The following is a 110,719-nucleotide window of genomic DNA, read 5'->3' as shown; positions in this document are numbered from 1 at the left end:
GCGCGATATCGGCGCAGGCATGGAGTTCGTCCCCCTCCACGCTGTGGCGCTGGGACAGGGCGACACCGATGCTCAGCCGGATCGCCGGGGCCGGCGGAGAGGCGGGATCGGCGGCGATGATGGCAAAAAGCCGTTCGATCAACGCGCCCGCATCCTCCTCATCGGGACGAAGACGATGAACGATGGCAAATTCGTCGCCGCCGATCCGCGCGACGAGATCCCCTTCACGCGCCGCTGCGGTCAGCATCGCGCTGGCCCGTTTGAGCAGCATGTCGCCCGTCGCATGGCCCAGCGTGTCGTTCACGCCCTTGAACCCGTCCAGATCGATCGCGACCAGCGCGATGCGATGCCCGGCATTCAGCGTTTCGCTCAGCCGGTCGGAGAATACCAGCCGATTGGCCAACCCGGTCAGCGGGTCGTGATGCGCCAGATATTCGACCTGCGCCTGAATACGCCCACGCTCGGCCACCGCCTGCGACAGGGCGTCCAGTCCACGCGCCAGATCGCCCAGTTCATCGACGCGGCGGGACGAGGCGAGCGGCGGCAGCGCCGCGCCGCCCGTCATCGCCCGCACCGCCGCGACGATCTCGATGACCGGCCACAGGATCCGCATCCGCAACCACAGGATCAACGCCGCCACGACCAGAAATGCCAGCAGCGCGCACAGCCTGGTCTGCGCGACATCGCGTCGGCCCAGCGCCTCGGCCTCGGCGCCGCGCGTCTTGATCTCGCCGACCAGCATCTGATGCACCGCCTCGCGCCGCTGCTCCAGTTGCCGAAGGCCGGCGACGAAGCCCGGCATATTCGCCTTCACCGTGCCGGCATCGCGCCGCGCGGCGGCGATCATCGCCGACGCCACCCCGGCAAAGCGGGCTTCGGCGGCGCGTTCGGCGATCAGGAGCGCGCCGCCATGGTCCGGCAACGCCGCATCGTCGAGCGGTGCGATCGCGCGCCGCTGACCGATCGCCCGCTCCAGGCCCCGCCACCGCGCCTCGGGCACCGGGAGGCCGCGCTCCGCCTGTCGCGTGACGTTGCCGATCTCGACCCGAAGATCGTTCAGCCGGTTATCCTGTGTGTCGTGAAGCCCCAGCGCGAGGACCGTCTGCTGGATCGTTCCGACCTGGTGAAAGAACTTGCGGTTCAGGATCAGGTTGCAGACGCATAGCATCAGGAACACGAGGAGCAGAGCCGTCAGCATCGCGCCGAAGCGGAATTGCAATGATCCGAAACGTCTGGGCGGCTGCGTCATTCGGATCGACACCTAATCTGGAATCCCTTCGATTTTGTGAAATCCGCCTTCGCGATCAATCGCCTGCGAAATGCAGCGGCGCGATACGGCGCTCGCGGTCGTTGACGATCAGGCTGCGCCCCTGTGGCGGCAGCGACCGCTGCGCGCAATCGGGACGCAGGCATTGACGGCATCCGGCACCGATCGGCGTTGCCGGTCCGTTCAGATCACGCCCCCGCGCCGCCGCCAGTCCCTTCGCCGTCGCGACCTCCACCCCCAGCGCGATGGCGAAGCGCGCGGTCACGCCCGACAGCGACCGTCCCGCGCCCTGCACCGCGCGCGACTGGGTCAGGAAGCGCGTGCCATCCTCCATCTCCACCGTTTCGACCAGCACCGCGTCGGGCCGGTCAAAGGCGGCGAACAGCGACCATAGCGGGCAGCGCCCCTCCGCCTCGACCAGCGCGGACTGCGCCGCGCCGGCATAGCGTTTGGACACCTGCCCCGCCCGGTCGACGCGGATCATGAAGAAGGGCAGCCCCCGCGCACCGACACGGTTCAACGTGGTCAGGCGATGCGCCAGACCCTCATGCGACACGCCGAAGCGACGGCACAGCAGATCCAGGTCATAGCCGGTCGCTTCGCACGCCCGCAGGAAACGGGCATAAGGCATGACCAGCGCGGCCGCGAAATATTGACCGAGATACCGGCGAAACAGCCGGTCCGCGACGCGGTCGCCAAAGGCCGCACCCTTCACCAGCGCCTCGATCTCCGCACGCGCCTCCAACTGCGCGAGTTGGACCGCCAGCGCGAAGACCCGGGCGGGCGCGTCCAGTATCTCGGAAAGCTGGAGCTGCCGCGCGTGCAGGTCGAGCCGCCGCAGCGTGTCGGGCAGGATCTCGACTGGCAGGATGCGGATCGCCAGCGCATGGCGAACGCGCAGTCGCTCGGCCAGCGCGCCGTACAGGTCGCCCGCGCCCATGCGCAATTCGTCCGCCAGCGCCTCGGCCGTCGCGTCCAGGTCGGCGAAATGGTTGCGCCAGCGTTCGATCTCGCGCCGGACCAGATGGGTCGGGTCCGCCTCGACCACCATGCCCGCCGTGCCCGTCCTCTGCCCCGCCAGCCGGTCGAAGGCACGGGCGAAGGCTTCGGCCCCGGCAGGCGCGGCGGCCAGCCATTCCTCCAGCTCGGTGCGGTCCATCTCCAGGTCGGCGAACATCGGATCGGCCAGCCGTCGCCGCATCGCCGCCGTGCCGCCGCCGGGGGGGTCGCTGGTCAGCGCGCGCGGATCGAAGTCGAACCGCTCGACCAGCCGGACCAGCAGCGCCGCCGAAACCGGCCGCTGGTTGCGCTCGATCAGGTTGAGATAGCTGGGCGAGATATCGAGTATGTCGGCCATCGCCGCCTGCGACAGCGCCTGTTGCCGGCGCAGGCGACGCACCGCATGTCCCGCGATCAGCTTCTCGCCGCTCACCATCCCTCTCCCATTGCTGGCCGAAAGCGATCCTGCCTCGCGATCTAGCAGCCTGTCAATTCTTTACAACATGACATGCTTCAACACCGTCGATCGCGACCCCATCACCCCGTAGATTGCGATCGCCGCATAGGCTCTGTCGGAAAAGCGCGCCATCATTCGCTCAACATCAAGTGGTTTTGTAAAGGACAGGATGATGACCCAGAGCTTCAGCGATCTGATCCCGGCCCCCGCAGGGCGCTTCGACGGGATCACTCGTCCCTATAGCCCGGCCGATGTCGCACGGCTGCGCGGGTCGGTCGCGGTCGAACATACGCTCGCCCGGCGCGGTGCGCTCAAGCTGTGGGACCTGCTGCGGACCGAGGATCACGTCCATGCGCTGGGCGCCTTGTCGGGCAATCAGGCGATGCAGATGGTTCGCGCCGGGTTGAAGGCCATCTACCTGTCGGGCTGGCAGGTCGCGGCGGACGCCAACACGGCGGGCCAGATGTATCCCGACCAGTCGCTCTACCCCGCCAATGCCGGGCCGGACCTGGCGCGGCGGATCAACGCGACGCTGGCGCGGGCCGACCAGATCGAACATGCGGAGGGCGGCGCGTCGCGCGACTGGTTCGCGCCGATCGTCGCCGATGCCGAAGCCGGGTTCGGCGGGCCGCTCAACTGCTATGAGATCATGAAGGCCTATATCGCGGCCGGCGCGGCGGGCGTGCATTTCGAGGACCAGCTCGCCTCGGAAAAGAAGTGCGGCCATCTGGGCGGCAAGGTGCTGATCCCGACGGCGGCGCATATCCGCAACCTGGACGCCGCGCGGCTGGCGGCCGATGTCGCGGGCGTGCCGACGGTGATCTGCGCGCGGACCGATGCCGAAAGCGCACGGCTCATCACCTCGGACGTGGACGAGCGCGATCACGAGTTCCTGACGGGCGAACGGACGGCAGAGGGCTTTTTCCGCCTGAAGGACGGCACCGGCGTCGACCATTGCATCAAGCGCGGCCTCGCCTTCGCGGCCCATGCCGACCTGTTGTGGTGGGAAACGTCCAAGCCCAACCTGAACGACGCCCGCCGCTTCGCCGAGGCGATCAAGAAGGCGCATCCCGACAAGATGCTCGCCTATAACTGCTCGCCCAGCTTCAACTGGGAGAAGAATCTCGACCGCGACGACATCGCCCGCTTCCAGCGGGAGATCGGGGCGATGGGGTATAAGTTCCAGTTCGTCACGCTCGCCGGCTTCCACCAGCTCAACTATGGCATGTACGAGCTGGCGCGTGGCTATCGCGACCGGGGCATGGCGGCCTATTCGGAGCTGCAACAGGCCGAGTTCGCGGCCGAGGCGCATGGCTATACCGCGACCCGGCACCAGCGCGAGGTGGGCACCGGCTATTTCGACCTGATCGCGCAGACCGTGTCGGGCGGCGGCAGTTCGACCACCGCGCTCGCCGAATCCACCGAGGCCGCCCAGTTCGAAAAGGCGGCCTGATGCTGCCACCCCCGTTCAATAAGGAGAGACCACCATGCCGACCGAACCGCAACGCAGCCGCGCCGTCTTCTCCACCGAAGACTTCGCCCTGATGAAGGAAGCCGTCGCCGAACATGTGAAGCGGGTCGCGGACGATCCTCGCTCGATCAAGTTCGCGCACCTCTATCACCGGCTGGGCCGGATCGCATCCTGAGCGATCCGAGCACGTCCCACCCCCATAACGACGCCCGGGCGGAACGGATTCGCCAGCAGGAACGACCGTAGAACCAGCCATTCGCTCCGGGCGCGGGCGAAGCCGATGCTCCGCCACATCCTCTTCCTTGGGGAAGGAGGCGACCCCGCCGGGCCCACCCCGGCGGGGTTTGTTTTTATACCGGAACAACCGCCGCGGTCGGACGCTTAACCGCCCATGCCCGATACCGGCCTGACCGCCCGCATTCGCGAGAATTTCGTCCTGTACGGCGCGCTGGCCGCCAATCTCGGCATCGGGGTCGCCAAATTCGTGGCGGCGGGGATCACCGGCTCCTCCTCGATGCTGACCGAGGGCGTGCATTCGGTGGTCGACAGTGGCAACCAGGTGCTGCTGCTCTATGGACAGACGCGCGCGCGGCGCGGGCCGGACGAGATCCATCCCTTCGGCTATGGCCGCGAACTCTATTTCTGGGCGTTCGTCGTCGCGATCCTGATCTTCGCACTAGGCGCGGGCATCTCGATCTATGAGGGCTGGCTGCACATTCGCGATCCCGAGCCGCTGCTCGATCCCACCGTCAACTATATCGTGCTGGCCATCGCCTTCGTGCTGGAAGGGGCGAGCTGGACGATCGCGGTACGCGAGTTTGCGCGGTCCAAGGGCGATAGCGGCTGGTGGCGGGCGATCCACCAATCCAAGGACCCGCCAGGCTTCATCGTTCTCTTCGAGGATTCGGCGGCGCTGGCCGGGCTGGTCATCGCCGGGATGGGCGTCTGGCTGTCGCACAGGCTGAACGACCCGCGCATCGATGGCGTCGCCTCGATCCTGATCGGTCTGGTGCTGGGGCTGGTCGCGATCCTGCTGGCGCGCGAGTCCAAGGGTCTTCTGATCGGCGAGCGGGCCAACCCGCGGGTGATCGAGACGATCCGCCGGATCGTCGCCGATCGCCCATGGATCACCCATGTGAACCATGTCCGCACCATCCACACCGCGCCAGACAGCATTTTCGCCGCGATCAGCGCCGATTTTGTCGATGACCTGCCGATGGGCGAGGCCGAGATGCTGATCGAAGGGCTGGAGGACGAGCTTCGGCTTGCCGTGCCGAGCCTGTCCTCCATCTATATCCGCCCGGAAAAGCGCGAAAACGCCTCGCCGCCCATGCCCCCGGCCCTGTCATGACGATGACGCGGGACGGTCAGCCTCTCGCCGACACCAGTTCGAGTATGTCGACCACCGATTCGTAGGCGGGGTAGGGAAAGACGATCCGCCAGCGCTTTTCGTCCACGCGTTCGACCACCCCCGCCATGTCGCGCGCCCGGTCGCGCCCATAGGGATAGGATCCCAGCTCATCGCCCAGGATCAGCGTGCCCAGAAAGATGCTGCGCGCGTCGGTGTCGGGATAAAGCTGGCCCGCCAACCGCTGCAGGCCGTCCAGCTTGACCAGTTGCGCCCCCTGGCCCGACACGCGGCACCGGAAAAAGGGATAGGCGACATAGGTCAGCGTCGCGCGCCCTTGCGTCCCCATTTTGATCGTGCGGCAGCGATAGTCGCCATCGGGCAAGCCTGGCCCGGCCACCGAATAATCCGCATCGCCCAGATTGCCGAGCGCCGCGATGTCCTTGGCAAAGCCACCCCCACGCGCCTGTTCCAGCCCCTTCATCCACGCGTTGCGCCAGCCGCGCAGGCGAACACGGTCCTGCTCGGTCGCGACACGACGCCAGTCGACGGCCGGCTCGGCACGGCGGGCGGCGGCGGGCCCGCTCATGCCCGGAGCCACCCCTGCCCCCGCCCCGGCCGCCATGAGCGCCCATCCGGTGCAGAGCGCGACGGCACCCCGCATCACTGCGCCGTCCATCCGCCATCGACCGACAGGTTCGCGCCGGTGATCGCCTTGGCCTCGTCACGGCACAGGAACAGGGCCAGCGCGGCGACCTGTTCGACGGTGACGAATTCCTTGGTCGGCTGTGCCTTCAGCAGCACATCCTCGATCACCTGCTCGCGGGTCAGCCCGCGCGCCTTCATCGTATCGGGGATCTGGTTTTCGACCAGCGGCGTCCAGACATAGCCGGGCGAGATACAATTGGCGGTGATGCCATCGGTCGCCACTTCCAGCGCCACCGTCTTGGTGATGCCGACCACGCCGTGCTTGGCCGCGACATAGGCGGACTTGTTGGGGCTGGCGACCAGGCTGTGCGCCGAGGCGGTGGTGATGATCCGGCCCCAGCCCTTTTCGCGCATGTGCGGAATGGCGGCGCGCATCAGATGCCAGGCCGAGGACAGGTTGATCGCGATGATCGCATCCCATTTCTCGACCGGAAACTCGGTGATCGGCGCGACATGCTGGATGCCCGCATTGTTGATGACGATGTCGCACGATCCGGTCTCCGCCACCGCGCGCGCGACCATCGCCTCGATCTGTTCGGGGCGGGTCATGTCGGCGGGATCGTACAGCGCCGCCGCGCCGCTCGCCGCTTCCAGCGCGGCGCGATTCGCCTCGATCGCTTCGGCATCGCCAAAGCCGTTGAGCACCACCGCCGCGCCCTCGGCTGCCAGCGCCTTGGCATAAGCGAGACCGATGCCCGAAGTGGAGCCCGAAATCACCGCCGTCTTGCCCTTCAGGAACATGCCATTCTCCCTTGGTCCCGGTCCCCACCATGCGGTGGGACATGCATTGGTGCAACTGCCGGAAGGCCTTGCGGGTTCAACCCGACAGGCCCGATAACGGGGCAGTTGGACAAAGGGGTGACGATACGATGCGGCTCGACGATTATGGCAATGATATCGACGTCGGCGAGGCGCAGGGCGGCGGTGGTCTGGGGGGCGGCGGCGGCCTGCTGTTCGGGCTGCTCCCCCTGATCGGCAGCCGATTCGGCTGCGGCGGGATCATCGTCGTGCTCATCATCCTGGCGGTGCTGGGCATGAACCCGCTCAATCTTCTGAACGGCGGTGGCGGTGGCGGCAACGCGCCGGTCACCCGCTCCGCCGAGTCATCGGGCGGGCAAGACGTCCGCCAGATCTGCGAGGCCTCGCCCGAACGCCGCGATACCTGTCGCGCGTTCAGCAGCGCGCAGAACACCTGGAAACAGATTTTCGCCGAGTCGGGCCAGCGGTTCAAGCCGCCGGGGCTGCGCTTCTTCAGCGGATCGGGCCAGTCGGGCTGCGGCGCGGCGCAGTCGGCGATGGGGCCCTTCTACTGCCCAACCGACCAGCGCATCTATCTGGACACCAGCTTCTTCGACGAACTGACCAACCGTTTCCACGCGGCGGGCGACTTCGCGCGCGATTATGTGGTCGCGCATGAATTCGGCCATCATATCCAGACATTGCTCGGCACCTCGGACCAGGTCCGCCGCGCGCAGCAGGCGGGCAGCGAGGCCGAGGGCAATGCGATGTCGGTGCGGCTGGAGTTGCAGGCGGATTGCTATGCGGGCGTCTGGGCGGCACGGAACCGCGATCGGCTGGAACCCGGCGATGTCGAGGAAGGCATGACCGCCGCGCGCGCGATCGGCGACGACACGCTCCAGCGCGAAGCCACCGGCCGCGTGGTGCCCGACAGCTTCACCCATGGCAGCTCGGAACAGCGGATGCGCTGGCTGCGGCGCGGCATGGAAACCGGCGATCCCGCCCGGTGCGATACCTTCTCCGGCGCGATCTGACGCCGGATCCGTGGTGGGACTGGGGGCACGCATCGCGCGACGCCCCCAGTCCCATCCTCTTACAGCTTGACCAGCATCTTGCCGGTATTGCCGCCGGAGAACAGCGCGAGGAACGCCGCCGGCGTCTTGTCGAGCCCCTCGAACACCGTCTCTTCGCGCTGCAACCGACCCTCGCCCAGTATCGCGCCCATGTCGCGGTAGAAGCCCGCATGATCCTTGAAATCGCTGACGATGAAGCCCTGGATCCGAACGCGATTGCCGATCAGGCGCGCCAGATATTTCAGGCTGGTCGGCTTGGCGTCGTTATAGACATCGATCATGCCGCATATCGCGAAGCGCGCCTGGGGCCGGGCATGGGCCAGCGCCGCGTCGAGATGATCGCCGCCGACATTGTCGAAATAGACATCGATCCCGTCGGGCGCGGCCTCGCCCAGCGCCTCGGCGACCGACCGACCCGCCTTATAGTCGATCACGGCATCGGCGCCCAGTTTGCGCACCCATTCGCCCTTGTCGGGGCCGCCTGCCGATCCGATCACGGTCATGCCCTTGGCCTTGGCGATCTGCACGACGGTCGATCCCACCGCGCCCGCCGCCGCCGACACGAATACCGTATCGCCCGGCTTGGCGTCGGCGACCTGGAGAAGGCCGTAATAGGCGGTCATGCCCGGCATTCCGAACTGCCCAAGAAACGCCTGAGGATCGACCGCGAGATCGGGCAGCGGCTGGACATGCGCGGCGGGCAGCACCGCCTCGTCGCGCCAGCCCGCCATATGGCTGACCATCGTGCCGACCGCGATCCCCTCGGCTCGGCTCTCGATCACCTCACCGATCGCGCCCCCCTGCATCGGCTCGCCAAGCTGGAAGGGCGGAACATAGCTCTTCGTGTCGTTCATCCGGCCGCGCATATAGGGATCGACCGACAGCCACCGATTGGCCACGCGCACCTGCCCCTCGGCAAGCTCGGGCAGATCCTGTTCGATCAGGGCGAAATCCTCGGTGCGCGGCATCCCCTTGGGCCGCGCGGCCAGTGTCCAGGCCTTCATACTCATGGTCCTTTTCCGGTAACGGATCGCCGAAATGGGAAAGGGCCCGGGTAAAATCCACCCGGGCCCTCGATTACGTCACCGTCACAGGACGTTTGTCCTCAATAGCCGCGATTCTTGTCGACCGTGGTGCCGGTGGTCGCGATCGACTGGCCCGCCGTCGTGCCGGTCCGGTCATGATCCGACCCGCCATGGGCACCCTGCCCCGACTGGCCATAACGCTCGCTCGAACCGGTGGTGCGGTCGCCGAACATCGCGCGCGCATCGTCCTCCTCGCGCCACTGGGCCTTGGCTTCGGCGGCGGTCTTGGCCAGCGTGACCTTGTCCTCGACCGACTTCAGCCAGCGCGACGGGATCGAATGATGCTGGCCGCCCGCATCCTTGTCATTCCGGGTCAGCAGGATGCGATCGCCGCGCACCTTGTCGACGGTGCCGACATGGCTGCCGTCCGAGCCGACGACCTCCTGATGCTCGGTCACCTTGGACAACAGGCCGCGCTGCCCCTGGCGCTCGGTGCGCCAGGTGTTGAACTCATTGTGGAACTTGCTGCGATTCTCGTTGCGATATTCGTCATAATCGCGATCCAGCGCCGCGATCTGGCCCGTGCGCCAATGATGATAATCCTCGTCCTGCGCCGCATAGTAACGCTCGTCATAGCGCGCATCGGCATCACGGCGGCGCTCGGCGTCCTCGTCGCCGAACCAGGAGCGGATCTCGTCGCCCGCACGGGCGAAAAATCCGCGTTCCTCATAGTCATAGCCCTGCGGCCGACGATCATGGTCGCGCCCCTGGTCCTGATGGCGGCCATAGTCGCGCGCCTGACGATCGCCGGTATAGCCATAGCCCCGCGACGAATCGCCATAGCTCGACCCGCTCCGATAGGTGTCGCGGTCATCGTCGCGCGCGCTACGCCCATAATCGCGATCGCCGCGATAGACCGAACGATAGGCATCGCGGTCGCCGTCGCGATAGCTTTCATAATCACCGCGATTGGGGCGGTAGGGACCATAGCCGCCCGAGCGCCCCTCGCCATACCGGCCTTCATTCTGACGGCCGCGCTGCCCATAGGTGCCATCGCCATAGCCCGAATGGCCATAATCGCGCGCGCCATAGCCACGACGGTTTTCGTTACGCTCCTGATAACGATCTTCATCGAAAGAGCCCGGCGAGTCATAGTCTCGGCCGCCGAAATAGCGATGGTCTCGTCCCGATCCGTAATCACGGCCATAGTCGACGTCACGCCCACCAGTATTGGCACCGCGGGAATAGCGATCATAAGCCATTCTGAATCTCCTGAAGTCCGGTCCTGCGGGGGCCGACACCGCGTCACTGGCGGGCCGTACCTTCCGTTGTGTTTCAATGAGACAGGTCGAGAGAATGTTCCGTCGCCCATTGGCGCGAAGCGATGGAATGCGCAGGCGAAAAGGACGAACGGAGCGCGAAAAATTTTCGCCTTTCCGCGCAAAGCGGTGTTGCGTCCCGCCGGATCACCGGCTAATGGCGTCGCTCCCGACGATGCTCGGGACCGGGGCGGGGCTGTAGCTCAGATGGGAGAGCGCTGCAATCGCACTGCAGAGGTCAGGGGTTCGATTCCCCTCAGCTCCACCACCCCGCCATTTTCCTGATATCCTGAACGAACCAACCGCCCAGGGCGGCTTGCCTTTATCCGGCAGGATGCGTTGATACGCCATGCTTCCCGAACCCATTCCCGCCGCTGGCGCCATCCTGATGCGCGATGCGGCCGATGCCGGATCTCCCCCTGAGATATTGATGATCGAACGCGGCGCGTCGCTGACCTTTCTGGGTGGCGCGATGGTATTCCCGGGCGGCCGGGTCGATCCCGACGACCATGCGCTGGCCCGGATCGCCGAAGACCGCGAGGAGGCCGCCGCGCGGATCGCGGCCATTCGCGAAACGATCGAGGAAGTCGGCCTCGCCATCGGCCTGTCCCCTTCGCCCTCGCCCGAGGCGATCGCAGCCTTGCGCGATGGACTGACCCGAGGACGTGGTTTTGCCACGCTGCTGGACGAAGCCGGACTGCGGATCGCGGTCAAGAGGCTGACGCCCTTCACCCGCTGGTGCCCCGAATATGTGCCGGTCCGCCGGTTCGACGCGCGATTCTACCTGGCCGCGATCCCGCGCGACCGCTCCGAACCACGCATCGACGGGGGCGAGACGGCGCGCGCCGAATGGATGACCGCGCGCGACGCGCTGGACCGCGCCGACCGCGGCGAAATGCGGATCATTTTCCCGACACGGCGCACGCTGGAGCGGTTGACGCTCTATCCCGATTATCCCGCCGCCGTCGCCGATGCCGAAGCATGGCCCGTGCGGCGGATCACCCCCTTTTGGGAAGACCGCGACGGTGAACGCCATCTGTGCATCCCCGACGATCTGGGCTTCCCCGTCACCGCCGAGCCCGCCTCGCGCGTCGAACGCGGATGATGCGGGCCAGGCCGGTCGCGGATCGATCGGCCTGGCCGGAGACGATCGACCTCAACTGGCCAGCGATGTCCCATTGCTGTCGACTTTTTCCACCCAATGCGGGAAGAAGGCGGGCTGGCGGCTGGACCAGCCCGCCGCCGTCGCCGCCGCCTCGCTGATCGACTGGAGCAACTGCCGCCGCAACTCGGGATGCAGGTGCGGCAGCGCCGCCGCCGCGCAGAACACCGATGGCAGCCAGGGCCGGACCTCGGCCCCGATCAGCCGTTCATATAGAAAGCGAAACGCCGAGAAGCTGGTCAGCCGCCCCTGCCCCAGGTCGAACGCGGCGATCGTCACGAACGGCGTCATGAAGGGTTCGAGCGCGTCGAGGCCGCTATCGACCGGGACGTGGTGGCGGACCTCGTCAAGCCCGCGATAGATATGCGCCTGGGCACGGATGCTCGCCGCTTCGACCACGTCGCGCGACCAGCGCGCCATCGCATCGTCGCGTTCCAGCCCGATGTCGAGCGAGCGGCGGATATAACGCTGGGTCGCCGCCGCGAAGCCCGCAAATTCCTTCATCTCGGCCAATGTCATCGCGCCTTCGGCCGGTCTCATCTTCGATCCCATCTCGTCACCCCGCCCATCGGAACCACCCGCTCACCCTGCACCATATTGGTTAACGCAAGGCTGAACGGGCCGAGGACAGACGATCACGAAACCCGCTGCGTCGCAACATTGGTTGCGACGAAGTGATATCGCCGCAACGCAATGATCGGATTATGCACCATTTGCGCAACATGCAGGCATGTCTGGCGGTTACGCCTTGCCCCCGGAGGATGGCGCAGGTTCATCGCGCCCCGGCTGAGTCATCGAGGGGGGATCGCTGGCATCCATCGACTCGTCGAGGCTTTCGTCCAGTTGCGCCTCGACGCTGTCCGGATCCTCTTCCAGCTTGTCGGCCATGGTCTCGTCCCGGTTCGCATCCGGCGTGGCGGAACGGTTGCCCTGCTCGGCATCCTTGCCACCGGGCGCGACGGAAATACTGTTCAGCGCGCGATCGTCGATGCTCTCGGTCATGCTACGTCCCCATCACTATGGACAGGATCAACGAGCGATGCCGCGCGCCGTTCCTAGGCGAGGGCATCCAGCCGCGCGACGCGGACGCTCTGTCGGCACAATTGGGCATCGCCAAAAACGGTCATGAAAGCGATGTCGGTGGCATCGCGCCCGACACAGACGCGGGCGATCTCCTCGGCGCGGGCCATGCCGGTGGGGTCGACCAGGTGCCAGCCTCCATCCAGCCACAATTCGGTCACCGCATGGAAATCGGAAGGATGCACATCAGGCGCATAGGCGGCGACGCAGCGCGCCGGGATTTCCGCCGCCCGCGCGAGCGCGACCAGCAGATGCGCATAGTCGCGGCACACGCCCGTCCGCATCCCGAACGTGTCGAGCGCGGTCGTCATCCCAACCGAAGACCCCGCCTCATAGCGTAGATTGTCCGCGGTCCAATCGACCAGCGCGGCGGCCAACGCGCCGCCGGACAAACCACCGAAGGTCCGACGCACAAATCCTTCCAGCTTGTCCGACTCGCAATAACGGCTGGGCAGCAGATACGGGACAAGCGGACCGGCCAGCATCCGCACGGGTGTGGCGGGCAGCGACCGAAGCGCGACAGCGGGCCGATCGATCGCGACGATGGCCTCATACCGCGCGATCAGGGCATGATCGGCGCGCACCCAGCAGCGCTGTCCGATATTGTCCTCGCCCGCCGTCGCCGTGACCGCGTGATCGGACCAGATGGTCAGCGACTGATGCTCCAGCCGCTGGTCGGCCATCTGCGCCGCCTCGATCTGCAACAGGATGTCAGCGGGCTCCCGCAGCGTATATTCGAGCGCGACCTCGATCGACAGGCGCATCGCCTCCATCCTTCCGTCAAAAAGGGGTCCGGCGGACGCTCCACCGGACCCCTGCAACGGCCTTGGCCTGTTTGCGGGCGTCAGTTGCGGTTCGAACCGAACAGACGCAGGATGAACAGGAACATGTTGATGAAGTCGAGATACAGGCTGAGCGCCGACATGATGACCACGCGGTCGCGCATGTCCGAACCACGCACCTGATAATAGAGGTCCTTGGTCCGCTGCGTATCATAGGCGGTGAGGCCCGCGAACAGCAGCACGCCGACGAAGCTGATGACCAGCGCCATCGTGCCCGAGTGCAGGAACATGTTGATCAGGCTGGCGACGATCAGGCCGACCAGACCGATCATCAGGAAGGTGCCGAACGCCGACAGGTCGCGCTTGGTGGTGTAGCCATAGAGGCTCAGCGCCGCAAAACCCGCCGCCGTGGAGAAGAAGGCCCCGGCGATCGACGATCCGCTATAGACCAGGAAGATGGTCGACAGCGACAGCCCCATCACGACGGCAAAGGCCCAGAATAGCAGCTGCATCGTCGAGGTCTTCATGCGCGTCTGGCCCATGCTCAGCGCGAACACGAAGCCGAGCGGCGCGAACATGATGACATATTTCAGGAAGCCGCCATTGATGAACACCTGCGCGGCCATGCTGTCACGTCCGCCCCAGGCGAAGAGCATGGCGACGATCCCCGTCAGCAGCACGCCCGACGTCATGTAGTTGTAGACGGACAACATGTACGAACGCAGACCCGCATCATAGGCGGTCGAGCCCGTGGTGGCGGTGGTTCCGAACGGCGCGGCGCTCGGCCGTGGATCAGACCAGTTTGCCATGGTGAACTATTGCTCCTTTGCCCGGCCACATGCCGGTTGATGGAAATATCGCTCTGTTGAGGACGCATTTCAACCCAAAGCGGTTCCCATTCGCAATATCGGATGCGATAGACATATTTTGTCATGCTCCGACTGTTCGTCGCCCTCCGCCCGCCACCCGCCATTCGCGAACGGCTTTGCGCCGTGATGGACGGCGTGCCCCGTGCACGCTGGCAGGATGACGCGCAGTTGCACCTGACATCGCGGTTCATCGGCGAAGTGGACCGTCCACTGGCCGATGACATCGCCGCGGCGCTCGGCCGGGTCCACGCCCCCGCGCCGGTCGTTCGGCTTGCGGGCGTCGGGGCCTTCGACCATCGCGGCCAGGCCGACACGCTTTGGGCCGATGTCCAGCCGCAGGACAGCCTGCTCCATCTGCACCGCAAGGTCGACCAGGCCTGTATCCGCGCGGGCCTGCCGCCCGAGCGGCGCGCCTATCGCCCGCATATCACGCTGGCCCGGATGCCGCGCTCGGCGGGCGGCGCACCGGAGGTTGCGGCGTGGCGGGCAGCGCATGCGGCCCTGAACAGCGATGCCTTCGCCCTGCCCCATCTCGTGCTGTACCAGAGCCATCTGGGTCGCGACGGCGCATCCTATGAACCCGTAATGCGTTGGCCACTGAATGGCGGACCGGACGAAGAGGCCTCATCGTCCTTCACGTCCGATGGCCTTCCCGCCCAATGATCGTCCGTTTTGAACAGGGAGCTATTGCCATGAACCATATCACATTGCTCACCCTTTGCACCCTCACCCTGGGCCTGACGGCCTGCGACCAGACCAAGATGGAGACCGGCACCCCCGCGCCCGGCGGCGCCAGCGCCACCGCGATGCTGAAGACCGGCACCGGCATGGACGCGGGCCGCGCGACCGCGACCGAGGTGAAGGGCGGGGTCCGCTTCACGCTGGATGCCTCCAATGTCCCGGCGGGCATCCATGGCGTTCATATCCATATGATCGGCCGTTGCGATGCGCCCGACTTCACCACGGCCGGGGGCCATTGGAACCCCACCCATCGCCAGCATGGCAGCCTGAACCCGCAAGGCCCGCATGAAGGCGACATGCCGAACATGACGGTCGGCAATGACGGTCGCGGAACGCTGGGCGTCGTCATCCCCGGCGCGACCATGGCGGGGCTGCTCGACGCGGACGGATCGGCGATCGTGATCCACGCCCAGGCCGACGACCTGAAGACCGATCCGAGCGGCAATAGCGGCGGCCGCATCGCCTGCGGCGTGTTCCAGGCCAACTAAGCCCCTGCCCCGCCGTCGCCCGGGCGGCGGGGCCTCCCTTGGGAGTGCCGATGACCCATAGTCTGCCGACCCGCGCCTTTGGCGGCTTCCTGTTCGACATGGATGGCACGATATTGAGTTCCATTGCCTCGGCCGAACGCAGCTGGACCCGCTGGGCCGAGGGCCATGGGCTGGACGTTGCAGCGTTCCTGCCGACGATCCACGGCGTCCAGTCGGTCGAGACGATCCGGCGGCTGAACCTGCCCGGCGTCGATCCGGTCGCGGAGGCGCACGCCCTGACCGAAGCGGAAATGCTGGACCTCGACGATGTCGTGCCGATCGGCGGCGCGGCGGAATTCTTGGCGGCGTTGCCGGCGGATCGCTGGGCGATCGTGACGTCCGCGCCCAAACGGCTGGCGGAAGTGCGGTTGAGAGCGGCGGGGTTGCCGCTGCCGAGCGTCTTCGTCACGGCGGAGGATGCCGAGCGCAGCAAGCCCGCGCCGGACGGCTTCCTGCTGGGTGCGAGGAAACTGGGCTTCGCGCCGAAGGATTGCCTCGCGTTCGAGGATGCGCCTGCCGGGATTGCGGCGGCAGACGCGGCGGGAATGACGGTGATGGTGATCGCCGAGACGCATCGCGGGGTGATGGATACCCGCCATGCGATGGTGACGGATTATCGCGATCTGGCGATCGAGTGGGATGGTGCCAGTTTGACGCTGGAGCACCGCATCTAAACCGACGACCATTTCGGCAAAGGCCAGGGTCCAGTGACGGTGAAGCCTATGGTCTCGATCGATGGGAGACTGGACCCCGGCCTTCGCCGGGGTGGTTGAAGGTTTTAGGATGGTTGAAGCTTTGGTTCAGGTGAGCTGAAATTTGGCCGGGGCGGTATGGGGATGATCGCAAACACCCCGTCCCCCCGTTCAGCCTGAGCGAAGCCGAGGGCCTCGCCCCCAACCACCGTTCAAACCGTAAAGCTCTCCCCACACCCGCACGCACCCTTGGCGTTGGGATTCTGGAACACGAACCCGGCGGTGAAGTCGTCCTCGACCCAGTCCATGGTCGATCCGATCAGATACAGGATCGACCCGCCATCGACGAACAGGGTGCCGCCGGGCGTATCGATCTTTTCGTCGAACGCCTCGGCCTCGGTGACATAATCCACCGAATAGGCCAGCCCCGAGCATCCCCGGCGCGGCGTCGACAGCTTCACCCCGATCGCCCCTTCGGGCGCGCGCGCCATCAGATCAGCGATCCGCCCCTTCGCCGATGGCGTCAGGTTCAGCGCGGCGGGACGCGGGCGCAGGGTCGTCTCCATCGTCACAGCATCCCCAGTTCGAGCTTGGCATCGTCGGACATCTTCTGCGGGTCCCAGGGCGGATCCCAGATCAGGTTGACGTCCGCCGTCGCGATCCCCGGCACCGCCGAGACGCGCAGTTCCACCTCGCCCGGCATCGATTCGGCGACCGGGCAGTGCGGCGTGGTCAGCGTCATGGTGACGACCGCATGGCCGCCCTCGGTCACCTCGACGCCGTAGATCAGCCCCAGATCATAGATGTTGACCGGGATTTCGGGGTCGTAAATATCCTTAAGCGCATCGATGATCCCGTCATACAGCGCACCGCCCGGCTGGGTCGGATCGTCGCCGACCGGCTTTTGCGACAGGAAGCCCGACAGATAGTCGCGCTGACGCTCTGTCGAAGCATCCTGGGCCGGCGCTTCCACGACATCCTGCACCCGCGCCTTGGGCGGCTGCGCCACGCTGTCCACTTCCTCGATCCTGTAGTCGCTCATCCGAAAATCCTCGTGACCCGCCGGACGCCATCCACCAGCGCCGCGACGTCATCGGGTCCGTTATACACGCCGAAGCTCGCCCGCGCGGTGGCGGGTATGCCGAGCGCCTCCATCAGCGGCTGGGCGCAGTGATGGCCCGCGCGGATCGCCACCCGGCTCTCGTCCAATATGGTGCCGATATCGTGGGGATGAACCCCCTCGACCGCGAAACTGACGATCCCGGCCGAATCCTCCGGGCCGAACAGCCGCACCGAATTGATCGCCGACAGCCCTTCGCGTGCCTGCGCGACCAGCGCCGCCTCATGCGCATGGATCGCGTCCAGCCCGATCCCGCACACATAGTCGATCGCGGCATGCAGCCCCAGCGCGCCGACGATATGCGGCGTCCCCGCCTCGAACCGGCCGGGCGGCGGGGCATAGGTGGTCTTCTCGAAGGTCACGCGGTCGATCATCGACCCGCCCCCCTGATAGGGCGGCATCGCGTCGAGCAGCTCGGGCCGCGCCCACAGCACGCCGATGCCGGTCGGGCCGTAGAGCTTGTGCCCTGAAAAGACGTAGAAGTCGCAATCGAGCGCCGCCACATCGACCGCGATGCGCGGCACCGCCTGGCATCCGTCGAGCAGGATTTTCGCGCCCACGCCATGCGCCAGATCGGCGGCACGCCGCCCGTCGAGCACCGAGCCGAGGACGTTCGACACATGGCCCAGCGCGACCAGCTTGTGCGCCGGGGTCAGCATGTGCGCCATCGCGTCCAGGTCGATGCGGTGGTCGGCGGTCAGCGGCAACACGTCGATCGCGACGCCCAGCCGCTCGGCGACCATCTGCCACGGCACGATGTTGGAATGGTGCTCCAGCATCGACAGCAGGATGCGGTCGCCCGCCTTCAGGTTGGTCGCGGCCCAGCATTGCGCGACGAGGTTGATCCCCTCGGTCGCGCCGCGCGTGAAGACGATCTCGTTCGCCGATCCGGCGCCGATGAACCGTGCGGTCGCCTCACGCGCCTTTTCATACGCCACCGTCATGTCGGCTGAACGCTGATAGACGCCGCGATGCACGGTGGCATAGCTAGTGTCATAGGCGCGCGTGATCGCATCGATCACGGCTTGCGGCTTCTGGGCGGTCGCGGCGGTGTCTAGATAGGCCCAGCCGTCCGGGATCGCCGGGAAATCCGAAACGCGGTCGAGAGGCGCGGCACTCGTCAAAGCGCCGCCTCCAGCCAGGCATCCGCGTCCGCCGCAAAGGCTTCGCGCACCACCTCGTTTCCGATCCGGTCGATCGCATCCGCCACGAAGGCGCGCGTCAACAGCGCCTGCGCGCGGGGCTTCGGAATGCCACGGCTCTGCATGTAAAACAGCGCCTTGGCGTCCAGCTCGCCCACGGTCGCGCCATGCGCGCACTTCACGTCGTCGGCGAAGATTTCCAGCTCGGGCTTCAGATTGACCGTCGCCCTGCGCTGGAGCAGCAGGCCACGAAGCGACTGCTCGCCATCAGTCTTCTGCGCATCGCGCGCCACTTCGACCCGCGCGGCGAGGCTCGCCTGGCTGCGATCGGCGGCGACCGCGCGCCACAGTTGATGGCTCTGGCCGTTCAGCGCGGCATGGCGCAGAGCGACCGCGCATTCCTGCTTCAATTCGCCCTTGGTCAGCAGCGCACCACCGAACTCGGCATAGGCACCATCGCCGGTCTGGGTAATCCCGCCGTCGATCCGCACGCCCATGGTTCCGGCGGCCAGGAAGGTCGCGGTCAGGCTCGCGCCCTCGCCCAGCTCGGCTTCCTCGCGCAGCGACACGAAGCCGTCGTCCTGCAACAACCGCACCGCCCGCATCAGCCGCGCCGACGCTGCCAGCGTCACCCGCGTCAGCCGGTTGGTCCAGCCGCGCCCGACATAAGTCTCATAGACCTGCGCCGCCGCATCTTCGGACAGCACGATCTCGGCGGGCAGGTGGTTGGCCGCACCGCTGGCGACATGGACGATCTGCACTGGATCGGCGACCGCATCGCGATCCAGCCGCAGCGACCAGCCATGCCCCAGCGCCTGCCGCCCGAGCGGATGGTCGCTGGCGTCGATCTGGGTCAGCTCGACCGGGCCGACGTTACTGGCGCTTTCATCCAGCACGCCGTCGACGAACAACAACCGTGCACCCGGCAGATCGAGGAAGCGATCCACCCCCGCGACCGGCGCCGCCCGCTCGCTCTCCGCCGCGCGACGAAGCGCGTCGATATCCGCCCAGCGCCACGCTTCTTCGCGGGTCGAGGGGAGTTCCAGCGTGGTGGTCACGCCGCCGCTCCCTCGACGCCCGCATAGCCCTCACGCTCCAGTTCGAGCGCGAGCTCGGGGCCGCCCGAGCGCACGATGCGGCCATCGGCCAGCACATGCACCCGGTCGGGCTGCACATAGTCGAGCAGCCGCTGATAATGGGTGATCAGCAGCACCGCCTTGTCGGGCGCGCGCATGATCCGGTTGATGCCGTCGCCGACGATGCGCAGCGCATCGATGTCGAGGCCGGAGTCGGTTTCGTCGAGGATCGCGAACTTGGGGTTCAGAATGCCCATCTGGACCATCTCGTTGCGCTTCTTCTCGCCGCCCGAGAAGCCGACATTGACCGGCCGCTTGAGCATGTCCTGGTTCAGCCCCAGCCCATCGGCCTGCACGCGGGCGAGCTTCAGGAATTCACCACCCGACAGCGGCTTTTCGTCGCGCTGGCCGCGCTGCGCGTTCAGGCTTTCGCGCAGGAACTGGACGTTGGACACGCCGGGGATCTCGACCGGGTACTGGAAGCCCAGGAACAGGCCCGCCGCAGCGCGCTCGTTCGGCTCCAGTTCGAGCAGGTCGACGCCGTCGAACGTCACCGAACCTTCGGTCACTTCGTAACCGGGACGCCCGCCCAGCACATAGCCGAGCGTCGACTTGCCCGCGCCGTTCGGCCCCATGATCGCATGGACTTCGCCCGCATTCACCTCGAGCGTCAGGCCCTTGAGGATCTGCTTGCCGTCAATCTCGGCGTGAAGGTTTTCAATTTTCAGCATGACATCCATCGTCTAAATTTGATCATGACCGCGCAAATCGCGAAGCACATCGACAGCTTTCAACCCGATAAGAGCACCGACCAGCCCAAATAGCAAAAACATCGGCACATAGAGCACCGCCATCAACCCCAGTATACCCGCGCCGATATAAAAGAAAAAAAGTGATCCAATCGGCGCCAACAGAACCGCAACTATCAGGCTTGCTATACGAGGTAATTTTGTTGCAAGGTCCATTAACGTCGCGACAACCATAGAAATGAGCACTGCTGGCAAAAAGAGAAGCAGCGCCACAATATATGTCACCCGACCGAACCTTCGAGCGAAATCCCCAGCAACTTCTGAGCCTCGACCGCGAACTCCATCGGGAGTTGCTGCAAGACTTCCCGCGCGAAGCCGTTGACGATCAGCGCGACCGCCGCTTCCTGATCCAACCCACGGCTCATTGCGTAGAACAACTGGTCCTCGCTGATCTTGCTGGTCGTCGCCTCATGCTCGATCTGCGCGCTGGGGTTCTTCACCTCGATATAGGGCACGGTATGCGCGCCGCACTGGTCGCCCAGCAACAGGCTGTCGCACTGGGTGAAGTTGCGGACATTCTCGGCGGTCGCCGCCACGCGGACGAGGCCGCGATAGGTGTTGTCCGAGTGCCCGGCCGAAATCCCCTTCGACACGATGGTCGAGCGGGTGTTCTTGCCCAGATGGATCATCTTGGTGCCGGTATCGGCCTGCTGGCGGTTGTTCGTCACCGCCACCGAGTAGAACTCGCCCACCGAGCCGTCGCCCGTCAGCACGCAGGACGGGTATTTCCACGTCACCGCCGATCCGGTTTCGACCTGCGTCCACGACACCTTGCTGTTTCGGCCCTGACACAGCGCGCGCTTGGTGACGAAGTTGTAGATGCCGCCGACGCCATTCTCGTCGCCAGGATACCAGTTCTGGACGGTCGAATATTTGATCTCGGCATCGTCCAGCGCGACCAGCTCGACGACCGCCGCGTGGAGCTGGTTCTCGTCGCGCATCGGCGCGGTGCAGCCTTCGAGATAGGAGACATAGGCCCCCTTGTCCGCGACGATCAGCGTGCGTTCGAACTGGCCGGTATTCTCCGCGTTGATGCGGAAATAGGTCGACAGCTCCATCGGGCAGCGGACGCCCTCTGGCACGTACACGAACGTCCCGTCGGAAAAGACCGCCGAGTTAAGCGTGGCGAAGAAATTATCCCGCTGCGGCACGACCTTGCCCAGCCACTTCTTCACCAGCTCGGGATATTCGCGGATCGCCTCCGAGATGGAGCGGAAGATGACGCCCGCGGCTTCCAGTTCCTTGCGGAAGGTGGTCGCGACCGAAACGCTGTCGAACACCGCGTCCACCGCAACCTTGCGCGCACCCTCCACCCCGGCCAGCACTTCCTGCTCGGCGATCGGGATGCCCAGCTTTTCATAGGTCCGCCGAATCTCGGGATCGAGTTCGTCGAGCGAGGCGATCGTCTTCTTCGCCTTCGGCTCGGCGTAATAATAGGCGTCCTGATAGTCGATCGGCGGCACGTTCAGCTTGGCCCAGTCGGGAGCCTCCAGCGTCTGCCACAGCCGGAACGCCTTCAACCGCCAGTCGAGCATCCATTGCGGTTCGCCCTTCTTCGCCGAGATATAGCGGACCGTATCCTCGCTCAGCCCCTTGGGCGCGAAGTCCTGCTCGATCTCGGTGGCGAAGCCCCATTCATACTTCTTGTTGGCGGCGGCGAGCGCCTCTGCATTCTTCGTAGCCATCAGGCGAATACCCCCGGACGCGATTCGGCGCCCATCACATGCGAATCAACAGGATCGGCGGCGAGCGTGGCAAGCGTCACCCCGGAAAAGGCTGCGCGTACCGCCTGATTGACGACATGCCAATGCGGCCGGACACGGCATTGCATTTCGAGACCGCAGTCATGCGCGGCTCCCTCGACACAGGCGGTCAGCGCGATCGGGCCATCCACCGCCTCGACAATGTCGGCCAGGCTGATCGCATCGGCCGCCCGCGCCAGGCGGATGCCGCCGCCGGCTCCACGCGAACTCTCGATCAGGTCGGCGGCGGCCAGACGGCTGACCAGCTTCTGCGCGGTGGGAAGCGGCACGCCCGTCTGCGCGGCGAGAAGGGTCGCGTTGCTCCGACCGCCCACGCCTTCGCGTGCGGCGGCGGTCATCATGACGACCGCATAATCGGCCAGGCTGGAAAGGCGCATGATCTCCCAATCAGATGAATTTGATCCGATTGGCAAATGGGCGTGGAGGGCCGGTTCGTCAACCGGCTTTTCTCGCGGGAATTTCGATGGGTGTAATCAACTTCCTCCCCTGCAAGGGGAGGGGGACCGCCGCGACGCGGTGACGGAGGGGGAGCGCCACACAGGACACCCTGTGAAGAAGCCCCCTTCCGTCCGTCCTGCGGACTGCCGCCTCCCCGTGCAGGGGAGGAAAGGCGCATCAGCGCCCGATCAGGCCTTGTGCAATCTCGTCCGCGACGTCCGACGCGGGAGCGCCGGTTTCCGCCGAACGCTGCCACACCTGCTCCAGCCGCTCGGGGATCCTGGCGATGCGCGCCATCACCTCGGCCTCGTCGCCCTGGCCCAGATATTCCAGCCCGACATTGATGATGCCGCCCGCGTTGATGACATAATCGGGCGCATAGAGGATGCCCGCCTCCGCCACGCGCGCGCCGTCCTCACGGGTCGCCAGCTGGTTGTTCGCGCCGCCCGCGACAACCTTGGCCTTCAGCCGCGGAATCGAATCGGCGGTCAGCACCGCGCCCAGCGCATTGGGGCTGACCAGGTCGACATCAGCGAACAGGATCTCGTCGGCAGAGGCTATGCTGGCACCCAGGTCCGCCGCCATCGCTTCGGCGCGCGCCTGGTTGACGTCGGCGATGGTCAGGATCGCGCCGTCCTTGGCCAGCAGCTTGGCGAGACCGCCGCCGACCGAGCCGACGCCCTGAATGGCGACGCGGACGCCCTTCATGTCGGTCGCGCCCAGCCCACGGCCAGCCGCCGCCTTGACGCCCAGATAGACGCCATGCGCGGTGTACGGGCCGGGATCGCCGCCCGCCGCACCGCTCGCCACCGGCAGGCCGGAGACATAGCGGGTCTGGGTCGCGATGACCTTCATCCGCGCCTCGGACATGCCGACATCCTCGGCCGTGACGTAACGCCCGCCCAGCGATTCGACCGCGCGGCCGAACGCTTCGAGCTGCGCGGTGGTGATCGTGTCGCCCTGCTTCGCCGCCAGCACCACGCCCTTGCCGCCGCCCAGCGCCAGACCCGCCATCGCATTCTTGTAGCTCATGCCGCGCGACAGGCGCAGCGCGTCGGTGATGCCGAGCGCGGGGGTGGCATAATGCCAGAAGCGCGCACCGCCCGCCGCCGGGCCGAGATGGGTGGAATGCACCGCGATGACCGCCTGCAACCCCGATGCGGGATCGGTGAACAGATGCACGCCTTCATGCGCATCGAAATCAGGAAAGCCCCAGTTCGTCATGCTCGTCCTTGCGCCCGACAGAACGGAACCGGACAGGAAGCCCCGATCCGGCCACCCGAATCGGCAAGGATTTTGGGGGAAACGGCGCGGGGTCAGGCCGGTGCCGCGGCCAGCATAGTGGCCTGAAAAAAATGGGGCGACCGACGGGACTTGAACCCGCAACTTCCGGCATCACAAGCCGGCGCTCTAACCAATTGAACTACGGTCGCCGCGAAGGCTTGCGCCCCTAAACGGGATGACTGGCCTTCGTCAAGCGCCCAAAATCAATCGGATCAAAAATGCCCCTGCGCCGAAAGCCGATATCCGCCACCCGATCCCGCGACGAAGCCCAGCCCCTCCAGCCGCGCCGCCGTTGCCGGATCGCCGGGCGTCAGGACCAGGTCGGCAGTGTAGCGGCCATCGGGGCGAACGCGCAGATTGACCGCCTCCGTCCCGCCCTGCCCCGCCATCGGCAGCAGCAGCGCCCCCGCCTCGCAGCGCGCATTGCCCATCATGCTGGGCGGCAGCGGCAGGCCGCCCGCCTCCCCCGCCACGGTCGCACGAACACGCCCGCTCGCCTCCTCGCACACGCCATCCCGAAAGCGGACGGTCACGTCCTCCAGCGACAGGCTGGTCACCGGCAACGGCGCGAACAGGGTGGCGGCGGGCAGGCTGGCGGTCACGCCCTCGATCCCCATGGCATGGCGTCCGATCGACGCACGCCCGCCGATCGGACGGCCATCGATCCCGGCCCCCTCGAACGCCAGCGTCGCACGCCCGACCAGCAGGGCGAGCGGCGACAACGACACGCGCAGATCGCCCAGCGCGACCGCGCCGAACCGCGCCTCCAGCAGGCTTCCGCCCCAGATGGTGCCGCCGACCCGCCGCGCGGTCAGTCCCTGATCGGCCAGCCCCGTCGCGCCCAGCGCCAGACGCATCGGCATAAAGACGATCAGCGCGATGGCCAGCATCGCCGCGAACAGCACGGCCGGGCGGGTGGTGAGCCGCAACCGCATCACGACGCCCGCGTCCGCACGAGCAGCGCGACCGCCACCGTCCTGTCGCCATTGTCTGTCAGCGTCGCCTGCTCGACCAGCACGCCGCCGCGCTCCAGCCGGGCGAGCCACGGGGTCAGCGCGGCCGGCCGGGCCGAGGCGATCTGCGCGCGCACCCGGCCGGGCCCATCCTCGGTCAGCGCGGCCAGGGTGAAGCCCGCCTGCTCGGCCGAGACGCGGACCGTGTCCGCCAGCGTACCCGACAAGGCGGGCGGACGGCGACGCCGCTGGCGCAGATCGGCGGCGATCGCCTCCGCCTCGCCCAGCCGGATCACGGCATCGGCATGGCGTTCGCGCGCGCTCGACAGCCCGTCGCCCAGCGGCCGCAGAAGGCCGCCCCAGATGATCGTCACTGCCAGCAGCGCCATCATGACCAGCACCAGCCGCTTCTCGCGGGTGGAGCGGCCGTCGAACCAGAGTCTCAGGGTCTTCATCGCGCGCGCACCGTGAATTCTCCCGTGATCCGACCGCCCGCCGCGACGAAGGTGCTGGGCTGGACGGTAAAGCCCTGTGCCTCGATCGCGCGTTTCAAATCGGTGGCCAGCGCCTCGCGGTCCACCGCAACGCCCAGCCGGACGTCACCGCTCGGCTGGAAATCCATCGCGGTCAGTTCGGTCCCGGGCACGCCGCGCACCGCCGCGAACATCGCCGCCGCCGTCCGGCTGAACCCCTGCCCCGGACCGCGCACCGCCGACAGCCGCTCGGCCAGCTGGCGATCGGCATCGACCAGCGTCTCGCCGCGCGGCAGGGCGGTACGCGCGACCTGCGCGATCTTCGCCTCGGTCGCGTCGGCGGCGAAGCTGTATTTGACCAGGCGCACGAAATCGATCGCCAGCGTCGCGACGATGATCGCCAGGCTCAACCAGCCCAGCCGCTTTACCAGTCGCCAGTCGATCGCGAAGCCGCGCCGCCGCGCGAACGGCCCCTGTCGCAGGTCGAGCGCCGGGGCGGCCACCGCCGCGCCCAGTATCCGGGCGATCCCGTCGGCATCCAGATCGACCAGCGGCGCGTCGCCCGTCACGATCTCGGTCAGGCCCGGCTCATCGGCAAAGGCCGCATTGCGCCCGCGCACCACCGCCTGCCCCGCCAGGTCGCCGCGCACAAAGCCGTCATCGGGACGCGGCAGCAACAGCGGGGCGGGCACGACCGCGACCGGATCGACGCCCTGCGCGCCCAGCCGGGTCAGCCAGCCCGCCATCGCGCCGCGATTGACGATGCCGATGGCGCGCTCGCCCCCCGCCTCTCCCGGCACCTCCTCGCCGACCGCGACATGAAGTTCGTCCATCGCCCCGGCGCTGACCTCGGCCGCGAGCAGCCGCGCGGCGGCCGCGGCCTGCGCGGTCGAGCGGGCGGGGATCGCCGCCCAGTGCAACGACACCGCATCGGCCGGGACGACCGCGACGACATCGCCATCCCCCTGCGGCACGCCCTCGCCCGCCGCCGCGACGCGATCATCCTCGATCCGCATCCACCGGAAATCGCCGCCTTCGCCCGGCGGCAGGAACAGGAGGTTGGTCGCACTCATCACTCTTCCCCCCAAGTCCGCGCGACAAGGCGCGGCGGCATTCGCGTCGCATCCACCAGCGCGCGTTCCTGAACCCGGACGCCGCCCAGCGTCACGTCGATGCGCAGATCGAACCAGCGGCTGGTCGTCGCCACGCTGCCCCCGCCGCTCGCCCCCGCGATCTGCGCCCAGAACGCGCCTGCGTCCGCATAGCCTTGCGGCGGGCGGCGCAAAAGAGCCTGGGCGATGCTGCCGGGCGAAATCGTATCGACCTGCGCCATCGCGACCAGCGGCGCCTGTTCGGGCGCCAGCGTGTTGATGTTGACGCTGGTCGCCTTGGCCTCGGGCAGCGCGCAGATCCAGGGGCGCAGCTGCGCATAGAGTTCGGGCGTGACGCCGTTCACCATCCGCATCTCGCTGACATCCGCCATCAAGGTCCCGCCGGTCCGATAGGGCGGATCGCGCGCCAGATAGACCGCGTCCTCCGCCCCCCCCCCTTGCGGGTTCTGGTCGCTGTCGATCCAGTCGGCGGTGGCGGTCGCCACCTGCTGCGCGACCTGGCCCGACACGCCGATCAGCCGCATCAGCTTGGCGAAATGCGCGACCTCGATGCCGTTGCCGATATAGACGCCCGGCTGACCGGACAAAGGCTGGGCCAGCCCGTTGAGATTGAAGCAATTGCCGCCATCGGTGACGCGCGCCACCGCGCTGCCACCGCCCGCCATGTCGCCGAGCGGCAGCGCGAAGGGCCGGTTGCTCCAGTCGCCCAGCAACGAAACCTTGCCCTGTGCGCGCTCCAGCAGATCGCCGATGCGGATGATCGCCAGCGCCTCGGCGGCATAGGCAAAGCCGCGCGCCTGCTCGATCGCCACCGCATTGCCGCCCAGCCGGGTCGACAGGCGCAGCTTTTCGAGCGCGGTCGCGGCGATCACCGCGATGATCGCGACCAGGATCAAGACGGTCAGCAGCGCGGCGCCGCGCTCGCCCCGAGGCGGCGTAGCCCTAGCCATCGGGCGTCGGTGTCGGACTGGGAGACGGCGATGGGCCGGGCTGAAGCGACGCCGGCGTGGTCGCATAGCCGGTGCCGACCAGGAACAGCTGGCGGAGGATCTGCCCGTCGTCGCGAACGATCGTCACCTCGGCGGCCTGCGGCAGGGCGACGCCGGGCTCCCCCTGCCACTGATCGAGCCAGCCGCCCTGGAAGCGGTAGCGCAGATGCAGTTCGCGCACATGGTCCATCAGCGCGGCGGGCTCCATCGGCGTCGTCCCGTCGAGCAGCGGCCAAGCCACCCGCTCCAGAACGTCGCCGTTCAGCCGATAGGCGACCTTTTGCAGCGATGGCCGCTGCGCCTGGTCCAGATTGCTCCAACCACCGCGCACGAACCGCATCGCATCGGGGCCCGCGACCATCGCCGGGGTCTGCACCCCGCCCTCGTCCCGGGTCGGGCGGTCGACCGCCTGCGCCAGATCGGCGGACAGGATCGCGGTCGTCCGGCTGACCGCCGCCATCGCATCCAGTTTCTGCCCGGTGATCGTCTGCGTCCGTACGCTGAGCGACAGGATCGCGACGGCGGCGGCGGCCAGCATCGAGAAGATGAGCAGCGCCACCATGACTTCGACCAGGGTGAAGCCATTGGGCCGAATCCCATCCCGGCAAATGCCAGGACCGGGGTGAGAGACGCCCGGACATGCGCGACGTCGCCCTGCCCTCCGTTGCAGGTTCCCGCGTACGGGCCCCCGATCTGCGCCGGGGCGAGCCGCGATAGTCGTCACGATGCCGACACGCCGACCGGCGGCATGGCGAGCGGTGGGCGCACCATCGTCATCCGTCCGACAATGCCGCCGCCCGCATTCGCCACCATCACGTCGATGCGCACCACGCGCACATCGCCGGTGCCGCTGACCACCCGCGTCCATTTCCAGCTGCGCCCGCCATTCACCTCGGTGCCGCTCGTCCGGCCGAGCGCCGGGGCCTGCGGATCGGTGACCGCTGCGATCGCGACATTGCGCACGACCATCTGCGCCACCAACGTCTCGTCCAGGATCGACGCTCCCCGGATCGTGGCGCTCTCCAGCCGGATCAGCGCCATCGCGGCCAGGCTGAACACGGCGAGCGCGACCATGATCTCGATCAGCGTAAAGCCCGCCTCTCCCCCCTGCAAAGGACGGTCATGTGCCCGCTCACCCATCGACACGCACCGTGCCGTCCACGCCGATCCGCACGATGCTGCTCGCCCGGTCGCGGGTCAGGCGGAGTTCGACCGGGCGGTCGGCCAGTCCGGTCACGTCGAAGGTGACGCGCACCCGCCCGCTGGCGTCGGGAACCATCGCCTGGGTTCCGTCTTCCCATTGCGCCACGCGCAGCGGCTTGGCGGTCATCGGGCTCCATGCGCCATCGGCCCGCCGGTCGAAGCCATAGCCGCCACGCGTCACCCAGATGCTGACCGGCGTCGCCTCGACCACCGCCACGTCATGCGCCGCGCGCACCCGCGCGGCGAAGCGCAACGCCTCGTCGGTCAGCCGCCCGCGCCGGTCGGGCATCGCCAGCACCGCGATCGCCGAGGCAAGCCCGATCACGGTGACCACAATCATCAGTTCGATCAGGGTGAAGCCGTTCGCCGGCGGTGCGGACGCGGCCTCCCCTGCGTTTCGACGCCGTCCGACGCGAAAGACATTGAGCGCGCGCCCATCGCCGTTCCCGGCATCCAGGCGCGCGCGCGCGGTCACTTACCCCAGTTACCGATATCGGCGTTGATCCCCTCGCCGCCTTCCTTACCGTCGGCGCCATAGGTCCACACGTCCGCCTCGCCATGCTGGCCCGGCGCGGCGTAGAGATAGGGACGGCCCCAGGGATCGTCGGGCAGCTTCTTGAGATAACCTCCCCTCTGGTAGCGCGACGGATCGGCCAGCCCGGCGGGCATCGACACCAGGGCCTGCAATCCCTGCGCCGTCGTCGGATAGGTCAGGTTCTGGAGCTTGTAGAGGTCCAGCCCCTGTTCGATATTGGCGATATCGGTCTTCGCCTTCTGGATGCGCGCGGTGTCGCCCGAAGGCAGGACGTTGAGCGCCACGATCGTCGCCAGCAGGCCGATGATGACGATCACGACCATCAGCTCCACAAGGGTGAAGCCATCCTCGCGCCGCTTGCGGCGGATCGGTCGGCGGGTTGGGATAGGCATGACTTGTCCTCTCGACTTATTGACCGGCCAGCGTGTTGAGCTGGAGGATCGGTAGCAGGATGGATAGCACGATCGTCGCGACCACACCGCCCATCACGACGATGATGGCGGGCTCCAGCAGGGACAGCGCGGTGGCGGTGAAGCGGTCGAACTCACGCTCCAGATAATCGGCGGCGCGCTCCAGCATCTCGTCCAGCCGCCCCGCCGCCTCGCCGCTGGCCGCGAGATAGGTGAGCAGCGGGGGAAACACCCCCGCGCGCCGCATCGCGGCCGACAGGCTGCCACCGCCCCGGATCGCATCGACGATCGCATCGGAGGCGACGCGCAGCCGGCGATTGTGGACCGTCCCTGCCGTCAGCGTCAGCCCTTCGAGCAGCGGCAGGCGGCTCGCCACCATCGTCCCCAGCGTGCGCGCCATCCGCGCGGCGTGAAGATCGCGCAGCAATCGGCCGAGCAGCGGCAGCCTGAGCAGCCAGGTGTCGAAGGACAGCCGGATCGCGGGCACCTTCAACGCGCGCCACAGGCCGAACCCGGCCAGCGCCACGACGCCCAGGATCAGCCACCACCAGCCGACCAGCAGGTCCGACACGCCGATCACCATCCGCGTGAGGAACGGCAATTGCTGCCCCACCGTGTCGAACTGCTCGACCACCTGCGGCACGACGAACATCATCAGCGCGGTGACCACCCCCATCGCGACCAGCGCCAGGATCGTCGGATAGGCGAGCGCGGTGATGAGCTTGCCACGAATCTCCGCCTGCCGCTCCAGCAGCGCGGCGAGCCGTTCCAAAATGGTCGGCAGCGTTCCCGAACTCTCGCCCGCCGCGACCATCGCGCGATAGAGCGGCGGAAAGCTCCGGGGCTCGCGCGCCATCGCGTCCGCCAGGCGGCGGCCTTCGGTAACGCCCTGGTGCACCGTGGCGACGATCGCGCGGACGCGCTCCTGCTCGGTCTGGCGCGTGATGGTGCGCAGCGACTCCTCCAGCGGCGAGACGCGGTTGAGCGTGGCGAGCTGGCGGGTGAAGAGCGTCAGTTGCTTGACCGACATGCGCGCGCGGCCGAGCTTCAGCCCGAACAGGGGTCGCCGCTCGGCGGTGTCGCCGCTGCCCGGCCTGACCGAAACGACGTAGAGGCGCTGCTTCTCCAACGCGGCGCGTGCGGCGTCGATCGTCTCGGCGGGGATGAAGCCGCGCTTCTCCGAGCCCCTGGTATCGATGGCGACATAGTCGAAGCCCGCCATGTCAGCCTCTCACCCATGCATGGCCCGCCATCCCGGCCAGAGCCCGGGTCCAGCGACGGTCAAACGCGGAAAGAATGGTCAACGCGCACCTCACCCGGCGTCGGAATCGCGGCGGGACACGCGGATCGCCTCTTCCGCCGTGGTCACGCCGTCCAGCACCAGTGCGCGCGCCGCGCTGGCCAATGGCTGCTGCCTGGCAAAGGCGTGCGCCGCGATCGCCTGTTCGTCGCCGCCCTCGTTGATGAGCCGCCGGATCGTATCATCGACGCGCACCGCCTCATATACGCCGGTCCGGCCCTTATAGCCGGTGCCGTTGCACTGCGGACAGCCGACCGCCTCATGGACCGTCGCCTTGTTCTCGATACCGAGCAGCGGGGCGACGGTGTGCTTGGCCTTCACCGGGCGCTTGCAGGCGGGACACAGCCGCCGCACCAGCCGCTGCGCGATGACGGCGCGGAGCGTCGAGGCGAGCAGGAACGGCTCGACCTTCATGTCGCGCATGCGGGTGATCGCGCCGACCGCATCGTTGGTGTGGACGGTCGACAGCACGAGATGCCCGGTCAGCGACGCCTGCACCGCGATCTCGGCGGTTTCGCGGTCGCGGATTTCGCCGACCATCACCACATCGGGGTCCTGGCGCAGGATCGCGCGCAGGCCCGCCGCAAAGGTCAGCCCGACCTTCGCATTGACCTGGGTCTGCCCCACCCCCTCGACCGCATATTCGACCGGGTCCTCGACGGTCAGGATATTGCGGCTGCCATCGTTCAACAGGCGCAGCGCGGCATAGAGGCTGGTCGTCTTGCCCGACCCCGTAGGGCCGGTGACCAGGATGATGCCGTTGGGCTCGCTCAGCGCCTCATGGAGCAGCCCGTACATGGCCGGGTTCATCCCCAGCGCGTCGAGGTCGATCCCCGCATTCTCCTTGTCGAGAATACGCAGCACCACCCGCTCGCCCGCGCGGCTGGGCAGCGTCGAGACGCGGACGTCGAGCAGCTTGCCACCCAGCGTCAGCGCCATGCGCCCGTCCTGCGGCACACGCCGCTCGGCGATGTCGAGCCGCGCCATGACCTTGATACGGCTGACCACCACCGGCGCGACATGCGGCGGCATCCGCAGCGTTTCGCGCAACACGCCGTCGATGCGCATCCGCACGACCAGGCCGGTCTCATAGGGCTCGATATGGATGTCCGACACGCCGTTGCGCGCGGCATCGGCGATGATCCCGTTGATCAGGCGGATTGCGGGTGCGTCGTCGGCGGTGTCGAGCAGATCCTCGGCTGTCGGAATGCCATCGGCCAGCATGTCGAGTTCGTCGCCCATGCCGACCGCCGCGATCGCCGTCGCCTGCCCGTCCATGGCATAGGCATCGGACAGCAACCGGTCGAAGGCGGGCGCCTCGACACGGGCGATGGCGAAGGGGCGGCCGATATGGCGGCGCAGTTCGATCAGCGCGCGCGGGTCCGCGCCCTCCCGCAACGCGATGGTGAGCGGATCGGCGCTCTGCACGACCGTGCCGAACTTGCGCGCATAGGCATAGGGAATGGTCAGCGGCGCGACCAGCTCCAGCGCCTCGGGCAGATCCGCCGCCGGGAATGGCGCGCCCCCCATCGGCAAGGGGACCATGTCCCCCGTCGCCACCGGATCGACCGCGTCAGTCACGGCGCTTGATCGGCCCGACCGGCTTGGCGACCGGCACCGCGATGCGCGGATCCTCGATATTGCCGGGCATCGGCGCGTGCGGAATGGGCGGCGCGGCGTTCATGTAATCGCGCACCAGCTCGTCGATCGAGGGCTCGACGCCGGGCTGGGCATAGCCCTGCAACTGGCGGAGATAGCCATAGCGCTGCTCGGTGACGCGGCGGCTGTCCTCGGGCGTGCGCAGGATCGTGGGGCGGATGAAGACCATCAAATTGGTCTTCGCCCGGCTCCGCGCCTTGGACCGGAACAACATGCCCAGCCCCGGAATGTCGCCCAGCAGCGGAATCTTCTCGATCGTCCGCCGCTCATTATCGTCCAGCAAGCCGCCGATGACCGTGATCTGGCCGTCATCGGGGGTAAAGACATTCTCGAAGGCGCGCTTGTTGAGGATCAGCTCGCTATTGTTGCTCGACACCGGTCCGGCGATCGAGCTGACCTCGAGGCGGACATAGAGCTTCAGCGAGCCGCCCGCATTGACCTGCGGCTTCACGTCGAGCTGGATGCCGACATTCTGGCGCTGCACCGTGCGGAAGGCATTGTCGAAATTGTTCGACAGCGCCTGTCCGGTCGTCACCGGGATTTCCTGTCCGACCAGGCTGTGCGCCTGCTGGTTGTCCAGCGTGATGATGTGCGGCACCTGGAGCAGGTTGGAGGTGGTGTCGCTCTTCACCGCGTTGATGATCGCGCCGAACACCGTGTCGCCGATCTGCCCGCCCCATCCGGCAAAGCCGCCGGTGGTGCCCAGGATCGACTGGACCGCCGACTGGGTGAGCTGGTTATAGGCGGAGTTGGGAACGTTCGTTTCGGTGCGCGTCCCGTCGGGAGCGGTCACGATGGTCTTGGTGCCGCCCAGGGTCTGCGCGCCGACCGCCCCCGCGATCTGGAGGATATTGGGCGCGGTATTCCCATAGGTCGACGCCGCGAAGGCCCCGCCCGACAGGCTGCCGAGCAGGAATTGCGCGCCCAGCCGCCGGGCCGTCTGGTCCGACACTTCGGCCACGATCGCCTCGATCAACACCTGTTCGCGGCGCACGTCGAGCTGGCGGATCACCTCGCCGATCTGACGTTGGATGTCCGTCGGCCCCGCGATGACGATGGCGTTGGCCCCGACGAAACGGGTGACGACCGCGGCCGTCCGTCCCCCTTGCGTGCTGATCGCGGGCGGCTGCCCGGTCTGGCCGCCCGCGCCGGGGGCGCTGGCCGCCTGGGGCTGGGCCACCGGCTGGATACGCTGCGCGATCGAGGTGCCCGCCGCCGAGCCGACCTGGTTGTTGGTCTGCGAAAAGCTGCCGCGCGACAGGGTGGTTTCCTGCACCGGATCGGGCGTCTGGCCCACCAGCTGCTGCAGCACCGGCAGCAACTGCTCCGCATCGGCATTTTGCAGGAAGACGACACGGATTTCGGTGCCGCTCTTGGCCTTGTTGTCGAGATCCTGCGCGATCTGGGCGAAACGCGCGACGCCCGACGGATCACCGCGCAGCGCGATCGAGTTGGAACTGTCGATCGCCACTACCGACACGCCGGGCGCGCCCTGTGCGACGCCGCCGCCCTGCCCACCGGCCCCGCCCGCCAGCGTCTGGAGCGCCGTCGCGATCTCGCGCGCGCCCGCATTGCGCAAGGCGATGACCCGGGTCGACGCATTGTCGGCATCGATCCGCCGAACCACCTCGCGAATGCGGCGGATATTGTCGGCGAAATCGACCACGACCAGGCTGTTGCCGCCGCGATTGGCGGTCACCGACCCTTGCGCGCTGACCAGCGGGCGCACCGTTTCCAGCGCGCTTGTCGCATCGATCGCGCGCAGGCGGATGATTTCGGTGACATAGGAATTGCGGTTCGCACCGCCCAGGCCGATCCGGCCGGGCTGCGACGCGGCATTGTCGATCGGCTGCACCCGGAAGGCCCCGCCCGAGGTCGGCACTGCGACCAGTCCGTTGGAGCGAAGCGTGGACAGGAATATCTCGAAATATTCGGACCGCGACAGCGGGCGATCGGTCACCACCGTGACCTTGCCGTTGACCCGGTTATCGATGATGAAGGTCCGCCCCGTCACCTTGGCCGCATCCGCGATGAAGGCGCGGATATCGGCGTCGCGGACATTGAGCGTCGTCTGCCCTTGCGCGCCCGCCGAGAGCATCAGGGCGGGGGCCAGCGCCAGAATCGAACCGAGGACGAGCTTTTTCATGGCTTGGGTGCCGCAATCTGGAGGGACAGCGGCAGCGTCTGATCGCCCCGCTCGACCGTGATGGAAAGAGAACCGCCCTGCGCGAAATCGCCGGCGAGGCGGTCGAGATCGCCCGGCCCCGTCACCGGACGGCCACCGAGCGCGGTGACGATATCGCCGTCGCGCAGGCCCGCCGCACGGAACGCCCCGCCCGAGCCGATCGAGCGCACGACCAACCCCGACACACGGCCGCCGTCGAGGCGCGGGATGAAGCCGATATCGCTGCGCAACTGGGCGAGCGCAACCCCCTGCCCCGGTCGAGCCCCCGATGCGGGTGACGCCATCGTCGCCGGGGCCGGGGCCGAAGCCGCGGCCGTCCCGGCGGCGGGGGGCGGCGCATCCGACTGATCCAGATACAGATCCTCGGGCGCGCCGCCGCGATCGATGGTGATGTGATCGAAGGCGACCGACTTCAGCGTCACCCCCGGCTGGATCTCTTCCCCCACCGAGACGACGCGCTGCACGCCGTCGGCCCCCGCCAGGATCGCCGACCCCCGCCCCATAGCCTCATCGATGCGCGTGCCGAACAGGGTCAGTTGCAAATTGGTCACCGCTGCCGGAGCCGCCTGCCCACCCTGAAGCCGGAAAAAGGGATCGAAACCGTCGAGGATCGATGCGGTCGAGCCGGCCAGCGCCGGGGGAGCCGGGCGCCAGTCGCCGAGCGGCGAGACCGGCGTGGCGATCACCCATAGCAGCCGGGCACCCTGAACGGCGAAAACCGCCATCAGCGCCAGTTCGGCCACCGAATAGACATTCACGACCGGCAGCCGCCGCAATAACCGGCGCCCGCGCGCGTCGAGCCTCAACAGCATGCAATCAGACCCCATCCGCTTTTTTCGGCCCTAGGCATCGCATGTTACATGTTTGCGTCAAAGGCCCGAAACATGTTCGTCATATTCGTTTCACATGAGCATTGGAATGACCGCCATGTCGCTTGAAAGCTCCGAACTGGGCAACGGCCTCGACGCCGCGCCGATCGTCGCCCGCCTGTCCGCCACGCCGGGCATCCAGCGGCTGCCCAGCCCCAAGCTGACCCTGTTCGTGAAACGCGATGTCCTGCCGGCGTCGCTCTGCGCCGAGCTGATGGATCGAATCGATGCGGTGCGCCGTCCCTCGACCATCGCCGACCCCAATGGCGACAGCGCCTTCCGCACGAGCGAGACCGGCGACCTGCCCCCCGACGATCCGGCGGTGATCGACGTCGAGCGGCGCATCGCGATGCTGACCGGCCTGTCTGCCATCCATGGCGAACCGATCCAGGGGCAGCGTTATGCGGTCGGACAGGAGTTCAAGGCGCATACCGACTATTTCGATCTCAATGGCGCGGACTATCATCGCTACTGCGCGGTGTCGGGCAACCGCACCTGGACGGTGATGCTCTATCTCAACACGCCCGAGGCGGGCGGCGCGACCCGGTTCAAGGCGGTGGACAAGATCATCCAGCCCGAACCGGGCAAGCTGGTCGCCTGGAGCAACCGCCGCGCGGACGGCTCGCTCAATCCGGCGACGCTGCACCAGGCGATGAAGGTGCGCGCCGGCGTGAAATATGTCATCACCAAATGGTATCGGGAACAGCCCTGGCGCGGATGAGGATCCGCCATCGGCCGGTGGCCGTGACGGCCTCTCCCGCAGGATGATGGCTATGGGACATGCCCCTTCCATCTCCTCCGATGGCGTTCGACCGCGCCATACCGAAATGCATCATTGGGCTTCGCGCCCATCGGCCATTCGTGCGGGACAAGGGCGATCCCGGCGCCCCGAGCCCAGCCGCACCCGCCTCATGGCCCCTTGGCCAGGTTCGGGGCGAATTCAACCTGACCCGTGCCTCATCCTGTCCGGCGTGACGGGTTCGGCGGACCGTCGAGATTCCGCAGAATAGCCTCATCGCTCATCGCCTGACGGAGTTCCAATGCCCGCGTTGACGCGGATCGGCCGTTGCCCAAGCCTCTATCCCGCGAAAATGCGAAAGGCCGCCGCCCGGCGCTACCGGACGACGGCCTTGATACGCATCGGCGTGGATCAGAAGGTGGTGCTGATCCCCAGCGAGAAGATGCGGCCGAGGCTATAGCGGTTCAGATAGACGAACCGGCCATTCCCGAAATCCTGCCGCTCATTATAGCGCGTCCGAGTCAGGTTGCGCGCCTCGGCCTTCAGCTCGAACTTGCCACCCGCCAGTTCGAAGCCCTGGCGCGCCACGAGGTCGAGGCGAATACCCGGAACCTCGATGATGTCCGGCTGGAACCCGTCGCCCGACAGATAGGACGGACCGCGATTGGTCACGCGGTTGCTGGCATAGTTGAACAACAGGGTGATCTGCGACAGCGCCGCGGTATCCTCGATCCCCAGTTGCAGATTGACCAGATGGTCCGACTGCCCGGTCAGCGACGCGCCATCGCGGAACAACAGCCGCGCCGGGCCGAAGCCCGAGGCGCAACCGTTCATGCCCGGCGATCCCGCCGCGACGGCCGGGTTGGGCACGCATGTCGAATCGGCCTTAATCTTCGACTTGGTGTAGGTGTAGTTGGCGATCGCGACCAGGCGGCGCGTGGCGAAGAAATCGCTGCCCAGCCCCGCCAGCGGCACATATTTCTGCAGTTCGACCTCGGCACCATAGAGCGTCGCCGAGGGGAGATAGGTGAAGCCCGTCTGCAACCGATCGTCCGCGCCGGTGTAAAAGCCGACCTGTTCGATCGGATTCTTGATCCGCTTGTAGAAGCCCGCGACCGTGAAGCGCTGGTCGCGCGCATAGAACCACTCGTAACGCCCTTCGAGGTTCCACAACTCGCTGTCGCGCAAATTGGGGTTACCGAAGAACAGGCGATCCGAATCGGGGTCGCGGAACTGCTGCGGCGCGAGTTCGCGGAACTGCGGCCGCGAGATGGTCTTCGCACCGCTTGCCCGCAACTGCATGTCGGGCGCGAAATTCCAGGTCAGCGTACCTGCGGGCAGGAAATAATCATTCTTCAGCCGCGTCGTGCTGCTCTGCACCGGGGTCACCGTCTCGACCGCCGTTTCGTAGCGGACACCCGCCACCGCGCGGAGCCCGTCGCCCACCTCGGCCTCGGCCTGGACATAGCCCGCATGGACATCGAGCTTGGCGTTATAGGCATAGGCACCCGCCTGGGTCGAGAATTGCAGCTCCATCGTGCACTGGCCCTGCCCGCGCAACGGACAGGCATTGTTCACGACATCCGGGCTCAGCAGATAGTCCGGGCGATAGAGGTTATAGGGATAATCGGGGACTGTCCCCGCGCCATCGCTCGTCTGATAGTTGAGCTGGATACGGCTCGAATAGCGATCCGTCCCCTGATAGAAATACCCCGCGCTGATCGTCATCGGACGATCGCTGTCGATCTTGTAGGAAAGATCGGCCTGGCCGGTCCACAGATTCTCGTTCAGTTCCGAGAAGATGATCGATGCGAAAGGCGTGAAGCGCCGCGTCACCTGATAGGCGCCGTCGCACTGGAAGCCACCCGCGCCGTTCGCCCCGTCATAGCTGATCGGAGCGCCGGTGGTGGTGCGGCTCGAACAGAGATAGTCGAACTGCCGCTCATAAGGCGCATTGCGCTTCGAATTGGCATAGGCGCCGCGCGCGTCGAATTTCAGCGCATCGGTCAGGCGGAACTCGCCGACCAGCTGGGTCTCGATCAGCTGCCGTTCGAACCAGTTGGTATTCTGCTGGAAGCGCAGGCCGCTGGCATTGTTGTACACCTCGGCCGCCGAGCCGCGCCCCTGCTTGAGCGTGTCGTGGATATAGACATTGGTCCAGCGGATCGTGTTCTCGCCAAACTGATAGCCCAGACCCACCAGCGCGTTGGCGACGATGCGGTTGTCGGTCAGCAGCGTGCGATAATCGTTGCGGATCGTGCCGTCGGGCGACACCGAATCCTGCTGGATCGCCGAGCGGGTGCGGAAGGTGTTCGACAGGCTGATCGACGAGATGAGGCCCAGCCGGTCGCTGCCGATATCGAAGACCGAACCGGCCGAGATTTCGCCCGACCAGTTGGCGGGCAGATGGTTGTTGCGCTGAAGCAGCGTGGTCGACGCATTGGAGAGCTTCAGCACGTCCGACGCGGCGATCAGGCCCGGCTTGCCGGTCGCCTGGATGTCGCGGACGAACTTGGGCACGCCGCGCGTCCCGTCGTCATAACCCAGCCAGTCGGCGTCACCGCCCGCATAGGTATAGCCCAGTCCGCTGGTCGTCGCGTCATCCGCCGAAATGCTCGCGCCGCCCGAGATGAAGTTCTTCGCCGGGATCGCCTTGGTCGTCAGGTTGATGACGCCGCCGCCGAACTCGGCCGGATAATTGACCGAATAGGTCTTCTGGACGAGCGCCGAACCGACGATGGTGGTCGGGAAGATGTCGAGCGGCACCGACCGGCGCAGCGGCTCGGGGCTGGGCAGCGGCGAGCCGTTGAGCAGCGACGAGGAGTAGCGATCGCCCAGGCCGCGCACATAGACGAAGCCGCCACCGACGACCGACAGGCCGGTCACGCGGGTCAGTGCACCCGCAATGTCGCCCTCGCCCGTGCGCGCGATGTCCGCGGCCGACAGGACCGAAACGATCTGCGGCGTGGCACGGATCGTGTTGGGGATGTTGCGACCGACCACGACGATCTCGCTGCTCGACGACGCATCGACGCCGGGGGCCGAGATTTCGACGGGCTCATCGGACTGGCCGTCCTGACCCGTCGGGGTCCGGCTCTGCGAGGTCGCAGCCTGCCCGTCCGGGCTGGTCGCGGTCGTGCTGGTCTGCGCGGGCGCGGGGGTCGCGCCGCCCATCGTCTGCGCCAGCACGGCTGGCGCGACGAGCTGGGACGTCAGGAGAAGAAGGGTGCCGTAGGCGAGGCGTCGCTGCATGGCCGGGTTTCCACAATCAGATTTCATGAAGGAATGCCGGGGCAGCGACGATTCGCCACCCCGGCATCCGCGAGCGCCCGGAAAAGCCCAAGCGCATGGTCAGCGGGGCCTTAGCGGCCGTAGCAGCTGAAATAGACCGAGGTGAAAACCGGCGGACCCTGGTCCTGCAGACCGGAATTGGCCGCGCGGATCGTGGTGCGGTCCCCACCCGAACCCGCACCTGCGATCAGGTTGATGCAGGCGACGCCGGACTGCGTGGCCTTCACGATACCGTTGATGAAGGTCATGTCCGCACCACCGCGCAGGCGGATTGCGGCGGGCGCACTTGCGGTCTGGAGGAAAGTGAAGTTGGCATAGCGACCAAAGGTGCGCGGCAGCAGATCCTCGGCATTGTTCGAGTCGATCTCGGTCGAGAAGCTGTCCGCCGTCGCGCCGAGCACCCGCTGTGCCGCAATCATGAACTGCATGAAGCCGCGATAGCCATTGTCGATGTCGAAGCCGTCATCGTCGGCGCCGGTGATCGCGATGTACTTCAGGTTCGAGGTACCACCGAAGATCTCGATGCCGTCATCGGCCGAGTTGTGGCTCTGGATGTGATCCAGCACCGTGCCCGAGCCGGTACCGCCCAGCGTCAGGCCCTGAAGCTCGTTGCCGTCCGAAATGGCGATGCCCGAATAGCGGATCTGGACATAGGACATCTGGCCCGACGAGTCCGTCTGGTTCGAACCGCCATAGAAGCGGCCGGTCACGCCCTCGATGGCGAGCTGGCAGGTGGTCGACGAACCGGCGGCATCGTTGGGGCCGGTGCCGGTCGCGCAGACGGCGGTCGGCGCGCGGCCGAGCAGGATGATGCCGCCCCACTGACCCTGGGTTGCATCGGATACGCCGTTGCTGGCCAGGTTCTGCTGCGAGGTGAAGACGATCGGCGCGTCGCGGGTGCCGACGGCCTGGATCTTGGAACCACGGTTGACCAGCAGCAGGTCGTTCGTCGCCTCGGTCGAATCGGCGGCGATGACGACGCCCGGCGCGATGGTCAGCGTGACGCCAGCGCCACCGGTCGAGCCGAGATCGGTGCCGACCTCGGTCTGGCCACGCAGGCGATAGACGACGCCGGCGATCTTCGGCAGCGACATGTCGCTGGTGATGTTCTGCGGCAGGCGGCAGAAGCGCAGCGTCGGCGTCTTCGAACTGTTGGTGCCGTCATCGGTGGTGCCGGTCGGGCAGCTCGACGCAGTGGCCGAGAAATCACCGATCGAGGGGACCGCCGTACAACGTGCGCCCGAACCGCCGAATTCGGCCGAGGTCGAATTGCAGGTCCAGCCCTGGAAGGCGGTATCGGTCGGCCCGTTGAGCGCGCCGACATAGTTGGTCGAGGTGAAGAAGGCATTGAGCGTCGACGGATCGGTCGCGGTGGTCAGCGAGGTGCTGCTAACCGGATAGACGCCATTCAGCCCCGCGCCGGTGCCGTTCACATTGTTGTTCGTGCCCGCGTTGACGATCGCCAGCTGCTCGTCGGACGTGATCGTCACGTCGTTGACCTTGGTCACGGCGGCGAACTGCGCCGCGGTGACGGGCGAGGTGGGCGCCGGGGTCGGCGAAGGGGTCGGCGTCGGCGCCGGCTGCACGATCACCACGCTGCCCGCACCGGGCGAGGCGACGCTGTCCGCGCCCCCGCACGCGCTGAGCGCGGCGCAGGCCGAGCTGGTCATGAGAATGAGGCCTAAGCGCTTGAAGCTCGCCATCGCCGAAAAACTCCCGATCTTATCGTTGCTGTACGGGCGAGGCTTCGCCCGGCGATCGACTCGAGCAATTTCCCCCTGCCGATCCCGGGATCGGGCGATAAGGACGTTAGATGACGTCAAGATGCATGTTAGAAGTCATTTTTATGACAACCGACAGCCCGCTTGTGACAGATGGCGGTCCTCGGCGTGACAGCGTGGGACGCGTGCCAGACGGACGATTCGACGCTGTCGGGCGCATTCATGCCCGTTAGCCAAGGCCGAAATGCCCGCTTCCCTGGCGCCTTCGCACCGTGCGTGATGAAGGTGCATGGCCTGTCTTTTCCGGCCGGGCGGCAATCATGAGCGCCGGCGATGTCCGGGCCGAAACGGGGCGATCGAGTGCGCCCGCCCGGAGCGGGTCATCGGTCGGCACCGCCCGCGCGCCGATCATGACGCCCACGCCAATGCAAAATGGCCGCCCGATCTGCTTCGGCTGGGAAGCGACGGGCGGCCATTGCCATTTGCATGGTGGGCGCGACAGGGATTGAACCTGTGACCCCACCCGTGTGAAGGGTGTGCTCTACCGCTGAGCTACGCGCCCGGTAACCGGGAGACGGGCCTTTAGGCGGCGGATTACCGCCTGTCCAGCCCCAAAACGCGAATTAATTGACCGAGTCCTTCAGGAGCTTGCCCGGCTTGAACTTGGGCTGCGACGACGCCTTGATCGTCATCGGTTCGCCGGTGCGCGGATTACGGCCGGTCGATGCCTTGCGCTTGGAGACGGAGAATGTACCGAAGCCCACCAGACGGACCTCTTCGCCCTTCTTCAACGTGGCGGTAATCGACTCGAACACGGCATCGACCGCCTTGATCGCGTCACCCCGGACAAGACCCGAAGTCTCGGCGACATGGGCGATCAGTTCCTGCTTGTTCATTCCTTAACCCCCTATGGTCCCGTTGAGAAATACAGACGGACTCGGCGACCGTCATCATGGCAAAGAAGCGATAATGCCGTACCTGCGCCGCCTGTCAAACCTTTGTGATCCAATCACAAGATCGCCCTGCTAGGCGATGGTCGAAGACAGATTGATGACAGGCGCCGCCAATCCGTCGATTGACGGCGCCCGAAATCCGACGATCAGTGATGCCGCTCGCCCGGCGCCGCCGGAATGGCGGCAGGCGGCAAGGCGGCCAATTCATCCGCATCGGTCCAGTCGATCGCCTCCAGCGGACCCACCAGCGCCAGCCGCAGGACCTCGTCGACATGGGCGACCGGCACGATCTTCAACCCCTCGCGGATATTGGCGGGGATTTCGGCCAGATCCTTCTCATTCTCCTGCGGAATGAGGACGGTGGTGATCCCACCCCGCAACGCCGCCAGCAGTTTTTCCTTCAGTCCGCCGATCGGCAGCACGCGACCGCGCAACGTGACCTCGCCGGTCATCGCCACCTCCTTGCGCACCGGCACACCGGTCAGGGTCGACACGATCGACGTGACCAGGCCGATACCCGCCGACGGGCCATCCTTGGGCACCGCGCCCTCGGGCAGGTGGATATGGATGTCCTTGCGGTGGAACAGCGACGGCTTGATCCCGAAGCTGGGGCTGCGCGCCTGCACGAAGCTGAAGGCGGCCTGCACCGATTCCTTCATCACATCGCCCAGCTTGCCGGTGGTCTTCACCTGCCCCTTGCCCGGCACCGTCACCGATTCGATGGTCAGCAATTCGCCCCCCACCTCGGTCCAGGCAAGGCCGGTGACGGCGCCGATCTGGTCCTCCTGCTCAGACAGGCCGTGGCGGAACTTCTGGACGCCCGCGAATTCGTGGAGATTGTCCGGCGTAATCGTCACCGAGGACGCCTTGCCCTCCAGGATCTGGCGCAGCGCCTTGCGGGCGAGACGCGCGATCTCGCGCTCCAGCGTGCGGACGCCCGCCTCGCGGGTGTAGCGCTGGATCAGGGCACGCAGCCCTTCCTGCGTCAGCGTGAACTCGCCGTCCTTCAGGCCGTGCGTTTCGACCTGCTTGGCGATCAGGTGGCGCTCGGCGATCTCGACCTTCTCATCCTCGGTATAGCCCTCCAGACGGATGATCTCCATGCGGTCGAGCAAGGGCTGCGGCAGGTTCAGCGTGTTCGCGGTGCACACGAACATCACGTCCGACAGATCAATGTCGATCTCCAGATAGTGATCGTTGAACTTGGCATTCTGTTCGGGGTCGAGCACCTCCAGCAGCGCCGAGGCGGGGTCACCACGGAAATCCTGGCCCAGCTTGTCGATCTCGTCGAGCAGGAACAGTGGGTTGGACGTGCCGGCCTTTTTCAGGTTGGTCACGATCTTGCCCGGCAGCGAGCCGATATAGGTGCGGCGATGGCCCCGGATCTCGGCCTCGTCGCGCACGCCGCCCAGCGACTGGCGGATGAACTCGCGTCCGCACGCCTTGGCGATCGACTGGCCCAGCGAGGTCTTGCCGACGCCCGGCGGCCCGACGAGGCACAGGATCGGCCCCTTCAGCTTGTTGGTGCGCGCCTGCACGCCGAGATATTCGACGATCCGGTCCTTCACCTTTTCCAGCGCATAATGATCCTGGTCCAGGATCGCCTGCGCCGCGGCGATGTCCTTCTTGATCTTCGACTTCTTGCCCCAGGGCAGGCCCAGCAGCACGTCGAGATAGTTGCGCACCACCGTCGCCTCGGCGCTCATCGGTGCCATGCTCTTGAGCTTCTTCAGCTCGGCGGTCGCCTTGGTCCGCGCTTCCTTGGACAGCCGGAGCGTGGCGATCTTCTGGGTCAGCTCGGCGATCTCGTCGCCATCGCCGTCCTCGCCCTCATTGCCCAGCTCGCGCTGGATCGCCTTGAGCTGCTCGTTGAGATAATATTCGCGCTGCGTCTTCTCCATCTGGCGCTTGACGCGGCTCTTGATCTTCTTTTCGACCTGCAGGACGCCGAGTTCGCCCTCCATCAGGGCATAGGCCATCTCCAGCCGCTTGGCCGGATCGGTCTCGACCAGCAGCGCCTGCTTGTCGGCGACCTTGACCGAGATGTTGGCCGCGACCGAATCGGCCAGCCGCGCGGGGTCCTCGATCTCGGCCAGCTGGACCGCGGTTTCGGCGGGCAGCTTGCGGTTGAGCTTGGCGTAATTCTCGAACTGCTCGACCACCGAGCGCATCAGCGCGGCGATCTGCGCCTTCATGTCATGGTCCTGCGCCTCCAGCATGGCGGCGTCGTCCGGCACCGGGGTCTCGTCGATCGTGGCGGTCAGGAAGGGGCCCGATTCGTCCACCTCGACCAGGCGGCCGCGCGTCTTGCCCTCGACCAGCACGCGGACGGTGCCATCGGGCAGCTTGAGCAGTTGCAGGACGGTGGCGGTGACGCCGATCTCATACAGATCCTCGCGCGAGGGGTCGTCTTCGGCGGGATCGAGCTGGGCGACCAGGAAGATCTCCTTGTCCGCCGCCATCGCCGCTTCCAGCGCCGCGACGGATTTGTCACGACCGACGAACAGGGGCACGATCATGTGCGGGAAAACGACGATGTCACGCAGCGGAAGGACGGGAAAGGACTGGTTCATGCAAACTCCGGTCGGCCCCGACCGGGGCCTCATTCCCACTATATATGGGTAGGGTTGCCGATCCATCAATTCCCGCTGCGACCAACCGACCATGGCGCGCTTGCCAAGCCGCGATCGCTGCGCGACACCATGCCGCATGGATCGTATACGGAATGCCGCTGCCGCGCTGCTCGCCTCGTCCCTGCTCTGCGCGGCCGCGCCCGCCCAGACGCCCAGGGCGCTCCCGGCCAAAGGCGAACCGCCGCTGACCGCGCAGACCATGATATCCGGCGGCGTTCGCCCGCCCGAACAACGCGCCATGCGCTTCGACCGCGCCGACCTGTCGTTCGAGGTCCTGCCCGATACCGAGGAACTGAACGGCCTCGCGGTGCTGGACTTCACCGCCCGGGCACCGCTGGCCCGGCTGGTCATCGATCTCGACCGCAATCTGCCGGTCAAGGCGATCGCGATCGACGGCGCGCCACTCAAGCCCGGACTGTGGAGCAATCCGCAGGGGCAGTTGGTCATTGCCCTGCCCCACCCGCTGCGTGCCGGGCAAAAAGTGCGCGCTCAAATTCGCTATGGCGGCACCCCGCATGTCGCGGTGCGGGCGCCATGGGATACCGGCGTCGTCTGGGCGAAGACGCCCGATGGTCGCCCGTGGTTCGCGACGACGACGCAGGGCTATGGCTGCGACCTGTTCTGGCCCTGTCTCGACTATCCGATGGGGGAGCCGGGCGTGGTCACGCTGCACATCACGGTACCCCGGGGGTTGAAGGCCCCGTCCAACGGCGTGCTGCTGGGCGTCGACACGCTGCCCGATGGCCGCACCCGCTGGAACTGGCGGACCCGGCATCCCAACACCTATGCCATCGCGCTCAATGTCGGGCCGTATGAGGTCATCGAGGGGCGCTACAAGAGCCGCTTCGGCAACAGCATCCCGATGGCCTATTGGTATCTGCCCGGCGAGAAGGCGAAGGCCGAGGCGCTGTTCGCCGAATTCGCGCCGACGCTGGACTTCTTCGAATCGACCATCGGCCCCTTCCCCTTCGGCGACGAGAAGCTCGGCGTGGTCGAGACGCCGCACAAGGGCATGGAGCACCAGACGATCAATGCCTATGGCAACGATTATGCCAAGGCGCCCGAGGGCTTCGACTGGCTGTTCCAGCATGAGTTCAGCCATGAATGGTTCGGCAACCAGCTGACCAACGCCGACTGGGACGATTTCTGGCTGCACGAGGGCTATGGCAGCTATATGCAGCCGGCCTATGGCCGCTGGCGCGAGGGTGATGCGCGCTATGCCGTGATGATGGATGCCCAGCGCGGACAGATCGCCAACAAGGCCCCCATCGTCCACGGCCGCAGCATGACCGAGCAGGATGTCTACGAACCGGCCAAGGGCGGACCCGGCCTCGACATCTATATGAAAGGGTCGTGGATGCTCCACACCCTGCGCAACCTGATCGGCGACAAGGCCTTCTGGGACGTGACCCGCCTGGCCGTCTATGGCCGTACCGATCCGCGGCCGGGCAATTTCTCTCCGCGCTATGGCTCGACCCGCGAATATGAGGGCTTTGTCCGGCAGGTGACGGGCAAGGATTATGGCTGGTTCTTCGACGTCTATCTGCGCCAGGCCGCGCTGCCAGAGATCGTGGAGACGCGCACCGGCGACCGGCTGACGCTGACATGGCGGGTCCCGGGCGGCGGCCCCTTCCCCCTGCCCGTCGAGGTAGAGGTCGGCGACCGGATCGAGACATTGCCGATGACCAGCGGGACGGGGACGCTGACCATCCCCGCCGATGCGCATGTCATCGTCGATCCGTGGTCGAAGATCCTGAAACGCTCGATCGCGATCGAACAATATCGGGCATGGAAGGCCGAGCAGGACGCCAGGAAGCAGAAGAACTGATCGCGCCTCCGTCTTCCTTTGCCCGGACCATGGCCCGCCGCATGCGGAACGGGATCAGGGCACCACGGTCACGAACAGATAGGCGGCGAAGATCACCAGATGCACCGCCCCGCCGAGCACGGTGGTCCGCCCTGTGCCCAGCGTCAACGTGATGGTGAAGAGCGACAGGACGAGCAGGATCATCTCCTTCGCCCCGATCCCGAGCGCCAATGGCAGGCCCAGCGTCAGCGAGACGATCGCGACCGCCGGAATGGTCAGGCCGATCGTCGCCAATGCCGATCCCAGCGCCAGGTTGAGGCTGGTCTGGAGCCGGTTGCTCCGCGCCGCGCGATAGGCCGCCAGGCTTTCGGGGGCCAGCACCAGCGCGGCGATCACCACGCCGACAATCGCGAGCGGCAATCCGGCGCCCAGGATCGCCGCCTCGACGATGCCCGACAGCCCCTTGGCGAGCAGCACCACACCGACCAGCGCGACCAGCAGCATCGCCAGCGCGGTCCAGGCGGCCGTGTCGCTGGGCGGCTCGGCATGGCCGTCGCCCGGCATATCCTCCTCCGCCGGCAGGAAATAATTGCGGTGCCGGACCGTCTGCACCATCACGAAGGTGCCATAGAGAATGACGCTGACGATCGCGACGAAGATCAGTTGCGAGGTCGCATAGGTCGGCCCCGGCGCCGACGAGACATAATTGGGCAGGACCAGCGAGAGCACCACCATCGCGGTCAGCACGTTGAGCGACGCGCTCGCCCCGCGCAGCGAAAAACGCTGCTCGCCATGGCGCGCCCCGCCCGCCAGCAGGCAGATGCCGACGATGCCGTTCAGGATGATCATGATCGCCGCGAACACCGTGTCGCGCGCCAGGCTGGAGGCATCCCCTGCATCGGACAGCATCAGGCTGACGATCAGCGAAACCTCGATCACCGTCACCGCCACCGCGAGGACCAGCGTGCCGAACGGCTCGCCCACCCGATGCGCGACCACTTCGGCCTGATGCACCGCGGCCAGGACGCAACCGATCAGGATGACCGCCGCCGCCACCGTTCCGACGGTTCCCATCTTGTAGAGCGACGTGGCGATCGCGAGCAGCCCCAGCAGCGGGAACACGAGCGTCCACCAGGGCAGCACCAGGCGTTGCAGCAATGCCCGCTTTTCTCCGGCGGTGACGATGGCGTCGTTTTCGCTCATCCTGTATCTGGCCTCCCCGTCTGGATCATGGCGCGGCCATCGGCCACACCGTCCCCATGCCAATGCGCCAACCGGCCCATTGGCTCCCTGCGACGGCCAAATTCGTTGCACCTCCGCAATCAGCGGGCGATTTTTGGCGCTGATCGCGCCGCCGGACCGCTGGGGCCCGGCAGTGCCTCACACCGGGATCAGTGCCCGCGGCGGATCGTGCTCAGCCCGATCTTGGCGACCAGGCTCGGCAACCCGGTGTAGCTCGCCTTGTGATAGGGCGAGTCGGGGGTGACCGCCGCGCTGATCCGACGATGCGCTTCACCCAGCGCATGATAGGGCAGCGAGGGCAGCAGATGGTGCAGCGCGTGATAGCGCAGGCCCACCGGCGCCCAAAGCCCCGGCAGCAGCGCGGGCGGCGGGACGTTGACCGAGTCCAGATATTGCGCGGTCACGGTCATCGGCTCGCCCTCATTCTCCCACAGATGCGCGACCAGCGTACGCACCTGGTTGAGCACCGCGATGGCCGAGCCGATCACCAGGCCGATGGCGAAGCCGCGCAAGGGGATCAGCCCCGTCGCCACCATGGCCAGCAACGCGATCGCCCAGATCGAGGCCGCCGCATCGGTCCGGTTGAAGCGGACCAGCGCCTCGCCCTCAGGCATCCGCCGGCGGAACTGCGGATTGATCGCCAGCGCGGAGAAGCGCGCCACCACTTCGCGCCGGAGCGGCGGGATGACCCAGGACAGCGGGGACAGGATCGCAAAGCGGATCAGCAGCCCGATGGGCGCCAGGGCCGACACCAGGATGAAGGCCGGCAGCGTCCATGGCTTCATCAGCGCCAGCGGCAGATATTCGGGATCGTCCGCCGTGCCATAGCGCGTCTTGGCATGGTGCAGATTGTGGACACCTTCATACATGAAGGCCGGGGTCAGCAACGGCACACCGACCAGCGCGTTCCAGCCGGTGCGGAAGCCCGGCAGTGCCGAATGCTTCATATGGCTGACTTCATGGATGAACAGCAGCGCGCGGTAGAGCGCCAGCACCGAAACGATGCCCGCCGCCGCGATCACCCCCGGCGAGGCAGCCGTCACCGCGACGGCCAGCGCGCCGTAGCCGAGGATCGCGCTGCCCACCATGTCCGCCCAGTACAGGGCCGGGCGCGGGGCGATCAGGTCGCGGGTCAACTCGGCGGCGGCGCGCAGCATCGCCTTGTCGTCCAGGATCGGCGCGCGCGTGGCCTGGTCCCCCGCCGGGGTGGCCGAACCCGCCGTCGCGTGGCGATCGAAAGAAAGCGTCGTTTCCATGGGCATATCCTTTGCCCCTACATAGTGGCGATACGGTGGCATTCCCACGACCCGGATTGACGATATCCTCACTCGCTATGATCGACCGGGGCGGTTAGACACGGGAAAAACCACTTTCTTCCGGACCCGATCCATCATGGCCCTTTCCATTCGCCCGATCCACACGAAGAGCGACCGCAAGACCTTTGTCGATTTCCCCTTCCGCCATTATGCAAATGACCCGCATTGGGTGCCGCCCCTGAAGGGCGAGGCGCTGGGCCTTCTCACCCCCGAGAAAAATGGCTGGTACAGCCATGCCAAGGTGCAGCTGTTCCTCGCCGAGGAGAATGGCCGCGTCGTCGGGCGGATTTCCGCGCATCTCGACACGCTGGCGCTGGAGATGGACCCGAGCAAGGGCTTCGGCCCCGGCACCGGCTTCTGGGGGCTCATGGATGCCGAGCGGCAGGACGTCTTCACCGCCCTGCTCGCCGCCGCCGAGGGCTGGCTGCGCGAACAGGGCATGACCCGCGCGATCGGCCCCGTGTCGCAATCGGTGTGGGAGGAGCCCGGCCTGCTGGTCCAGGGATTCGACCAGGATCCGACCATCATGATGGGCCATGCGCGCCCGGAATATCAGGGGTGGATCGAAGCCGCCGGCTATACGACGATCAAGCAGCTCTTCACCTACGAGCTGGACATCACGAAGGAATTCCCGCCGATCGTCCAGCGGATCATCAAGTCGGGCGAAAAGAACGAGCGGATTCGCGTACGCGAGGTGAACAAGGCCAGGTTCGCGGAAGAGGCCGCGATCATCCTGAACATCCTGAACGATGCGTGGTCGGACAATTGGGGCTTCATTCCGCTCACCCCGCCCGAAATCCGCGATGTCGGCGTCAAGCTGAAGCCGATCGTGTTCAACGACCTGATCCGCATCGCCGAGCTGGACGGCAAGCCCGTCGCCTTCATGATTACGCTCCCCAACCTGAACGAGGCGATCAAGCCGCTGAAGGGCAGCCTGCTCCCCTTTGGCTGGGCCAAGTTGCTGCTGTGGCTGCGCGCGCCCAAGGTGCGGACGATGCGCGTCCCGTTGATGGGCGTGGTCAAGGAACTTCAGTCATCGCGAATGGCCAGCCAGCTGGCTTTCATGATGATCGAATATATCCGCCGCGCCTCGGTCGAGCATTATGGCGCGTCGCGCGGCGAGATCGGCTGGATCCTCGATGACAATCAGGGGATGCGCTCGATCGCCGAGACGATCAACAGCCATGTGAACAAGACCTATAACGTCTACGCCCGCGATCTGGGCTAACCCGAGAAGGCGGGGCCGCTGGCTGGCGCGCGGCCCCATCCCACCTTATTGGCCGCGTCGCATGGAATCGAGCGGGTCGATGCCATGCTCCATCCACTGGGCACGGCTGCGGCAGACCTTGCCGCGGCGAGTCTGATCGTCCCGGACGCCACGAAAGCAGTAGCGGAGCGGCCTGGCGGTCGCGCTGGCCTCGGGCACGGGCGTCACGTTGATTTCGACCAGTATCGGCCTGGCGACCCGAGTGTCGGATGTGGCGGCGGGCGTGGTGGCCTGCGCGGCGAGCAGGGCGAGGATCATCATGGCTGGTCTCCCGCGCAACGATCAGCGCATGTCCGCGAGGAAGTCGGGCAATTCCCCTTCGCGCTGCACCCATTCCTCGGCCGTGCGGCACAGCTTGCGGGAAATGCGCGAGCCCGTCGGCGTGTATTTTACGCAGTATCGGATCGGCTTGCCCTCAACCATGGCAACATCCTGGGCCGGACGGGCCGGGCCGGGAACCGCGCTATCGGCCGGAACAGCGACCGACAGGACCGAAGCGATCAACAGCGAAACAAGCATGGCAGAAACTCCCCTTGGCGCCGGATCAACTCCGGCACGTGAGTTACTGCATTATGCATGCCATACACCTAAGTAGCTGTTTTCACGACAATGAGACGGGAGACCCGTCCGCGAAACACGCCATATGCTCGGATAATCCGCCAATGGTCGGCGGGCTATCCGGCAGCCGCCTCAATCCTGTCGAGATGGAGAACGGAGGATCGTGCCGATCGTCCCGCCCGCCGTGCTCAGGCGTCGCGCAGCCGAACCCAGCTCGGCGCATGGTCGCTGGCCTTTTCCCGGCCGCGATAGCTTTTGTCGACACCGGCATCGACCAGCCGGTCCGCCGCCTGCGGGCTGAGCAACAGATGGTCGATGCGGAACCCCGCATCCCGCTGCCACGATCCCGCCTGATAATCCCAGAAAGTCCACACGCCCCCCCTGGGCGCGCGCGTCCGGATCGAGTCGGTCCACCCCTGCGCCAGCAATCGGCGATACGCGGCGCGGCTTTCGGGCTGCATCAGCGCGTCGCTGGCCATTGCGGGCACCGAGAAGGTGTCGTCGTCATTCGGGATGACATTATAGTCGCCCGCCAGAACCGCCGGCACTTCCTCGGCCAGCAACGCCCGCGCCCGCTCGGCCAGCCGCGCCATCCAGCGCAGCTTATAGTCGAATTTCGGGCCCGGACACGGATTGCCATTGGGCAGGTAGAGCGAGGCGACGACCAGTCCGTTCACGTCGCACTCCAGATAGCGGCTGTGCGCGTCCTCGGGCTCCCCCGCCAGACCGCGCTGCCGCTCGACCGGCTGCGCCCCGCGCGCCAGCACGGCGACCCCGTTCCAGCTCTTCTGCCCATGCCAGAGCGCGCCATAACCGGCGGCTTCGATATCGCTGATGGGAAAGCTCTCGTCGCCGGCCTTCAATTCCTGAAGACAGACGATGTCGGCCTCCGCCTCCGCCAGATATTCGAGCAGGCGCGGCAGACGGGCCTTGATCCCGTTGACGTTATAGGTGGTGATCTTCACGTGGGGATATCGGCCGTCAGATGGAGAAGCTGGTGCCGCAGCCGCAACCCGACGCGGCATTGGGATTGGTCACGCGGAACGCCGCGCCGCCCAGCGATTCGACATAATCAACCTCCGCCCCGCGCACGAGGTCCAGGCTGATGCTGTCAACGACCAGCCGCACGCCGTCGGTCTCGGTCACGACATCGTCCGAGTCCGGGGCATCGGCCAGCCCAAAGCGATATTGAAAGCCCGAACAGCCGCCGCCTTCGACCGAAAGGCGCAGGATGGCGGGCTTGTTCTGTCGCTCGGCAATCGTCGCGACGCGGGCCGCGGCGGCCGGGGTCAGCGCGATGTCGGAAATTGCTGTGGCCATGATGCCCAGATAGGCATGGGGCGCGACGGCGGCAATCCCGCTCGCCCGATCACGCCAAAATCCTTGCCTGTCGCCGGATTGGCCGTCGATCGCGGAAAGAAGGCGTGAACCCCTGGCCCTGCGCCACGACACTGTTCCCTGCCCCCCGGTTCAAGGGAAGGCCGCGCGCATCAATCCTGCGCGGCGGGACCGTCGGTGGAAACGGGGATCTGGTGGATGCTATGATCCTGCGACGCCATCAGATAGTCGCCGGTGGTCAGGAACGGCACCGGGTTCACCGCATGGCCGTCCATGCGGACTTCGTAATGAAGGTGAGAGCCGGTCGAGCGCCCGGTCGAACCCATTTCGCCGATCAACTGGCCCCGAGTCACGCGCGCGCCATCGGCCACCAGGATTTTGGACAGGTGGCCATAACGGGTCGCAATGCCCTTGCCATGGTTGATCTCGATCAGATTGCCATAGCCGCCCTGCCAACCGGCATGGCTGACGATGCCGTCCGCCGTGGCATAGATGGGCGTACCGATCCGGCCCGGAATATCGACCCCCGCATGCATCGCGGCGGTGCCGCGAAACGGGTCGGAGCGGATGCCGAAATTGCTGGTGAAGCGCAGATTCTCGACCGGCTGGACCGAGGGGATGGCGATCGCGCCCTTCTGCACCGAATCCATCTTCTTCCAGCTTTGGAAGAGCGTGCGGAATTGCTGGTCGGTGCGAAGGTCGGCCGAGGCTTCGGCGCTGTTCGCCGGAATGAACTCACCGCCGGTCGCGGCGGGTGCGTGATGATGGCCGCTGGGCTCGGCGGCAAAGGCCCCCTGCCCCGCGACGATCGCGGCCGCCGCCAGCATGGCACCGCCACGGCGGCGAAGACGAAGAGCGGATCGGGTGCGAGACACAATCGACTGAGCGAAAACAGGATGCTGCGTCATCGAACCCCGATACCTTGAGGCCGAGCGCCCCCATGGTCGGGTTTGCCGGCTTTCGTCCATCCAATGCTGTTTCGCAGCCCCACCGCGTTACAGACGGTCAGCTTGTGCCTGTTCCGGTTCCCCCTCCGCAAGGGGCGCGTAGAAGTCACGCGTCAAACCGGCAGAAGCGCGCGCCGAGTCGTTGAACGGCGGCTTAACGACACCCCGAAAATGGCGTCGGACCAGCATTCGCCAATGTGGCGCGGGCTCGATGTCGCCGCCCGCCGCGAGATATCCGAACCATTTCGCGCCAAAACCGACATGGCGGATCTCGTCGGTATAGATGCGGTGGAGGATCCGCGCCGACCGCTCATCGCCGCCGAGGCGGAAACGTGCGACCGTTTCCGGTGTGACGTCCAGCCCGCGCGCCTCCAGCACCATCGGCACGACCGCGAGCCGCGCCATCGCATCGTGCGCGGTTTCCTCCGCCGCTTCCCACAACCCGGCATGGGCGGGCAACGCGCCATAGCCCGATCCCAGCGCGCGCAATCGCCGGTCCAGCACCGCGAAATGCATCGCCTCGTCCGCGCCGACCGAAATCCAGTCGTCGACGAACGCGCGGGGGAATTGCGCCCCGAACCGCCCGGCCATGTCGAAGGCGAGATCGATCGCCGCGAATTCGATATGCGCCAGCGCGTGGAGCAGCGCGATCCGCCCCTTTTCGGACCCTCCGCGCCCCCGCTTGGGCATGCGGTTGGGCGGCAGCAGCGCAGGCCGTTCGGGCCGCCCCGGCGCATCGGGCATCTCGGTCTGAAAAGCGTGGGACAGCGCACCTCGCCGCCACGCACGTGCCACCGCGCGCGCCAGCCGCACCTTGGCGAGCGGATCGCCTTCGCGCAGCACCGCCGCGCAGGCCGCGGCAATGTCATCCCTTCTGTCCAGCGCCCCCGTCAAAGCGCGCGCGCCGCCTCCAGCACCGCGGCGGCATGACCGGGCACCTTCACCTTGCGCCAGCTTCGGGCCAGCCGCCCGTCGCGATCGAACAGGAAGGTCGCCCGCTCGATCCCCATATAGGTCTTGCCATAGAGCTTCTTCTCGCCCCACACGCCGAACGCGTCGCACGCCGCGCCGTCCTCATCGCTGGCCAGTTCGACCGTCAGGTCATGTTTGGCCGCGAATGCCCGATGCCTGGCGGGACTGTCCTTGGACAGTCCGATGACCCGCACGCCCGCGTCGCGAAACGCCTCGCCCAGCGCGGTGAAATCCTGCGCTTCGCGGGTGCAGCCCGAGGTATCGTCCCTGGGGTAGAAATAGATGACCAGCGGACCGCCCAGATCGCCCAGCGCCAGGCGCGCGCCGTCCGGCGTCGTGACCGTCACCGCCGGGATGCCATCGCCCTGCTCCATCGCGCTATTCTCCTTGCCAGACATGGAGCACCTCCTGCCGCGTCGATTCCAGCGTGGCAACCACCGCCGTCCAATCGGGCAGCCCCATCGCGCGCGCGATCAGCGGCCGGGTGGCCATGGCGGGCTCCTGCCCATCGGGGACGAGCAACCGGAACGTCACCAGCGCGCGGGTCAGCAGGGCATGCGCGTCGATCATGGCCGGGGGCAGCAAGCCCTCCTCCACCAGCATCGCGATGGCGCGCGCCAGATCGGGATCGAACCCGGTCCGCGCCACCAGTTGCGCCCGGTGGACCGCGAATTCCAGATCCACCAGCCCGCCCGGGAGCAGCTTGATATCGAGCGGACCCTGAGGCGGCTTATGCCGCGCCATTTCGGCGCGCATCTCGCCCGCTTCCGCCGCGACGTCGCGCGCCGGGCGATGGCCGTTCAGGACATCGTCGACGACCGCGACCACCGCCGCGCGCGCCGCCGCCGACCCGAAAACGGGACGCGCCCGCGTCAATGCCATATGCTCCCAGGTCCAGGCTTCTTCGCGTTGATACCGGGCGAAACTCTCGACCGACACGACCAGCGGCCCCTGCGTTCCCGACGGGCGCAGCCGGGTGTCGACCGGATAGAGCGGCCCCGCCTGGGTCGGCACCGACAGCGCCGCCGTCACCCGCTGCGCAAGGCGATTATAATAGAGTGTCGCGCCCAGCGGCTTTGGACCATCGGACTCGGCGGCGAAATCACCGGTGAACAGATAGACCAGATCAAGGTCGGAGGCATGGGTCAGCGACGCGCCGCCCATCCGCCCGAGCGCCAGGATCACCAGTTCGCTGTCCGGCACCCGGCCATGCGCTGCGACGAAGGCGTCCACCGTCGCCTGTCCCAGCACGCCGATCGCCGCCTCCGCGACGCGCGCATAGCCGCCCGCCACCGCCATCGGATCGCCACGCCCGGCCACGATCTGCGCGCCCAGTGCAAAGCGCAATTCGCCGACCACGCGGCGGACATGATCCAGCCGATCCTGATAATCCTGCCCGTCCTCACCACCGCGCATGGCGCGTTCCAGACAGGGGACCGCAGGCAGCGGCTCGAACGCCGAAGCGTCGATCAGCCCGTCGAGCAAGGCGGGCCGCCGCGCCAATTCGGTCGCCAGGGGGGCCGCATGGCTGAGGATCGCGACCGTCAGGCTGGCCAGGCCGGGCCGCGCCTCCAGCAAGCGGAAGATGTTGATCGCGCTCGTCATCCGCTCGAACAGCGCATCGAGCTTGAGCAGCGCGGCATCGGGATCGGGGGCCTCGCCCAGCGCCTCGACCAGCGTGGGCAGCACCGCATCCAGCGCCGCGCGTGCCGCCGGGCTGCGCAACGCCGCATAATCGCCGCCGCGCCAGGCGGCGATCCGCCGCGCCGCCGCTTCGGTATCGCGCAGGCCCGCCGCCGCCAGCCGCGCGTCGAGCAGCACCGGATCATGCGGCAGGCGCGGCCGCTCATCAGCGTCCAGCGCATCGTAAAGCCGCCCGACCGTCTGCGTCACCGGCGCCAGCATCGCGATCAACGCTTCGCCATCGGCCATCCCATGGAAACGGGCGACGCGGTCCAACCCGTCACCCAGCGGCAACTGGTGGGTCTGGCGGTCGTCGATCATCTGCACCCGATGCTCGATGGTGCGCAGCGTCTCGTACGCCTGGGCCAGCGCCGTCGCGTCGGCGGCATCGATGCGGCCCGCCTCGGCCAGCCGGGCCAGCGCGTCGCGCGTTGCGGGCGCGCGCAATGCCGGGTCGCGCCCGCCATGGATCAACTGGTGAATCTGCGCAAAGAACTCGATCTCACGAATGCCGCCGCGCCCGCGCTTCAGGTCATAGCCGGGGCCCAGGGCCTGCCCCTGCGCATGATGGTCGCGGATCCGCCGGGTCAGGTCGCGAATCTCGCCCACCGCGCCGAAATCCAGCGCCCGCCGCCAGACAAAGGGTCGGATCGCATCGAGAAAATGCTGGCCCAGCGCAATGTCCCCCGCCGCCGCCCGGGCACGGATGAACGCCGCGCGTTCCCAGGTCAGCGCCTGGCTTTCATAATAGGCGATCGCACCCTCGACCGGGATCGCGATCGGCGTCGCTTCGGGTGACGGGCGCAAGCGCAGGTCGACGCGCAGCACATAGCCTTCGCCGTCGCGCGCCTGCAGCAGTTCGACTACCCGCTTGCCGATTCGCACCGCCGCCTCCTCGGCATCCTCGCGCGCGCGGCGCGGCAGGGTGAGCGGGTCGAAGATCAGGATCGGATCGATATCGGACGAATAGTTCAACTCGCCGCTGCCCTGTTTGCCCAGTGCGATGGCCGCGAAGCCGACCGGATCGGCACCGGGGGTCCGCTCCTGGATCGCGGCCCGGATCGCGCGATCGAGCGCCCGGTCGGCAAAATCGGTCAGCCGCCGCGTCACCCCGGTCAGGTCGTAGATCCCGGCCAGATCGCCCAGCGCCACCGACAGCGCCAGCGCGCGACGCGCTCGCCGCAACGCCACGCCGACGGGCAAATCGGGGTCGAGCGCCGGAAGATCGCCCAGCCGTCCGTGCAGTGCCAGCTCCTCGATCCCCGGCTCCCGGTCGAGCAGCATGTTCAGGAATGGCGAATAGGCCCGCGCCCGCGCCACTGCGTCGGGCAGGGCGAAAAGCGGGTCGGCGCGATGCGGAACGGTCATGCCCCCCTGATAGATAGTCAGGCGCGCAGGGCCAATGCTTTCCACATCATTAACGAGCGCGTTCAGATTTTTTGAAACTTGTCAACCATTCAATCGTTATGATGATATGATCCGCAACGACCTCTGGACCGGCGAATGCCACATCGTCCCCGCGCCCCGGCGCACGGACGATCTTGGCGTTGCGCTCCGCTCGGTCTTCGGCAAGCCTTCGCGCCTGCCCGATGCCTGGATCAAGCTCATCGCGCGACTGGACGGCTTCACCGCCGGATGCGCGAATAACGGCCGGGTATAGCGATAAGGGGCATGCGCCCCTGTGCTTGCCCGGCGTGGAGACTCTGCGCCGCCCCTTTTGAGCGGATCAGCTCTTTCCTGGACGCAATGCCCGCCACCATCGCGCCATGACGTCGCCGGACACAAAACAACCGCCACGACCGGGAGAGTCGGGACGGTTGCGGATCGGGCGGATCTCCGCCTCGGCCTTAAAGATCCTGGCCGTCAGCGACCACCGCTAAGCTGGTCGACGTCGCTCATGATGCTGTCGAGCGCGGTCTTGCTGCTATCGGTTTCGTGCTCGCGTCGCGAAGGCAGCGCACCTTCGGTCAGGATCGCCTCCAACGCGACGCGGCCGCGTGCCACGCGGCTCTTGATCGTGCCGACCGCGACATTGCAGATTTCCGCCGCTTCCTCATAGGCAAAGCCACCCGCCCCCACGAGGATCAACGCCTCGCGCTGCGGCTGCGGCAGGTGCATCAGCGCCCGCTGCATATCGCCCAGTTCGACATGGCGATCCTGGCTGGCCGGCGCGGCCAGGATCCGGTCGGCGACCAGATCGTCCCACTCGCCCTTGAAGCGCGCGCGGCGCATCTGCGACAGATACAGGTTGCGCAGGATGATGAAGGTCCAGGCGCGCATGTTGGTGCCCGCCTGGAACCGCTTGCGCGCGGCCCATGCCTTCAACAGCGTTTCCTGCACCAGATCATCGGCCAGATCGCGACTGCCCGAAAGAGAGCGGCCAAACGCGCGGAGATGGGGGATCACGCGCGCCAGCTCGGCCTTGAACTCGGAATCGGACAGGGCAACGTGCTCGACCGGAGCGTCGGCTGGCATATCGTCCCGCATCAGTGGCTGGGTCATGAAATTCCGATCATCGGAGGCGACCAGATTGGCACTCGCCTCGAAACATAAGATGGGCGGCCGGAAATTGCCAGCCGTCGAAATTGCGTATTGGTCCGATCCGGCGTCAGCGCAGCACCAGATAGGCAAAGATCACGATCACCAGCACCAACGATATCGGCAGGATGTAGCGCGTGGTCCGCGGCGTCGATCCTGCCCGCGCGTCTTCCTTGGTGACATGGATGGGTTCGTCGGGATCAGCCATGTCCATCTCAACGCGTGTCAAACGTTTTGGGTCCGTAACCGTCGTTGATCGGTTACGGACACCATGATCAGGCGGGAATCGTGCTCTGGTTGAAGAAGAGCGCCTGGCTGATCGCCGCCTTCACCGTCGACCGCTGGAACGGCTTGGTGATGAGGAAGGTCGGCTCGGGGCGCTCGCCGGTCAGCAGCCGCTCGGGGAAGGCGGTGATGAAGATCACCGGCACCTCGAATTCGGCCAGGATGTCCTTCACCGCGTCGATGCCCGAGCTGTCGTCGGCCAACTGGATGTCGGCCAGGACCAGGCCGGGGCGATCCTCCATCGCCAGCGCGACCGCCTCGTCCCGCGTCACGGCCACGCCGGTGACCTCATGGCCCAGGTCGCGCACGATCGTCTCGATATCCATCGCGATGATCGGCTCATCCTCGATGATGAGGACGCGCGCCCGGGTCTGCTTCTCGACCTCGGCCAGCGCCTCGGCCACGAGATTCTCGACCTCGCTCGGCTCGACATTGATCAGATAGGCCGCGTCCTCCGGCGTGAAGCCCTCCATCGCGGTCAGCAGCAGCGCCTGCCGCGACAGCGGCGTCATCCGCGCCAGCCGTGCGCGCGCCACGCCCTCATGACCATCGGCGTCGACGCCCGCCTCGTCCAGTTCCTCGTAATTGGCCGACGACCAGATGCCCTGGAACATGCGGTACAGGCCAAGGCGCGGATCGACATCGCGCGGAAACTGATCGGGAGCGGCGACGATCGCCTCCAGCGTCGCGCGGACATATTTGTCCCCATGCATCTGGCTGCCCGTCAGGGCCCGGCCATAGCGCCGCAGAAAAGGAAGATGGGGCGCGAGTTGCTGTCCAAGCGACATGGGTAATGATCACTCCCTGAGGTATCTGTGGAGCCCATGTGCTGGGCCCCGCGCGCGTTTTCAATGCCGTATCGCGAATCCCCCGCCCCCTCATGGCGGACCTGCCAGGAAGGGTGGATTTTTCGTGTGCATCCGGGAACCAACCAGATCGAATTTGGTTTCATCGCCACATCAACTATGGCTCTGGCGTTTCGCCGACCGGCAGCGCTACAGGGTCGCCATTGCGTCGGTTGCCCCGCTTCGTGGGTCATGCAGGGGGATATTTTGAGTTTGGGCAACAAGACGACGAAGACGCCTTCCTCCCCACCGTCCTCCGGTGGCCAAAAAGATGCGGGTGCCGTGTTGCGGCAGGCGTATCAGAAGACCGTCGACGAGAAAATTCCAGACGAGATGCTCGACCTTCTCAGCAAGCTGGACTGATGATCCGGCCGCATGGCCAGCATTTCGCCCCCTCCGATCGATAGCGAGGCCATCGCCCGCCGTCGTCCGTTGCACCCCCGCATCACCACCGGGGCAAAGCTGGTGCTCGTCCTGGGCGGCACCCTGTTCATCCTGGCCGCGATCGCCGTTTTCGCCACGCTGCAAACCACCCGGCTCGCCGATATCGAGGCCAGCGGACGTTTGCGGATCACCGCCAATGAGGACGCCCGTGCGATCGCGACCGAACTGGTCGGCGACATGACGGCGCTCCGCGTCGCAATCCGTGCGCTGGGCAAGGATCCCCTCGACCTGCCCAGTTGTGCCCGGGCACAAGGCGTATTCGCGCAGCAATCGCTGACCGGCGCGCGGTTTCTGATTACCGACCGCAAAGGGCGGACGCTGTGTGGCGATCCCCTGCCCGCCGCGCGGCCAAAGCCGACCGACGGTTCGCCGATCGGTGCCGATATCCTGCCGGGCGAGGGCGTGGTCCTGTCCGTCGACCATCAGAACGGGCAGGCCCAGGCCCGCGCCTTCTTCCCGCTGTCCTTCCTGCGTACGCTGATCGATCAGAACAATCATACCAGCCCGGTCGAGACGATCCTGGAACTGGATGGCGATTCGCTGCCGATCGAAACGATTTCCGGCAAGGGCCCGTTCGAGCGGATGAAGACGCTGCGCACCGAACTGGGGATTGGCGGCCTGGTCCTGCGCAGCGCGACGCCCAGCGCGCCGATCACCTCCTCGCTGATCGTGGCATTGGCCCTGCCGCTGCTGATGTGGCTGGCGGCAGTCCTGATCGGCTGGTTCGTGGTGGACCGCCTGCTGATCCGGCCGCTGCGCCAACTGCGCCGGATCGTCGCCGCCTATCAGCCCGGCGAGACGCTCGACATCTCGCAGGTGGAGGCGGCCCCGGCGCAGGAGATACGCGATCTGGCCGACACGTTCGAGGCGATCACCCGGACCGTCGCCACCCATGAAGCCGGACTGGCCGAGGGGCTGGTCCGCCAGACCAAGCTGACCCGCGAAGTGCATCACCGGGTGAAGAACAATCTTCAGGTGATCTCCAGCCTCATCAATTTCCACGCGCGCGGCGCGACGGGGCCGGAGGCGATGGCCGCCTATTCCTCGATCCAGCGGCGGGTCGATGCGCTGGCGGTGGTGCATCGCCACCATTTCGCCGAGCTGGAGGACAATCGCGGGCTGAACCTGCGCACGATGATCGGCGAACTGGCGGCCAATATCCGCGCCACCGCGCTCGACAGCGCGGCGGGGATCGGCATCTCGCTCGATGTCGCGCCGTTGCTGGTCAATCAGGATGTCGCGGTCGCGATCGCATTCCTGGTGACCGAAACGATCGAACTCGCGATGAACTGCGATCCGGCCGCGCAGATCCGCGTCGCGGTCAAGCCCGCCGAGACGGAGGGGCGCGCGGTGGTGCGGGTGGTGTCGCGCGCGCTGGTCGAGACCGACGCCTTGCGCCATCTGATCGGCAAGCGTTACGGTCGCGTGATGGAGGGCCTTGCCCGCCAGTTGCGCGCGCCGCTGCATCACGATCCGTTGACCGGCGCCTATGAGATCGCGATCCCGGTCATCGGCTGTGACTGATAAATCAGCAAAAAGATTCGCATTCCCGGGCCTTGCCGGGAACCGGCGTCCGGCTTGAGGGTTTTGTTCTTCGGATAGCGAACTTATGCCCCCCCGCTCTCGCTGTCCAAGCCATAGGCCTGGAGGCTTCCACCTTCCCCCCCCCCGGTGGTGCCTTCAGGCCTTAACCTTTTCCAACGCCCTGTATCCCCGCGCCGATTGTTTCCTTCCGTAACGCGGCCGGAACGAATGGCGCTCTGGCGCATTGGGTCGGCACGGTTTCGCGATAAGGAGATATTGAATGCGCAAGCTCATGGGTCTGGCCATCGTCGCTGGCGCGCTGCTGGTCAGCGCTTGCAACACGGTCGAAGGTGTCGGCCGCGACGTCAGTTCGGCGGGCAACACCGTTGCCAAGACGGCCAACGACGCCAAGTAAGCCACTCACCCGGCTGATGTGCAAAGGGGCTCCGGCGGATCACCGCCGGAGCCCTTTCCGTTTCCAGCCCGAACCGGTGCGATAGGCTCCATGACCTCCAGATACGAAAAAGGCCCCCGGCGTTCGCCAGGGGCCTCCGCACTATCCAAGGGCCGGATGGCTGTCAGGCCGTGGCGTCCTCCGCCTCCGCATCCTGTGTCTCGCCCCTTTTGGCGCGACCGCGTTCGGTGAACCAGATACCGATGATCGCCAGTTCGTAGAGAATGATAAGCGGCACCGCGAGCAGGATCTGCGACATCAGGTCGGGCGGGGTCAGCACCGCCGCGATCGCGGTCGCCGCAACGATGGCGTAGCGCCGCGCGCCGATCAGTTGCTTGCGCGTCACGATCCCGGCGCGCTCCAGCAGCATCAGCAGCACCGGAAGCAGAAACGCCAGCCCGAAGGCGAACAGGAACTGCATGATGAAGGACAGGTAATTGCCGATCGCCGGCAACGCCTCGCGCCGCACGCCGCCCACCATGCCGTCGAACCCCAGCAGGAAGTGCAGCGCCATGGGGATGGCAACATAATAGGCCATCGCCGCGCCCATCAGGAACAATATCGGGGTCGCCAGCAGGAAAGGCAGCAGCGCGCGCTTTTCCTTCTTGTACAGGCCCGGCGCGACGAACTGCCACAGCTGGTTGGCGATCACAGGAAAGGCGATCATCATCGCGGCGAAGAAGGCGACTTTGACCTGGACGAAAAAGGCCTCGAAAATCTCGGTATAGACGAGTTTGCCCTGTCCGGCCGCCAAGAGCGGCTTGGCGAGAAAGCCGAAGATCGCTTCCGAAAAATACATCGACACGCCAAAGCCGATCGCGATGGCGACGATGCAATAGAGCAGCCGACGGCGCAGTTCGACCAGATGGTCGAGCAACGGCGCACGGCTGGCGTCGATTTCGTCATGCTCGCTCACGACGCCGCTCCGTCGGGAGCGCGCGGGGCATGAGGGTCCGCCGGGGCGGGAGCGACCACCGGCTTTTCGACCATCACCGGCCGGTCGCTATGGTCGGTATGCGGATCACCCGCACCATCCGACACCGGATGCGCCGCCGGGTCGGGCAGCGCGGGCGTGGGAGCGGGGACGACGCCGAGCGCATCGACCACGGGCGCCGCGTTCTGCGTCTCGGCGGCGTGTTCACGCATGATGCGCTCATTTTCCGCCGCCCAGCGCTTTTCCATTTCCTCCAGTTCGGCCTCGCGCACCATCGTGTCGAAGCCCTGGCGAAACTGGCGCGCGACGCCGCGTGCCTTGCCAACCCAATAGCCGACGACCCGCATCGCCTTGGGCAAATCCTTGGGACCGATCACGACCAGCGCCACGATGGCGACCAGCATGAATTCGGTCGGCGCGATATCGAACATGGAAATCCGGTACTAGCTGGTGGACCGGATCAACGATCGTCGCGAACGCGCTCGCCGTCGCGGTCCAGGACGGGCTCGGCCGCCTTCTGCGCTTCGATGCGGGGCGACGGCTTGGCGGACGCTTCGTCTTCCTCGGCCATGCCCTTCTTGAAATTCTTCACGCCCTTGGCGACATCGCCCATCAGGTTCGAAAAGCGGCCACCGCCGAGCAGAAGGATCGCGACGACCGCGAGGACAAGCAGGTGAATCGGGCTGAAACTGCCCATGGCACGTCTCCTGGAAACTATGGTCTATCTAGGCCTTGGCATCGCCAGCGGCAATGGTCCGTAAAACAGGATTGAGCGAAGCCGGCAGGCCTCGGTCCGGAATGCGCAGCCGTGCCCGCGCTTTGTGACTCGGGCATGACGTGGGCGTGACGCGAAGGACAGCGTTCAATCATGCCCCCGTTCCCCCGTGCCGTCATCGCGCTCCGCATCCCCTCCTTCGACTCCGGCTCCGGCCTCATCAACCAGCCGCTCCATCGCCAGATCGACGGGATCGAGCAACCCGGCGGCACGCAGATCCTCGATCCCGGGCAGGTCACGACGGCTGGTCAGTCCGAAATGCTGGAGAAAGGCGGGGGTGGTCGCATAGATGAGCGGACGCCCCGGCACCTCGCGCCGCCCGGCGGGCCGTACCCAGCCCGCCTCCATCAGCACGTCGAGCGTCCCCTTGGAAATGGCGACCCCGCGAATCGCCTCGATCTCGGCGCGGCTGACCGGTTCGTGATAGGCGATGATCGCCAGCGTCTCGATCGCGGCACGCGACAGGCGGCGGCTTTCCTCGCGATCGCGGCGCAGCAGATGCGCCAGATCGGGCGCGGTCTGGAAATGCCAGCGGTCGCCGCGCCGGACGAGCGCGATACCCCGGCCGCGATAGAGCGCCTCCAGCACGTCCAGCGCCGCCTTTACATTGCCGCCCGGCCCCGGACCGACATGGGCGCGGATCGAATCGATCCCCATCGGCTCGGTCGCGGCGAATAGCACCGCCTCCACGGCGCGGACGATCGGGTCGAGCGGGGTCATGCGGGTTGCCGGATATAGAGCGGTGCGAAGGGCGCGGCCTGGCGCAACTCGACCCGCCCCTGCCGCGCCAGTTCCAGCACCGCCAGAAAGCTGGACGCCAGCGCCGAGCGCCGCAGCCTTTCGCCGCCATCGGGCAGGAAGCTCTCGATCACCGACCAGTCGATACGCGTGCCGACCAGCGTCGAGACCCGGTCGAGCGCGGCCTCCAGCGTCATCACCTGCCGATCGGCGACGACATGCATCACCGGGCGGGTGCGCGCCGCGATCCGCCCATATGCCGCAATGAGATCATAGAGTTCGGCTTGCCACAGCGCCTTGCGCTGCACCGCCAGCCCCTCGGGCGCGCCGCGCAGGAACACGTCGCGGCCCAGCCGGTCGCGCCCCATCAGCCGCGCCCCCGCCTCGCGCATCGCCGCCAGCCGCTCCAGCCGGAGTTGCAGCCGCAACGCCATCTCTTCCGGGTCGGGTTCTTCCTCTGGCTGGCGCGGCAGCAGCAGAGCCGATTTGAGGTAGGCGAGCCACGCCGCCATCACGAGATAATCCGCCGCCAGTTCGAGCTGCATCCGCCCCGCCCGGTCGACGAAGCGCAGATATTGCTCGACCAGCGCGAGGATCGAAATCTGCCGCAAATCCACCTTTTGCGACCGCGCGAGCGACAGCAGCAGATCGAGAGGCCCTTCCCACCCCTCCAGATCGAGCGTCAGCTGTTCCCCCGTCATCGCCATGGGCTTAGCCGCGATACGCGCCGATGGCGAGACGCACAGGCGCGAAAAGCCTTGCCGTGCCTCCGCCCTCTTTTAAATCAACGCCTATTGATTTAATGGCGCCACCATGTCCGACGCGCTCCCACCGATCGATCCCCGCCGCAGCCGTGGCCGCCCCCGCAAGGCGGAAGGCCCCGATCCCGATATGATCCTGCACGCCGCCGTCACCGCCTTTGCCCGTCATGGCTGGGAGGGAACGCATCTGCGACAGGTCGCCGAGGCGGCGGGGGTCGACACCGCGCTGATCGCGCGACGCTATGACGGGAAGATGGGCCTGTGGCAGGCGATCGTGGATCATGTGTCGCAACGTCTGGAGCAACTGTTCCAGACTGACGACACCACCCCGCCCGTCCAGCCCGCCACATCCCGGCAAAGGCTGGCCCTCACCATCGACGCCTTTGTCCGGTTGAGCCTGGCCATGCCCGATCTCGGGCGTTTCTTCATCGACCAGATCGCGCGGCCCGGGCTGCGCCGGGACTATGTGATCGCACGGATGTGGAACGTGTATCGCGACGCGATGCTGCCCATTGTCACGGCGGCCGGAGAGACCGGAGGGGACAAAGCGTCGGTGCGCGATCCCGACATCTATATCGCGCTGCTGCTCGGCGCGGTGGCGATGCCGCTGATGATGCGATCGGTCGCGCTGGCCGATCTGGAGGATCCGGCGACGCGACAGGCGTTTGTCGACAATGTGCTGACGCTGTTCGTGCCGGCCTAGATCCGGTCAGCCGTCCGCCAGCGCGAGCAGCGCGTCACGCCGGGCGATCAGCTCGGCAAAGTCCCCCTCGCCTTCGCCGATGCTCGCCATCGCCCGGTCGAGCCGGGCGCGGGCGGTGGAGGTGATCGGCGGGACGCGTCCGGCGATCTCGACCATCTCGTCCATCCTCGCCCAGCAATCGAGGACCAGATCGCATCCCGCCGCCAGCGCTCCCACGGCCTTTTCACCCGCGGTGCCGCTGAGCGCCTTCATGTCGATATCGTCGGTCATCAACAGGCCGTCAAAGCCGATCCGCTCCCGGATGATCCGTTCGATCACGGTCGGCGACAGGGTGGCGGGACGATCCCTGTCCCAGGCCTCGAACACGATATGGCTGGTCATGCCCATCGGTGCGGCGGACAGGGTGCGGAACGGTTCGAGATCGATCGCCAGTTCCGCCTCATCCGCCGTCACGGTCGGCAACAGATGGTGCGAGTCGACCAGCGCGCGGCCATGGCCGGGCATATGCTTGACGACGCCGACCACGCCCGCCGCCGCCAGCCCCTCCAGCATCGCGCGGCCGAGCGCGGCGACCGTCATCGGCTCGGTACCATAAGCGCGGCAGGCGATCGCCTCGGTCGTGTCGGGCTGCGCCACATCGAGCAGCGGCGCGCAATCGACCGTGATGCCAACCTCGCGCAGCATCAGGCCCAGCGCCTGGCCATTGGCGCGCATCGCCTGGATCGCCGACATGGGGGCGATCCGGTACAGCCGCGCAAAGGCGGGTCCGGCCGGGAAAGCCGGCCATTCGGGCGGCCCCATGCGGGCGACCCGGCCGCCTTCCTGATCGATCAGGATCGCCAGATCGTCACGCCCCGCCAGCGTGCGCAGCGAATCGGTGAGCGCGCGGACCTGCGCCCGGTCGACGATGTTCCGCTTGAAGAGAATATAGCCTGCGGGTTCGACCGAGGCGAAGAACGCCCGCTCGCCGGGGGTCAGAACAGGGCCCGACAGGCCGAAAATGACGGGAATCATGACAGGCGCTCCGGCCCCGGCCGCCTGCTCGCGACCGGGGCATGTTCATCAGCTGGCGACGAAGCAGCTTTCGCCCGCCACACGCAGGCGGCCGCAGACATCGGCGGCCTGGTTGGCGCTGCCCGCATTCACGCGGAGCCGGTACAGCGTCTTGCCGTTCGCGGCGACCGGCTGCACCACCTTGCCCAGCGCGGCGACATAGGAAAAGCGCTTGGAGAACCGATCCCAGGCGATGTTGGCCGAGGCTTCGCTGGGATAGGCGCCCAGCTGGACCATCGAACCGCTGCCGGTCGGGCCGGTGGCGGCGGGCCGCGCGGCGATGACGGGCGCGGGCGCGACCAGCTTGCCACCCGATTCGGGCACCTGCGCCACGGCGTTGCGACCGCCATTGGGCTCGGCGGGTTTCTGCACGACACGCGTGCCGTTCATCGGAGCCTCGGGCACGGCGCGCAAGTCGATCGCGCCATTGCCGCCGGGCTTGCCCGCGCTGGTGGCGATGGCGGTGTTGCCCTCGCCCTTGACCTTCAGCCCGCCCGGATCGCTGGGCCGCACCTTGTAATCGCCCTCCGGCGCGGCGATCAGCGCACCATCGCCGTCGCTCGCCGCGCGATGCGACTGCCATTTATACAGGCCGAAGCCGACGGCCGCGAGAATGGCGAGGCCCAGAATGACCAGCGCGACGACCTTGCCGATGCTGACGCTTTCGGGCTCGTCGGGCTCGACCGTCTCCAGCCAGGGAAGGCGATCCTCCTCCGGCCTATCGTATCCGCGCAGGTCCATCTCTTCCGCCATCACTTCATCTCCGACACAGCCTCGACACCCATTAACGCCAGACCGTTACGAATGACTTGACCGATCCCTTCGCTGAGGAAAAGCCGCGCACGCGTAATGTCGGCATTCTCGGCGATCAGGAAGCGGCGATCGGGACGATCATTGCCGACATTCCATGCCGCATGGAAGGCGGCGGCCAGATCGTAAAGATAAAAGGCGACGCGATGCGGCTCGCGTGCGACCGCCGCGGTCTCGACGATGCGCGGGAACTGCGCGGCCAGCTTCACCAGCCCCAGATCCTCGGCATCGAGCAGCGCCAGATCGGGCATGCCATCCTCGATCCCCGCCTCGGCCGCGCGCCGCTTGAGCGAGGCGATGCGCGCATGGGCATATTGGACGTAGAAGACCGGATTGTCCTTCGACGCCTCGACCACCTTGGCGAAGTCGAAGTCCATCTGAGCGTCGGCGCGCCGGGTCAGCATGGTAAAGCGCACCACGTCCTTGCCGACCTCGCGCACGACATCGGCGAGCGTCACGAAATTGCCCGCGCGCTTGGACATCTTCACCGGCTCGCCGCCGCGCAGCAGGCGGACCATCTGGACCAGCTTCACGTCGAACTTCGTCTTGCCGCCGGTCAGCGCCTCGACCGCCGCGACGATCCGCTTGACGGTGCCCGCATGGTCGGCACCCCAGATGTCGATCAGCTGATCGGCGCTCTGCGCCTTCTGGTAATGATAGGCGAGGTCGGCGCCGAAATAGGTCCAGGCACCGTTCGACTTCTTGATCGGGCGATCCTGATCGTCCCCGAACTGGCTGGAGCGGAACAGCGGCAGCTCGACCGGCTCCCAATCCTCGGGCGTCTCGCCCTTGGGCGCTTCCAGCACGCCGTCATAGACGAGCCCGCGCGACCGCAGCTCGGCCTCGGCCGCCTCCGGCTTGCCCGCAGCCTGCAATTCGGCTTCCGACGAGAACAGGTCGTGATGGATGCCGAGCAGCGCGAGATCCTCGCGGATCATCGCCATCATCGCCGCCACCGCGCGGGTGCGGAACAGGACCAGCCATTCGCCCTCAGGCGCGTCGACGTAAGCGTCGCCGAACTCGGCGGCGAGCGCTTCGCCGACCGGCATCAGATACTCGCCCGGATACAGGCCCTCGGGGATTGCGATCGTCTCGCCGAGCGCCTCGCGGTAGCGCAGATGCGCCGAACGGGCGAGGACATCGACCTGCCCACCCGCATCGTTGACATAATATTCGCGGATGACCTTATGGCCCGCAAACTCCAGCAGCGTGGCGAGCGCATCGCCCACCACCGCGCCCCGGCAATGGCCCATATGCATCGGCCCGGTCGGATTGGCCGAGACATATTCGATATTGACCGTCACGCCCTGCCCGCGCGTCGAACGGCCATAATCGCCACCCGCCTGCGGGATCGCGGCCAGTTCGTCGCGCCACGCCGCCTCGGTCAGCCGCATGTTGAGGAAGCCCGGCCCCGCTACGGAGACGCTGTCCACCTCGTCCAGCTTGCCCAGTTCCGCCGCCAGCGCCTCCGCCAACGCGCGGGGGTTGGTCCCGGCAGGCTTGGCCAGCACCATCGCGGCGTTGGTGGCGAGGTCGCCATGGCTGGCGTCGCGCGGCGGTTCGACCGTGACGTTGCGACGATCCAGCCCGCCCGGCAGCGTGCCATTGGCCACCAGCGCGTCCAGCGCCGCGTCGATATGCGCGGCAAAGCGGGTATAGAGGGTCATCACAGGATCCGATCGCGTAACAAAGCGATGCGCTCTAGCGAAATCGGGCGACCGCTTCAAATCCTGCATCGCCGCGCGGCCGCGTCGGCCCCGCCGGAACCGATTGCGCAGGCCGCAATCACGCAAAATGCCTTTGCATTTGCTCGCTTTGCTGCGCTGCAATATTTGTCGGACGAAAGTTAAGAGCGCGAGAGGACCTGATCCGGCTCAACGCAAATGCGGGAGTTTCGATCATGCGCAAGACCATTCTGATCCTGGCTGCGGCGCTTGCCGCCGTTCCGACCATCGGCGCCGTCGCGGCCGAAAACGAGCAGCGCTTCGTCTATAACGGCCAGACCTATGTCTATACCCGTTCGACCGAATCCGGCCATCCGGTGATCCAGGGCCACCGCTATCCGGGCGGCGAGGCGTTCCGCTTCGAGGTGCGCGGCCATCACGTGACCGGCTATAGCGGCAACATCCCGGTGTCGTTCAGCACCGAGGAAGCCAAGGGCGCGCTGGGCGCGGGCGTGGAGAGCGCCGCGCGCTGATCCCACCGGCCACCAATGTCATGCGGCTCGCGCCCCCCAATCGGGGTCGCGGGCCGTTTGCCGGGAATCGCCTGACGCAAGCCCCGCCGGCCATGGGACGACCGCCCCCTAAAAACCCTCGGGCAGGTCGATCTCGCCAACGACTTCGCGATAGCAACGGATGGCATAGCGATCCGTCATCCCGGCGATGAAATCCGCGATATGGCGACTGCGCGCCGGTTCGGCTTCGGGCAGCCGCTCGCGCCATTCGTCGGGCAGCGCCATCGGGTCGGCGCGATAGGCGGCGAAGAGTCCCCGGACGATGCCATGCGCCGCATCCGCCGCCGCCAGTTGGCGCGGGTGATGGTAGAGATTGGCGTACATGAACCGCTTGAGATCGCGTTCCTCGATCCGCATCGCCTCCGAGAAGCCGATCAGCGTATGGCCCGCCGCCCGGACATCGGCGACGTCGCCCACGCCGCTCTCCGCGATCCGGCGGCGACTTTCCGCGACCAGATCGTTGACCATCGCCCCGATCTGCGAACGGATCAGTTCGCTCGCCAGCCGCTTGGGCGCGACATCGGGGAAACGCGCCTGCGCCACCTGCCAGCCGCGCGCGACCAACGGCACGTCGAGCATCTGGTCGAGCGTCAGCAACCCCGCGCGCAATCCGTCATCGATATCGTGATTGTCATAGGCGATATCGTCGGCCAGCGCCGCCACCTGCGCCTCCAGCGAGGCATGGCTCTCCAGATCGAGCGGGAAGCCCGCATCCGCGTCCCGCAAGGCCCAACCGGGGTGGCGCACCGGGCCGTTATGCTTGGCCAGCCCCTCCAGCGTTTCCCAGCACAGGTTCAACCCGTCCCAGCGCGGATAGGGCCGCTCGATCGCGGTCAGCGTGCGCAGCGTATGCCCATTATGATCGAACCCGCCCTGCTCGGCCAGCGCGGCCTTCAACGCGTCCTCGCCCGCATGGCCGAAGGGCGGATGGCCGATATCGTGCGCCAGGCACAGCGCCTCGGTCAGATCCTCGTTCAACCCCAAAGTGCGCGCGATCGTCCGACCGATCTGCGCGACCTCCAGGCTATGGGTCAGGCGGACGCGGAAATGGTCGCCATCCGGGGCCATGAAAACCTGGGTCTTGTGCCGCAGACGCCGGAAGCTGATCGAATGGATGATCCGGTCGCGATCACGCTGAAACGCATCGCGGGGCCCCCGCTCCAGCCCCTTGGCTTCGTCATGGCGGCGGCCCCGGCTCTGCTCGGGATAGGAGGCCCAGGTGGCGAAACGGGTCATGCCGGTCCCATCGCCCGTCCCACTATTTGGCGTCAAGCCGCGTCACGACCTGCCCCGCCTCGCTCGTCACCGAAAAGGCCGATAGTCCCTCCTTGGCAAGCTTATTGACGAAGGCGCGCGCCTCGGCGTCGGTCTTGAACGGGCCGGCGAGCACGCGGTGCGTCGCGCGCAGCGGCATCTTGTAGCCATGGCGCCCGGCGAACAGCGTCGGGGCCTTCGCCCTGGCCGCTGCCCAGGCCTTGGGCAGATCGGCCTCGTTCGCGCCACCCGCCACCTGGACCCAGATTCGCTCGGGATTGGCGCGCGCGATCCGACGCTCCTCGGCGGCTTCCTTTTCGGCCTGTGCGCGCTTCTCGGCTTCGGCCTTCCTGGCGGCCAGCGCCTTTTTCTCGGCCGCCGCCTTGGCCGCGGCAGCCTTGCGTTCGGCGGCCAGCGTCCGGGCATCCTTTACCGGCGGCTTGGCGGCGGCCTCGCTCACCGCTTCCGCCCGCGCGGCCGCCTCGCGATCCCGCTCGGCCTTGGCCTTCGCCTCGGCCAGCACATGCTGCGACGCGTTGTTCGCCGGCGCGTGACCGACGGCGGCGGTCGGATGCTCGGGGCCTTCGACACCCAGTTCCGATGCGGGGATGGACAGGTTCGCGACGATCCGCGCCAGCACCGAATCCTCGCGCATCGCCCGCGTGGCGGCGGGCGTCATGCGCCGTGTCGTGACATGGACCGGTCGAGGAACGGGCTTCGGCTCGACCACCGGCGGCAGCGGTTGCACCATCGCGATCGCTGCCGGTGGCGGCGAAGCGGCTGCCGCCGGTTTGGGAGGCTCGCTCGCCTCGCCGGGCAGCGGCTGAACCATCGCCACGGGGGCGGGCGCTGGTCCGGCCTGCGCGGTCTGGACGGGCGTGACGGGGGGTGTCGCGGCAACAGGTGTCGCGACGGCGGGTGCGGCGCTGGCGGGCAGCGGTTGCACCGTCGGTGCCGCCGCGCTGGCCGTCGCGACGGGTGGCGTGCTTTCGGGCACCCGCGCCAAAGGGGTCGCGGGAAGGCTGCTGCTAAAGCCGGGTTGCGGCTGCGATTGCGTCTGCTGGACCGGGGCCTGGCGCGGCAGCGGCTGCACCATCTGCATCGGCGCGGCGGCGGCAACCACGCGCGCGGGCGCGGCGTTGGTCGCCGGGGTCGGCTGCGGATGAACCACCGCCGCCGTTGCGACGCCGCGCGGGTCGCGCCCGGTCCGGTCGCGCATATCCCGTCCGCCCCGGCGTCGATCGCCATGGCGATCGACCGCAGCGTTCGGCGATGGCGTGGCGGTCGAGGCCAGTGCCACCGGCGCTTCGGTCGCGAGGGGCGGCAGCACCGGGGCCAGCCGCGCATCGGCCAGCCGCTCGGGCGTGGCGCGGGTTTCGCCGAAATGGACGGCGAAGGCGCGATCGACCGCGGGCAGCGTCGGCAAACGCTCGAAAAAGGGTTGCAGCCCCTGGGCAAGCTGCGGCGGCATCATCGTGCTCGCGATACGCGTCGCCTCGGGCAGGTCGCCGCCCATGGCGAGAATGAAGGCGCGCGCGCGCCACGCCGCACGATCGGTCTTGCGCAAAAGCGGGTCGAGCTGCTCCAGCGCCCGCTCGCGCTGGCCCGAAATGCCGAGCGACAGGGCGTAGCGGCGAATGACCTCGTCGCTGGGCTCCTTGGCCAGCGCCAGCCGATAATCGGCCTGGGCGCGCGGCTGATCGCCGGTCAGGTCATAAGCGAGCCCGCGATCGGCGGCGAAATGCGCCGGGGCCAGCCCCGCCGATGCCGCCTGCGCGAAATAACGCAGCGCCTCGCCCGGCCGTTCGGAGCGGACCAGGATCGAGCCCATGCCCGCCTTGATCCGGGGATCGCGCGGATCGACCTTCTCCGCGCGCGCGAACAGCGATGCCGCGCCCGACAGATCGTCCAGCCGGATCGACAACTCTCCCGCCTGGATCAGCGCGTCGACGTCGCGCGGGCTGTGCGTGATGCGGCGCATCAGGTCGCCGAGCCGATCGGCATCGGTGCTGCCGGGCAGCGGCTGAACCACCTCCTGGGCGAAGGACGGTACCGGCATGGCCGCCAGCACCAGAGCGAGCGCCAGCGAGGCGCGGGAAAGAATAGGAGACGTCATGGGACTATATCCCATAAAGCCTGTTTCGCGCGGAACGGCAATGCCCTTCCCCGGTCGATCGCGCCCGGTTGCTCCGGGCGGTCGACCAACAGGACGGCACGGCCGCTCCGCGCGACGTCATCAGTGGCGCGGATCCGCGACGAACGAGGTCTGGGCACCCTGGGCCAGCACGACATAGGCGCGATTCCACGGCTGATCGCCCTGCATCACCCAATTATGGCCGGTGCCGGTATGATCCTCGGCCACCAGCACGTCGCCAGGCCGCAGGGTAAAGCTCTCGCCGGTCCGCGTCGCGAATTTCAGCGTGCCCGACAGCGTCAGCACATATTGCGGCTCGGGATCATTGTGCCAATCGAAATGCGAACGCGCGGCGGTCGTCTTGAAATGGATCTTCTCGACCTTGCTCGGTACGCCGGGGGTCACGGTGCCTTCCTCGACATGCGAATTGCCGTCGGGGCCGGTATAGAGGCGGAAGGCATGGATACGGTCATGCCCGGCCGCGGGCGGCTCGGCGGCGAAGGCGGGCGCGGCCAGGGCGGGCGTCAGGGCCAGACCCGCCAGAACGGCATGACGCAGGATACGGCGCGGCAACATGGGAAATCCTCCTCGCTGAAACATCGTCCCCGAAATGGACGACAGGCCAGAGGCGGATTGCACCGGGCGACCTGAAGACGAAGTGAAATGAATTTCACCTGCGTCCAACGCCCCTGCCCAGTTTCCTACGGGCACGATCCCCATGGGCGAGGCTCCCAACGGAACAGGGCCCGCGCGACGGATCGCACGAGCCCTGTTCCGCTGATCCCGGCGACGCGCGCCGGGGCTCTTACTGGTTGTTCTGGCGATGCAGGAAGCGCGGGATATCGAGCGAGGAATCCGCCGAGCCCGGCGCATTCTCGTCACGCTGCGCGCCGCGCGCCGCATTGGACATGCGTTCGAACAGCGTACCGCCCAGCTTCACGCGCGGTGCCGGCTGTGCGGGCACGTCGCCCGCCTCGCTGCCGGGCGCCAGCCAGCGGCGACGCGCTTCCTCGCTGCCCGGCGCGGGCTCGACGGCGGCCGGGTTGGACACCGGCGCGGCGGAGGCTGCGGGGACCATCGTATCGGCTCCCAGAACCAGTTCATCGTCCTGTGCCGGCGCGGGATTTGCCGCCGGGGCGGGTGCCGCGACCGATGGCGATGCGACCGGGGCCGCGCTGGTCACCGGGGCCGGCGACGCTTCGACCGGCGGAGTCACGACCGGCGCAGGAACGGGTGCGGGAGCCGGCGCAGCGACCTCGGCCGGGCGATAGCTCGGCGCGTCCTCAGCCTTGCGCGCCATGCCCCCCATGCTGAAGCTGCTGCGCGGCGCCTCGACGGGCGCGGCGGCACCGGGCTTCACATCCGCGTCGATGCCGGTGGCGACCACCGACACGCGGATGCGGCCTTCCAGCTCGGGGTTGAACGCCGAACCCCAGATGATGTTGGCTTCGGGATCGACCAGTTCGCGGATATGGTTCGCCGCCTCGTCCACCTCGAGCAGGCGCATGTCGTCGCCGCCGGTGATCGAGATGATGACGCCCTTGGCGCCCTGCATCGACACGCCATCGAGCAGCGGGTTGGCGATCGCCTTCTGCGCCGCCTCGATCGCGCGATTGTCGCCGGTGGCTTCCCCGGTGCCCATCATCGCCTTGCCCATCTCCTGCATCACCGAGCGGACGTCGGCGAAGTCGAGGTTGATGAGGCCCGGCATGACCATCAGGTCGGTGATGCCGCGCACGCCCTGCTGCAACACCTCGTCCGCCATCGCGAACGCTTCCTTGAAGGTGGTGTTGGCGTTGGCGATCAGGAACAGATTCTGGTTGGGGATGACGATCAGCGTATCGACGTACTTCTGCAGTTCCTCGATGCCGCCATCCGCCGACTTGGCGCGACGATTGCCCTCGAACGCGAACGGCTTGGTCACGACCCCGACGGTCAGGATGCCCATGTCACGCGCCGCCTTGGCGATGACCGGGGCCGCACCCGTGCCGGTACCGCCGCCCATGCCCGCGGCGATGAAGCACATATGGCTGCCTTCGAGCAGGCGCGACAGATCCTCGATCGTCTCCTCGGCGGCGGCGCGACCGATTTCCGGCCGGCTGCCCGCACCCAGGCCCTGGGTGATCTTGGCACCGAGCTGGATACGCTGCGGCGCGATCGACTGCTTCAACGCCTGCGCGTCGGTATTGGCGACGAGGAAATCCACGCCCTGCACCTCGGCGCGCATCATGTTCGCGATCGCGTTGCCGCCGGCACCGCCGACACCGATCACCGCGATGCGCGGCGTCAGTTCGTCGACCTCGGGTGCGATGAATTCGATGCTCATCCCAATTTTACTCCGCCGTTCCCGGTCGATACGCTAAGACCGGGCCCCTGATTAACTGTTCTTGCACCAGTAAAAGGTCCGGTGCCAACCCAAAACCGTCGAGGATAACGCGGTTTTGTTTAATAATTCGCTTTCGCCGCCTGAATCAGCCGCCGGAACAGCCCGATACCGCTGGGACGATGGACCATCTGGTTCGTCGGCGCGATGCTGCGCAGGTCGATCGGGTCGGTCGCCGCATAGAAAGCCAGACCGGCAAGCGTCGCGAAAGCGGGGCCGCCATGGGCATCGGGCAGGCCGGCCAATCCGCGCGGCCGGCCGATGCGGACCGACCGGCCCAGCGCCTGTTGCGCATAATCAGCGATCCCCTTCAACTCCGCGCCGCCGCCGGTCAGCACCACCTGCCGCCCGACCGGCCCCTCGAACTTCAGATGCTGGAGCGCCTTGCGGATTTCGCCCATCTGATGCTCCAGCCGCTGGCGGATCACGCCGATCAGTTGTGCCTTGGTGATCTGCATCGTGTCGCCGCCGTCTTCGGCCGAGATGGGCGTGACCTGGATCATGTCGTGATTGTCGCGGGGGGAGGCATTGGCCGAGCCGTGGAAGCACTTCATCCGCTCGGCCATCTGCCGCCGCGTGCCAAAGGCCGAGGCCACGTCGTCGGTGATGTCGGCCGCCCCCATCGGCAGCGAACACAGCCCGACCAGCATCCCGCCCGCGAACAGCGAGACATTGGTGATCCCCGCCCCCATCTCGACCAGCGCGACGCCCAGTTCGCGCTCCTCGTCCGACAGGCAGGCCAGCCCGGTCGCAACGGGGGCGGCGATGATCGACTTCACCTCCAGATGCGCCGAGCGGACGCACAGGTCCAGGTTGCGCACCGGCGATCCGTCGGCGGCAACGACATGGATGTGCACGCCCAGCCGGTCGGCATGCAGCCCCAGCGGCTTCTTCACGCCGGTCAGCCCGTCGAGCGTATAGAGCGCCGGCTGTGCGTGCAGCACCATGCGCCCCTGCGGGTCGATCGAGTTCCGCCCGGCCGCCAGCAGCGCGTCGATATCGCCCTGCTCGACCCGGTGGCCGCCCAGCTCGAACTCGACCTCAGCGACATCGGACACCAGGCCGCCGGCCGAAAAGCCGACCCAGACATTCTCGATATTCAGGCCCGCGATCCGCTCGGCCTGCTCCACCGCCTCGCGCACCGCCGCCTCGGTGGCGCCCATATCCGCGATATAGCCGCGCTTGACGCCCCGGCTCTCGCGCTGGCCCGTCCCCAGCACGATCAGTTCGCCGCCATCGCCCTTGCGCGCGATCAGCGCGGACACCTTGGACGAACCGATGTCCAGCGCGGTAATCAGTCCTTCGGGTGCGATCTTCGCCATGACCCAATTACCCCTGTGATGCCCCGCGTGATGCCCCGCGTGATGCCCCGCCGCCCTCTGTCGTGTCCGCGCCCCCCGCCGGCGCGGTATCGCCCGTGGCCGATGTCCCCGCCTTGGCGGGATCGGCCAGCGCATGATTCTGATTCAAACCGGGCTTGCGCGCAACCAGCTTCGCCGGATCGCGCATGTCGAAGCGCAGCCACCCCCGGCCGAGCAACGGGCGCGAACCCTCCATTGCCGCAAAGCGCATCAGCGCCGCCGCCGCGCCCTCCTCGGGCAGCGCCAGCGTCTCGCCGCTGTCGAACGTCAGGTCCCAGCGGCGATTGCCGATCCAGGTCGCGGCCTTCACCCGCGGTTTCAGCGCGGGCGCGGCGGACAGCAGCGCCTGATAGCCCGGCTCCTGCAAATTCGCCCCCGGCCCGATGATGAGCGGCAGGTCGGGCATCGCCTGGGGCCGCACCGGTTCGAGCAACACGCCCGCCGCATCGATCAGGGTCAGCTGACCATTATCCTGCCACACCGCCGCCGGGCTCCGCTCCTCGATATCGACGAGCAGCGTATCGGGCAGCCGGCGCGAGACATGCGCGTCCTTGATCCAGCCATAACGGAGCAGCTTGGCCCGGACCTCTTCCAGATTGACCAGCGGCATCGCCCGGCTCTGCTGGTCGAGCGCCACGGCATAGACGGTCATCCGGTCCATCCGCTTCAGGCCGGTCACCTCGATCTGCTGGACCCGGAAACCGGCATGGCCCGCCTGTTCGGCGATCGCGGTGCCGATCATCCCCGGCACGCCCACCCATGTCGCCAGCGCGAGTGCCGCCGCGCCCGCGCCGCCCAGGATCGTCCAGGTCACCGCCTTCTTGACCGTCGCCTCGCTGACCGGCAGCCGGGCGAGCAACCGTTCGGACAGCGGCACGCGGCGCACCGGCTGCCGCCGACGCGGGGTCAGGCGACGCGGCGGCGTGCCGCGCTTGATGGTACGGCTCATCCCGCCCGGTCCCTGTACCAGGCCAGCGCCTCGTCAACGATCGCCTGGACCAGCGTGTCGTAATCCATGCCGACATGGCGGCCCTGTTCGGGCACCAGGCTGAGCGGGGTCATGCCCGGCTGGGTGTTGACCTCCAGCAGGAAGAGGCCATCGACGCCCCGCTCGTCATCCCAACGGAAGTCGGAACGAGAAGCGCCGCGACAGCCGAGGATACGATGCGCCTCCAGCGCCAGCGCCTTGCAGGCCTCCGCGATCTCGTCGGGGATCTGCGCGGGGCAGACATGCTCGGTCAGGCCATCGGTATATTTGGCGTCGAAGTCGTACCAGCCATTTTTCGGCTTGAGCTCGGTCACGCCCAGCGCGCGGTTGCCCAGCACGGCGGTGGTCAGCTCGCGGCCCCGGATATAGGGTTCGGCGAGCAGTTCCTCGAATTCGATCCATGGCCCCGCCGCGTCGCGCGCGATCGGATTGCCGTGGTTGCTGGTGTCGGTGACGATCGCGACACCGACCGACGATCCTTCGTTGACGGGCTTCAACACATAGGGGCGCGGCAGCGGATCGGCGGCGAACAACTCCGCCGACTTCACGATGCGCCCGCCGGGCATGGGGATGCCGTGCGGCACCAAAGCCTGCTTGGTCAGCACCTTGTCGATCGCGATGACCGAGGTGGCGAGCCCCGAATGGGTGTAGGGTATGCCCATCAGGTCGAGCATCCCCTGCACCGTGCCGTCCTCGCCCGGCGAACCATGCAGCGCGTTGAAGACGATATCGGGGCCGACCTCGACCAGCCTGGCCGCGACATCGCGCCCCATGTCGATCCGGGTCACGCGGTGCCCCTTGCGCTCCAGCGCATCGGCGACGCCCGCTCCCGACATCAGCGAGACCGGCCGCTCCGCCGACCAGCCGCCCATCAGAACCGCGATATGCAGATTGTCGGTCACTTCGCGATTCCCACCCGTTGAATTTCCCATTCGAGGCTGATGCCCGATTGAGCCTTTACCTTCTCGCGCACCTGCTCACCCAACGCTTCGATCTCCGAAGCGGTCGCATTGCCGAGATTGAGCAGGAAATTGCAATGCTTCTCCGACACTTGTGCATCACCGCGTGTCAGCCCGCGACAGCCCGCCGCGTCGACCAGCGCCCAGGCCTTATGGCCTTCGGGATTTTTGAAGGTCGAACCGCCCGTCCTGGAGCGCAGCGGCTGCGATGCTTCGCGCGCGGCGGCGATGCGGTCCATCTCGGCCTGGATCGCCTGCGGTTCGGCGGCATAGCCTTTGAAGGTCGCCTCCACCACCACCGTCCCGTCGGTCAGGTTGGAGTGGCGATAGGTGTATGCCAGGTCGGCGGCGCCCAGCGTTTCCACCGTCCCGTCACGGCGAACCACGGTCGCGGACACCAGCACGTCCGCCACCTCACGCCCATAGGCCCCGCCGTTCATCCGCACGAAACCGCCCACCGTACCGGGGATCGAGCGCAGGAACTCCAGCCCGCCAATGCCCGCATCGCGCGCGTTGGACGAGACGAGGATGCCCGAGGTGCCGCCGCCACAGGTCATGAGGTACCCCTCTCCCGGCCGCGCATAGGCAAAGGGCTTGCCCAGCCGCACGACCACGCCCGGCACCCCGCCATCGCGCACGATGAGGTTGGACCCAAGGCCCAGCGCCATGACCGGCACTTGGCGGTCAAGCCCGCGCAGGAATGCCGACAGATCGTCGACGGCCTTGGGCTCCAGCAGATATTCGGCCGGTCCGCCCGCCTTGAACCACACCAGCGGCGCCAGCGGCGCGCCCGGGGTCAATCGGCCGGCGGTGTCGGGCAGGGTCATCGGCGCGCCTCGATCGCACTCGCCAGGCCCGCCGCCCATTTGGTGATGTCGCCCGCCCCCAGGCAGACGATCATATCGTCCGCACGGATCGAGCCTGCCAATTCCTCGGCCAGCGCATCGGCATCGGCGACGGTCGCGGTAGAGCGATGCCCGCGCCGCTTCAGCCCCTCGACCAGCGCATCGGCATCGACCCCCTCGATCGGCGGTTCGCCCGCGGCATAGACCGGCGTCACCAGCACGCGATCGGCATCGTTGAAGGCGGTCTGGAACTCCTCCATCAGATTGCCCAGACGGGTGAAGCGATGCGGCTGCACCACCGCGATCACCCGGCCCCGCGCGCCTTCGCGCGCGGCGGCCAGCACCGCGCGGATCTCGACCGGGTGATGGCCGTAATCGTCGATCACCGTCGCCGTGCCGCCATCGACCGCGATCTCACCGACCTTGGTGAAACGGCGCTTGACCCCACCGAACTGGCTGAAGCCCTGCTGGATCGTCGCATCCTCGATGCCCAGTTCCAGCGCGACGCCGATCGCGGCCAGCGCATTCTGGACATTGTGGCGGCCGGGCATGGGCAGCTCGATCCCCTCGATCGAGCGGCTGGAGCCGTCGCGATTGCGGATGATCGCCTCGAACCGGTTGCCGCCGGGGATCGGCGTGACGTTGACGCCGCGCACATCCGACTGCGCCGAGAAGCCATAGGTCACGACGCGCCGGTCGCGGACGCGCGGCAGGATATTCTGCACTTCCGGGTGATCGAGGCAGAGCAGCGCCGCGCCGTAAAAGGGCACATTCTCGACAAACTCGACGAACGCGTCCTTCACCCGGTCGAACGAGCCATAATGGTCGAGATGCTCGGGATCGATATTGGTCACGACCGCGATCGTACCGTCGAGCCGCAGGAAGCTGCCGTCGCTCTCATCCGCCTCGACCACCATCCAGTCGGAGGCGCCCAGCCGGGCGTTCGAGCCATAGCTGTTGATGATGCCGCCATTGATGACGGTCGGATCGACCCCGCCCGCATCGAGGAGCGCGGCGACCATCGAGGTCGTGGTGGTCTTGCCGTGCGTGCCCGCCACCGCGACGGTGGACTTCAACCGCATCAGTTCGGCCAGCATCTCGGCGCGGCGCACCACGGGGATGCGGCGTTCGAGCGCGGCTTCGACTTCGGGGTTGGAGCGGGTGATCGCGGTGGAGGTCACGACCACCGCCGCTTCGCCCAGATTCTCCGCCGCATGGCCGATGGCGACCGCAATCCCCTTGTCGCGCAGCCCCTGCACGACATAGCCCTCGGCCACGTCGGAACCCTGCACCTGATAGCCGAGATTCTTCATCACCTCGGCAATGCCCGACATGCCGATGCCGCCGATCCCGACGAAATGGATCGTGCCGATATCCGTGGCGACGCCCTTCATGCGCCTGCTCCCGCCAAATTCCGTGTTCCTTGTGCCTTGCCGACCGGCAGCACCATGCGCGGGCTGTCGAGGCTTTCGACCAGATCGGCCAGATCGCGCGCCGCGTCGGGCCGTCCGCAGCCGCGCGCGCGGCCCGCCGCATTCTCCAGCGCCGCCGGGTCGAGGCCCAGCTTCTGCATCTGCTTGGCCAGTTCGACCGGCGTGAAGTCCTTCTGCGCGATCGTCCGCGCGCCGCCCGCCTTCGTCATCTCGCGCGCGTTCACCGTCTGGTGATCGTCGGTCGCGCTGGGCAGCGGCACCAGGATCGCGGGCCGCCCGGCGACGGTCAGCTCGGCCAGCGTCGAGGCCCCTGCCCGCGCGATCACCAGATGCGCCCAGGCGAGCTGTTCGGGCAGGTCGGGCAGATAGGTGGCGAGTTCGGCGGGAATTTCATGCTCGGCATATTTGGCGCGCACCGCGTCGATATCCTCGATCCGCGCCTGATGCGTCACCTGCAACCGCCGCCGGAAGGTGACGGGCAGCATGGCGAGGCCATCGGGCACCACCTGCGACAGGATGCTCGCCCCCTGGCTGCCGCCGGTGACGAGAACGCGGAAGATGCCGTCCTCCTCCAGCAGCGGATAGGGACGCGAGCGCAGGTTGAGCACCTGTTCGCGCACCGGGTTGCCGATCAGTCGGGTCTTGGCCGCATGCTTGGCGCTCAACCGCTGGGTGTCCTCATAGGACAGCGCGATCGCATCGACCTTGCCCGCGACCAGCCGGTTCACGCGGCCCAGCACCGCGTTCTGCTCGTGGATCGCGGTCGGAATCCCCTCCGCGAACGCCGCCAGCAGCGCGGGCATCGCCGGATAGCCGCCGAACCCGATCACCGCCGCCGGGCGGAAGGTGCTGTACAGCTCGCGCGCCATCGCCCGGCCACGCCACATCTCGCGCAGTGCCTTCGCCCAGCCGACGGGACCACCGGCAAAGCGCCCGGCGGGCAGGACATGGGTCTGGATATCCTCGAACAGCCCCGGAAAGCGCACGCCGCGCGCATCCGACACCAGCGCGACGCGGTGGCCGCGCCGGGTCAGTTCGGCCGCGAGCGCCGCGGCGGGAACCATATGGCCGCCGGTGCCTCCGGCGGCGAGGACGAAATGACGGCTCATTGCCCGTTCCACCTGACTACATAGGGGCTGCGCGTCAGGAACGGGTTGCGCCGCGTGAACGCCAGCAACAACCCCATCCCGATCGACAGCGCGATCATCGACGAACCGCCATAGCTGATGAACGGCAGGGTCATCCCCTTGGACGGGGCCAGCCCCGTGTTCACCGCCATCGAGATCAGCGCCTGAACGCCGAACTGCACGGCCAGCCCGGACGCCGCGTAGAGCTTGAACTCATCCTGTTCGTCAAGCAGCTTCACGAACACCCGCACCACGATCGCCAGGAAAACGAGCGCTATGATGGCGCAGGCGATCAGCCCGAACTCCTCGCCGATCACCGAGAAGATATAGTCGGTATGCGCCTCGGGCAGGCCGAACTTGGCCGATCCTCCCCCCGGTCCCGTGCCGGTCCAGCCACCGGCTGTCAGCGTGTTGTGCGCGGCATTGACCTGAAAATGGTCGGCCGCGCCCTCACCATCGACATCGGGAAACAGGAAGGCGTTGATGCGGCTGCGCGCCACGCCATAGAACATATAGGCTGTGACCAGCCCGATCGGCGCGAGCGATCCGATCGCCAGCATCACCCGCAATGGCGTGCCCGAGATCATCAGCAGCGCGACCCAGACCAGGCAGAAGACGATCGTCTGCCCGAAATCGGGTTGCAGCATCAGCAGCCCCGCGACCAGCCCGGTCATGCCCATGGTGATGAGGGTCGCGGGCAGATCGCGCTCCTTGGCCTTCAGCGACAACAGCCAGGCGGTCGTCACGATGAACATCGGCTTGAGGAACTCGGAAGGCTGGAACTGCGCGATGCCAAAGCCGATCCAGCGCCGCGCGCCGTTGATCTCCACCCCGATAAAGGGTGTGACCGCCAGGATCGCGATCAGCACCCCGGTCCCCAGCACCGCCATGCGCCGTGCGGTCACGACGGGCAGCATCGACACGCCGAACAGAACGGGCAGCGAGACGCCGACCCACATCACCTGCCGCCAGAAATAATAAAGCGGCGCGAACTTCTTGTGTTCGCCCGAATAGCGCATTGCAGTCGCCGGGCTGGCGGCGGCGACCGCGACCAGACCAATGGCGATCAGGAACAGGGTGAGCAGCAGCAGCACCCGGTCGATATCCCAGAACCAGGTGCCCAGCGGCGAACGATCGCCGCGTCCGCCACGCGCCTTGATCGATCCGATCAGGCCGGGACGCGGGCCCGATGGTGCCTTGCGATCCTTCACGCCAGCGCCTCCACCGCCGCGCGGAAGGCATCGCCCCGCGCCTCGAAATCACGGAACTGGTCGAAGCTGGCACAGGCGGGGGACAGCAGTACCGTGTCGCCGGGCTGCGCCGCCGCCGCCGCATGGGCGACCGCCGCTTCCAGCGTGCCCGACTGCTCGACCACGGGCACCTTGTCCTTCAACACGTCGAAGAAGGTCTGCGCCGCCTCGCCGATGGTATAGGCCGCGACGACATGATCCAGATGCGCGGCGCAGGCGTCGAGATCGTCGCCCTTGCGCTTGCCGCCGACGATCCAGTGGACGCGCGGGAAGGCCCCCAGCGCGGGGGCGGTGGATTCCGGGTTGGTCGCCTTGGAATCGTTGACGAAGGCGACGCCGTTGCGGGTCGCGACATGCTGCATCCGGTGCGGCAGGCTGGCATAGCTGGCCAAACCCCGTTCGATCGCGTCCTCGCCGACGCCCAGCGCCCGCGCGACCGCGATCGCTGCCTGCGCATTCTGGGCATTATGCGGACCTTGCAGCGCGGGCCAACGGCTCTGGTCGATCTGGCTGTCCGGCATGATCGTCATAAGATCGTCGGTGCGTCCGGCCAGCCCCTGCGCGATATTGGCCGACACCGCATCGCCCGTCCCGACCACCGCGACATGCCCCGCCGACTGCATCGCGAACAATCGTGCCTTGGACGCCGCATAGCCCGCAAACCCGTCATAACGGTCGAGATGATCGGGCGTGATGTTCAACAACACCGCCACGTCGCAGTCCAGGCTCTCCGTCAGGTCGATCTGATAGCTGGACAATTCCAGCACATAGACCCCGCCCCGGGGCAGCGGCTCCTGCCCCAGGATCGGCAGGCCGATATTGCCGCCCATCAGGCTCGGCACGCCCGCCGTCTTCAGGATGTGATGGACCAGCGCGGTCGTGGTCGACTTGCCGTTGGTGCCGGTGATGCCGACGACCTTGTGCGGCGGCAGGCCGTGCCGCGCCTGCGCGAAGAGTTCAATGTCGCCGATGACCGGCACCCCCGCCGCGCCCGCCTTCGCCGCGAGCGGATGGGTATTCAGCGGCACGCCCGGCGACACGACCAGCGCGTCGAAGCCCGACAGGTCCACGGTATCGAGGTCGACCAACGTCAGCCCCTGCCCTTCAGGGGAGGGGTTGGGGTGGGGCGCGTCCTCAGGACGTACGATCTGCGGTGAGGCCTCACCCCCGCCCCCTCCCCTGAAGGGCAGGGGCTTCAAAGCGTCACGCTTGGTGGGATCGCGGTCCCATGCCACCACGTTGGCCCCGCCCGCCAGCAGCGCCGAAACAGTCGCGGCGCCGGAGCGTGCGAGCCCCAGCACCGCGAAAGTCTTGCCCGCCCAGTCGCGCGAGACGATCATCGCAGTTTCAACGTCGACAGGCCCGCCAGCGCCAGCACGAAGGCGATGATCCAGAACCGGATCACGACCGTCGGCTCCGACCAGCCGAGCTGTTCGAAATGATGGTGGATCGGCGCCATGCGGAACACCCGCTTGCCGGTCCGCTTGTAGAAGAAGACCTGGATGATGACCGACATCGCCTCGACCACGAACAGGCCGCCGATGATGCCCAGCACGATCTCATGATGCGCGACGACCGCGATAGTGCCGAGCGCGCCGCCCAGCGCCAGGCTGCCGGTGTCGCCCATGAACACCGCCGCCGGCGGCGCATTGAACCACAGGAAGGCCAGCCCTGCGCCCACCACCGCGCCGCAGAAGATGGCCAGCTCGCCCGCACCCGGCACATGCGGGATGCCCAGATAATCGGCGAACTTCACATTGCCCGCCAGGTACACGATGACCATGAACGCGACGCTCGCGATGATGACCGGCATGGTGGCCAGCCCGTCGAGCCCGTCGGTCAGGTTCACCGCATTGCCGAACGCGACGATCGTGAAGGCGGCGAACAGCGGGTAGAAATAGCCCAGGTCGATATACATGCGCGACGTGAACGGCAGGTAGAGATGCGGCCCGTTCTGCCCCATGATGATCCACGCCGCGATGCCCGCGATCGCGAATTCCAGCACCAGCCGGGTCCGCCCGGACACGCCGGCGGTCGAAGCCTTCCGCACCTTGTCGTAATCGTCGAGAAAACCGATCGCGCCGAACCCCAGCGTGACGAACAGGCACGCCCAGATATAGGGATTGAAGACGTTCATCCAGATCAGGATGGAGAGCGCCATGCTGGTCAGGATCATCAACCCGCCCATCGTCGGCGTGCCACGCTTGGCCAGATGGGTCTGCGGGCCGTCGGCGCGGATCGGCTGCCCCTTGCCCTGCCGCACGCGCAGCCAGCCGATGAAGCGCGGCCCGATGATGAGACCGATGAACAAGGCGGTCGCCACCGTCGCGCCCGTCCGGAACGACTGATAGCGGATGAGGTTGAGAAGCCCCGGGAAACCGAGATGCTCCGCGATCCAGTACAGCATTATCCTTGCGCCCCGCCCGTTCGCGATCCGTCACGCAGGGCCGCCACGACGCGCGAAAGCCCCACTCCGTTCGAACCCTTGATCAATACCACGTCGTCGGGTGCGATAATCGCGGCCAGCGCCTCGTGCGCGGCCTTCGCATCCGCCACATGAACGAAATCGACCCGCCCCTCAAGCGCGGCCGCCAGCGGCGCCATCGATTCACCGACCAGCAGCGTCTTTTCGACGCGCGCGGCGATGATCGGCTCCGCCAGCCCGGCATGATAATCGGCCGACCCCTCGCCCAGCTCGCGCATCTCGCCCAGCACCGCGACATGCCGTCCCGGCTCCTCGGCCAGCACCGCCAGCGTGGCGCGCATCGACGCGGGATTGGCGTTGTAGCTTTCGTCGATCACCAGCGCGCCGTTGCCGGTGCGGAACCGCGCGCCCCGCCCCGCCAGACCGCCCAGCTCGGCCAGGGCCAGCCCGGCCAGGCCCAGATCGCCGCCCGCCGCATCGACCGCGGCCAGCACCGCCAGCGCGTTGGATACCCAGTGACGCCCCGGCTGCGACAGGGTGAAACTCAGCTCGCGCGCGCCGATCCGGGCGGTCACGAAGCTGCCCCCCGTCGGGCCGCGCATCGCCTCCATCGCATGGACATCGGCGGCGGGATCGAAACCGAAGGTCACGATCCGCGATGCATGGGGCCGCGCCGCCGCGATCAGCCGATCGCGATGCGGGCTGTCATAGGGAATGATCGCCGTGCCGCCGGGCTCCAGCCCGCGAAAAATCTCGCCCTTGGCGTCGGCGATCGCGGATTCGTCGGGGAAGAATTCGGTATGCGCGGGCGCGATGGCGGTGACGATGGCGATATGCGGGCGCACCATCGCGGTCAGCGCGGCCAGTTCGCCCGCATGGTTCATCCCCATCTCGAACACGCCCGCGCGCACGTCGCGCGGCATCCGCGCAAGGCTAAGCGGCACGCCGGTATGGTTGTTGTAGCTTTTGACCGAACGATGCACGCGCCCGCGCCAGCCGCGTTCCAGCGCGGCATAGAGCGCCTCCTTGGCGCTCGTCTTGCCGACCGATCCGGTGACGCCGATGACCGTCCCCGCCATTCGCGCGCGCGACGCGCCCGCCAGATCCTCCAGCGCGCGGAAACTGTCCGCGACGCGCACATGCGGGTGGGCCGTATCGGCGCTGACCAGCGCGCCGCCCGCGCCCTGGGCAAAGGCCTGGTCCAGGAAAAGATGGCCGTCGGTCGCCCCGCCCGCCATCGCGACGAACAGGTCGCCCGGCCCCACCTCGCGGCTGTCAAAGGCGACGCCCGACACCGAGAATTCGCCCGAAGCCCGGCCGCCGGTCGCCGCCGCGATCTCGTCCGCGGTCCACAGGGTCATGATTTTTCCTCAGTCGACGCCGCGCCATAATGAAGCGACAATTTGCGGCGCGGGCGCGGCTGCTCTCCGGCCTGACCAGGCGCGGGGGCATTGTCCTGGACCACCTCTTGCGCGACCGGCGCATCCATGGCGTCGGCGGCCTCGGGCACGGCGCACTGGGACCGAGGCTGGGTCATGCCGCACATTCGCGCGCGACCGCCACGTCGTCAAAGGGCAGGACGAGATCGCCGACGATCTGGCCCTGCTCATGGCCCTTGCCCGCGATCAATACGATATCCTGCTCGCCCGCCTCCGCAATGGCGGCGGCGATCGCCGCGCGACGGTCGCCGATCTCGATCGCGCCGACCGCCCCCCGCATCACCTGCGCGCGGATCGCGGCGGGATCCTCGGTCCGCGGATTGTCGTCGGTCACGATCACCCGGTCGGCATGCAGCGAGGCGACCTGCCCCATCACCTCGCGCTTGCCCGGATCGCGGTCCCCGCCCGCGCCGAACACCACGATCAGGCGACCGCCCGCATGCGGCTTGAGCGCGGCGATCGCCGCCTCGATCGCGTCGGGGGTATGAGCATAGTCGACATAGACGGGCGCACCGCTCTTCGCGATGGCCGCGCGTTCCAACCGTCCGCGCACCGGTTGCAACCGCGCCAGATTCGCCAGGGTCGCCGCCACCGGACCGCCGGTCGCCAGCACCAGCCCGGCCGCGACCAGCGCGTTGGCCGCCTGATAGGCGCCGATCAGCGGCAACTGGACCTTGTGGGTGACGCCCTGATCGTCCTCGATCACCAGCCCCTGCCCCAACAGGGTCGGATGCCGCTCGACCAGCTTGAGCGTCGAACCGCGCGTGCCGACGGTTATCAGCATGTTGCCGCGCGCGCGCGCCAGATCGATGACCCGGCCGCTTTCGACATCGTCGGCCCACACGACCGCCGTGCCCGATGGGGACAGCACTTCGGAGAACAGCCGCATCTTGGCGGCCAGATAGGCCCCCATGTCGCCATGATAGTCGAGATGGTCGCGCGACAGGTTGGTGAATGCCGCCGCCGACACCTCCAGCCCTTCGGTGCGATACTGGGTCAGGCCGTGGCTCGACGCCTCGAACGCCAGATGGGTCACGCCCTCGCGCGCCAGACCGGCGACGTTGGACAGGAAGGTGACGACATCGGGCGTGGTCAGCCCGGTATAGGTGCGTTCATCGGCGGTCGTGACGCCCAGGGTACCGATCGACGCGGCGTGATGCCCCGCCATCCGCCACAGCTGCCGCGTCATCTCGACCGTCGAGGTCTTGCCGTTGGTGCCGGTCACCGCCACCGCCGTCGCCGGGAAGGGCGCGAAGAACGCCGCCGCCAGCCGGGCGAACGTCTCGCGCGGTTCGTCCGAGGCGATATGGGCAGCCCCCTCGACCCGCGCACCGGGCCGCGCGACGATCGCGATCGCCCCGCTGCGCACCGCATCGGCGATGAAGTCCTCGCCATTCACCCGAGCACCCTGGAACGCGCCGAAGATGGTGCCCGGCGCGACCTTGCGATGGTCGATCGCAAAGCCGGTGACGCGCGAGTCTTCGGACACGTCGGCCGCTGCCCCCATCACGTCCCGGACCAGTTGGTTCAGCTTCATGCCGCCGCCCTCACCGGCCATCGACCGGCGGCGACGCGGTGGGATCCTGCCACAGCGTGGGAATGATGTCCGACACGTCGATATCCTTGTTCGCGTCCGGCACGACGCCCAGCATCGCGCCGACCCGGGAGATCGTTCGCCCGACCACCGGCGCGGCATTCCAGGCTGCGGTCTTCCACCCGAACGTCTCCTTCGTACCCTGCGGCGAGTCGAGCATCGCCAGCACCACATAGCGCGGCTGGTCCATCGGGAAAGCCGCCGCGAAGGTGGCGACGTTGCGCGACCGGTCATAACCGCCCGCCACCGCCGCTTCGGCCGTCCCCGTCTTGCCGCCGACGCGGTAGCCGGGCGCGGCACCCTTGCGCCCCGTGCCGCGCATGACGATCAGGCGCAACATCTGCCGCATCTTGTAGCTGGTCGCTTCGCTCAGCACCCGCCGCCCCGCGGCCGCATGGCCGGGCGCGACCTTCAACAGCGTCGCCGGCCGCCAGATACCGCCATTGACCAGCGTCGCATAGGCCGAGGCCAGATGCAGCGGCGTCACCGCGATGCCGTGCCCATAGGCCGTCGTCATCGTCGTCGTCCGCGCCCAATAGGTCGGCAGCAAGGGCCGCCCTTTTTCGCGCAATTCGATATCGGGCTTGGTATCGAAGCCCAGCTTGTGGAACATCGCCTGCATCCGCTGCGGCCCGATCTCGTCGGCGATGCGCGCGGTGGCGATATTGGAGGAATAGATCAGCGTCTCGGCCATGTTCAGCCAGCGCTTGGGATCGCCGCGCTCGTCATGGATCGTATAGCTGCCGACCTTGAGCGGGTGCGTCGCATCGAAACGCCGTTGCATCGAGGTGACGACGCCATTCTCGATCGCGGTCGCCATGGTAATCGGCTTGAACGTCGATCCCAGCTCGAACACGCTCTGGGTCGTGATGTTGCGCAGCTCGTCGGTGCCCGCCATGCCGACCCGGTTGGGGTTGAAGGTCGGCATCGACACCATTGCGATGACCTCGCCCGTATGGACGTCCAGCACGATGCCGCCGCCCCCACGGGCGCGGAACGTGTTCATCGCGCGGCCGAGTTCGCTTTCCATCGCCGCCTGTACGCGCGTGTCGATCGACAGCGCGACCGGCTTGCCGGCCTGCGCCGGATCGAGCAGCCGCTGGTCCAGGACGCGCTCCATCCCGCTCATCCCATGCCCGTCGGTCGACAGGAAGCCCAGCGCATGGGCGGCCAGCGTCGATTGCGGATAAAGGCGCTGCGTCTCATGGTCGAAGACCAGCCCCGGCTCGCCGATCGCATTGACCTGCTCGACCAGCGCCGGGCTGGCGCGGCGCTGCAGATAGACGAAATTGGCCTTGCGGGTCAGCTGGTTGTAAAACCACGCCTGATCCCCGCGATCGGGCATCAGCGCGGCGAGGCGCGCCGCGATCTCCATCGGGTCGCCGATCAGCTTCTTGGGATGGACGGCGATCGTCCAGCTATCGATCGTGCGGGCGAGCGGCGCGCCGTTGCGGTCGACGATATCACCACGCGCGGCAAGCGTCGCGGTCCGTTGCGCGGCGTCGGCGGGTCCGGCGAACATGGCCAGCATCGCCAGCCGCCCGATCACGACCAGAATGGCCGCGCCGAACAGCATCATCAGCATCATCAGCCGCATATGCGTCGTCGCGACCAGGGCATGGCGCTGGCCAGCGGTGCGCTGGCCGGTGGCGGGACGCGCGACCAGGACGCTCAACGCTGCCGCCGCGATTCGGTCTTGGCCCCCTTCAGAATGTCGCCCAGCGTGGTGTCGGACAGCAGCTTGCGGTCGAGCATCGCCACCGCCTGCGGCCGGACGCGGGCGACGGCGGCCGCCGTGCGCACCGTGGCGATCGGCTCTGGCCGGGGGGCCTTTGTGGTGACGACACGCTCGGACACCGCCTTGACGAGCTGCGGCCGGGGCAGGTCGACCTTGGCCAGCCGGACGACGGGAGCGGGCGCGACCGTCTGCACGGCGGGGGCGGGCCGCGCCTCGACCGGCTGGGGTTCCACCGGCTCGGGCTGGGCGGGCACCAGCAACGCGGCGGTCTGCACGGACCCGGCGGCGGGGCCGCGCGTCACGTCGAGCGAGGCGAGCTGCGCCTCATTGCCCACGAACTGGCCCGCGATCGGCGCTGTCAAGGCCAGCGTGTCGCCATTCCATTTTTCGAGCTGGGCCAGATTGGCGCGCGTGTCGAACTCGGTCTCCAGCGCGCGGATATCGCGCTCGGCCGTGCGGATACGCATGTTGACGTCGTCGAGCTTCTTGCGCTCCGCCGCGACCTGGAGCGAAACCAGATAGAAGCCCAGGACGACCGCGACGCAGCTCCCGAACCACCCGATCCCCTTCAACCGATACGCCGCCGTCATACGCCCAACTCCTGAGACAACTCGCCCCCCGGCGTTCCCCCTTGCCCCGCCGACCAGGCGGGGGATTCCGTGCGCGTCGCAAAACGCAGCGTCGCCGAGCGCGCGCGCGGATTGCGGGCCAGCTCGGCCTCGCCTGCCCGCACCGCCTTGCCGACCCCGGCAAAGCTGGGCGCGCGCGCGGCGACCTGTTCCGGCAGGTGCCGCGAACCGCCCGGCATCTGCCCGGCCCGTTCGCGGAAGAAACGCTTGACCATGCGATCCTCCAGGCTGTGGAAGGTCACGACGACCAGCCGCCCACCCGGCTTCAGCGCCCGCTCGGCCGCCGCCAGCCCCTGGGCCAGCTCGTCCAGCTCGCGGTTCACATGGATGCGGATCGCCTGGAAGGTCCGCGTCGCGGGATCCTTCTTGTCGTGCGGGCGATAGCCGAGCGCGCGGCGCACCACCGCGGCCAGTTCGCCGGTACGGGTCAGCGGGCGCGCGGCGACGATCGCCTGCGCCACCCGGCGCGAACGCGGCTCCTCGCCATAATGGTACAGCACATCGGCGATCGCCGCCTCGTCCGCCGTGTTGACGAAATCGGCGGCCGACATCCCCTCCTGCGCCATACGCATGTCGAGCGGACCATCGCCCTGGAAGGAAAAGCCGCGCTCGGCCTGATCGAGTTGCATCGACGACACGCCGATGTCGAGGACCACGCCGTCGACCGGCGCGGCCAGCGCCTGGTCAAGCCCGGAAAATTCGCGGTGGACCAGCGTCAGACCCGGTTCGGCCGCGGCCAGCGCCTGGCCGTTCGCAATCGCATCGGGATCGCGGTCGAAGGCGATGACCTTCGCCCCGCGCGCCAGCATCGCGCGGGTATAGCCGCCCGCCCCGAAGGTGCCGTCGACATGCGTCTCGTGCGGCTGAATGGCCAGCGCGTCGAGGACCTCGTCGAGCAGCACGGGGACATGCGGCGCGTTCACGGGGCTGCTCACGGGGGCGCTCACAGGGCGATCCCCTTTTCCTGGCAGTGATAGCGCGCGGCCGACACCATCTTTGGCGGCAGGCCCGGCGTCTCGACCAGCGTCCTGGGGTCCCAGATTTCGATATAATCGAAGGTGCCCCAGAAAAAGGCATGGGCGGTGATGCCGGCGTGGAAACGGGGAAAGCCCGGCATGATGAAACGGCCGGACCCGTCAAAGGGCACGGCTTCGCCATTCGCCAGATCGCGCTTGATGTTATAGTCGATCCGCCCATCGGGCCCGCGCGACATTTCGGTCCGCGCGTCGAGTTCCTTTTTCAGCACCGCGACATAACCCGGGTCATAGGCGATCAAACACCGTTCGGTTTCATGGACGGCGATGATGATGGTGCCGCCATCCTTCCCGTCGGGGCGCGGCGCGTTCTGGGCCAGGGTGGAGCGAAGGGCGTTAGGGATGGCAACGCGACCCTTGTCGTCGACAAGGCCAATGCCACTTCCCTGATACAATCCCCGTTCAGACACGCCAACCTCGCACATGGCGCGCACGACCTCACCGATTCGAGCCACGACCATCGCCGCGACCCGACCATCTTTCGACAACGGTGAGCCTGCCCCTCTGTTGGGACAATGTTTACCTATCGCAGAACCGGGAGGCAACGGGATTTTTGGGGATAATCGGGGAAATCGCGCCTAAACTGCGGTTTATGCGATGAATGACCGGGATGAACACGGGAAGGCCCCGCTTGCCGATCATGGTTAAGATGCTGGAATCCGGCGCTAAGGCTCCGTTTCCCCGGATTTCCCCGCGTTTTCTACCCTCGCAGCCGGGCACCGAAAAAATGTCAGGAATGGGCCGCAAGGCCTTGCAAGACGGTCAAATCGTTACGAATCCGAAGCGACTTCACGACGCGTGGCGTCATCCGTGCGGGGACGCTGAATGGAGGACGGTGCTGCACGGCGTGGCAGCACGCCCTACATCCTGACCGACTGTCGGCTTCCGACGGACGAACAGGGCACCGCGCGGGCGGACAAAACCCGCCCGGCTGCCTTCGGCTATTGCCCGGAAGGCTCCGCCGCCTGCGTGTTGACCGTGGCGGGGGCGACGCCGAGTTCGGCGAGCGGTTCACTCGTGGCAGGCGCCGTGGCGTTGGTCGCGGCGATGTCGGCGGCGCTGTTGGCCTGCGCCGTCGCGCCCGTCGCTGCCGGGGGATCGCCGCGGTTGAGCGAGCCCAGAATGGTGCTGGCGATCGCGATCAGCAGGATGACGGCGGCCAGGCCGATCATCCCGACTTTCACGCGCTGCATGATATGATGATGGTCGGTTGATTTCATGGAATTCAAGATAACTACCGCGCGTCCGTGTCCATGTCGACTGTCGGCGCGGCTTTCCGGCGCCTACAGCCCCTTTTCCGCCCGCCACGCCGGATTGTGCAACGTCGAAAGGTAGCGAAACCCCGTGTCGCACAAGATGGTCGCGATCCGCTTGCCGGACCCCAGCGACCGCGCCAGCGCCACCGCCCCGGCGACGTTGATCCCCGAGGACAGGCCCAGGCACAGCCCCTCCTCCGACAACAGGCGCTGCACCCAGTACCAACCTTCCGCGTCAGAAATGCGAAACTGGTCGTCGATCGGCGCGCCGTCCAGATTGGCGGTGATCCGCCCCTGGCCGATCCCCTCGGCGACCGAGCTGCCCTCGGCCTTCAACTCGCCATGCGCATAATAATTATAGAGGGCCGCGCCGTGCGGATCGCTGAGCGCGATCGTGATCGACTCGTCATGCGCCTTCAACCCCATGCCGACGCCCGCAAAGGTGCCGCCGGTGCCCGCCGCGCAGGTGAAGCCGTCGATCCGGCCACCCATCTGGTTCCAGATCTCCTCGGCGGTGCCGACAATATGCGCACGGCGATTGGCGATATTGTCGAACTGGTTGGCCCAGATCGCATTGTCCGTTTCCTCGGCGATCCGGCGCGAGGTGTGGACGAAATGGCAGGGGCTGGAATAGGGCGCGGCGGGCACCAGCACCAGTTCGGCCCCCAGCGCGCGCAGCGTATCCATCTTCTCGCGGCTCTGCGTCTCGGGCATCACGATGATCGTGCGATAGCCCTTGGCATTGGCGACCAGCGCCAGGCCGATACCCGTATTGCCCGCCGTCCCCTCGACAATCGTGCCGCCGGGGCACAACGCCCCGCGCGCCTCGGCATCCTCGACGATGAACAGCGCGGCGCGATCCTTCACGCTCGCGCCCGGATTGGCGAATTCGCACTTCCCGTAAATGTCACAAGCAGCCGCTTCGCTCGGCCCCTTCAGGCGAACGAGCGGGGTATTGCCGATCAGGGCCAGCGTATCGGAGGTCACGTCCATGGGCCGCTAGATGGCCCTTGCCTTGGCCGACGGCAAGCAAAGCCTTGCTTGGGACCGGCAAAGTCCAGGCTGGGCGCGATAGCGTTCGCATTTTCCGGTGCGGTGGGCGCATCTGCCCGCTTGACGCGCACTTGCCGCATTTGCGAAGCAGCGCCTCGCTATGAAGAGCCTCCTCCCCCTCATCGTCGCCGCACCGCTGCTCGCGCTGGCAGCGTGCAATTCCAAGCCCAGCCAGCCCGAGGTGGTCGATACCAACCCGGATCCCATGGCCAACGTTCTCGCAAACCGTACGCCGGTCGAGCTGCCGCCCGCGATCAAGAGCGAGAAGACCTTCCGCTGCAAGGACCAGAGCCTGGCCTATGTCACCTTCTTCAAAGGCGACAAGCAGGTCCATGTCCGCCTGAAGCAGAGCGATACTCCCGTGAAGCTGACCGCGCCCGCCGCCGGTGAGCCGCTGACCGCCGAGGGTGGCTGGCGCATGACGGGTGACGAGAAGAACATCACCCTGACCACCCCGAACAAGGCGGCGCAGACCTGCCACGTCTAAGACCCTGTTCCACCGATCGTCCAGCGGATGGACGATAGGGACTTGATCGAAAACCGGCCGGCGGGGATATCTCCGCTGGCCTTTTTCATGGGCGCAATATCGGGAGGTCGGAAAAAGCCGGTGGCCGCGATCGCGATTTACAGCCTGAAGGGGGGCGTGGGGAAGACCAGCATGACGGTCAACCTCGCCTGGTGCGCCGCAAGTCTTTGCGCCCGGCGGACGTTGTTATGGGATCTCGACCCGCAGGCGGCCTCGACCTGGCTGCTCGGCGGTCCGGCCGCCGGCGACCAGGCGCAGGCGATCTTTTCGCGCGACATCGCGGTCGATCGGCTGGTGCGCCGGACCGATATTCCCCAACTGTCGATGATCGGCGCGGACGAATCGCTGCGTGGACTGGACCTGTTGTTCCACGAACTCGACAAGAAGAAGCGGCTGGGCAAGCTGGTCGAGGGGCTGGACGGCTATGACCGGGTGCTGCTCGACTGTCCGCCGGGCCTGACCGAGACCACCGAACAGGTGCTGCGCGCGGTCGACCTGATCGTCGTGCCGGTCGTCCCCTCCGCGCTGTCGACCCGCGCGCTGGAGGTGGTGGACGGGCATGTGCGCGGCCGCGTGCCGATCATGCCGGTCCATGTGATGGTCGATCGCCGCCGCCGCCTTCATGCCGAGGCGGTCGCCGCCCATCCCGACTGGCCCGTCATCCCGATGGCCAGCGTGGTCGAGGCGATGGGCGAGCATCGCGCGCCGATCGGCGCCTTTGCCCCCAAAAGCGCCGCCGCGCAAAGCTATGCCGCCCTCTGGCGGGCGATCGAACACCGCCTGGCGGCCGGTCAATAATTGTCCGGCATGGAGCGCCTGACCCCTCATCTCGTGCTGGGGGCCTATGCGGTTGGCGTCTTCCCCATGGCGGACACGCGCGATACCGCCCATGTCTATTGGGTGGAGCCGCGCAAGCGCGCGGTGTTGCCGCTCGACGGGTTCCACCTGTCGCGCTCGCTGCGCAAGACGGTGGCGGCGGACCGGTTCCGCGTCACGGCCGACACCGCCTTCGAAGCCATCATCCGCCTATGCGCCGAAAACGCGCCCGACCGGCCCGAGACCTGGATCAACTATGCGATCGAACGCGTCTTTATCGACCTGTTCGACATGGGCTTTGCCCATTCGATCGAATGCTGGGACGGCGACGAGCTGGTCGGCGGGCTCTATGGACTCAGCCTCGGCCGCGCCTTTTTCGGCGAGTCGATGGTCAGCCGCCGGACCGATGCTTCGAAGGTCGCACTGGTCTGGCTGGTCGCGCGGCTGCGCGCCGGGGGCTATAGCCTGCTCGACTGCCAGTTCCAGACACCGCATCTGGCGACGATGGGCGCGGTCGAGATCAACCGCGACGATTATGTCGCGCGGCTGTCCGATGCATTGGCGGGCGTTGTCGCGCCGGGCGCCTCCGCATCGGGAGCCTCGGCCGCAGGCGATTTCGGCGCGCTGGACCGCCTGGGCGCCGCCCCTGCCGGCGCGGGCACGGTCTGCGGGCCGGTTTCGGGCCAGGACATCGTGCAGCTCTTGGCCCAGACGTCATAGACCGGATGCTGCACCACGTTGAGCGCGGGACGCTCCTTGTAGAGCCAGCCTGAAAAGACGCGCTGCCAACGCTGATCCGCGCCGCGCACGTCGAGCTGCACAAAGGCGCCGGTCAGTTGCTCCGGCTCCCAGGAGGCCGTCTTTTCGCAGGCGCGCAGCCGGACGACGACATCGCCGACACGCACCGCCTGTCCCGGCTTGAGTGTCAGGTCGCGCGAGACGCCGTTGCGCTTGTTCAAGAGGCCGACGACCGCGACCCGCTCCGCCATCGGCGTGCCGCCGGTTGGCAGCGCCCCCTGGCCCGCATCCACCGACTCGATACCCGATCCGCCGGCGGAGCGATCGGGCAGGATCTGGCTGACCGCCGATTCGCCCGTATCCGACGCGCCCTTGCCGACCAGCGCGTGATAGCCGAACCAGCCGCCGATCCCCAGCGCGGCCGCCAGCGCAGCGCCGGCCAGCCAGCGAGACGTCTTCACCCCTCGGGCGTCCAGGCTTCGTAATCCCCCGTCGCCGCCGCGCGCCGACCGCCCTTTTCCAGCGCGCCGGACGGACGATAGGCCAGCGGCGTGCCGGTCATGTTGGGAATGGCGGGCTTTTGCCACGCACGACGCAGCGGCAGCGAGCGGTCGGGCACATCCTCGACCTGATGATGCAGCCAGCTGAACCATTCCGCCGGAACGCGGCTGGCGTCGTTGGCGCCCTTGTAGATCACCCAGCGCCGCGGGCGTCCGGCGGTATCGCGACCGCCCTCATAATAGACATTGCCATGGGCATCCTCGCCCACCTGCGCCTTGCCGCGCAGACCGAACCAGGTGCCGATGGTGGCGCCGTTCCACCAGGTGAAGGGATTGAGGTTGATGCCCATGCGCCGCCATGTAGCCCGGCTCTCGCCGCCCATCAACTGCCATCGACAGGATGACCGCGTTCCGCGCTGCGATCAGCGCGGCCAGGAAACCCTGTCGCCCTCGGAAATGCCTAAGTCCGCCGCGCGCCCGCCGACCAGTTCCAGCACCGCCGCCACCGGCTCGCCCGACGGAATCCGCGCTTCGGAGAAGGGTACGCTGTTGTCCGCGATCCGAGCGATCGTTCCATCGGCGCGGATGAAGAGGATGTCGAGCGATGTCGGCGTGTTCTTCATCCAGAAGCTGGCCGGGCGCGGCGCCGTGCCATCAGGGGGATAGGGGGCGAACACCATGCCGCCATCGGGCTTCAGGTCGGTGCGATACATCAGCCCCTGCGCCTGTTCCGCTTCGGTCCGGGCGTGCTCGACCCGGAAGACGTGCCGGCCTTGCGCGGTGACGATGGTCACGGGAATCGTCGCCGCCTTCCTGTCCTCGGTCGGTGCGGTCGCGTCCTTGCCCGAACAGGCGGGCAACGCGGTGAGCGCGGCCCCCGCCAGCGCCAGCGCCAGCACCAGCGCGAGACGTCGCGTCATGCCGACGCGCCGCGCTCGGTCACCACCACGGCCAGCGGCCCTTTCGGCCCCTCGACGATGCGCGCCGCCAGCGGCTGGCCCGGCTCGACCGACAGGATGCCGCCGCGCCGCAGCGTCTCCATATGCACGAAGATGTCCGCCCCGTCGCGATCGCGCAGCAAAAAGCCATAGCCTTTGAGCCGGTTGAACCATTTGACCTCTACGCCTTCCGGTTCGCCCGCCTGATCCTCCAGCGCGGTGGGATCGATCCGGTCGAGCGCGCGCGGGCGCTTGGGCGGTTCGGGGACGGCATGGGTCAGGTCGATGGTCAGGATTTCGCGGGCCTGATAGCCACGGCCGCGTTCGATCGCGACCATCTCCACCCGCGCCCCCTCGGGCAGGCTTCGCCGGTTATGCGGCTGCAACACCGTGAAATGGACCAGCACATCGCCGAAACGGGCATCGTCCGACACCGCGAAGCCAAAGCCCCGCGTCATGTCGAACCATTTGATGACGCCAGCCAGACGCACGGCGGTGTCCGTCGCCCCGCCATGGTCGCAGCCCCCGATATTTGGCGTTTCATCCAGCATCATCGCACCCTTGGATGACATTGCTAGCATCATTGCTCGCAGTCGCAATGAGACGCAGAGCTTTTTTCCCGGCTCGCAACGGGACGCCAGGACCAAATTCTTGACCTTGGTCTAGAATTCCTCTTCGAATAGTTCGCCCGGCCCCGCCGCTACGATACGGCGCGCGAGTCCGGGGGCATGTCCGGCGCGCATCATCGCAGCGAATTGCTTCTCCCGCACCGCGCGGTCGGCCGCGCCATCGCCGAACGGTCCGATTCGCCGCCGCCGGGCAAAGGCCAATGCGGCGTCTCGCGCATTCTCCGCCACCTGACCGGCCAACGCCTCGCTATCCTCCGCGCCGACCCGCGCGGCATGGAGCGCCTGCTGCACCCGCCGCGCGCCCAGCCCACGCCGGGCCAGCGACGCCGCCTTCGCCTCGGCATAAGCGCGATCGTCGACATAGCCCCGTTCGGCCATCCGCGCGGCCAGCCCCGCCGCATCCGCCGGGCGTTCCCCCGCCCATCCCCTTTCGCGCAGCTTCCGGGTCAGATAGTCGGTCAATTTCCCCTGCGTCGTCGCGAAGCGCTCGACATAGCGTAGCGCCAGTTGCTCCAGCAAGGCGGGATCAAGCGGCTTCGGTGGGCGGCGATCGGCATTCACGCCTTGTTTGTGCCACAGTGACACCGGAATGAGAACGTGGGAAGCCGCCATCATACCGGGGGCAGGAATCACGATCGTCCCCGCGGGGCAAGGCGCGGCGACGCAAGAGCATAAGGATTGAAGGCAAGGCCATGACGATCGAGCACCATCAGGACGACGCGCGCGGGATCATCGCGACGCCGACCGGAGATGCGCTGCCCCGCCGCTTCGCCGATTTCGACACGCTGGGCGAGGCGCTGGACTATGCCGCCTCCGGCGCGCGCGGACTGAACTTCCACGATGCGCGGGGCGCGCTCGCCCGCCCCTATCCTTTCGCCGAACTGCGCGCCGACGCGCTGACCTGCGCCCGCCGCCTGATCGCCAGCGGCGTTCGGCCCGAAGACCGGATCGCGCTGGTCGCCGAAACGGGGCCGGAGTTCGCCGCGCTGTTCTTCGGTGTGGTCTATGCAGGTGCCTGGCCGGTGCCGCTGCCGCTGCCCACCTCGTTCGGCGGCCGCGAGTCCTATATCGAACAGCTTCGCGTCCAGCTGGCGAGTTGCGATCCCAAGATGCTGATCTTTCCGCCCGAACTGGCGCAGATGGCGGGAGAGGCCGCCACGCTGGCCGGGGTCGAGGGGATCGACTGGAACCGTTTCGCCGAGCGTGAGGCGCCCGAGGCCGAACTGCCCAAGGCCGATCCCGAGGCGATCGCCTATCTGCAATATTCCAGCGGCTCGACGCGCTTCCCGCATGGCGTGGCGATCACGCACCATGCCCTGCTCAACAATCTGGCCGCGCACAGCCACGGCATGAAGATCCAGGAGAGCGACCGCTGCGTCTCGTGGCTGCCCTGGTATCACGACATGGGGCTGGTCGGCTGCTTCCTGTCGCCGGTCGCCAACCAGGTGTCGACCGACTATCTGAAGACCGAGGATTTCGCGCGCCGCCCGCTCGCGTGGCTCGACATGATCAGCCGCAATCCGGGCACCTCGGTCAGCTATTCGCCGACCTTCGGCTATGACATCTGCGCGCGCCGCATCTCGTCACAGACCAAGGCGTCGGACCGGTTCGACCTGTCGCGCTGGCGGATCGCGGGCAATGGCGCGGACATGATCCGCCCCGACGTGATGCAGTCCTTCGTCGACGCCTTTGCCGATGCGGGCTTCCCGGCCACCGCCTTCCTGCCCTCTTATGGCCTGGCCGAGGCGACGCTGGCCGTGTCGATCATGCCGCCGGGCGAGGGCATCCGCGTCGAGCTGGTCGAGGAAACCCAGCTGTCGGGCGGGGCGCGCGGCACCGACCGGCCGCAGCGTTTCCGCGCCATCGTCAATTGCGGCCGCCCCGCGCGCGACATGGTGATCGAAATCCGCGAGGAGGACGGCACCCCCCTGCCCGACGGCGCGATCGGCAAGGTATGGTGCAAGGGACCGTCGATCATGGTCGGCTATTTCCGCGATCAGGAGGCGACCGACGCCTGTCTGGTCGATGGCTGGCTCGACACCGGCGACATGGGTTATATGTCCAAGGGCTATATCTACATCGTCGGCCGCGCCAAGGACATGATCATCGTCAACGGCCGCAACCACTGGCCACAGGACATCGAATGGGCGGTCGAGCAACTGCCGGGCTTCAAGGCGGGCGACATCGCCGCCTTCGCCATCACCACGCCGGGCGGCGAGGAAACCCCCGCCGTGCTGGTCCAGTGCCGCAGCTCGGACGATGAGGAGCGTCTGCGCCTGCGCGACGAAATCCGCGAGCGGGTGCGCGCGGTGACGGGGATGAACTGCGTGATCGAACTGATCCCGCCGCGCACCCTGCCCCGCACCAGTTCCGGCAAGCTGAGCCGAGCCAAGGCGCGCAACCTGTATCTGGCCGGCGAGATCAAGCCATACGACGTCGCGGCGTGATATCGTCCTGAAAAGGTCTCAAAAGGGCTCGGTCGCAAGGCCGGGCCCTTTTTCATGGCGACCGCCCATGCTGAAGGTCGGCGCCCGCGTCCAGCCGGAGCGATGTCCAAGGCAATGCCGCGCTCCGGTTCATTCCAGCATCGCGTGATAGCTTTGCGGCGGCAAGGGAAGGGTCAGCCGCGCCGTCGCCCCTAGCGCGATGACGATCGACAGCGCCACCGCCATCGGCCATCCGATCCGCCGCCCGCCCCGCCATGGCGGCATCAGGACCGTACCCAGCGCGCAGGCGACGACCGGCCAGAGATGATAACGGAAGTCCGACGCCACGCTGATCACCAGAAAGCTCGCCTCCAACCCCAGCGCCGAGACGAACAGCGCGCCCGCCATCCCCTGCCCGCGCGTCGCCGCCGCGCCCGCGAGCGCGACGATGATCCAGGCGATCGGCCACATGATCGGCCAGTCGCCCCAGTCGCCGGCCATGCGCTGCCACGCCAGCGCGACGCGCCCCGGCTGGCCGAGGCCGAGCGTGTTGGGCTCTGACCCTTGCGGCGGACTGGCGTTCAGCCAATGGGCGGGTACCCAGAACCGCCAGCTCGAATTCACATGGGCCTGCCGATGCGCGGCATAGACCAGCGGATGATGCAGGATGGCGGGCACCAGCATCGCATAGATATTGCCCGGCGGCATCACCTCGAACCGATGCAACGCTTCGCCGCACCGCGACGGCTCGCCCAGCGGATCCCAGAAAAAGGGCTTCACGCAATGCTTCGCGCGGATCGTCGCAACCTCCGCCGCGGTCAGCCCGAGCGTCGGGTCCTCGGGCGCCCGAGACGCGATCGCCGACAGATCGTACAACGCCTGCGACCGCGCGACGCCGCTGGGCGATGCGGCGAGCAGCCGGTGATTGATCGTCGGTGCTGCGCCCAGCGTCACCAGGGTCAGCGCGACGGTGATCCCGATCCGCGGCGGCCAGCGCGGCGTCACCAGCAGGGCAACCAGCGGCGCGATGGCGAAGACAGCATTGACCCGGACCAGCGCGGCATAGACCAGCAGCAGCGCCGCCCCCGCCCAGCCGCCACGCGGCACCGCCCGCCCGCGCAATCGCCACCAGGCGATCAGCCCGGTGGCCGCGACCATCGCCGCGGCCATCTGCGCGTCCTTGACCACCGTCGCCTGCCAGCCGAGCCAGGGCGGGACCAGTCCGATCGCCAATATGAGCAGCGCCGCGCGCGGCCGCCGATCCACGATCGCCGCCGCGATCCCGCCCAGGCCCAGCCACCAGCCACCCAGTTGCAGTGCCAGCATCGGCCACGCCCCGCGATGCCCGAACACCGACCAGAGCCGCGCCATGATCGGCGGATGCCAGTCGTCATAATGTCCGGTCAGCGCCTGCGCATATTGGCCGACGCTGTCATATTGGACAAAGCCCGGCGCGAAGACCGCGAGACTGAGCCCGAACAGGACCAGCGTGGCGACGACGATGCGTAGACGATGGCTATGGGCTCGGGTCATGACAGACGCCATCGATGCGGCCAAAACCGGATATTACGCAAGCGGAATGCGGTGCGCCGCAATATGGCGATGCCCATCGGGGCTGGCAGCGCCCGGCCGAGCCTGCCAAGACCACTCCTGCCAGGAAAGGACAAGCCGTGCCAGGCGACGCAGCGTCATTGATCATCGATATGCAGATGATGATGCAGCACCGGATCGAGGACGGGCGCCCCCGTGTCAAGTCCGGCGCGCCCGCCGCCATCGAAACGCTCGCCATGGCATTTCGTAAGGCGGAGCGCCCCGTGATCCATATCCGCCATGCCGAACCGATCCCACCTCGCCCCTGCAGCCGGATGTGCCGGGATATCCCCCATGCCCTGCGCCCGCGACCATCCGGGCGAGACCATATTGGTGAAGACTACCTCCTCAGCCTTTCCCTGCACCAGTCTGGAGGGTCATTTGCGGGAACGAGGCATCACGCATCTGGTCGTCGTCGACGCGGTGGCGGGGTTCTGCGTCAACTCGACGGGGCGCTCGACGAGCGATCTGGGCTTTGCGGTGACCGTCGTGACCGACGCCGTGATCGGCTTCGACCTGCCCTCGGCAGGCCGCGATGCGCAGACGATCTTCCACGTGACCATGGGCCTGCTGGAAACGGGCTTCGCCGAATTGGGCGAAAGCGATGCGGTCATCGCAAAGCTGTCGATGCCGAAGTTGCAATCGAGCACCAGGGAGACACAGTCATGACCTACGCGATCGAAGCGATCGGCCATGTGCATGGCGGCCGAAGCGATCCCATTGACGACAACTGGGGTGCCAGCCGCTCGGTGATCGAACTGGACCGATCCCGCTTCGGTCCCGGAGCACTGGCCGGACTCGAGGCGTTCAGCCATGCGGAGATTCTGTTCCTGTTCGACCGGGTTCCATCGGACCGGATCGAAACAGGGGCCCGTCATCCGCGTGGCCGCGATGACTGGCCCCTCACCGGCATTTTCGCCCAGCGTGGCAAGAACCGGCCCAACCGCCTGGGCATTACGATCTGCCGTATCGAGGCGGTCGATGGCACAAGCCTCACGGTTGAGGGACTGGACGCGATCGACGGTACGCCGGTCATCGACATCAAACCGGTGATGCGCGAATTTCTGCCACGGGGCCCGGTGACACAGCCTGATTGGGTCGCCGAACTCATGGCCGCCTATTGGTAGGGTTTGCCGCCAAACGAAAAAGGGGCCCGCGGATGCGAACCCCTTTCCGATATCCGACCGGACGGTCCGATCAGATGTGGATCGCACGCCCGTAAGCGGCCAGCACCGATTCGTGCATCGATTCCGAGATGGTCGGGTGCGCGAACACCGTTTCCATCAGCTCGGCCTCGGTCGTCTCGAGCTGGCGGGCGACGACATAGCCCTGGATCATCTCGGTCACTTCCGCGCCGACCATGTGCGCGCCCAGCAATTCGCCGGTCCTGGCGTCGAACACCGTCTTCACGAAACCTTCCGCCTCGCCCAGCGCGATCGCCTTGCCGTTGCCGATGAAGGGGAACTTGCCGACCTTCACCTCATATCCGGCGTCCTTGGCCTTCGCCTCGGTCAGGCCGACCGACGCGACCTGCGGACGCGAATAGGTGCAACCCGGGATATTGCCCTTGTCCATCGCATGCGGGTGGACATCCTTGTTGCCCAGCGCCTGCGCGATGGCTTCGGCGGCGATCACGCCCTCATGGCTCGCCTTGTGTGCCAGCCACGGCGCGCCGGTCACGTCGCCGATCGCCCAGATGCCGTCGACATTGGTGCGGCCATAGCCGTCGGTCTTGATGTGGCCGCGATCGGTCGTGACGCCCAGCGTCTCCAGACCGATATTCTCGGTGTTGGGGACGATGCCGATGGCGACGATCGCATGGCTGAACTCGGCGGTCTCGACCTTGCCGTCGGGCCCCTTCATCGCGGCCTTCACGCCCGACGCCGTGGCTTCCAGCTTTTCCAGACCGGTCTTGGTCTTGATGGTCATGCCGAACTTGGTCAGCTGCTTGGTCATGAAGTCGCTGACTTCGACGTCCTCGACCGGCATGATCCGGTCGAGCATCTCGACGATGGTCACTTCCGCGCCCATGTCGTTGTAGAAGCTGGCGAACTCGACACCGATCGCGCCCGATCCGATGACCAGCAGCTTGGTCGGCATGGCGGGCGGCACCATCGCATGGCGATAGGTCCAGATGCGCTCGCCATCCGTCTTGGCGAAGGGCAGGTCGCGGGCGCGGGCGCCGGTGGCAACGATGATGTGCTTGGCGGTCAGCTCGGTGGTCTTGTCGCCCTGGATGACCGACAGCCTGCCCTTTCCGGTGATCGTGCCGACGCCCTCATGGACGGCGACCTTGTTCTTCTTCATCAGCCCCTTGACGCCCGCATTGAGCTGGCCCGCGACCTTGCGACTCCGATCGACCACCTTGTCGAGGCTGAACGAGGGCTTCTCGACCGACAGGCCGTATTGCGCGGCATGGGTCATATAGTGATAGACCTCGGCCGAGCGCAGCAGCGCCTTGGTCGGGATACAGCCCCAGTTGAGGCAGATGCCGCCCAGCCGCTCGCGCTCGACGATCGCGACCTTCAGGCCAAGCTGGCTCGCGCGGATCGCCGCGACATAGCCACCGGGGCCGGAGCCGAGGACGATAAGGTCGTAAGTGTCAGCCACTTTGCTCTTCCTTCTGAACGCGCGCCTTGGCGGTGCGTGGGGTGCGACCCCGAGTAAATGTCAGTCAGTCCTGGCCCGGAGCCATCGGTGGAACCGGGCGAGGCTTGCGATCCTTGTCGGTCGCGACGAACACGAAGCGCGCCTGGGTCACCCTGGTCGCGTCCTCCATATGGCGGGCGCGGCGCCAGGCCTCGACCTCGATCGACATCGACGTGGTGCCGACGCGGACGAGCTGGGCATAAACCGACACCTCGTCCCCGACGAGGACGGGGGCGTGGAACTTCATACCCTCGACCGCGATGGTCACCGCCCGGCCGCCCGAGTGGCGCGACGCCACCGAGCCCGCCGCGAGATCCATCTGGCCCATCAGCCAGCCGCCGAAGATGTCGCCATAGGGATTGGCATCGCCCGGCATGGCAGTGACGCGGATCGTGGGGTTCAGGTCGGGGAGCGTGGTCATGACTCGGCGTGCCTCCGCGCCAGACGGTCGGCGATATGCGCGCGGTGGAGCGGTCCGATGCCCATCACCACCGTCGCCAGCATCGCCGCCGCCCCGCACCACCAGATTTCGGTCCGCGCCAGCGGATAGGCCCAGGCGGCGGCCCAGGTCATGACCAGCGCCACCCCCAGTCCGAGGATGATGTAGAACAACTCGATCAGCGTCCGCATGGACCGCGCGCCCGTTTGGATCAGGCCAGCATCGCCAGCGGGCGCTCGACCAGCTCCTTGAACACCTTCATCAGCTCGGCGCCATCGGCCCCGTCGATCGCGCGGTGATCGAAGCTGCCGGTCGCCGACATGACGGTCGCGACGCCAAGCTGGTCGTCGACGATGTACGGCCGCTTCTCGCCCGCGCCGATCGCCAGGATCATGCCCTGCGGCGGGTTGATGACCGCCTCGAACTGCTTGATGCCGAACATGCCCATGTTCGAGATGGAGGCCGTGCCGCCCTGGAATTCATGCGGCTGCAGCTTGTTGTCGCGCGCGCGTGTGGCCAGGTCCTTCATCGTGGTCGAGATGGAGGACAGCGAGCGCGTATCCGCCTCCGACACGATCGGGGTGATCAGCCCCGCCGGGGTCGACACCGCGACCGAGATGTCGGCGCGCTTGAAGCTGATGAGCTGGTCGGGCGTGAACATGACGTTGCACTTGGGCACCGCCATCAGCGCGACGCCCAGCGCCTTGATGAGCATGTCGTTGACCGACAGCTTGACGCCGCGCGATTCGAGACCGGCGTTCAGTTCGCCGCGCAGCTTGAGCAGCGCATCGAGGCGCACATCCACCGTCAGATAGATGTGCGGCACCTGCTGCTTGGATTCGGTCAGGCGGCGCGCGATCGTCTTGCGCATGTTGGACAGCTTCGACGCTTCGTACGGGATATCCGGCACCTGCGCGGGCTTGGGCGCGGAGACCGACGCGGTTTCGACCGGGGCCGACGCGGCGGCGGCGGGCGCGGCCTTGGCCTGACCCGGCTGCGCATTCTCGACATCGGCCTTCACGATGCGGCCGTTCGGGCCGGAGCCGGTCAGCGTCGACAGGTCGAGCCCCTTTTGCGACGCGATGCGGCGCGCCAGCGGGCTGGCGATCGCCCGCCCGCCCGAGGCGCCCGCGCCACCCGTCCGGCTGCCCGAATCGGCGGGCCGCACTTCAGGGGCCGTCGTGCCGGGCGCGGGCGAAGCGGTCGGTTCGGCGGGTGCGGGCGCAGGAGCGGGTGCGTCCGACTTGGACGGTGCCTGGATCGCCGACGCATCCTCGCCTTCCTCGGCCAGGATCGCGATGACGGTCCCGACCTTCACATTGTCGGAACCCTCCGACACCAGGATCCTGGCGATCACGCCTTCATCGACGGCCTCGAATTCCATCGTGGCCTTGTCCGTTTCGATCTCGGCCATGATATCGCCGGACTTCACGGTGTCGCCCTCCTTCACCAGCCACTTGGCCAGCGTGCCCTCCTCCATGGTCGGCGACAGCGCAGGCATCTTGATCTCGATCGACATGGAGGACCTCTCGGGCAAACGAATTCCGTAGCGGCCCGTCTCTTGCGCCCGAATTGCGCCCGGTCAAGTCATGGCCTTGCACGAAATACGATGTAACGGCATCCTTTCGGGCGATTAAGGGGGGAACCATGCGTATCTATCTCGTCGTGATCGATGACAGTCCCGAAGCCCGCATCGCCCTGCGCTTCGCCGCGCGGCGCGCGGTCAAGACGGGCGGCGGCGTCGAGATTCTCACCCTGCTGCCACCCCAGGAATTCATCGCATTCGGCGGCGTGCAGGCGACGATCGAGGACGAGGCACGGCAACAGGCCGAGGCGCTGGTCGCCAGCGCCGCCGGAACATTGCTCGACGAATCGGGGCTGCGCCCGTCGATCACCGTGCGCGGCGGCGACGGCCCCAAGGTGATCCGCGAGATGATCGCCGCCAATCCCGACATCGCCGCGCTGGTCCTGGGCGCGGCGGCGAGCGGCGCGCCGGGCAAGCTGGTCAGCCATTTCTCGGGCACCGATGCGGGCGCGCTGCCGGTCCCGGTGATGATCGTGCCGGGCTCGCTGACGCCGGAGGCGATCGATCGGTTGAGTTGACGCGACATCGGCCACGCCCATGCGGGGATGCCGTCCTCGGATGCCCTCCAAACCTCGGGCGGGACCGCTTCGGACATGGGAGCCGCCCCTTGCCTCGTCTTTTCCGCTCGGCCAGTCTGAGGCGATGATCCTTCCCCTGCTTCTCGCCGCCGCCACGCCCGCGGCCGCCCCCTCCCCCACCCGCTTGAAGGCCGATGTGGAAGCGCTGGTCGGCTTCGGCACGCGTCACACCCTGTCGACCACCACCGACCCCCGACGCGGCATCGGAGCCGCCCGCGACTGGGCCGCCGCGCAGTTCGAGACGATCGCGAAGGGATGCGATGGCTGCCTCCGCGTCGAGCGGATCAATCGCCGCTTCACCGGCCCACGCGCGCCGAACGGGGTGATGGTCGAGGATGTGCTGGGCATTCAGCGAGGGCGCGACCCGAATCGCGTCGTCATTGTCGGCGCGCATATCGACAGCCGCGTGACCGACGTGATGGACGCGACATCCGACGCGCCGGGCGCCAATGACGATGCCTCGGGCGTGGCGCTGGTGCTGGAGGCCGCGCGCCACCTGTCCCGGCAGCAGTTCGACGCCACCATCGTCTATGCCATCTTCTCGGGCGAGGAACAGGGGCTGTGGGGCGCGACCCTGCTCGCCGATACCGCCCGGGCGCGGCAGTGGCGCGTATCCGCGATGCTCAACAACGACATCGTCGGCAACACGGTCGGCCAGGGCGGCGTGCGCGAGGCGCGCTGGGTCCGCGTCTTTTCAGAGGGGATTCGCGCCTCCGAAGACCTGGCCGGCCAGATGCAGCGGCGCGGCAATGGCGGCGAGGATGACGGGCCCAGCCGCGCGCTGGCCAAGGCCGTCCATGGCATCGCCGACAGGCTGGGCGGACTGGCCGTGTTCGTCGACCGGCGGCCCGATCGCTTTGGCCGGGGCGGCGATCACGAGCCTTTTCTGAAGCTCGGCTATCCGGCCATACGCTTCTCGGTCGCCAATGAGGATTGGGACGCGCAGCATCAGGATCTGCGCAAGGACGGCGCGGTCGCCTATGGCGACACGATCGACAAGATGGACTTTCCCTATCTGGCGAAGGTGACGGCGATCAACATCGCGACGCTCGCCCGGCTCGCCGCCGCGCCGCCCGCCCCCGACATGGTGACGAGCAGCGGCGCGCTGTCCCGCGATACGCAGGTGGAATGGCCCGCCGTCCCCGGCGCGGTCCGCTATCGCGTCCACTGGCGGCGCAACGACCAGGCGGACTGGACCCAGTCGCGCGATGTGACCGGGACCAGGACCGTGCTGCCGCAGGTGCCGGTGGATGACTATTTCGTCGGCGTGTCGGCGGTGGGAGCCAATGGCGCGGAGAGCCTCGTCACCTTTGGCGGGCGCTGATCCGCGCGAGTGGCGGGCGCTGATCCACGCAAGCGACAGGTGCCGATCAGCGCGCCCCCCGGATTATGGGAAGGATGCCGCCCCGAGGGAGTAAGGCGGGGCGGCATCCCAATATTCGACCCGGCGTCTCTCAGGTCGAAATCCCCCCTGGGGGAGCGCTTTAGCGACGAACACGCTTGCCGCGAACCGGGCCGCGGCGTGGGGCGGAACGCACCACTTGAGTCGTGCTGGTCGTCGTTGTCGTCGTAACCGGGGGCTGTTGTACCACAACCGTGGTCACTGTGGGAGCGGGATAATAATAACCCCCGTCGAAATAGCCCGATTGTCCTGACGCCAGCGTCCCGACGGTGGTGGTCGTCGTCACCGTCGAGCCATCCCGCGTCACCCAGCGTTGACCGGTGGCGGGGGGCGGTGGCGGCGGGGCCGGATAATCGCCGGGATAGCCATAGTCGGGCCGCCCATAATCGTCATATCCCGGCTCCATATGGCGACGGCGATCCTCGGCACGGTCGATCGCATAGCCCGCCGCTGCGCCCACGCCCGCACCGATCAGCGCGCCGCCGAGCCGGTCCCCGCGCCCGGCGATCGCGCCCCCCGCGACGCCGCCCGCCACCGCCCCCATGGCCGCGCCGCCCAGGCCGGAGTCGCGACGCTCGGGCCGTGGCGGCGGCGGCGGATAGCCCGCCCCGGCATAGCGGGGCGTGGCCGGGCCATCCCACTCCACGTCATACACGCTGTCATAGACCGTGCCGCGCGAATCGATCAGCACCGCATCGTCATAATAGCGCGACCAGCGATAGCCGGCGGGCGGCTGTGGCAGGCGATAGGCGGCCCAATCCTCGACCGCGAAGCGCGATCCGCTCCAATAGCCGGGCAGGGCCGTACCGCGCACCGGACGGCGATAGGCGGTCCAGCCACCGGGGGCATTGGCCCC

General features: G+C 67.3%; 114 protein-coding genes, 3 tRNA genes and 1 pseudogene (2 of these 118 cut by a window edge). 26 read left to right on the top strand and 92 right to left on the bottom strand.

Going from position 1 to position 110,719, the window contains the following annotated elements; translation table 11 throughout:
- Together RN629_RS04955 and RN629_RS04950 are read right to left on the bottom strand one after the other, a co-directional pair.
- Positions 1–1,261 carry the 5' portion of a putative bifunctional diguanylate cyclase/phosphodiesterase gene (locus tag RN629_RS04955; protein WP_407034157.1) on the bottom strand. 812 nt of this gene lie to the left of the window's left edge, so 1,261 of the gene's 2,073 nt are visible here — the first part of the coding sequence; the start codon lies at positions 1,259–1,261; its stop codon lies off the left edge, out of view.
- A 43-nt stretch (positions 1,262–1,304) separates the two neighbouring features.
- A complete protein-coding gene (locus RN629_RS04950) occupies positions 1,305–2,699 on the bottom strand; it encodes a helix-turn-helix domain-containing protein (RefSeq protein ID WP_407034156.1) in 1,395 nt (464 codons plus the stop codon).
- Positions 2,700–2,895: 196 nt separating this feature from the next.
- Here RN629_RS04950 and aceA point away from each other — a divergent pair, with 196 nt between their 5' ends.
- The 3 genes from aceA (at position 2,896) to RN629_RS04935 (ending at position 5,545) form a co-directional block, all read left to right on the top strand.
- A complete protein-coding gene (aceA, locus tag RN629_RS04945) occupies positions 2,896–4,176 on the top strand; it encodes an isocitrate lyase (RefSeq protein ID WP_407034155.1) in 1,281 nt (426 codons plus the stop codon).
- Positions 4,177–4,210: 34 nt separating this feature from the next.
- Entirely contained in the window at positions 4,211–4,369 is a 159-nt protein-coding gene (locus RN629_RS04940; protein ID WP_307103943.1) for a hypothetical protein, read from the top strand.
- A 216-nt stretch (positions 4,370–4,585) separates the two neighbouring features.
- Positions 4,586–5,545 (top strand): cation diffusion facilitator family transporter, encoded by a 960-nt coding sequence (locus tag RN629_RS04935; protein ID WP_407034154.1) that lies wholly within the window; start codon positions 4,586–4,588, stop codon positions 5,543–5,545.
- A 16-nt stretch (positions 5,546–5,561) separates the two neighbouring features.
- On the opposite strand, the gene RN629_RS04930 is transcribed toward RN629_RS04935, so the two are convergent.
- Positions 5,562–6,206 carry a DUF4893 domain-containing protein gene (locus RN629_RS04930; RefSeq protein ID WP_407034174.1) on the bottom strand — a complete coding sequence of 215 codons (645 nt, stop codon included), beginning with the start codon at positions 6,204–6,206 and terminating at the stop codon, positions 5,562–5,564.
- Positions 6,206–6,991 (bottom strand): 3-hydroxybutyrate dehydrogenase, encoded by a 786-nt coding sequence (locus tag RN629_RS04925; RefSeq protein WP_407034153.1) that lies wholly within the window; start codon positions 6,989–6,991, stop codon positions 6,206–6,208. Before RN629_RS04925 ends, RN629_RS04930 begins: the two co-directional genes overlap by 1 nt.
- 128 nt (positions 6,992–7,119) lie before the next feature.
- Between RN629_RS04925 and ypfJ the strand changes: the two genes are divergently transcribed.
- On the top strand, positions 7,120–8,022 hold the full coding sequence (ypfJ, locus tag RN629_RS04920; RefSeq protein WP_407034152.1) for a KPN_02809 family neutral zinc metallopeptidase: 903 nt from the start codon (positions 7,120–7,122) through the stop codon (positions 8,020–8,022).
- Between the two features lie 59 nt (positions 8,023–8,081).
- Here ypfJ and RN629_RS04915 read toward each other — a convergent pair whose 3' ends face one another.
- Together RN629_RS04915 and RN629_RS04910 are read right to left on the bottom strand one after the other, a co-directional pair.
- Positions 8,082–9,065, bottom strand: a complete 984-nt coding sequence (locus RN629_RS04915) for an NADP-dependent oxidoreductase (RefSeq protein ID WP_407034151.1) — start codon at positions 9,063–9,065, stop codon at positions 8,082–8,084.
- Between the two features lie 101 nt (positions 9,066–9,166).
- Positions 9,167–10,348, bottom strand: coding sequence for a DUF2171 domain-containing protein (locus RN629_RS04910; RefSeq protein WP_407034150.1), 1,182 nt, complete (start codon positions 10,346–10,348; stop codon positions 9,167–9,169).
- 249 nt (positions 10,349–10,597) lie between these two features.
- Between RN629_RS04910 and RN629_RS04905 the strand changes: the two genes are divergently transcribed.
- Positions 10,598–10,673 (top strand) — tRNA-Ala (locus RN629_RS04905).
- Between the two features lie 81 nt (positions 10,674–10,754).
- Entirely contained in the window at positions 10,755–11,510 is a 756-nt protein-coding gene (locus RN629_RS04900; RefSeq protein WP_407034149.1) for an NUDIX hydrolase, read from the top strand.
- Positions 11,511–11,561: 51 nt separating this feature from the next.
- Here the strand turns inward: RN629_RS04900 and RN629_RS04895 are convergent, their stop codons facing one another.
- The 4 genes from RN629_RS04895 to RN629_RS04880 all read right to left on the bottom strand — a co-directional run bounded on the left by RN629_RS04895 (position 11,562) and on the right by RN629_RS04880 (position 14,238).
- Positions 11,562–12,107, bottom strand: a complete 546-nt coding sequence (locus RN629_RS04895; protein WP_455189831.1) for a hypothetical protein — start codon at positions 12,105–12,107, stop codon at positions 11,562–11,564.
- Positions 12,108–12,308: 201 nt separating this feature from the next.
- Positions 12,309–12,569, bottom strand: a complete 261-nt coding sequence (locus RN629_RS04890; protein WP_407034147.1) for a hypothetical protein — start codon at positions 12,567–12,569, stop codon at positions 12,309–12,311.
- 53 nt (positions 12,570–12,622) lie between these two features.
- Positions 12,623–13,411 carry a transglutaminase-like domain-containing protein gene (locus RN629_RS04885; protein ID WP_407034146.1) on the bottom strand — a complete coding sequence of 263 codons (789 nt, stop codon included), beginning with the start codon at positions 13,409–13,411 and terminating at the stop codon, positions 12,623–12,625.
- Between the two features lie 80 nt (positions 13,412–13,491).
- Positions 13,492–14,238, bottom strand: coding sequence for a Bax inhibitor-1/YccA family protein (locus RN629_RS04880; protein WP_407034145.1), 747 nt, complete (start codon positions 14,236–14,238; stop codon positions 13,492–13,494).
- A gap of 123 nt (positions 14,239–14,361) precedes the next feature.
- On the opposite strand from RN629_RS04880, the gene thpR reads away from it, so the two are divergent.
- Genes thpR through RN629_RS04865 form a run of 3 tightly spaced genes read left to right on the top strand, consistent with a single transcriptional unit; the run spans position 14,362 to position 16,240 of the window.
- Positions 14,362–14,961, top strand: a complete 600-nt coding sequence (gene thpR, locus RN629_RS04875) for an RNA 2',3'-cyclic phosphodiesterase (protein ID WP_407034144.1) — start codon at positions 14,362–14,364, stop codon at positions 14,959–14,961.
- 29 nt (positions 14,962–14,990) lie between these two features.
- On the top strand, positions 14,991–15,527 hold the full coding sequence (locus RN629_RS04870) for a superoxide dismutase family protein (protein WP_407034143.1): 537 nt from the start codon (positions 14,991–14,993) through the stop codon (positions 15,525–15,527).
- A 50-nt stretch (positions 15,528–15,577) separates the two neighbouring features.
- Positions 15,578–16,240 (top strand): HAD-IA family hydrolase, encoded by a 663-nt coding sequence (locus RN629_RS04865; protein WP_407034142.1) that lies wholly within the window; start codon positions 15,578–15,580, stop codon positions 16,238–16,240.
- A gap of 230 nt (positions 16,241–16,470) precedes the next feature.
- On the opposite strand, the gene RN629_RS04860 is transcribed toward RN629_RS04865, so the two are convergent.
- The 22 genes from RN629_RS04860 to RN629_RS04755 form a co-directional block, all read right to left on the bottom strand.
- On the bottom strand, positions 16,471–16,824 hold the full coding sequence (locus tag RN629_RS04860; protein WP_407034141.1) for a HesB/IscA family protein: 354 nt from the start codon (positions 16,822–16,824) through the stop codon (positions 16,471–16,473).
- A gap of 2 nt (positions 16,825–16,826) precedes the next feature.
- The gene (locus RN629_RS04855; RefSeq protein ID WP_407034140.1) at positions 16,827–17,300 is read right to left on the bottom strand and encodes an SUF system Fe-S cluster assembly protein; all 474 of its coding nucleotides are present in this window, start codon (positions 17,298–17,300) and stop codon (positions 16,827–16,829) included.
- Positions 17,297–18,502, bottom strand: coding sequence for an aminotransferase class V-fold PLP-dependent enzyme (locus RN629_RS04850; RefSeq protein WP_407034139.1), 1,206 nt, complete (start codon positions 18,500–18,502; stop codon positions 17,297–17,299). The genes RN629_RS04855 and RN629_RS04850 overlap by 4 nt, the downstream gene beginning before the upstream one ends.
- Positions 18,499–19,578, bottom strand: a complete 1,080-nt coding sequence (locus RN629_RS04845; RefSeq protein WP_407034138.1) for a SufB/SufD family protein — start codon at positions 19,576–19,578, stop codon at positions 18,499–18,501. The genes RN629_RS04850 and RN629_RS04845 overlap by 4 nt, the downstream gene beginning before the upstream one ends.
- Positions 19,575–20,327, bottom strand: a complete 753-nt coding sequence (gene sufC, locus RN629_RS04840) for a Fe-S cluster assembly ATPase SufC (protein WP_407034137.1) — start codon at positions 20,325–20,327, stop codon at positions 19,575–19,577. Before sufC ends, RN629_RS04845 begins: the two co-directional genes overlap by 4 nt.
- A 12-nt stretch (positions 20,328–20,339) precedes the next feature.
- Entirely contained in the window at positions 20,340–20,630 is a 291-nt protein-coding gene (locus tag RN629_RS04835) for a hypothetical protein (protein WP_407034136.1), read from the bottom strand.
- Positions 20,627–22,090 (bottom strand): Fe-S cluster assembly protein SufB, encoded by a 1,464-nt coding sequence (gene sufB, locus RN629_RS04830; protein ID WP_407034135.1) that lies wholly within the window; start codon positions 22,088–22,090, stop codon positions 20,627–20,629. Before sufB ends, RN629_RS04835 begins: the two co-directional genes overlap by 4 nt.
- The gene (locus tag RN629_RS04825; RefSeq protein ID WP_407034134.1) at positions 22,090–22,545 is read right to left on the bottom strand and encodes an SUF system Fe-S cluster assembly regulator; all 456 of its coding nucleotides are present in this window, start codon (positions 22,543–22,545) and stop codon (positions 22,090–22,092) included. Before RN629_RS04825 ends, sufB begins: the two co-directional genes overlap by 1 nt.
- 238 nt (positions 22,546–22,783) lie before the next feature.
- On the bottom strand, positions 22,784–23,830 hold the full coding sequence (locus tag RN629_RS04820) for a Glu/Leu/Phe/Val dehydrogenase family protein (RefSeq protein WP_407034133.1): 1,047 nt from the start codon (positions 23,828–23,830) through the stop codon (positions 22,784–22,786).
- Between the two features lie 132 nt (positions 23,831–23,962).
- Positions 23,963–24,039, bottom strand: a tRNA-His gene (locus RN629_RS04815).
- Positions 24,040–24,102: 63 nt separating this feature from the next.
- Positions 24,103–24,825 (bottom strand): type II secretion system protein N, encoded by a 723-nt coding sequence (locus RN629_RS04810; protein ID WP_407034132.1) that lies wholly within the window; start codon positions 24,823–24,825, stop codon positions 24,103–24,105.
- The gene (gspM, locus tag RN629_RS04805; protein WP_407034131.1) at positions 24,825–25,298 is read right to left on the bottom strand and encodes a type II secretion system protein GspM; all 474 of its coding nucleotides are present in this window, start codon (positions 25,296–25,298) and stop codon (positions 24,825–24,827) included. The genes RN629_RS04810 and gspM overlap by 1 nt, the downstream gene beginning before the upstream one ends.
- Positions 25,295–26,389 (bottom strand): type II secretion system protein GspL, encoded by a 1,095-nt coding sequence (gene gspL / locus RN629_RS04800; RefSeq protein ID WP_407034130.1) that lies wholly within the window; start codon positions 26,387–26,389, stop codon positions 25,295–25,297. The genes gspM and gspL overlap by 4 nt, the downstream gene beginning before the upstream one ends.
- Positions 26,389–27,378, bottom strand: coding sequence for a type II secretion system minor pseudopilin GspK (gene gspK, locus RN629_RS04795; protein WP_407034129.1), 990 nt, complete (start codon positions 27,376–27,378; stop codon positions 26,389–26,391). The genes gspL and gspK overlap by 1 nt, the downstream gene beginning before the upstream one ends.
- Positions 27,371–28,012, bottom strand: coding sequence for a type II secretion system minor pseudopilin GspJ (gspJ, locus tag RN629_RS04790; protein ID WP_407034173.1), 642 nt, complete (start codon positions 28,010–28,012; stop codon positions 27,371–27,373). The genes gspK and gspJ overlap by 8 nt, the downstream gene beginning before the upstream one ends.
- Positions 28,013–28,137: 125 nt before the next feature.
- Positions 28,138–28,557 carry a type II secretion system minor pseudopilin GspI gene (gene gspI, locus RN629_RS04785; protein WP_407034128.1) on the bottom strand — a complete coding sequence of 140 codons (420 nt, stop codon included), beginning with the start codon at positions 28,555–28,557 and terminating at the stop codon, positions 28,138–28,140.
- Positions 28,550–29,095 (bottom strand): GspH/FimT family pseudopilin, encoded by a 546-nt coding sequence (locus RN629_RS04780; RefSeq protein WP_407034127.1) that lies wholly within the window; start codon positions 29,093–29,095, stop codon positions 28,550–28,552. The genes gspI and RN629_RS04780 overlap by 8 nt, the downstream gene beginning before the upstream one ends.
- Positions 29,092–29,547 (bottom strand): type II secretion system major pseudopilin GspG, encoded by a 456-nt coding sequence (gspG, locus tag RN629_RS04775; RefSeq protein WP_407034126.1) that lies wholly within the window; start codon positions 29,545–29,547, stop codon positions 29,092–29,094. The genes RN629_RS04780 and gspG overlap by 4 nt, the downstream gene beginning before the upstream one ends.
- Positions 29,548–29,563: 16 nt before the next feature.
- On the bottom strand, positions 29,564–30,787 hold the full coding sequence (gspF, locus tag RN629_RS04770; protein ID WP_407034125.1) for a type II secretion system inner membrane protein GspF: 1,224 nt from the start codon (positions 30,785–30,787) through the stop codon (positions 29,564–29,566).
- Between the two features lie 90 nt (positions 30,788–30,877).
- Positions 30,878–32,395: a type II secretion system ATPase GspE gene (gspE, locus tag RN629_RS04765; RefSeq protein WP_407034172.1), complete on the bottom strand. Its 1,518-nt coding sequence runs from the start codon at positions 32,393–32,395 to the stop codon at positions 30,878–30,880.
- 43 nt (positions 32,396–32,438) lie between these two features.
- Positions 32,439–34,670 (bottom strand): type II secretion system secretin GspD, encoded by a 2,232-nt coding sequence (gspD, locus tag RN629_RS04760; RefSeq protein ID WP_407034124.1) that lies wholly within the window; start codon positions 34,668–34,670, stop codon positions 32,439–32,441.
- Complete coding sequence (locus RN629_RS04755; RefSeq protein WP_407034123.1) at positions 34,667–35,521, bottom strand: type II secretion system protein N; 855 nt, start codon at positions 35,519–35,521, stop codon at positions 34,667–34,669. Before RN629_RS04755 ends, gspD begins: the two co-directional genes overlap by 4 nt.
- Before the next feature lie 106 nt (positions 35,522–35,627).
- Here RN629_RS04755 and RN629_RS04750 point away from each other — a divergent pair, with 106 nt between their 5' ends.
- Complete coding sequence (locus RN629_RS04750) at positions 35,628–36,299, top strand: prolyl hydroxylase family protein (protein ID WP_407034122.1); 672 nt, start codon at positions 35,628–35,630, stop codon at positions 36,297–36,299.
- 429 nt (positions 36,300–36,728) lie between these two features.
- Here RN629_RS04750 and RN629_RS04745 read toward each other — a convergent pair whose 3' ends face one another.
- The 5 genes from RN629_RS04745 to lon all read right to left on the bottom strand — a co-directional run bounded on the left by RN629_RS04745 (position 36,729) and on the right by lon (position 44,855).
- Positions 36,729–39,569: a TonB-dependent receptor domain-containing protein gene (locus tag RN629_RS04745; RefSeq protein WP_407034121.1), complete on the bottom strand. Its 2,841-nt coding sequence runs from the start codon at positions 39,567–39,569 to the stop codon at positions 36,729–36,731.
- Positions 39,570–39,679: 110 nt separating this feature from the next.
- Positions 39,680–41,278, bottom strand: coding sequence for a hypothetical protein (locus RN629_RS04740; RefSeq protein WP_407034120.1), 1,599 nt, complete (start codon positions 41,276–41,278; stop codon positions 39,680–39,682).
- 538 nt (positions 41,279–41,816) lie between these two features.
- Positions 41,817–41,891, bottom strand: a tRNA-Val gene (locus RN629_RS04735).
- 61 nt (positions 41,892–41,952) lie between these two features.
- Complete coding sequence (locus RN629_RS04730; protein ID WP_407034119.1) at positions 41,953–42,225, bottom strand: HU family DNA-binding protein; 273 nt, start codon at positions 42,223–42,225, stop codon at positions 41,953–41,955.
- Between the two features lie 203 nt (positions 42,226–42,428).
- On the bottom strand, positions 42,429–44,855 hold the full coding sequence (lon, locus tag RN629_RS04725) for an endopeptidase La (RefSeq protein WP_407034118.1): 2,427 nt from the start codon (positions 44,853–44,855) through the stop codon (positions 42,429–42,431).
- Positions 44,856–44,991: 136 nt separating this feature from the next.
- Here lon and RN629_RS04720 point away from each other — a divergent pair, with 136 nt between their 5' ends.
- Positions 44,992–46,743 (top strand): M1 family metallopeptidase, encoded by a 1,752-nt coding sequence (locus RN629_RS04720; RefSeq protein ID WP_407034117.1) that lies wholly within the window; start codon positions 44,992–44,994, stop codon positions 46,741–46,743.
- Positions 46,744–46,797: 54 nt separating this feature from the next.
- Here RN629_RS04720 and RN629_RS04715 read toward each other — a convergent pair whose 3' ends face one another.
- Positions 46,798–47,925 carry a calcium:proton antiporter gene (locus RN629_RS04715; RefSeq protein WP_407034116.1) on the bottom strand — a complete coding sequence of 376 codons (1,128 nt, stop codon included), beginning with the start codon at positions 47,923–47,925 and terminating at the stop codon, positions 46,798–46,800.
- 188 nt (positions 47,926–48,113) lie between these two features.
- Positions 48,114–49,220: a fatty acid desaturase family protein gene (locus RN629_RS04710; protein WP_407034115.1), complete on the bottom strand. Its 1,107-nt coding sequence runs from the start codon at positions 49,218–49,220 to the stop codon at positions 48,114–48,116.
- 136 nt (positions 49,221–49,356) lie between these two features.
- On the opposite strand from RN629_RS04710, the gene RN629_RS04705 reads away from it, so the two are divergent.
- Positions 49,357–50,508 carry an N-acetyltransferase gene (locus RN629_RS04705; protein ID WP_407034114.1) on the top strand — a complete coding sequence of 384 codons (1,152 nt, stop codon included), beginning with the start codon at positions 49,357–49,359 and terminating at the stop codon, positions 50,506–50,508.
- A 45-nt stretch (positions 50,509–50,553) separates the two neighbouring features.
- Here the strand turns inward: RN629_RS04705 and RN629_RS04700 are convergent, their stop codons facing one another.
- The 8 genes from RN629_RS04700 to RN629_RS04665 form a co-directional block, all read right to left on the bottom strand.
- Complete coding sequence (locus RN629_RS04700) at positions 50,554–50,808, bottom strand: hypothetical protein (RefSeq protein ID WP_407034113.1); 255 nt, start codon at positions 50,806–50,808, stop codon at positions 50,554–50,556.
- Positions 50,809–50,829: 21 nt separating this feature from the next.
- The gene (locus RN629_RS04695; RefSeq protein WP_407034112.1) at positions 50,830–51,066 is read right to left on the bottom strand and encodes a hypothetical protein; all 237 of its coding nucleotides are present in this window, start codon (positions 51,064–51,066) and stop codon (positions 50,830–50,832) included.
- A gap of 227 nt (positions 51,067–51,293) precedes the next feature.
- Positions 51,294–52,070: an exodeoxyribonuclease III gene (gene xth, locus RN629_RS04690; protein WP_407034111.1), complete on the bottom strand. Its 777-nt coding sequence runs from the start codon at positions 52,068–52,070 to the stop codon at positions 51,294–51,296.
- 16 nt (positions 52,071–52,086) lie between these two features.
- The gene (gene erpA, locus RN629_RS04685) at positions 52,087–52,425 is read right to left on the bottom strand and encodes an iron-sulfur cluster insertion protein ErpA (protein WP_407034110.1); all 339 of its coding nucleotides are present in this window, start codon (positions 52,423–52,425) and stop codon (positions 52,087–52,089) included.
- Between the two features lie 170 nt (positions 52,426–52,595).
- Positions 52,596–53,270, bottom strand: a complete 675-nt coding sequence (locus RN629_RS04680; RefSeq protein WP_407034109.1) for a M23 family metallopeptidase — start codon at positions 53,268–53,270, stop codon at positions 52,596–52,598.
- A 168-nt stretch (positions 53,271–53,438) separates the two neighbouring features.
- Positions 53,439–54,284: a ferritin-like domain-containing protein gene (locus tag RN629_RS04675; protein WP_407034108.1), complete on the bottom strand. Its 846-nt coding sequence runs from the start codon at positions 54,282–54,284 to the stop codon at positions 53,439–53,441.
- Entirely contained in the window at positions 54,281–54,736 is a 456-nt protein-coding gene (locus tag RN629_RS04670) for a peroxiredoxin (RefSeq protein ID WP_407034171.1), read from the bottom strand. The genes RN629_RS04675 and RN629_RS04670 overlap by 4 nt, the downstream gene beginning before the upstream one ends.
- A gap of 4 nt (positions 54,737–54,740) precedes the next feature.
- On the bottom strand, positions 54,741–57,413 hold the full coding sequence (locus tag RN629_RS04665) for a bifunctional [glutamine synthetase] adenylyltransferase/[glutamine synthetase]-adenylyl-L-tyrosine phosphorylase (protein WP_407034107.1): 2,673 nt from the start codon (positions 57,411–57,413) through the stop codon (positions 54,741–54,743).
- A gap of 106 nt (positions 57,414–57,519) precedes the next feature.
- On the opposite strand from RN629_RS04665, the gene RN629_RS04660 reads away from it, so the two are divergent.
- Positions 57,520–57,705 carry a hypothetical protein gene (locus tag RN629_RS04660; RefSeq protein WP_407034106.1) on the top strand — a complete coding sequence of 62 codons (186 nt, stop codon included), beginning with the start codon at positions 57,520–57,522 and terminating at the stop codon, positions 57,703–57,705.
- A 203-nt stretch (positions 57,706–57,908) separates the two neighbouring features.
- Here the strand turns inward: RN629_RS04660 and RN629_RS04655 are convergent, their stop codons facing one another.
- From RN629_RS04655 to RN629_RS04645, 3 genes are all read right to left on the bottom strand, one after another.
- Positions 57,909–58,547 (bottom strand): sigma-70 family RNA polymerase sigma factor, encoded by a 639-nt coding sequence (locus tag RN629_RS04655; RefSeq protein ID WP_407034105.1) that lies wholly within the window; start codon positions 58,545–58,547, stop codon positions 57,909–57,911.
- A 106-nt stretch (positions 58,548–58,653) separates the two neighbouring features.
- Entirely contained in the window at positions 58,654–58,791 is a 138-nt protein-coding gene (locus RN629_RS04650; RefSeq protein WP_407034104.1) for a hypothetical protein, read from the bottom strand.
- A gap of 67 nt (positions 58,792–58,858) precedes the next feature.
- The gene (locus RN629_RS04645) at positions 58,859–59,656 is read right to left on the bottom strand and encodes a response regulator (RefSeq protein WP_407034103.1); all 798 of its coding nucleotides are present in this window, start codon (positions 59,654–59,656) and stop codon (positions 58,859–58,861) included.
- Between the two features lie 126 nt (positions 59,657–59,782).
- On the opposite strand from RN629_RS04645, the gene RN629_RS04640 reads away from it, so the two are divergent.
- The 3 genes from RN629_RS04640 (at position 59,783) to RN629_RS04630 (ending at position 62,096) form a co-directional block, all read left to right on the top strand.
- Positions 59,783–60,076 (top strand): NepR family anti-sigma factor, encoded by a 294-nt coding sequence (locus RN629_RS04640; protein WP_407034102.1) that lies wholly within the window; start codon positions 59,783–59,785, stop codon positions 60,074–60,076.
- Positions 60,077–60,088: 12 nt separating this feature from the next.
- Entirely contained in the window at positions 60,089–61,681 is a 1,593-nt protein-coding gene (locus RN629_RS04635; protein WP_407034101.1) for a sensor histidine kinase, read from the top strand.
- A gap of 280 nt (positions 61,682–61,961) precedes the next feature.
- Positions 61,962–62,096, top strand: a complete 135-nt coding sequence (locus tag RN629_RS04630) for an entericidin A/B family lipoprotein (RefSeq protein ID WP_056434194.1) — start codon at positions 61,962–61,964, stop codon at positions 62,094–62,096.
- 163 nt (positions 62,097–62,259) lie between these two features.
- On the opposite strand, the gene tatC is transcribed toward RN629_RS04630, so the two are convergent.
- From tatC to RN629_RS04605, 5 genes are all read right to left on the bottom strand, one after another.
- Entirely contained in the window at positions 62,260–63,051 is a 792-nt protein-coding gene (gene tatC, locus RN629_RS04625) for a twin-arginine translocase subunit TatC (RefSeq protein ID WP_407034100.1), read from the bottom strand.
- The gene (tatB, locus tag RN629_RS04620) at positions 63,048–63,500 is read right to left on the bottom strand and encodes a Sec-independent protein translocase protein TatB (RefSeq protein ID WP_407034099.1); all 453 of its coding nucleotides are present in this window, start codon (positions 63,498–63,500) and stop codon (positions 63,048–63,050) included. The genes tatC and tatB overlap by 4 nt, the downstream gene beginning before the upstream one ends.
- Before the next feature lie 29 nt (positions 63,501–63,529).
- Complete coding sequence (locus tag RN629_RS04615) at positions 63,530–63,766, bottom strand: Sec-independent protein translocase subunit TatA (protein ID WP_407034098.1); 237 nt, start codon at positions 63,764–63,766, stop codon at positions 63,530–63,532.
- Between the two features lie 165 nt (positions 63,767–63,931).
- Positions 63,932–64,564: an SMC-Scp complex subunit ScpB gene (scpB, locus tag RN629_RS04610; RefSeq protein WP_407034097.1), complete on the bottom strand. Its 633-nt coding sequence runs from the start codon at positions 64,562–64,564 to the stop codon at positions 63,932–63,934.
- Positions 64,561–65,289, bottom strand: a complete 729-nt coding sequence (locus RN629_RS04605; RefSeq protein ID WP_407034096.1) for a segregation and condensation protein A — start codon at positions 65,287–65,289, stop codon at positions 64,561–64,563. Before RN629_RS04605 ends, scpB begins: the two co-directional genes overlap by 4 nt.
- A 106-nt stretch (positions 65,290–65,395) precedes the next feature.
- Between RN629_RS04605 and RN629_RS04600 the strand changes: the two genes are divergently transcribed.
- Positions 65,396–66,046, top strand: a complete 651-nt coding sequence (locus RN629_RS04600) for a TetR/AcrR family transcriptional regulator (protein ID WP_407034095.1) — start codon at positions 65,396–65,398, stop codon at positions 66,044–66,046.
- A gap of 6 nt (positions 66,047–66,052) precedes the next feature.
- Here the strand turns inward: RN629_RS04600 and RN629_RS04595 are convergent, their stop codons facing one another.
- From RN629_RS04595 to argS, 3 genes are read right to left on the bottom strand one after another with little or no spacing between them, the layout of a single operon-like run.
- Positions 66,053–67,060 carry a glycoside hydrolase family 3 N-terminal domain-containing protein gene (locus RN629_RS04595; RefSeq protein ID WP_407034094.1) on the bottom strand — a complete coding sequence of 336 codons (1,008 nt, stop codon included), beginning with the start codon at positions 67,058–67,060 and terminating at the stop codon, positions 66,053–66,055.
- Between the two features lie 48 nt (positions 67,061–67,108).
- Positions 67,109–67,852 carry an SPOR domain-containing protein gene (locus tag RN629_RS04590; RefSeq protein ID WP_407034093.1) on the bottom strand — a complete coding sequence of 248 codons (744 nt, stop codon included), beginning with the start codon at positions 67,850–67,852 and terminating at the stop codon, positions 67,109–67,111.
- Positions 67,852–69,576, bottom strand: coding sequence for an arginine--tRNA ligase (gene argS / locus RN629_RS04585; protein WP_407034092.1), 1,725 nt, complete (start codon positions 69,574–69,576; stop codon positions 67,852–67,854). The genes RN629_RS04590 and argS overlap by 1 nt, the downstream gene beginning before the upstream one ends.
- A 233-nt stretch (positions 69,577–69,809) precedes the next feature.
- Between argS and RN629_RS04580 the strand changes: the two genes are divergently transcribed.
- Positions 69,810–70,106, top strand: a complete 297-nt coding sequence (locus RN629_RS04580) for a hypothetical protein (protein WP_407034091.1) — start codon at positions 69,810–69,812, stop codon at positions 70,104–70,106.
- Between the two features lie 108 nt (positions 70,107–70,214).
- Here RN629_RS04580 and RN629_RS04575 read toward each other — a convergent pair whose 3' ends face one another.
- The 22 genes from RN629_RS04575 to RN629_RS04470 form a co-directional block, all read right to left on the bottom strand.
- On the bottom strand, positions 70,215–71,381 hold the full coding sequence (locus tag RN629_RS04575) for a deoxyguanosinetriphosphate triphosphohydrolase (protein ID WP_407034090.1): 1,167 nt from the start codon (positions 71,379–71,381) through the stop codon (positions 70,215–70,217).
- Positions 71,382–71,403: 22 nt separating this feature from the next.
- Positions 71,404–73,515 (bottom strand): SPOR domain-containing protein, encoded by a 2,112-nt coding sequence (locus RN629_RS04570; protein WP_407034089.1) that lies wholly within the window; start codon positions 73,513–73,515, stop codon positions 71,404–71,406.
- Positions 73,516–73,635: 120 nt separating this feature from the next.
- Positions 73,636–74,109, bottom strand: coding sequence for a cupin domain-containing protein (locus tag RN629_RS04565; RefSeq protein WP_407034088.1), 474 nt, complete (start codon positions 74,107–74,109; stop codon positions 73,636–73,638).
- A gap of 229 nt (positions 74,110–74,338) precedes the next feature.
- Positions 74,339–75,859 (bottom strand): cell division protein FtsZ, encoded by a 1,521-nt coding sequence (gene ftsZ / locus RN629_RS04560; RefSeq protein WP_407034087.1) that lies wholly within the window; start codon positions 75,857–75,859, stop codon positions 74,339–74,341.
- Positions 75,860–75,978: 119 nt separating this feature from the next.
- A complete protein-coding gene (gene ftsA / locus RN629_RS04555) occupies positions 75,979–77,238 on the bottom strand; it encodes a cell division protein FtsA (RefSeq protein ID WP_407034086.1) in 1,260 nt (419 codons plus the stop codon).
- A gap of 7 nt (positions 77,239–77,245) precedes the next feature.
- The gene (locus RN629_RS04550) at positions 77,246–78,226 is read right to left on the bottom strand and encodes a cell division protein FtsQ/DivIB (protein WP_407034085.1); all 981 of its coding nucleotides are present in this window, start codon (positions 78,224–78,226) and stop codon (positions 77,246–77,248) included.
- Positions 78,223–79,197 carry a D-alanine--D-alanine ligase gene (locus RN629_RS04545; RefSeq protein WP_407034084.1) on the bottom strand — a complete coding sequence of 325 codons (975 nt, stop codon included), beginning with the start codon at positions 79,195–79,197 and terminating at the stop codon, positions 78,223–78,225. The genes RN629_RS04550 and RN629_RS04545 overlap by 4 nt, the downstream gene beginning before the upstream one ends.
- Positions 79,164–80,051, bottom strand: coding sequence for a UDP-N-acetylmuramate dehydrogenase (gene murB / locus RN629_RS04540; protein WP_407034083.1), 888 nt, complete (start codon positions 80,049–80,051; stop codon positions 79,164–79,166). The genes RN629_RS04545 and murB overlap by 34 nt, the downstream gene beginning before the upstream one ends.
- The gene (gene murC, locus RN629_RS04535) at positions 80,048–81,463 is read right to left on the bottom strand and encodes a UDP-N-acetylmuramate--L-alanine ligase (protein ID WP_407034082.1); all 1,416 of its coding nucleotides are present in this window, start codon (positions 81,461–81,463) and stop codon (positions 80,048–80,050) included. The genes murB and murC overlap by 4 nt, the downstream gene beginning before the upstream one ends.
- Complete coding sequence (gene murG / locus RN629_RS04530; protein WP_407034081.1) at positions 81,460–82,611, bottom strand: undecaprenyldiphospho-muramoylpentapeptide beta-N-acetylglucosaminyltransferase; 1,152 nt, start codon at positions 82,609–82,611, stop codon at positions 81,460–81,462. The genes murC and murG overlap by 4 nt, the downstream gene beginning before the upstream one ends.
- Entirely contained in the window at positions 82,608–83,840 is a 1,233-nt protein-coding gene (locus RN629_RS04525) for an FtsW/RodA/SpoVE family cell cycle protein (protein WP_407034080.1), read from the bottom strand. Before RN629_RS04525 ends, murG begins: the two co-directional genes overlap by 4 nt.
- On the bottom strand, positions 83,837–85,219 hold the full coding sequence (gene murD / locus RN629_RS04520; RefSeq protein WP_407034079.1) for a UDP-N-acetylmuramoyl-L-alanine--D-glutamate ligase: 1,383 nt from the start codon (positions 85,217–85,219) through the stop codon (positions 83,837–83,839). Before murD ends, RN629_RS04525 begins: the two co-directional genes overlap by 4 nt.
- The gene (gene mraY / locus RN629_RS04515) at positions 85,216–86,286 is read right to left on the bottom strand and encodes a phospho-N-acetylmuramoyl-pentapeptide-transferase (RefSeq protein ID WP_407034078.1); all 1,071 of its coding nucleotides are present in this window, start codon (positions 86,284–86,286) and stop codon (positions 85,216–85,218) included. The genes murD and mraY overlap by 4 nt, the downstream gene beginning before the upstream one ends.
- On the bottom strand, positions 86,286–87,665 hold the full coding sequence (locus RN629_RS04510) for a UDP-N-acetylmuramoyl-tripeptide--D-alanyl-D-alanine ligase (RefSeq protein ID WP_407034077.1): 1,380 nt from the start codon (positions 87,663–87,665) through the stop codon (positions 86,286–86,288). Before RN629_RS04510 ends, mraY begins: the two co-directional genes overlap by 1 nt.
- Positions 87,662–87,841: a hypothetical protein gene (locus RN629_RS04505; protein WP_407034076.1), complete on the bottom strand. Its 180-nt coding sequence runs from the start codon at positions 87,839–87,841 to the stop codon at positions 87,662–87,664. Before RN629_RS04505 ends, RN629_RS04510 begins: the two co-directional genes overlap by 4 nt.
- Positions 87,838–89,280 carry a UDP-N-acetylmuramoyl-L-alanyl-D-glutamate--2,6-diaminopimelate ligase gene (locus RN629_RS04500; RefSeq protein ID WP_407034075.1) on the bottom strand — a complete coding sequence of 481 codons (1,443 nt, stop codon included), beginning with the start codon at positions 89,278–89,280 and terminating at the stop codon, positions 87,838–87,840. The genes RN629_RS04505 and RN629_RS04500 overlap by 4 nt, the downstream gene beginning before the upstream one ends.
- A 10-nt stretch (positions 89,281–89,290) precedes the next feature.
- Positions 89,291–91,012, bottom strand: a complete 1,722-nt coding sequence (locus RN629_RS04495) for a peptidoglycan D,D-transpeptidase FtsI family protein (RefSeq protein ID WP_407034074.1) — start codon at positions 91,010–91,012, stop codon at positions 89,291–89,293.
- Positions 91,009–91,665, bottom strand: a complete 657-nt coding sequence (locus RN629_RS04490) for a hypothetical protein (RefSeq protein WP_407034073.1) — start codon at positions 91,663–91,665, stop codon at positions 91,009–91,011. Before RN629_RS04490 ends, RN629_RS04495 begins: the two co-directional genes overlap by 4 nt.
- Positions 91,662–92,639 (bottom strand): 16S rRNA (cytosine(1402)-N(4))-methyltransferase RsmH, encoded by a 978-nt coding sequence (gene rsmH / locus RN629_RS04485; protein ID WP_407034072.1) that lies wholly within the window; start codon positions 92,637–92,639, stop codon positions 91,662–91,664. Before rsmH ends, RN629_RS04490 begins: the two co-directional genes overlap by 4 nt.
- A gap of 8 nt (positions 92,640–92,647) precedes the next feature.
- A complete protein-coding gene (locus RN629_RS04480) occupies positions 92,648–93,163 on the bottom strand; it encodes a division/cell wall cluster transcriptional repressor MraZ (RefSeq protein ID WP_407034170.1) in 516 nt (171 codons plus the stop codon).
- Between the two features lie 516 nt (positions 93,164–93,679).
- Positions 93,680–93,931: a hypothetical protein gene (locus RN629_RS04475; protein WP_407034071.1), complete on the bottom strand. Its 252-nt coding sequence runs from the start codon at positions 93,929–93,931 to the stop codon at positions 93,680–93,682.
- Between the two features lie 90 nt (positions 93,932–94,021).
- Positions 94,022–94,987 (bottom strand): cysteine synthase A, encoded by a 966-nt coding sequence (locus RN629_RS04470; RefSeq protein ID WP_407034070.1) that lies wholly within the window; start codon positions 94,985–94,987, stop codon positions 94,022–94,024.
- A 160-nt stretch (positions 94,988–95,147) separates the two neighbouring features.
- Between RN629_RS04470 and RN629_RS04465 the strand changes: the two genes are divergently transcribed.
- The 3 genes from RN629_RS04465 to aat all read left to right on the top strand — a co-directional run bounded on the left by RN629_RS04465 (position 95,148) and on the right by aat (position 97,109).
- Positions 95,148–95,534 (top strand): hypothetical protein, encoded by a 387-nt coding sequence (locus RN629_RS04465; RefSeq protein WP_407034069.1) that lies wholly within the window; start codon positions 95,148–95,150, stop codon positions 95,532–95,534.
- A 120-nt stretch (positions 95,535–95,654) separates the two neighbouring features.
- Positions 95,655–96,371, top strand: coding sequence for a ParA family protein (locus RN629_RS04460; RefSeq protein ID WP_407034068.1), 717 nt, complete (start codon positions 95,655–95,657; stop codon positions 96,369–96,371).
- Positions 96,372–96,380: 9 nt separating this feature from the next.
- Positions 96,381–97,109 (top strand): leucyl/phenylalanyl-tRNA--protein transferase, encoded by a 729-nt coding sequence (gene aat / locus RN629_RS04455; RefSeq protein WP_407034067.1) that lies wholly within the window; start codon positions 96,381–96,383, stop codon positions 97,107–97,109.
- Positions 97,110–97,144: 35 nt separating this feature from the next.
- Here aat and RN629_RS04450 read toward each other — a convergent pair.
- The 5 genes and pseudogenes from RN629_RS04450 to RN629_RS04430 form a co-directional block, all read right to left on the bottom strand.
- A pseudogene (locus tag RN629_RS04450) lies at positions 97,145–97,378 on the bottom strand (DUF2155 domain-containing protein); the annotation flags it as partial.
- Between the two features lie 206 nt (positions 97,379–97,584).
- Positions 97,585–97,977 carry an NADH:ubiquinone oxidoreductase subunit NDUFA12 gene (locus RN629_RS04445; protein WP_407034066.1) on the bottom strand — a complete coding sequence of 131 codons (393 nt, stop codon included), beginning with the start codon at positions 97,975–97,977 and terminating at the stop codon, positions 97,585–97,587.
- Positions 97,978–98,049: 72 nt separating this feature from the next.
- A complete protein-coding gene (locus RN629_RS04440) occupies positions 98,050–98,547 on the bottom strand; it encodes a DUF192 domain-containing protein (protein ID WP_407034065.1) in 498 nt (165 codons plus the stop codon).
- On the bottom strand, positions 98,544–99,137 hold the full coding sequence (locus RN629_RS04435) for a cold-shock protein (RefSeq protein ID WP_407034064.1): 594 nt from the start codon (positions 99,135–99,137) through the stop codon (positions 98,544–98,546). The genes RN629_RS04440 and RN629_RS04435 overlap by 4 nt, the downstream gene beginning before the upstream one ends.
- 90 nt (positions 99,138–99,227) lie before the next feature.
- Positions 99,228–99,806, bottom strand: coding sequence for a regulatory protein RecX (locus tag RN629_RS04430; protein WP_407034063.1), 579 nt, complete (start codon positions 99,804–99,806; stop codon positions 99,228–99,230).
- Positions 99,807–99,886: 80 nt separating this feature from the next.
- On the opposite strand from RN629_RS04430, the gene RN629_RS04425 reads away from it, so the two are divergent.
- Positions 99,887–101,641, top strand: coding sequence for a fatty acyl-AMP ligase (locus RN629_RS04425; RefSeq protein ID WP_407034062.1), 1,755 nt, complete (start codon positions 99,887–99,889; stop codon positions 101,639–101,641).
- A gap of 129 nt (positions 101,642–101,770) precedes the next feature.
- On the opposite strand, the gene RN629_RS04420 is transcribed toward RN629_RS04425, so the two are convergent.
- A complete protein-coding gene (locus RN629_RS04420; protein WP_407034061.1) occupies positions 101,771–103,153 on the bottom strand; it encodes a hypothetical protein in 1,383 nt (460 codons plus the stop codon).
- Between the two features lie 155 nt (positions 103,154–103,308).
- The gene (locus RN629_RS04415) at positions 103,309–103,452 is read right to left on the bottom strand and encodes a hypothetical protein (RefSeq protein WP_407034060.1); all 144 of its coding nucleotides are present in this window, start codon (positions 103,450–103,452) and stop codon (positions 103,309–103,311) included.
- 52 nt (positions 103,453–103,504) lie between these two features.
- On the opposite strand from RN629_RS04415, the gene RN629_RS04410 reads away from it, so the two are divergent.
- The gene (locus RN629_RS04410) at positions 103,505–103,879 is read left to right on the top strand and encodes an isochorismatase family protein (protein WP_407034059.1); all 375 of its coding nucleotides are present in this window, start codon (positions 103,505–103,507) and stop codon (positions 103,877–103,879) included.
- Entirely contained in the window at positions 103,876–104,337 is a 462-nt protein-coding gene (locus tag RN629_RS04405) for an SAM-dependent methyltransferase (protein WP_407034058.1), read from the top strand. The genes RN629_RS04410 and RN629_RS04405 overlap by 4 nt, the downstream gene beginning before the upstream one ends.
- 70 nt (positions 104,338–104,407) lie before the next feature.
- Here RN629_RS04405 and lpdA read toward each other — a convergent pair whose 3' ends face one another.
- The 4 genes from lpdA to RN629_RS04385 form a co-directional block, all read right to left on the bottom strand.
- Positions 104,408–105,820 (bottom strand): dihydrolipoyl dehydrogenase, encoded by a 1,413-nt coding sequence (lpdA, locus tag RN629_RS04400; protein ID WP_407034057.1) that lies wholly within the window; start codon positions 105,818–105,820, stop codon positions 104,408–104,410.
- 64 nt (positions 105,821–105,884) lie between these two features.
- Positions 105,885–106,280 carry an acyl-CoA thioesterase gene (locus RN629_RS04395; protein ID WP_407034056.1) on the bottom strand — a complete coding sequence of 132 codons (396 nt, stop codon included), beginning with the start codon at positions 106,278–106,280 and terminating at the stop codon, positions 105,885–105,887.
- A complete protein-coding gene (locus RN629_RS04390; RefSeq protein ID WP_407034055.1) occupies positions 106,277–106,489 on the bottom strand; it encodes a hypothetical protein in 213 nt (70 codons plus the stop codon). Before RN629_RS04390 ends, RN629_RS04395 begins: the two co-directional genes overlap by 4 nt.
- Positions 106,490–106,509: 20 nt before the next feature.
- Positions 106,510–107,817, bottom strand: coding sequence for a pyruvate dehydrogenase complex dihydrolipoamide acetyltransferase (locus RN629_RS04385; RefSeq protein WP_407034054.1), 1,308 nt, complete (start codon positions 107,815–107,817; stop codon positions 106,510–106,512).
- Positions 107,818–107,945: 128 nt separating this feature from the next.
- Between RN629_RS04385 and RN629_RS04380 the strand changes: the two genes are divergently transcribed.
- A complete protein-coding gene (locus RN629_RS04380) occupies positions 107,946–108,401 on the top strand; it encodes a universal stress protein (RefSeq protein WP_407034053.1) in 456 nt (151 codons plus the stop codon).
- Between the two features lie 124 nt (positions 108,402–108,525).
- On the top strand, positions 108,526–109,785 hold the full coding sequence (locus RN629_RS04375; protein WP_407034052.1) for a M20/M25/M40 family metallo-hydrolase: 1,260 nt from the start codon (positions 108,526–108,528) through the stop codon (positions 109,783–109,785).
- A 160-nt stretch (positions 109,786–109,945) separates the two neighbouring features.
- On the opposite strand, the gene RN629_RS04370 is transcribed toward RN629_RS04375, so the two are convergent.
- On the bottom strand, positions 109,946–110,719 hold the 3' portion of the coding sequence (locus RN629_RS04370) for an RcnB family protein (protein WP_407034051.1). 216 nt of this gene lie beyond the right edge of the window; the window shows 774 of its 990 coding nt (coding positions 217–990); its start codon lies beyond the right edge, outside the window; its stop codon occupies positions 109,946–109,948.

This window comes from Facivitalis istanbulensis (genome assembly GCF_040560405.1).
Classification (GTDB): domain Bacteria; phylum Pseudomonadota; class Alphaproteobacteria; order Sphingomonadales; family Sphingomonadaceae; genus Sphingomonas; species Sphingomonas istanbulensis.
Note: the sequence above shows the minus strand (reverse complement) of the source record. Positions and strands in the feature narration are given on the sequence as shown.

What these genes read in the sequence shown, in the direction of transcription:
- aceA (WP_407034155.1), top strand. Translation starts at nt 2,896, where the DNA reads ATGACCCAGAGCTTCAGCGATCTGATCCCGGCCCCCGCAGGGCGCTTC.
- RN629_RS04940 (WP_307103943.1), top strand. Translation starts at nt 4,211, where the DNA reads ATGCCGACCGAACCGCAACGCAGCCGCGCCGTCTTCTCCACCGAAGAC.
- RN629_RS04935 (WP_407034154.1), top strand. Translation starts at nt 4,586, where the DNA reads ATGCCCGATACCGGCCTGACCGCCCGCATTCGCGAGAATTTCGTCCTG.
- RN629_RS04930 (WP_407034174.1), bottom strand. Translation starts at nt 6,206, where the DNA reads ATGCGGGGTGCCGTCGCGCTCTGCACCGGATGGGCGCTCATGGCGGCC.
- RN629_RS04925 (WP_407034153.1), bottom strand. Translation starts at nt 6,991, where the DNA reads ATGTTCCTGAAGGGCAAGACGGCGGTGATTTCGGGCTCCACTTCGGGC.
- ypfJ (WP_407034152.1), top strand. Translation starts at nt 7,120, where the DNA reads ATGCGGCTCGACGATTATGGCAATGATATCGACGTCGGCGAGGCGCAG.
- RN629_RS04915 (WP_407034151.1), bottom strand. Translation starts at nt 9,065, where the DNA reads ATGAAGGCCTGGACACTGGCCGCGCGGCCCAAGGGGATGCCGCGCACC.
- RN629_RS04910 (WP_407034150.1), bottom strand. Translation starts at nt 10,348, where the DNA reads ATGGCTTATGATCGCTATTCCCGCGGTGCCAATACTGGTGGGCGTGAC.
- RN629_RS04900 (WP_407034149.1), top strand. Translation starts at nt 10,755, where the DNA reads ATGCTTCCCGAACCCATTCCCGCCGCTGGCGCCATCCTGATGCGCGAT.
- RN629_RS04895 (WP_455189831.1), bottom strand. Translation starts at nt 12,107, where the DNA reads ATGAGACCGGCCGAAGGCGCGATGACATTGGCCGAGATGAAGGAATTT.
- RN629_RS04890 (WP_407034147.1), bottom strand. Translation starts at nt 12,569, where the DNA reads ATGACCGAGAGCATCGACGATCGCGCGCTGAACAGTATTTCCGTCGCG.
- RN629_RS04885 (WP_407034146.1), bottom strand. Translation starts at nt 13,411, where the DNA reads ATGCGCCTGTCGATCGAGGTCGCGCTCGAATATACGCTGCGGGAGCCC.
- RN629_RS04880 (WP_407034145.1), bottom strand. Translation starts at nt 14,238, where the DNA reads ATGGCAAACTGGTCTGATCCACGGCCGAGCGCCGCGCCGTTCGGAACC.
- thpR (WP_407034144.1), top strand. Translation starts at nt 14,362, where the DNA reads ATGCTCCGACTGTTCGTCGCCCTCCGCCCGCCACCCGCCATTCGCGAA.
- RN629_RS04870 (WP_407034143.1), top strand. Translation starts at nt 14,991, where the DNA reads ATGAACCATATCACATTGCTCACCCTTTGCACCCTCACCCTGGGCCTG.
- RN629_RS04865 (WP_407034142.1), top strand. Translation starts at nt 15,578, where the DNA reads ATGACCCATAGTCTGCCGACCCGCGCCTTTGGCGGCTTCCTGTTCGAC.
- RN629_RS04860 (WP_407034141.1), bottom strand. Translation starts at nt 16,824, where the DNA reads ATGGAGACGACCCTGCGCCCGCGTCCCGCCGCGCTGAACCTGACGCCA.
- RN629_RS04855 (WP_407034140.1), bottom strand. Translation starts at nt 17,300, where the DNA reads ATGAGCGACTACAGGATCGAGGAAGTGGACAGCGTGGCGCAGCCGCCC.
- sufC (WP_407034137.1), bottom strand. Translation starts at nt 20,327, where the DNA reads ATGCTGAAAATTGAAAACCTTCACGCCGAGATTGACGGCAAGCAGATC.
- sufB (WP_407034135.1), bottom strand. Translation starts at nt 22,090, where the DNA reads ATGGCTACGAAGAATGCAGAGGCGCTCGCCGCCGCCAACAAGAAGTAT.
- RN629_RS04825 (WP_407034134.1), bottom strand. Translation starts at nt 22,545, where the DNA reads ATGCGCCTTTCCAGCCTGGCCGATTATGCGGTCGTCATGATGACCGCC.
- RN629_RS04820 (WP_407034133.1), bottom strand. Translation starts at nt 23,830, where the DNA reads ATGACGAACTGGGGCTTTCCTGATTTCGATGCGCATGAAGGCGTGCAT.
- RN629_RS04810 (WP_407034132.1), bottom strand. Translation starts at nt 24,825, where the DNA reads ATGCGGTTGCGGCTCACCACCCGCCCGGCCGTGCTGTTCGCGGCGATG.
- gspM (WP_407034131.1), bottom strand. Translation starts at nt 25,298, where the DNA reads ATGAAGACCCTGAGACTCTGGTTCGACGGCCGCTCCACCCGCGAGAAG.
- gspL (WP_407034130.1), bottom strand. Translation starts at nt 26,389, where the DNA reads ATGAGTGCGACCAACCTCCTGTTCCTGCCGCCGGGCGAAGGCGGCGAT.
- gspK (WP_407034129.1), bottom strand. Translation starts at nt 27,378, where the DNA reads ATGGCTAGGGCTACGCCGCCTCGGGGCGAGCGCGGCGCCGCGCTGCTG.
- gspI (WP_407034128.1), bottom strand. Translation starts at nt 28,557, where the DNA reads ATGGGTGAGCGGGCACATGACCGTCCTTTGCAGGGGGGAGAGGCGGGC.
- gspG (WP_407034126.1), bottom strand. Translation starts at nt 29,547, where the DNA reads ATGCCTATCCCAACCCGCCGACCGATCCGCCGCAAGCGGCGCGAGGAT.
- gspF (WP_407034125.1), bottom strand. Translation starts at nt 30,787, where the DNA reads ATGGCGGGCTTCGACTATGTCGCCATCGATACCAGGGGCTCGGAGAAG.
- gspE (WP_407034172.1), bottom strand. Translation starts at nt 32,395, where the DNA reads ATGGGGGGCGCGCCATTCCCGGCGGCGGATCTGCCCGAGGCGCTGGAG.
- gspD (WP_407034124.1), bottom strand. Translation starts at nt 34,670, where the DNA reads ATGAAAAAGCTCGTCCTCGGTTCGATTCTGGCGCTGGCCCCCGCCCTG.
- RN629_RS04755 (WP_407034123.1), bottom strand. Translation starts at nt 35,521, where the DNA reads ATGCTGTTGAGGCTCGACGCGCGCGGGCGCCGGTTATTGCGGCGGCTG.
- RN629_RS04750 (WP_407034122.1), top strand. Translation starts at nt 35,628, where the DNA reads ATGACCGCCATGTCGCTTGAAAGCTCCGAACTGGGCAACGGCCTCGAC.
- RN629_RS04745 (WP_407034121.1), bottom strand. Translation starts at nt 39,569, where the DNA reads ATGCAGCGACGCCTCGCCTACGGCACCCTTCTTCTCCTGACGTCCCAG.
- RN629_RS04740 (WP_407034120.1), bottom strand. Translation starts at nt 41,278, where the DNA reads ATGACCAGCTCGGCCTGCGCCGCGCTCAGCGCGTGCGGGGGCGCGGAC.
- RN629_RS04730 (WP_407034119.1), bottom strand. Translation starts at nt 42,225, where the DNA reads ATGAACAAGCAGGAACTGATCGCCCATGTCGCCGAGACTTCGGGTCTT.
- lon (WP_407034118.1), bottom strand. Translation starts at nt 44,855, where the DNA reads ATGAACCAGTCCTTTCCCGTCCTTCCGCTGCGTGACATCGTCGTTTTC.
- RN629_RS04720 (WP_407034117.1), top strand. Translation starts at nt 44,992, where the DNA reads ATGGATCGTATACGGAATGCCGCTGCCGCGCTGCTCGCCTCGTCCCTG.
- RN629_RS04715 (WP_407034116.1), bottom strand. Translation starts at nt 47,925, where the DNA reads ATGAGCGAAAACGACGCCATCGTCACCGCCGGAGAAAAGCGGGCATTG.
- RN629_RS04710 (WP_407034115.1), bottom strand. Translation starts at nt 49,220, where the DNA reads ATGGAAACGACGCTTTCTTTCGATCGCCACGCGACGGCGGGTTCGGCC.
- RN629_RS04705 (WP_407034114.1), top strand. Translation starts at nt 49,357, where the DNA reads ATGGCCCTTTCCATTCGCCCGATCCACACGAAGAGCGACCGCAAGACC.
- RN629_RS04700 (WP_407034113.1), bottom strand. Translation starts at nt 50,808, where the DNA reads ATGATGATCCTCGCCCTGCTCGCCGCGCAGGCCACCACGCCCGCCGCC.
- RN629_RS04695 (WP_407034112.1), bottom strand. Translation starts at nt 51,066, where the DNA reads ATGCTTGTTTCGCTGTTGATCGCTTCGGTCCTGTCGGTCGCTGTTCCG.
- erpA (WP_407034110.1), bottom strand. Translation starts at nt 52,425, where the DNA reads ATGGCCACAGCAATTTCCGACATCGCGCTGACCCCGGCCGCCGCGGCC.
- RN629_RS04680 (WP_407034109.1), bottom strand. Translation starts at nt 53,270, where the DNA reads ATGCTGGCGGCGGCCGCGATCGTCGCGGGGCAGGGGGCCTTTGCCGCC.
- RN629_RS04670 (WP_407034171.1), bottom strand. Translation starts at nt 54,736, where the DNA reads ATGGAGCAGGGCGATGGCATCCCGGCGGTGACGGTCACGACGCCGGAC.
- RN629_RS04665 (WP_407034107.1), bottom strand. Translation starts at nt 57,413, where the DNA reads ATGACCGTTCCGCATCGCGCCGACCCGCTTTTCGCCCTGCCCGACGCA.
- RN629_RS04660 (WP_407034106.1), top strand. Translation starts at nt 57,520, where the DNA reads ATGATCCGCAACGACCTCTGGACCGGCGAATGCCACATCGTCCCCGCG.
- RN629_RS04655 (WP_407034105.1), bottom strand. Translation starts at nt 58,547, where the DNA reads ATGACCCAGCCACTGATGCGGGACGATATGCCAGCCGACGCTCCGGTC.
- RN629_RS04650 (WP_407034104.1), bottom strand. Translation starts at nt 58,791, where the DNA reads ATGGCTGATCCCGACGAACCCATCCATGTCACCAAGGAAGACGCGCGG.
- RN629_RS04645 (WP_407034103.1), bottom strand. Translation starts at nt 59,656, where the DNA reads ATGTCGCTTGGACAGCAACTCGCGCCCCATCTTCCTTTTCTGCGGCGC.
- RN629_RS04635 (WP_407034101.1), top strand. Translation starts at nt 60,089, where the DNA reads ATGGCCAGCATTTCGCCCCCTCCGATCGATAGCGAGGCCATCGCCCGC.
- RN629_RS04630 (WP_056434194.1), top strand. Translation starts at nt 61,962, where the DNA reads ATGCGCAAGCTCATGGGTCTGGCCATCGTCGCTGGCGCGCTGCTGGTC.
- tatB (WP_407034099.1), bottom strand. Translation starts at nt 63,500, where the DNA reads ATGTTCGATATCGCGCCGACCGAATTCATGCTGGTCGCCATCGTGGCG.
- RN629_RS04615 (WP_407034098.1), bottom strand. Translation starts at nt 63,766, where the DNA reads ATGGGCAGTTTCAGCCCGATTCACCTGCTTGTCCTCGCGGTCGTCGCG.
- scpB (WP_407034097.1), bottom strand. Translation starts at nt 64,564, where the DNA reads ATGACCCCGCTCGACCCGATCGTCCGCGCCGTGGAGGCGGTGCTATTC.
- RN629_RS04605 (WP_407034096.1), bottom strand. Translation starts at nt 65,289, where the DNA reads ATGGCGATGACGGGGGAACAGCTGACGCTCGATCTGGAGGGGTGGGAA.
- RN629_RS04600 (WP_407034095.1), top strand. Translation starts at nt 65,396, where the DNA reads ATGTCCGACGCGCTCCCACCGATCGATCCCCGCCGCAGCCGTGGCCGC.
- RN629_RS04595 (WP_407034094.1), bottom strand. Translation starts at nt 67,060, where the DNA reads ATGATTCCCGTCATTTTCGGCCTGTCGGGCCCTGTTCTGACCCCCGGC.
- RN629_RS04590 (WP_407034093.1), bottom strand. Translation starts at nt 67,852, where the DNA reads ATGGCGGAAGAGATGGACCTGCGCGGATACGATAGGCCGGAGGAGGAT.
- argS (WP_407034092.1), bottom strand. Translation starts at nt 69,576, where the DNA reads ATGACCCTCTATACCCGCTTTGCCGCGCATATCGACGCGGCGCTGGAC.
- RN629_RS04580 (WP_407034091.1), top strand. Translation starts at nt 69,810, where the DNA reads ATGCGCAAGACCATTCTGATCCTGGCTGCGGCGCTTGCCGCCGTTCCG.
- RN629_RS04575 (WP_407034090.1), bottom strand. Translation starts at nt 71,381, where the DNA reads ATGACCCGTTTCGCCACCTGGGCCTCCTATCCCGAGCAGAGCCGGGGC.
- RN629_RS04570 (WP_407034089.1), bottom strand. Translation starts at nt 73,515, where the DNA reads ATGACGTCTCCTATTCTTTCCCGCGCCTCGCTGGCGCTCGCTCTGGTG.
- RN629_RS04565 (WP_407034088.1), bottom strand. Translation starts at nt 74,109, where the DNA reads ATGTTGCCGCGCCGTATCCTGCGTCATGCCGTTCTGGCGGGTCTGGCC.
- ftsZ (WP_407034087.1), bottom strand. Translation starts at nt 75,859, where the DNA reads ATGAGCATCGAATTCATCGCACCCGAGGTCGACGAACTGACGCCGCGC.
- ftsA (WP_407034086.1), bottom strand. Translation starts at nt 77,238, where the DNA reads ATGGCGAAGATCGCACCCGAAGGACTGATTACCGCGCTGGACATCGGT.
- RN629_RS04550 (WP_407034085.1), bottom strand. Translation starts at nt 78,226, where the DNA reads ATGAGCCGTACCATCAAGCGCGGCACGCCGCCGCGTCGCCTGACCCCG.
- RN629_RS04545 (WP_407034084.1), bottom strand. Translation starts at nt 79,197, where the DNA reads ATGGGAAATTCAACGGGTGGGAATCGCGAAGTGACCGACAATCTGCAT.
- murB (WP_407034083.1), bottom strand. Translation starts at nt 80,051, where the DNA reads ATGACCCTGCCCGACACCGCCGGCCGATTGACCCCGGGCGCGCCGCTG.
- murC (WP_407034082.1), bottom strand. Translation starts at nt 81,463, where the DNA reads ATGAAGGGCGTCGCCACGGATATCGGCACGATCCATTTCGTCGGGATC.
- murG (WP_407034081.1), bottom strand. Translation starts at nt 82,611, where the DNA reads ATGAGCCGTCATTTCGTCCTCGCCGCCGGAGGCACCGGCGGCCATATG.
- murD (WP_407034079.1), bottom strand. Translation starts at nt 85,219, where the DNA reads ATGATCGTCTCGCGCGACTGGGCGGGCAAGACTTTCGCGGTGCTGGGG.
- mraY (WP_407034078.1), bottom strand. Translation starts at nt 86,286, where the DNA reads ATGCTGTACTGGATCGCGGAGCATCTCGGTTTCCCGGGGCTTCTCAAC.
- RN629_RS04510 (WP_407034077.1), bottom strand. Translation starts at nt 87,665, where the DNA reads ATGACCCTGTGGACCGCGGACGAGATCGCGGCGGCGACCGGCGGCCGG.
- RN629_RS04505 (WP_407034076.1), bottom strand. Translation starts at nt 87,841, where the DNA reads ATGACCCAGCCTCGGTCCCAGTGCGCCGTGCCCGAGGCCGCCGACGCC.
- RN629_RS04500 (WP_407034075.1), bottom strand. Translation starts at nt 89,280, where the DNA reads ATGAAGCTGAACCAACTGGTCCGGGACGTGATGGGGGCAGCGGCCGAC.
- RN629_RS04490 (WP_407034073.1), bottom strand. Translation starts at nt 91,665, where the DNA reads ATGACGGCGGCGTATCGGTTGAAGGGGATCGGGTGGTTCGGGAGCTGC.
- RN629_RS04480 (WP_407034170.1), bottom strand. Translation starts at nt 93,163, where the DNA reads ATGTGCGAGGTTGGCGTGTCTGAACGGGGATTGTATCAGGGAAGTGGC.
- RN629_RS04475 (WP_407034071.1), bottom strand. Translation starts at nt 93,931, where the DNA reads ATGCAGCGCGTGAAAGTCGGGATGATCGGCCTGGCCGCCGTCATCCTG.
- RN629_RS04470 (WP_407034070.1), bottom strand. Translation starts at nt 94,987, where the DNA reads ATGGACGTGACCTCCGATACGCTGGCCCTGATCGGCAATACCCCGCTC.
- RN629_RS04465 (WP_407034069.1), top strand. Translation starts at nt 95,148, where the DNA reads ATGAAGAGCCTCCTCCCCCTCATCGTCGCCGCACCGCTGCTCGCGCTG.
- aat (WP_407034067.1), top strand. Translation starts at nt 96,381, where the DNA reads ATGGAGCGCCTGACCCCTCATCTCGTGCTGGGGGCCTATGCGGTTGGC.
- RN629_RS04445 (WP_407034066.1), bottom strand. Translation starts at nt 97,977, where the DNA reads ATGGGCATCAACCTCAATCCCTTCACCTGGTGGAACGGCGCCACCATC.
- RN629_RS04440 (WP_407034065.1), bottom strand. Translation starts at nt 98,547, where the DNA reads ATGACGCGACGTCTCGCGCTGGTGCTGGCGCTGGCGCTGGCGGGGGCC.
- RN629_RS04435 (WP_407034064.1), bottom strand. Translation starts at nt 99,137, where the DNA reads ATGTCATCCAAGGGTGCGATGATGCTGGATGAAACGCCAAATATCGGG.
- RN629_RS04430 (WP_407034063.1), bottom strand. Translation starts at nt 99,806, where the DNA reads ATGGCGGCTTCCCACGTTCTCATTCCGGTGTCACTGTGGCACAAACAA.
- RN629_RS04425 (WP_407034062.1), top strand. Translation starts at nt 99,887, where the DNA reads ATGACGATCGAGCACCATCAGGACGACGCGCGCGGGATCATCGCGACG.
- RN629_RS04420 (WP_407034061.1), bottom strand. Translation starts at nt 103,153, where the DNA reads ATGACCCGAGCCCATAGCCATCGTCTACGCATCGTCGTCGCCACGCTG.
- RN629_RS04415 (WP_407034060.1), bottom strand. Translation starts at nt 103,452, where the DNA reads ATGGCGGATATGGATCACGGGGCGCTCCGCCTTACGAAATGCCATGGC.
- RN629_RS04410 (WP_407034059.1), top strand. Translation starts at nt 103,505, where the DNA reads ATGCCCTGCGCCCGCGACCATCCGGGCGAGACCATATTGGTGAAGACT.
- RN629_RS04405 (WP_407034058.1), top strand. Translation starts at nt 103,876, where the DNA reads ATGACCTACGCGATCGAAGCGATCGGCCATGTGCATGGCGGCCGAAGC.
- RN629_RS04395 (WP_407034056.1), bottom strand. Translation starts at nt 106,280, where the DNA reads ATGACCACGCTCCCCGACCTGAACCCCACGATCCGCGTCACTGCCATG.
- RN629_RS04390 (WP_407034055.1), bottom strand. Translation starts at nt 106,489, where the DNA reads ATGCGGACGCTGATCGAGTTGTTCTACATCATCCTCGGACTGGGGGTG.
- RN629_RS04385 (WP_407034054.1), bottom strand. Translation starts at nt 107,817, where the DNA reads ATGTCGATCGAGATCAAGATGCCTGCGCTGTCGCCGACCATGGAGGAG.
- RN629_RS04380 (WP_407034053.1), top strand. Translation starts at nt 107,946, where the DNA reads ATGCGTATCTATCTCGTCGTGATCGATGACAGTCCCGAAGCCCGCATC.
- RN629_RS04375 (WP_407034052.1), top strand. Translation starts at nt 108,526, where the DNA reads ATGATCCTTCCCCTGCTTCTCGCCGCCGCCACGCCCGCGGCCGCCCCC.